A 111,745-nucleotide genomic window follows, 5' to 3' on the forward strand; every position below is an offset into this window, starting at 1 on the left:
GTGGTCGTCGCTCCGGAGGGTCTCAGTCGCCGAAGAGCCGTCGCTTCAGCCGGGTCTGCCAAGGGCTGTCGACCTGGTCGGAAGTTGCGGCGCGGTCGGCATGCAGGGTTGCCGCCAGCTCGTTAGGGACGATGGCAAAGGCCGACGCAATCGCGATCGCGGCCTCGGGGGTGGGAAGTTCGCCCGGTTCGGTCCCGCACCATTCGATGATGCGGTCCTCGCCGTCCACCTGGGGGGCGAACGCCTGGAAGAAGAAGGTCGCCAGTGGGCGGTCCCATCCGATCGTCGCCTCGGCGACGTCGGGGCGGTCAGCGCGGGGCTGAAGGACGTGGCGGCTCATGCGTGCTGGGTCCGGCGAATACGATGGCGAACGTCTCGCTCGGCACCCTCGGCGCTCTTCATGGCCGTGGCGACCGCGCGTGCGGCCTTGGAGGCACCGGCCTGGCGCAAGAGATTGCGGGCTTCGCGCAGGCAGTCGATCAAGGTCAGGATCGCGGTCGCGTCCTGCTCGGTTGCGGGTCGTATCGCGGACATGGGCTGCTCCTTCTGACAATGGGTTGCCGATGCGCCTGCCGGTGATAGGCTGCGCATCTGAGGAGGTCGACATGGCGACCGATGCGATGGACGCCCCATCCGCGGGGCGGGCGAAGCTGTTCTCCGGTTGGATGGTCGCAGGGCTTCTCGCCCTGCACGTCGCGGCGTTGACCGTGATCCACTATGTCGTGGGGCCGGTGCTCGGTATTTCGCCGGCGTCGCCCGATCTGATCGCCGCGACGATCGTCACCGCGGCAGTTATCGTGATTTCCCTCGTGCGCCGTGACGTCACCACGGTCGATCGTCGGGCGCGCGTCTTGGCGGTGCTGCCGCGAGTGAACGCAGCGACCATTCTGACGATGGTCGGTGCATTGGCGATCAGCCAGATCCCGCTCGGGATCATGGCGCTGCAGGGCAACACCGTCTGGCAGATGGGCGCGGCTGAGAAGGTGGCGATCGGAGAGGCGCTCGCGGCCTCGGGCGGGGCATCCTCGATCGCGCTGGTCGTGGCGACGGTGCTGGTCGCCCCGGCGATCGAGGAGCTGCTCTATCGTGGCTATCTGCTGGGCGCGCTGCGCGAGCGCATGCCCGCCTTCGCCGCGGTGCTGGTATCGGCGCTGCTGTTCATGTTCGTGCTTCACTTCGAGCCGTCGAACCTCGTTGCCGCGTTCTGCCTGGGCCTCGGCACGGGATGGTGCGCTTTGCGGACCAACTCGTTGCTGCCTGGGTTCGTCGTCCATGCGGCGAGCAATGCGTTCGGGCTCTGGTATCTGTCTCTCGCGGCGGCCTGAGGTCGCGGCCTCCGGCCTAATAGTCGCGGGCGAGCATGATGGTCAGGACGCGGGTGGTGATCGAGGCGTCCGACGGATCTTCCGAGCCGTATTCCAGAGCGGCGTCGTAATAGTCGATCTTGAAGAAGATGCGCTCGCCGTCGAGGTCCAGCGCGCCGAAATCGTGCTCGGTGCGGTCGTCTAGGGCAAAGCGGAAATCGCGCACCGCCTTCAGGAGACGGGCCTGGGCGATTACGAGGTCGATGTTCCGGTCGCCCTTGGCGATGGTGGCGAGGCAGTCGCGAGTGGCAACGATGCGCGCCGAGCGGTCGAGGCCCATGCGGCAGCGATCGTTGAGTTCGACGATGCGGGTGATCGACGGTGCGAGAGTAGCCATCATGCTGCCTCCTTCAGGCCTGCGTTGAAGCGGTCGAGCCAGTCCCGCATCGTCGGGCGCTCCTCGAGGGGGATGGAGGCGGCGACGTCCTGGAATCGGATCAGGTCGAGCGGAGCGTCGCGCTCGATCGCGTCGATCTCGGCCGCGGGGAGCAGTCTCTCCCAGCGGATGAAGTCGCTCATACGGCCGGGGCGCGCGCGGGTGGTCTTGCGCCAGAGGCCTTCGACGGTCCGGAGCCGCGGCGCAGCGCGGGCCTCGACCAGCACGATCAGGCGAAGGCACCAGGTCGGGAGCGCGCGGACCTCCTCGGGCGTCATGCCGATGCAGAACCATTATGTCGCCATTGAGACGATCCATTCCCTTTGACGGGATAAGGATATTGTCCCATTATCGATCGGGTCGGGGCAATAAAATGGAAACGCCCAGTGTCATGTCGAGGGTTCAGTGCATCTTTTCCCGTTCGATCCTTGGCTCGGCGTCGAGCCTATACTTCTTGATGGGACGATGATCCGGCCTGCGCTTGATGACTCCATAAAGCAGGACGCAATCAAATACTTACCCGAAACAAATCTCCCTTCTCTCCTTCATTCCGACGGAAGCCCCGTTGTAGAAGTCAATTCGTTCATCACGTTCCTGCGATCCGATGGCGTGTCCCTTGCCAGCGCAGGCCACTATGCTCGAGATCTTCAGGTCTTTGCCCGTTACCTGCGGGATGCGCGTTCAAAGTCGTTACTCGACGCATCGAGTGCCGACGTAGGGAAATATCGCAGCCTTCGGCTCGAAGGGCCGGGCGAGCTCCGACTATCGGGATCGTCTTGGAAGCGCACCTCTGCGGCGCTAACGCGGTTCTATCAATGGGCCGCCAGCGAGGACGCAGGACTGATATCAGTTGCGCCGAAAACCAGATTCCGCCGTGATGGCGCGGTTGCCGAAGATACGATCCGCATGATCCCGCTCGAGGATTACGTTCTGTTCCGAGACCAAGGCCTGCTCGGTGGGGGTTACGCGAACGGCATCACTCACCGGCGGAATCCGATGCGCGATGCCGCGTTCGCCGAGCTGCTTGTGACGACAGGGGTTAGGCTCGAAGAAGGCGCAAGCCTTCTGATCGGTGAGCTTCCGACGACGAACGCCCGCGTCTTTCACGGCTGTCGCAGCACCATGATCGACCTGCCCGCCAGAATCACCAAAGGGCGCAAACCTCGATCAGTGCCGTTCCCGAGGCGGGTAGCCAGTAACTTCATCGACGCTTATATTCGCGAGGAGCGGAGCCAGTTGGTCGATCGCTGGCGACGCGCGGGTGGGGTCCGGACCATGCGGCAGCCGCTCATCGGCACGCTTGCAGGCGGGCAACGCGTTTTGATCAAGGGCGAGCGGCGCCCTCGATCACTGGCGACTCTGCGCATCGACGAACGACGCAACCTCCTATTGCTGCCCGGATCGGGCGCACCATTGGAAAGTGCGCAGCCGGCAGCATTGTGGCTGGCGCAGGACGGCCAAGCCCTCACCCCCGCGGCATGGCAGTCGATATTCCGGCGTACCAGCAAGAAGTTGTCGGAGGACATGGGCTGGGACCTACACGTATCGCCCCATACCCTCCGGCATACCTTTGCCGTCTACTGGCTTACACACCTCGTCAAAGCGGAAGTGATGAGGCTCGACGATCGATCTGTCCCGGATCGAACCGAGGAAATCTACATGAAGGTTGTCAGCGACCCCTTGCGCCGGGTCCAGCGATGGCTGGGTCACGCCAGCGTCCTGACCACTGAAAAATATCTCACCTACCTCGATGAAGCCTTCGAAATCGTAGATCAGGCGGCCGAGGCGCTGGACTCTCGTCTGATGGGCTTCTTCTAGCAGTGGGTCGCCCTCGCCTCTCGTTCCGCGATTTACCTCCGCAGCAGGATGAGGAGCCGCGAGCCGACGCGATCGTAGCCTATCATCATCGTGACGGTGTCGGGCGCGAAATGACCTGGTTGCTGCACGAGGTGGGGAACGAAGGCCTGGGTCGCGATCTTGCCTTGTACCTTGGGCCGATGATGAACGAGCTGTTCGCCGGCCTGGCCGTCCCGAGTGTCGAACAGTATCGACAGAGCTGGATCCCGCTCGGGAAACATCTGTCCTCCAGCGGGCGCCTCAACGGGGGGCTTCGCGTGATCACGGCCGCTGACATCGATGCCTGCGACGTTCGGGGTCAATACTCCCGGTTCCGTTGCCTTGTTCACGGCCTTCGCGCGATAGACGAACGAAACCCTGATCTGCTTCGTCCGGATCTGAAGGCGCGGATCAACTTCACGAGCCGGCACAACGGAACGGCATTACGGCCCCGCGAACCGTTGACACCGTTCGTCGCTCGCGTCCTGAAAGACGCCGCTGATCGCAGCGTGGTAGCTACACGCGAAAGGATCTTGTCGGGCCGCGAGCAGATCGAAGCTTTGCGAAACAAGCCGGAGAGGAGCCGCTTTGAGAATGTGTTCCTGAGGGTCGCCGACGGCACGCGCCCCGCTCGAAGCGAGTTCGACATGTTCAAATATCGCAAGGTTGCCATCGCCGCGGCCAGCGATCTTCTCGTTCTGACCCTGCCTGATGCGATCTGCTTCATCATCGCCATCGCGCTCCGGGTCGAAATGCCGATAGAATGCCTGCGGACCCTGCGGCGCGACTGCCTGAAGAACCCCGCGAGAGGGTACGTCTCCATTGAATACACAAAGGGACGAGGCGGCCCCCGCGCGAAGATCAAGCGCGAACGCGTGCGTGATGGTGGAATTAATACGCCCGGCGGACTCGTTCGCCTTGCCCTCGAACTATCCCGACCCGCCGCCGAGCGAATGGCCGATCGAGGGGACCCGAATGCGGATTACCTGTGGGTGGGCTTCGTTGCAGCCGGACTGCCGAGCTGGCGGCGGTTCAGCCTTTCTACCCACAACTTCTATGCCGCGATCAGGAGCCTTGGGCTCGTCGACGAAGCGGGCAAGCCGATAACCAAGATCGTTCCCGCCCGGCTAAGGAAGACGGTGAAGCGGGACAATTACTTGCGCCACACAGGCCACCTTCGGCGCTTCGCGAGCGATCACTCGAAGCCAGTTGCCGCTCGGCATTATGCCGCGGTGGACGGGCTTCGAGAAGAGCATGCACGCTCGGTAGCGGTCGCTGAAGGTCAACTGTTCGACATGGCGATGATGCCGTTGGTCCTGCCACCGAAGGAGGAAGTCAGCGCGCTCGCATCCGGCCTCTCGATCGGAAACCAAAAGCTCGACGCAGGCGCGGTCGCGTCGTTGGTCTCAGGCGATGCCGATACGTTCCTTGGCATGTGTTCCGGCTTTTGGTCGAGCCCTCTTGGGCGGAACGACAACGGCTCCTGCGCCACCGCGTTCACCGGCTGCCTCCATTGCTCGAATGCAGTGTTCACCGCACGAAAACTGCCTGCATTGCTGACCTATCTGACATGGCTAGCTGAACGGCGCGCCGTCATGACGGAAGCGGAGTGGCACGAGCGCTACAGCGCCGACCATAATCGAATTATGGTACAGATACTCCCCGTGTTCGACGCTGGCGATATCGAACAGGCTCGGTCCACGGCGGAAAATGCCGCTGTGGCGCCAGCGCTGCCGCCACATCTTCAGCGGGGCTGAACATGCGTCGGGTTCTGGAACGTGCCGAAGCATCTTGGCGGATTGACCGTTCGGCATTGGTGATTCCGCCCCAGATGGTCGTGAGTGGCCGTGAGCAGCAGAATATCTCTCTGGTCGGGGACGATAAGTGGCTGCTCGAATGTGCCATCGCGCGGCCGACAAAGGCCCATGAAGCCTGTATCTGCTTCGGTCGGATCGCCGATGCTGATGAGCGGGAGCTCATACGAGAATACCTGTTCCTGTCTTTAAACTACGACTCCCGAGACAATGTGCGCGGCCGCCTCGGCGTCCTGAAACCTGGTTCGCTGATGCAGGTCGGCAATATAATCCGGCATTTTCTACAAGAAGTGCGGGAAGCCGGACTTCGACTCCACGAGATCGATCAGCCTTGGCTGGATCAGTGGCTGTCCGCGAAGCGGCACCTCGCACCGGCAACTCTTGTCTACAAGATCCTCTGCGTACGGCGACTTGCGCTCTATACGCCCTCCCTGTCGTTCCGGGGAATCGAGATAGCTCCTTGGGGTAACCGTTCAGCGACTAGGATCGCGGGATACCGGGGTGGCCGAGAAAATGTCACACCGCGAATACCGGAAGCCATTAGCGCGCCGGCGTTGCGGTGGGCCATGTTCTACGTCCATCATGGGATCGACGATCTTATCGCCCGACATCGTATAGCTGGCATCAACATCGCCGCGCGTCGGCAGAGAGTGTCACCGAAACTAAGCGACCAGCGCCTGCGCGCTTATTTGGATGCGCTTGAAGCATCGGGCTCTGGAGTACCGGCGACCCAAGATGGTCGACCCGCGTGGCCAGAAATCTGCAAGGCCAGCGGCCTCGGCGTGGCAGTGCTGAAGGCACGCTCAGCTATGCTCGAGAAGGCAATCTCGCAACTCGGAACCGAGCGCCCAGGCGCAAGCAGTGGTTGGGCCAGCATGCCAGGAACAAACATTGCGTGGCGGTCGCATCTTCCCAGCTTCAGCAGCCGTTATACCTTCATACCGGCGATAGCCGCGTGCTATCTCGTAATCGGCCTATTATCAGGAATGCGCGGCGAGGAAGCGGCCGCGCTCAAGCGTGGTTGCCTCAGACTCATGCGCGACGAACATGGGAAGGTTAAGGGCTACGAACTCGTCGGAAGAATCTTCAAAACCCGTAAAAACGTCGACGGCGCTGAACATCGCTGGACCGTGATAGAGCCTGTTGCCAGGGCCGTATTGGCAGCAATACGGTTGCAGGACTATCTACACAACAGCGCCGATCGAACGGAAGCGCCGCGAGATGATGAGCCCCTGTTCAAACCGGCCTTGATTCGGGGGGTGGGCAATGTCCAGCTTACGGCGCATCAATCGACCGTATACCTGAATTACTTTGCCAAAGAGTGTCGCCGGCTCGCCGAAGAAATGGCAGCGGCGGCGCCCGCCGAAGCCGACCGCATACTGGCACTTTATCATATCCCGGACGAGGGTGATGAACCCTGGCGGTGGCGCACGCGTCAGCTCCGCCGCACCCTTGCATGGTACATCGCCAGTCAGCCCTTCGGCGTGATCGCGGGCATGATACAATATGGGCACGCGAGCGCCATGATGTTCGAAGGCTATGCGGGCACTTCCCAATCCGGCTTCCGTTCGGAGATCGAAGAGGAACGTCGCCTCGCTCAGCTCAGCGATATCGTCGAGATGTACGAGGACTGGAAGGCAGGGATCAATCCAGGCGGCCCCATGCGATCGAAACTCGTCGCCGAATTTACAAGCATCAGAAACAAGATCGGAGATCTGCCCGGCACGGTCGTTGATGATCGGCGCCGCGCAAAAATGCTCTCGAACACCGCCGTCACGCTTCATCCGGGTTATATCAACGACTGCTTCTTCTATGCCGACCACGCCCTCTGCTTGAAGGTGAAAGGAGCTGAGGCGCAGCCGGCATTTACGAGGTGCCAGCCTGCTCGTTGTCCGAACAGCGTGGTGGCGAGGCGGCATGTGCTGGCTCTGCAATCATGCATCGCAGATGCCGAGACCATGAAAAATGGCAAGAACATCAGCCCGATCCAGAAACACGCCATTGAGGCACAGATCGATATTTACAGGCAGTTGCTGGAACAGGTCGAACGATGACGACGAAAGCGAACCCTCCCCGGAAATCGCAAGCCACCGTCGCGCTGCTTGACGCCTATAACCGCTTGCGCGACGGCAAAGGCACCGCGACGAATGGCAAGCTGAGCATAACCAATGTTGCGCGCGAGGCGGGGGTCAGTCGAGCGACGGCCTATCGATGCTCCAAACTTCTCGCTTTGTTCGATGAAGCTCCGAAGCCGCCGAAGGCTAAACCACAAAGCACGAGCGGCAAGGCCGAGCTGCGAAACGTGATCAACCAGTTGCTCAATCGTATCATCATGCTGGAGGCTGCGTTGGAAGCCAAAGACGCGGAACTCCGGCAATTGCGCTCAATGCTGCCAAAACCACGGCCGGCCGACTCATGATGCGAGCAAGTCCTGAGGACATTACAATCGACGCCACGTTGCACGCTCAATTCGCTCTACGCTACATGGCGACGCGAGACCGCCACGGGCGGGCTACGCATTGAAGGCAGGTTCAGTGTAAAACCCTCCCCGCTTGCGCAGCACTGATCCTCCCCTGCACAACGCTTGATGGATTTTGGTTGGGCCCATCACTCGACGAAGAATTCCCTCAATCAACGGCCCGCCTGCGACCAGCAGCTTGAATGGGTATCTCGCATGTAAATGACCGCGATTGGCCGGTAGGCGACTGTCCGGTTCGGAGCCGGGATGCGTGGATAGCTGACGGTCGTTCGGAGTCGGCAACCGACCAACTAAAGACATTCGGCGTTGTCAATGTGAGCGACGGATCTTGCTAAAACCAGACATTCAGATCGCGCAAACCAACCGGTCAGCTTTGCGCCCCATGCCGGTCGTTCACCATCCCTCCAGATCTGCCCGAAAGCTGCCATTTTATGCAGAATGAGACGCGGGCATATATCAGTGTGCATGCTAGTGTGGTCAGCTCGCTTGGGGCGCGCCCTTGCAATAAGAGCGGCTCATTAGCACGCGGCTAGGCGCGTCTGCGCTGGCGAAAGAAGGAGGAACGTTGGTTGAAATGAAAGCCGATCGTGAGTGATCAGCTCGACCAGACGATCGTCGCTCGCGACGGCCGCATACTTCTGTTCAGCTGCCAGCGCTTCATTGATGACATCGTCATGGGTAATGGCTGTTTGATCTGCGGGGCCTTCCCGCACGACAAGCAATTCAACGACGAGCACATCGTCCCGCGTTGGCTGCTGAAGCGCTACAACCTTTTCGACAAGACGGTCATACTGCCCACTGGCGAGCATCGTCATTATCGCAGCTATACGGTTCCGTGCTGCGTCGAATGCAACAGCCTTCTAGGGGTGCAAGTAGAAACGCCAGTGTCCCAATTGCTGGACGGGAAGTTCGAGGATGTGGTGCAGCGCCTCGACGAGGCGAACCTTAGCCTCCTGTTCACCTGGTTGTCGCTGCTGTTCTTCAAGGTCCACCTCAAGGACCGCACCGTAAGGATTTACAAGGATCGTCGGCTTGGCCACGAGGTGATCGGAGACATCTACGACTGGGGCGACATGCACCACCTGCATGCCGTCGCGAGATCGCCATTCACTAAGGCAAGCCTGATGCCGGAAGCGATCGGCTCGTTACAGATCTTCGAGGTCGACGGCGCGCTTATGAGCGATGGCTATGATTATCTAGACTTCACCTTCGACCAGACGCTGATCTGTCGGCTCGGCCGGATCGGCATCGTCGCTACCTTGAACGATTCCACCGCTGCGGAAAGCGCGTGGTCCGAGCGTCTGGACCTTATCGAGGGACCGATTTCGGAACTGCAACTGCGCGAGGTTGGGGCGATGTTCGCGGTCGCCAACCGCAATCTGATCAGCCGACCGACGTTCATGACATTGGTCCACGACAAGACCACCGTCATGATCGCTGGCATTCGGCCTCCGCTCAAGCTCAAGGAATTCGATCCGGAAGGTTTCGGTCATGCGCTGCTGTTCGCAGTCCGAAACTTCGTGGACGCTCGTGTCATAAGCGTGAACGGCACGCGCGACCCTAGGACAGTCGCTGCCGCTATCGAAACTGGATACGTCAGATTCCTCACGATGGATGGCAAATTCATTCCGCCTGCGGCCGATCAGGACGCTGGCAGCTGATGCCTCCGGAGTATCTTCGGGCGCGCCACGAAAACCAATTATAACCGCAAACCGCATGAGAGCGCCTGCCCCACCAGTCTCGGCTTGACTTCGACATGGTGCCACGTTGTTCTGCGCGCGTGTCCGAGCGCAACGATACGAAAGAACAGAGCGGCTTTGAGCAGGTGACGGAGGTCCCGGTTCACGTCCTCAATACCTATTCTCGCTTGTGGCAGCTCGAAACCTGGCTGCGGACCATGGTCTATGTCGAGCTGCGAGCTTTGCTCGGTGACGATTGGGCGAAAGACCTGAGCCCCAGCTCCAATTCGTTCGCCGCCGACAAGTCCCTGACCCATATGCCGACGCCCGAGATGAATGCGCTGAGCTACGCCCTGCTCAGCAAACTGACCGGACTCATCTCGAGCTATTGGGATTACTTCTCGGTCTATCTGCCGCCGAAGGATCTCTGGGATGCGAAGCTCAGGGAAGTGGCGCAGATTCGCCATCGGGTGGCCCACTTCCGGGTTGGCCATGTCGATGACCTTCCGCGCCTCAAGCAATTCCTCCGCGACATCGACAAAGGCTTTTGGACGTTCTGCACCAGCTACAACGACATGAACGCGGTCATCCCGCAGGAGAGCGACCCGATCGCCAAGCACTTCCTTCCGTTCGATCCCCTCCCGTGGGTCGAGGTGGAGGAGAAGACATGGGCTCAGGTGGGCTTCCGCGACAAATCGTTGGTCGTGGGATTGAGCGTCCGATCACAGCGAAGGCCATGGTGTCGGGAGCCGCTTGAAGCGGGAAAGCCGGGGCACCTCTATGATTTCTACATGTTCGCCCAAGACGGCCGGACTTTCGATCTGCCCTACCTTCTGGAGCGGACACGCAGCCAGCACCATCACCTCGTCCATCTCTGCCTCGACGACCTCGATCACTCGGTCCGCTTCACCGTGCCTGCCATCCTCGGAGAGACGACGATCAAGGAGATCGTTCAGTCATGGTATGACGCGGCGGTGGGCGCCTGTCGCCGCTCGCCACTTCGTCCGCCCGCTGATCTCGTGGATCGTTGGCCCGAATACGTGATCGGCTCGTCCAACCCGCTCACCTTTCTCGCCCCATCGATGCCGTGCTCCTTCTTCGGCGTTTGAGGAGGCTCGTTCGACGTCGAGCCTGGGAGAAGGGGTTTAAGCGAATCCGCGAATGACCGGTGTTAACATAACCAGACGTTCCCAATTGGGGCATCAGTCGGCAGGAAGGTCCCAGACCACGTCATAGCTGTCGTTCGGCTCAACAGCGCAGGAAGACGCGAGCCGTACGACCAACTTGGGCGCGTAACAGACATTTCCCAATCTGTCGGCGCAACGATCAAGGCCGCATCAGCAAGTCCCGACGGGCAATGGCAAGTCAGTTTCTTCCGCTCAGCAAAGTCATTCCGGATGCCGCCGCGACGAGTCGCACCGCCTTCGGCGGTTGCGCTCGGGACAGTTGCAAAGTGCAGTAGCGCTTTGCAACTGTCCCGAGCGCTTCAATGGCCTCGGATCGTCTCAAACGGCGGATAATTTTGTAGCCCATAAATAAAGGGTTGCGGTGAGACGAGACACCATCTGCAAACATAACAGCCAGCAGCTCGACTTCGGCGGCACCGGGAGGCCTTCGGCCTCGATCCGGCGGGCGCAGTCGTCCCGATCCCAGCCCCATTCGCGCAACGGGTACTGGCATTCGTAGAGTGGATCGTCGATCGTGGCGGCGTGCGAGTAGCGGATCGTGTCGCGCTTCCCGGCATCGAAGCCGATCAGGCGGATGACGCGCTGGCCGCGTGCCCACGCGTCGATTGCGGGCTGCCAGGTCCGCAGAAAGGCGTCCTGTGGCGCTTTCTTGTATTTGAGGCTGCAGCTCGACCCACCGAGCGATTTGCTGGGGAGGGTGGCGTTGGTCAGCGCCATTTCGAGCAGTGAGTAGTAGGGCGGCCAGTGCTTGAAGCGCTTGGGCGTGTAGGAGACGATTTCGTGCCGGATGCCGTGGGAGCGGAGCCACGGACCGATCACGTCGAGATAGGCATAAGTCTCGGGCTTCTCGACGCCCGTATCAGCCGTCAGCACCAGGTCCGGGGCTTCGCCGCGGGCGACCTTCTCGATCAGCAGCGCTGTGCTGTCGACGCCGACGCCGTAGGCGAGCACGACCGGCGGCGGTGCGGCCACCATGATGATGTCGGGGCTACGGGCGGCGCCGCAGCCGTCGTTCCTGGCGCCGGGCCTCGGGTCGGTTCGGGCGTCCGCGGCCGAGGCGGCGAGCGCGCCGTTCACGGCGCGCATCGCGGGCGTCGTGCTGGTCGTCGGCATGGGGGCGCTCCGGGCTCGAGTCGATCACATGATCGACCAAGCCCGCGCCCCCTCCCCTCTCCGTTGGCGCGTCGAGCGCCAGGATGTCGGCGAGGGTCGGTGCGGGCGAGCGGAGCGGTCGGCGGCCGAAGCGGATGCCGTGGTTCGTCGCATATTTGCTGACCGAGCAAGCCTTGCGTTCAAGTGCAGTGGCAAGGTCGGCGATTGCGACTCCGTGTCGGAAGGCGAGATCGAGCGCCCGCGTTTCGTCGGCGCTGAACGGGCGGATGTAGCCGTGGACGAGCCCGAGCAGGTTGGCGCGGCTGAACATTGCGGCCTTGGTCCGCCCGAGTTGGGCGGCGAGCGCGTGGTTGGGCATCTTCCCATAGTGCTCGCGGAGGAGCGCTTCCTGGGCCTCGGTCCAGTCCGGTCCCATTCGCCATCCATTGCGGTTGGCGTGCGTGCCGCGCAGGCCGAGATATTCGGCGCGCCAGCGAAGCGAACAGGCGGTGCGGCCGAGACGCGCGCGGAGCGGCGTGAGGCTTGATGCCGCCTCATAGGCATTGCGCAGCAGCGCATCCTCGTCGGGCGTCCAGGCGCGGCCCCAGCCCCGGCCATAGCCGAGCTTGCGGATGATCTGCCCGAAGCCGGACAGGGATCGCGCAGGGTAGCCCTCCGCCGCCATCATCGTGATGATCTGCGTGTAGCGGTAGCCTTGCGTCGCAAGGTCGAGCGCGCGGCTCATTTCGGCCTCGCTCCAGTCCGGTGGGTGGCTCGCGTGGGTGATGCCGAGCATACCCGCGCGGCCCGAGAGACCGCTCAGCGGTCGACCGATCAGGGCGGCGAGCTGGAGCAGCGGAACGCTGCGGGCGTAGCCGGCGCGTAGCTGCGCGTCCTCCCACGCGGTCCATTCCGGGGCGTTGCCCTCGGTGAGCCCGAGGCACCCGGCGCGGGCGTAGACCGCGCTGCAGGATCGGCCGAAGTCGAGTGCTAGGGTCGCGGTCGCCTCGCCGCCATAGCGGCGGCGCAGCTCGTCGTCTTCGAGGTCGGTCCACGGCCTCGCGGAGTTGCGGCGGAGGCCGAGGGTCGCGACCTTGTCGGCGACGCCGGCACGGCCGCGGCCGATGGTGGCGGCGATGTCGTCGATCGAGACGTCCTGCCGGAACAGGGCGACGAGACGCTCGATCTCGGCGGGCGTCCACGCGTTCGCGCGGTAGGCGATCTCCCGGAGGGGCGCGGCAGCGATCCTGGGCCTCGGGCACGGCTCCAGTTCGACGATGGTGGCTTCCAGGTCGAGCATGTCACGCCAGCCCCACGACGGCGACGTCGCTGATCTTCGCGCGGAGGCGGGCATGCAGGCGGGCGATGCGGTCGTCGCCGCGTGGCATGGTGTCGACCGCCGACAGGGCGGCGAGGATGTCCAGGCCCGCGTCCACGGCCTCGCGATCCGCACCGAGATGCGAGGCGAGATCCGCGGCGGTGGTGGCGTTCGGCGCGATCCGGCGCAGGACGCCGACGATGGCGGTAGCGGTCGGTGCTGCAGGTTCGAGCAGGAAGGCGTCGAGCGCGCGCAGGCCTTTCATGGTCAGGCTGGAATCGCGGGCGCCCGACTGCACCTCCTTCAGGGCTGCGAGGTCGAGCAGGCGCGCGGCTTCCTCGCCGTCGACGTCGGCCGCGCCCTTCAGTTCGGGTGTCGCTCCGAGGTGCTCGGTGATCGTAGGATCGATCTTGGCGAGAAGTGGGAGGGGTGCGAGCGCCGGACCCATCGCGAAGAACTCGCCGGGCGCGAGCTTGCGCAGCTGGTCGGCGTCCTTGGCGGAGAAGCCGAGCAGGTCGGCGGCGCGCGCGATGTCGCGGTCGAACACGTTGAGGCCGACTAGGAAGTTCTGCAGCTCTGACACGACCGACGACGACAGCTTGGCAAGCCGCTGGGTGGCGATGATCGGCGCGATGCCGCGTTTCCGGCCTCGGGCGGCGAGATCGGTCAGGGTGGCAACGCCGAGCCGGCGGGTCTCGGCGTCGCGCGCCGAGCCGGCGTGATGCGGCGCGAGGAGGTGGCCCTCGTCGATGCAGACGAGAACGGTGTGTGCCCAGTCCTCGCGCGGGGCACCGATCAGGCCGGCGAAAAATGCTGCGGCCTTGATGATGCGCTGGTCGGGATCGAGGTCGGTGAGGTCGAGGTGGAGCGGAAGCCGGTGGCGACGGCCGCGTGTCGCGGCGGCGGTGAGCCCATCTGCAGTGAGCTCGGCGGCCCGGAGCGTGGTGGCGCCGATATGTTCGGCAAGATTGCCGAACTCGCCCTCGGGATCGACGATCATCGTCGTCACGAAGTCGAAGGCTTCCTCAATGATGCGGCGCAGGGTGCGGCTCTTGCCGGCACCGGAGCTGCCCTGGATCAGGAGGCGGCCCGCCAGCAGGCGGTCGAGATCGAGGCTGAGCGTGCCGGTGGAGTGGCTCCCGATCGGCACGCGGTTGTCGGGTTCCTGGGTGGGAAGAGTAAGGACGGTGGCCATGGCGAGGCTCCTTGGCAGGCTCGGACTCCCGGCGAGCCCGCTGCTCCGATCCCCCTTTCCTCGGCCTTGGGGTCTCAGAGCATGTGAAGGTCGGGGTGTTCGGATCGCGCGGCGGCGTCGTAGCCGCGCTGCCATGCAGCCTGCAGGCGCGAGCCGCGGCGGTAGGTGCTTCGGTCGTTGCCGAACACGAAGCAGCGCCAACCGAGTTTTTCGGCTTCCCACTCGGGGTCGGGCCTGGCGGGCGCGAGCAGCGCCATGAGGTCGAGCTTCATGCCGCGATGCTTTCGGCGATGGTAGTCGTTGCGCCCGGGTCCGGGAACATCGGGAGGAGCGGGTGAGCCGCCGCCAAGATCTTGGGATAGGGTAGCCGGGGCAGGCCGCGGCCCTCGCGGCGGGCGTTGCGTGTCAGCTCGAAGCAATAGGCATAGAGCCCGTCCTGCCGGTGACGCAGGAGGACGCGGTCATGCTGGAGACGCGTAAGCCACGCTGCCGACGTCTCGTGGAGGCCGGGCCTGGGTGCCCCGAGGCGAACGAGTTGATCGATCCCACCGCTCGCGCCGCGTTCGCCTGTTCGGATTTTCGACAGCGTCCGGCCGGAGATGGTGGTGCCGTTCAGTCGGAGAACGATCCGTGGCTTGGTGACGCCGCGGTGCGCGCCGCTGAGAGCGGCATAGACGCGGCCGATGTGTCCCGCCTGCGGATCGCTGTAGGAGACGACGGCCTCGATCGTCGGGCGTTCGCGGCGCAGCGCGGCGAAAGCGCGCGCGACGAAGAAGCTCTCGCCGTTCTGGGGCACTCGGTCGAGCAGCAGGAGACGGGCGAGGACGGTGCCCTTGGCCGGGTCCGTGAACCCCGTGTGTGCGGTGATGACCGCATCGACCGCGGGGCGGGCGAAGACCGCAACGCCGGCGAGCGTCGCGCCAGGTCCGAACAGTCCTACGGCGAGCTGCGCGGCGGGATAGTTGGGCAGGTAGTGATGCGTGCTGATGAAACGGCTGGCGACGTCGTGCGCGATCGGCTCGACGCGATAGGCGCGCGGATCGATGACGGTGTCGTCGTCGGTCCAGAGCGCCCGGCGTTCGCGCCAGCGCTGGCTACGGCTGGTGTGCATGGTGGGCGTCCCGTCAGGCGGCAGTGGCGAAGGGAATCGGCGCGAGCGGCGTGGCGCCGCCGAAGGCGCGCAGCGCGGCCGCCATCTCCTGACGTGTGTGCGCCTTGTTGCCGAAGCTGATGCGGGGATCGAGTGAGCGGCCGTCCGCGGTCACGAAACCCGTGGCCGGCGTTCCCGATGTTTCGACAAGGATGACGTGGCCCCGGCCGTCCTCGGCCTTGCCGATATAGCGGACCGAGAACTCGCCGAGTTTTCCGCTCAGGCCCTTGGCGAGCTTGCTCCAGCGGATGTGCCCGGCGCCGACATTGCCGTCGCCGGTGGCGGCTCGGTCGAGCCAGGTGCGTAGGTGCGCGCGCTGCTGCAGGATCGTATTCCGGGTCCGCTCCATTGTCCGGCAGAGCGGCAAAGCGGAGGCGTGGGCGTCGAAGACGGCCATGGCCCCGTCCGGAGCGGCGATCAGGATGTCGTCTAACGTCAGCCCTGCGACGAGTTGCTGCAGTCGCGTAGCCTGGCACGCGTCCTGCGCAAGCAGCTCGTATCGCCTTGCCGTCAATGCAGTAGATGTCACCGCGTTGTCGGGTGTGGCGAAGCCGTCGGCGTCGCGCAGCAGGATGATGTTGAGGTCCTCGGCCTCTGGGCGCGCGCGGATTTGGTCGACCAGTGCGAGGACCGGCCCGTTGGCGAGGGCTGGATCGTCGGCGAGGATCAGAAGGCGGCGCTTCCAGCGCGCTGGGCGCGGGTCATCGGACGGCTTGGGCCAGCTGCTCGGCAGCGGCCGTGCGAAAGGCGCGGGCGCGCTCGGTCTCGGCTGGTTGCTCGAGCGTTCGGCGGCGACGTTGCTGCGGCGCGCGGCATCGAACAGGTCGGCGGTGTCGCCTCCTCCATCGGAGAAGCCGCGATCATAGGCGGCGCGATGCTCGGGCCTCCTGCGGTCGATGTCCGGCCCGCCATAGGTCCAACCGGCATGCGCGGCATACCAGCCTCGGCTATAGCAGACGGCAGTGTCCCAGTCGTAGTCGTAGGCATCGCGACCGCGCAGGATCGCCAGATCGCCGTCGGTTATCGATCCGCTCGCGGCCTTGGCGGCGACATGAGCGAAGTTGCAGCGCTGCCGTTCGGCTTCCGAGGCGGCTTGGATGGCATCGTTGACCGGGCGCATTGCGCCGACGCGGGCGCGGGTCTGGGCCATGCGGGCATCCAGCGGGGCGTCCGGCGGAAGGTCGGGAAAGTCACGCCACGCCTGCGCGAGGGCTTCGGCGTGTTCGGGCGAGCGACCGCGCGCGACCCAGGTCGCGGCGTCGCTTGGGTCGAAGCGATCGTCCATGGTCAGTCTCGGCTGAAACGACGGCTCTCGGCCGCGCGGTAGCGCGTGAGAGCGCGATCGATGTGGGGCGCGGCGCGCGCGTAGAGCATGGCCGGGTCATCGCCGGCGAGTTGGAGGAGACGGGCGTCGAGGAGCGACGTGGCCTGGTGGCCGACCTGGCGGCCGTGTTCTGCGCGGAGCATGGCGCGCAGCGCAGCGCCCTCGGCGTCGGGGCCGGACGCGATGCGCCAGAACAGCCGAAGCTCGACGTAAAGCTGGCCGGCGCTGTCGTCGTTGCGGGGGAAGCGGCGCAGCGTGATCGGAGCACCGTGCGCGACGGACGCGATCGTGTCGCCGCGATTCCAGTGCAGTGCGAGCGGATCGACTTGCCAGCGATGTTGCTCGGGTGGGTCGATCTGGCGGAGCAGCCGTGTCATTTCGCAGAAGTCTGCGGTGATCCGTGCCTTGTCGTCGGGCGTGGTCATGCCGCGGCCCTCCGCACCTGGTCGAGACCGAGTTCTGCGGCGGTCAGTGTGTCGATGCGTGCTGCAAGCTCGGCGTAGCGGCCGGTGAGATCGTCGGTTCGCGTGAAGATCTGCGCGTCGTCGAGTTCCTCGAGAGCGCGGAACAGCGGCGGGAGGATGGGGTAGACGATCTCCGGATAGAGGCCGGCGACGATGAGTGCCTCGATGCGGCGGCCGATCCGGTAGATCTCGCCGCCTTGCCGCTGCTTCTCGAGCCCGGGCGGGAGCCGGAGGTAATCGATCGGCGCGATCACTTCGGGCAGGCGGGCGTGGGGGCACCCATGGCGCTTGCCGCCGAAGTCGGTCCGGTAATGGATGCGGTCCTGTCGTTCGTAGGAGAGCTGGTCGAACGGAACGAGGAGCATGTATTGGTACAGGGGTTCGGTCCCCGCGGAGCGGGTGCGCGTGCAGACGATCTGCATGGCGGCCTCCGTCAGGCGAAAAGGCGCGTCGGCTCGATGGCCGCGGGCGTCAGGGCGAGTTCGGAGCGGATGCGTGCCGCAAACTTGTCGGGTGCGAGCAGGTCGCGGATCGAGGCACGCCGGTTGCGATCGCCGAGGTGGTCGGCGCGGCCGCGGACGCGGCGGTAGATGATCTCGTTGTCCGGTCCGAGCGCGCTCAGCGAGAGCTGGACCCAGACCTCCTCGCCATGGAGCGTGATCTCGCCCGAGACGGCGGGACCGGCCTTGTTGGACCGGATGTCGTAGTCCCCGTCGTTGAGGCAGAGGGCATCGGCGAGACGGCGCATCGCGGTGCGGCCTTCGGCGTGGAACACGCGCTTCGCGGCTTCGTCATAGGCGACGCCGCGGTAAGCCAGGGTCCGCAGGGCAGGGAAACGCCGCAGTTCGGCGATCTCGCTCATGCAGCGCTGGCGGAGTGCGCCGTCGTCCGCGCGGTCTGCGGTGACGCCGGCGAGATGCCGGGCGAGCAGGATCACCGACGAATCCGTCTCGACATCCTTGCCCGCATTGCGGCAGTCTGTGATCGCCGCCTGTATCGCGTGCAGCGCCGTCGTGATCGTGGTCAGGGCGCTGGGGTCGAGCGCCTGCTGGTGGCGAAAGGCAACGTCGTAGGTCATGGCCAAGCTCCTCGAGCTCCTCACGAGCTCGATCGGCTCAGCCCCCCTCCCCTTTTGGCACGGTGTCGGGGAACCGTGGCGGATGGACAGGGGATGACGGCATTGTCAGTGGATTGACGCGCGTTAAGAAGTTACATCCGTTTCGGTTCGTATTTCAGGGGGGAAGATTGGCCGCGATCAGCCTGATGTCATGTTGGCAAGGGGGCGTCGTCGACCTCCGCTTGCCCGGTATCACGGCAGATGGTGACACGCCCCGAAGTAGTGGCCCGGCCGCTACGGGCATCTTCACCGTAGTCGGGCCGTTTCACGTTCCCGTCGTCGCGGAGGCGCTGCAAGCGTTGGTCGTTGAGAGGATCGTGCCCCTGCGGACCGATCCGGTGTCGATCGACGCGAAGTTCGTCCTGGCCCAGCCCTGGAACCGCGAGCGCACGATCAGGGCTGCCCAGTTACGGCAGCGCGAGATCGCGGCGGGGCCGATCCGGGTTAACCGGGTGATCGTGCCCGATCTGCCGGATCATTTCATCGTGCTGGAAGGCGCGCATCGCGCGTTCGCCGCGCGTCAGCGGGGCGATGCGTCTATCGACGCGATCATCGGGGCAACGCTGCGGATCGCGCCGGAGCAGTTCTCGATCGTGGGCGACACGCTGATGCGCTGCACGGACGACGGCACGCGGCCGGTATCGCCGTCGGCACCTTGGGGACCGGCAGTGAGCCGGGACGCGGCGGCGATCTCGACCGAGGTGTTGCACGTTCTCGCGTCGCTCGGTTGCGCGGTCTATCCCGAGAGCCAGTTCGGGGTGGTGAGCCAGTGCCAGTGCGCCGGCAGGGTGCGCCTGGTCGCTCCCTAGCTGGCCTCGGCGGCGTCGTCCTGCGCGAGGAGCAGGTCGACGGCCTTGGCGATGCCCGGCTCGCCGGCCTCGTTGACGATCTCGACGGCAGGCTTGGACCTGCGGATGGCGGCGATGACCGCCGCGGGTGGTCGGCTCTTCAGGGGATAGGTGTAGACCGTTCCCTCCTCGATCGTGACGATGTTGGTGCGCAGCTTGCGCTTGAGCACCTTGGCCTGTTCGACGACGTCCATCAGGTGCGCGACCTCGTGCTCGAGGCTCGGCTCGAGGGTGAGGCCGTGGAAGACCTTGGCGGTTCGGTTCGCCCGAAGCCATTCGTTGACCTCGGCCTCGGTGATCGAGCCGAGCTGGTGGTAGTCGTCGGCGCCGCCATGTCCGCGATTGCTTGCGGCGAACGCCTTGACGCCGTCGATCCAGATCTCGGCGGTGTAGCAGGCGGTCTCTTCCGACAGGGCGGCGACGATGCGGAGCTTCCGCAGTTCAATGTTCATGCTGGTCTCCTGATGAGTGGGTCAGCGCCGGCGGGGCGCCGGGCCGATGCTGCGGGCGATGTGGCCGGCGTAGACGGCGCAGGCAGCCCAATAGGCCGCGACGGGTGGCTTGCGGTGGTGCCAGCTCTTGTCGGCCCGGATGCGCGCGTCGTCCCGGATCTCGAGGAGCAGGCGGCGCAGCGCGTCGCGGGCCTCGGGGTCGAGGCGGCGCAACGCCTGCACGGCAGGCAGGGTCAGCACCGGGTTGCGGACCTCGGCTCGATTGCTGCGCGCGGTCACTGGAGCGTGCCTGAAAGCGCGCTGGTGTCGAAGCCGTCCAGCTCGAACGCGGGCTGGCGAGTGTCGATCGTGAGCGCGAGCGCGCCGGGCTTGACCCAGATCTCGCGGGCCGAGAGGGTGAAGGTCTTGCCCGTTCCGGCCAGGAGCAGCGTTTCGCCGATCGTCTCGGCCATGCCGCGGGCGGAGTCGGCCGGGATGGCGTTGCCGATCCATTCGCGTCGCTGCGCGTCGGAGCCTCCGAGCAGATCGAAGAAATCCTTTGCGGAGACGATGGCCTGCAGGGCAGCGAGCTCGAGCGTCGTGAAGGGTCGGTGCCAGGTCTGGTCCATCGCGATGATGCGCGCGACAAGCCGGTCATCGGGTTGCGGAAGGGCGACCGGGGCCTCGTCGAGGATCGGCTTGCGCGGGTCGGCGATCGACCATGGGCCGGAATTGTCCTTGGCGGAGGCCGGCACCGCGCCCGTCGATCCGGTCCAGTCGACCACGCCGTAGTGGCCCTGGGTGAGGTATTTGTCGCGGTCGGCGCGCATGAGGCACGTCGGCCTCGGGTCAGCCACGGACAGCGCGCCCGATCCGACCCTGTCGGAGCCCGTTACGGTCGGGCAGGCTGCGGCGGCCGAGACGACGCGCATCTTGTTGGCGTGCGCGCCGAGCGAGACGCCGGCATATTTCGGGTCTGCGACGACAAAGGCACCCATGCCGGTGGTGCTGGCGCCGATGACGGCGTTCGCGGCCGAGCGATAACCCGTCACGCGGTACTTGCCGTTGACGTGTCGCCCCTTCGGAGCGCGCGGGTCGGCGACGGCGAGACCGCCTCCAGGTCCGCCGAGGCCGGCGACGGCCGCGGCCGCCCCGTCGAACGGGATGATGCGGAAGGTGTTGTTGAAGCGCGGCTTGCCGGGGATGCGCGGGTCCGCGATCGCGTTCGGGCCTGAGCCGACCCACATATTCCCGGTGACGACGCCGGTCGGCTGGCCCCATTCGCGCACGCCGCACTGGACGCTCGATGGATGGCCGTCGATGCGCGGATCTGCGACGCAGTGCGCCCCTCCGGTCGGCTTGGGGTTGCCGGTCACGACACCGCTGGCGGCCGTCCAGGACCGGACGCCGAGGACGTGGCGATGGGTGTCAGGGCCGTAGCTCGGGCGTGGGTCCGCGATCGAGAACGCGCCGTTGGTCGGGCCGCTCTTGCCCTGCACGACTCCGGTGGTCATCGACCAGGAGACGACGCCGAGGGTCGCATCGCGCTTCTCGCCATATCGCGGGTCGGCGACGCTGAGCGCTCCGCCGGCGACATGAACCGCGCCGCTGACCACGCGGGTCGATTGATCGAACGGCGTGACGGACAAGAGATTGGTGTGGGTGTCCGGCCCGTAGCCCGGCCTGGGGTCGGCGATCGCATAGCTGCCGTTGGTCGGGCCGCCGCGCCTGCTGATCGTGCCGACATGGCCGATCCAGCTGTTGACGCCGAGGAAGCCGGAACCTTCGCGGCTCGTGAAGGGCCGGGGGTCGGCGACGGAGAAGCGGCCCTGCCCCGGCGCGCGCGCACTGGTGACGAGCGGGCCGCGATCGTCCCATCGGCACACGCCATAGGCGTTCTCGCGCATGTCGGGTTCCGGCACGATGCCGAAGTCGGCAAGCACGCCGTTCTCGACGCGCAGCCGGTTGAGCGAGCGCCAGTCGGAGCCGGCCTCGACGAAGGCGAGCCGCACCCACGTCTTCCACTGCAGCGATGGGACGCGGTGCATCGCACCGGCGCGCGGATCGCCGGGAAGCGGCAGCTCGCCGATCACCTCGCCGACTCCGCGCAGCGGGTAGAGCCGGGGCTGGTAGATGAAAGGCGGCACCTTGTCGGGGTGCCGAGCGATCAGGAGGAAGCGTTTCCGGCTCTGCGCGAGATTGCCGATCAGACCGCAGTCGTGGACGGATTCGGCCACTGAATAACCGAACGCTCGGAGGAGCGCGATGATCTGGTCGAGCAGCCAGCGTCCGCGCGTGGCGATGCGGGGGACGTTCTCGAACAGGATGATCGGGATGGGATCGTCGCGGTACGCTTCCAGCGTCAGCCACATGCCGCGCAGGGTGAGCGCGTTCAGCGCCTGGTATTTGGCGGTGAGGCTGACGGCCTGGGAGAGCAGCGAGCTGAACCCCTTGCAGGGGTACGACGCCAGGCAGACGTCGACGCGGCCGAACACCGCGCGCACGTCGGAGGGCACCGCTTCACGCCAGTCGGGACCGGGCTCGCGACCGTGGAAGGCGCGGTACTGGTCGCGGTTGAACAGATCCATGACGGTGCCCTTGACCCCGGTCAGCCGCTCGAAATTGCGGATGGCACCGGGATCGACGTCGATCCCCCCGGCGCATTCGAAGCGGGCGCGCAGGTTGCCGACGCGGGGCTGCGCGCCGTTGAAGCCGCGTGCGCCGGACCCGATGCCGCAGGCCATGTGTGCGTGCCGGAAGACGCGCTCGGTGACGGGAGAGAAGTGCATGGGGGTCTCCTTTTGCAGGCCGGCGCGGGTGCTCTTCCCGCTTCCTCGGTCGCCCTTCCCCCTCCCCCTCGCCTCGATCAGGCCGCCAGGCGGCGGTCCCGGTGGAGGTCGGCCGCCCATTGCTCGACCCAGGCTTCCGTGATCTCGTCGTGTTCGAGGTCGCCGCTTTCGATCAGGGCGCGGATCTCGATGCGGGCAGCGGCGATCGCCGCCTGCCAGGCATCGCTGGGCGTGGCGATGTCGGGCGGGATGGCGGCGATCGGCAGCTGCTTTGGCGGCTCCCGAAGTCGAGCAAGCTGCGCCCGCGTCCAATGCTCGAGGTGGTCGGCAACGAGCTGGTCGGTCTTCGAAACGCCGCGGCGACGGGCGTCGTGGCGGGCGGCGATCCCATAAGCCTGCGAATCGATCGATGCGAGCCGATGGGCGAACGGAGTGAGATAGGGGAGCGCGGAGCCCTTCACGCCGAATGCATGGAGCCGGATCGAGGCCGGGAGATGCCGGTCGAGATGCTCGATCACGGCGACCAAGCCCTCGGGGCCGCTGATCTCGCGGCGGCACATGCTGCCAACCCCAACGATGGTGCCCGGGACGAGCGACCAGCTCAGCGCCTCGGCGCACCGCAGGTAGTCATCCGGGCGGCGTCCCTGGATCACGGGCATGAAGCGGTCGATGATCCCGAGGTCCAGCGCCCGCTCACGGCAGTCGCGGTTGGCGCGGATCGTGCGCGAGATGCGATCGAGGACGGTCTCGCGGTCGCCGGCGATCTCGGGCTCGACACACCAATCGATGCTGGCGAAGCGGCGGAATGGGTAGGAGGCCGCCAGCGCCATGTATTGATCGACGGTCCAGGGGACGCTGCCGTACAGCACCGAGCCCACGAAGCCGGCGCTATCGAGGTCGATGCTGGCCAGGCCGTGCGCGTTGCGGAGCATGTCCGTTCGGAAGCCGCGCCAGTCCGGCCATCCGTTCGCGCGGGACCATCGTGACAGGCAGTTGGCGGAGATGAGCACCGGATGCTGGAGCAGCCGCGCGCGCTGCAGGATCGGGCCTTCGCTGAGATGCGGAAGGCCGACGACGATCTCGATGGTCATGGCAGTGGGTCGACGTCGAGCGTGTCGAACGCGATCGGGCTTTTGGCGCTGTCGTAGCTTTCGGCCGGGACGAGGCCACGTCGGTCCGGCCCTTCGTAGGTCGGCCATCCGAGATAGTCGACCGAAGCCACCATGCGTCCGACCACGCCGATCTTGCCGTCGGGCACCCAGTCCGCCCACGAGGCAGAAGCCGAGGTGACGACGACCTTGCCGATCAGTGCCTCGTAGGCGGCGCGCCGGCGCATGACGTAGCTGTCACGCGGCTCGACCGGCTTGCCGGTGAAGGCGCCATAATCATCCGGGCGCCAGTTGCGAGCGACGTCGTGGGCGAGCTGGCGCATGATGTCCGTCCCGACCGCGCCGGCCTTTGCGAACTCGGCCTCGAAGGCGAGGACGGGGAGCGACCAGAGCACGTCCTCCTCATACTGCGGGATGTCGTATCGCAGTGGGTCGGGCATCGCCGCCTGGCGCTCCTCCGAGAGGATCAGACCGCCATGCGACGGTGTCTCGACGCGCCAGATGCCGGGTAGCACCTGCTCGGCGGTCTCGATCGTGCCCCAGAGGCTTTCACGGGGCTGCGGTGTAGTGGCGAATGGCATGTCTGCTCTCCCATCAGGACCGCAACCGCACTCCCCCTCCCCTTTGCCGGATCGCTTGACGGGTCGATGCGTTCACGTTACGTTCTACGCGCCAGGAGGTCTGCCATGGGTAAGTTGAAGGCTACGCGATTCCACGACCGTTTCGATCTCGACGTGACGCTGCGCGATGCGTCGCTTGATGAGCTACAGACGCCGACGAGGCGGATGATCGCGGCCGCTGCCATCGGCAAGGATGTCGAGGACGCTTATTATTCGGCACGCGAGCTGCGTGAGGCGGTGTCGTGGGTCCATGAGGGCGAGCCGGCCGGCAAGCCGCGCTTGGCGAGCATCCTGAGCAACGCCTGTTCCGATGATTACCAGCGTTGCCTCTATTATTGCCTTGCCGGCCGGGGCGTGGTGGCGATGCTCGACGACCTGATGTGGCTCGAGGATCTGCTGGAGGCGCGCGGGATCGTCGCCGGCAAGCTGATGCGTGCCAAGGTGCGGCAGATGCCGATGATCGATCCCTATGTGTCGGCCGAGCCCGATGGTCCGGTCGGCGTCGTCTCGGAGGACTTCAGGCAGGGTCCGTCGTGGTGGATGGATCCGACGCTGGCGGAGTGATCGGCGCCTCGAGCGCCGGGAGGTCATCGGCCGAGAGGATCATCCAGTCGTCGGCATACCAGTCGGCGCGACGCGGAGTGTAGGGCTGGTCGAGGATGGCGCTGCCCTGGCGGTAGCGAAGCATCGGCTCGGCCATGCCCTGCCCTTCCGGCACATAGACGTAGATCAAGCCGTTGTGCCACGTCGGGCGGCGGGCGCGCGCGCCGGTGCGGATGTGGTCGAGAATGTCGGCAAGGGTCATCGCTCGCATTCCAGTCGCTCGCCGCGACGCCACTTCGCGGGATCGAGCCAGGTTCCGGCATGCGCGCCAACATGGTTCCGCTCGGCCGCCTCGTAGGCTGCTGCGTAGGCGGACGCTCGATCCGGGTCGCTTCGCAGATACTTCATGGCCGGAATCGCAAGCCCGGCGCGGATCATGGTTTCGCCGAGATCCTTTCCGTCGACGGTCACGGTGGCGACGGGGCGTCCGTAGGTCGCATCCGGGGTGAGGGAGAAGGAGGCGGTCTCGTCGCGGACCTGGCGCGCGGCGAGGTCCTGCGCTGCCTTCCCGCATGCCCAGCAAGCGCCGTCGCGCTGGCAGAGCTGCTTGCGTTCGAAGGCATCGACGCCGAGCAGGCGAAAGTCGACGCTGACGGTGTCGCCGTCCAGCGCGCGCGCGTCGGCCTCGAAGTGGGGTGCGTCGCGGGCACTTCCGGTGAAGGCGTCGGTGGGCGAGTCCGCTGCTCCGCACGAGGTCAGGGCGGTCGCGACGGTGATGAGGGCTATCAGGCGCACAGCACCATCTCCACCTCTTCGCTGCGGGTCGGCACCTCGACGGCCCGATAGGGCTGGAGCGGGTGGCCGGTGCGGACGACGCACGCGCGGCAGTTCTGGTCGAAGATCTGTGCGGCGACACGGGCCGCGTTCTCGCGGCTGCAGAGCAGCAGGCGCTTGGTCGAGAAGATCGGGATCGGATCGGAGTGGTTCATGGCGGGTCTCATTGAAAGGGTTGTTGCAGAAGCGCGGCGCTAGGCGAAGATCGTCTTGTGGACCTTCGTCTGTGGCAGCACGGTCCAGGCCCGCTCCATGAAGCCGGAGATGCGATAGCCGAGCCGGGTGGTCGGATCGCGCAGCACGACACGGCGACCGTGCTTCTCCACGATGAACTCGTCGCCTTCGTGGCCGTCGGTGAACTTCATCGGCGCGGGGAGCTTGATCCGGTCGCCATCCTGCAGCTTGCGGGAGCGACGCTGGAGGTTGGCGAGGCAGCGCTTGCGCCAGTCGATCGCGTGCTCGTACTGCGTCGGAGTGAGCAGCTTCAGGATCGCCTCCGGGCACGAGGCCTCGCACGGCCCCACCGTCTCGTCCATGTCCTTGTAGCCGAACACCATGCCTTCCTTGTCGTTCGGGTTCCATCGAACGAGGCAGACGATGGCGAAGATCTCGCCACCGATGCCGTTGGCGAGCTTCTGGGCGGCAGCGTAGTAGACGCGGTTGCCGGGGCAGGAGGAGGCGAGCACGGTAAGGCCGTGCGTCGTGCCATCCTCCTGGTCCCGGGTGTAGGTGAACTGGGCATCGAGATATGCCTTGGGCGTCGCGTGGCCACCCATCGAGTCGCGCGGCATGTAGAGCCATCCCATGTCGGGTCTCCTGCAGGATCGGTTTACCAGTCGTGTGTCGGAAGGTCGGCGATCGGCTCGCAGTCGCGGTCGAACTGCAGCCAGTCCGCGCCCGCGGCCTCGGCAGCACCGAGGCAGAGCCGCAGCGGTTCGAGCATCCGATCGCGGCCGTCCGATGCGACCCAGATCCACCAGCCATATTCGCGCCAGCGCTCGGCGACGATCAGGCTGTGCCAGCTGTCTTCGGCGGCGGGGACCGGCACGGCCGCGCCGACTATCGCGTCGAGCTGGCGAGCGACGTCCAGGGGGAGGTGCGCTGTCGAGAGGCAGGCGAGTCGCTGGATTTCGAGGGCCGGCATCATGCCGCCTCCCGGAGCGCCGGTGCCTCGGTCTCCTCCGGCTCGTCGGCGAGAACGGCAGCGGGCTCGCTGAAGGCGCGCAGGTAGTTGAACGCCTGCTCGGCCTTCGACGCGGCATGAATGATCGCCGTCTTGTCGGCGCGCAGGATCCCGAGCCAGTGCGCGACATAACTGGCGTGGTTGTCGTGAAGTTCGTTGGGAAGACCGATTTCGGCGCAGGCGAGCCCGGCCCCGATCTCGGCGACGAGCTCCTCGAAGGCGTACGCCTTGTCGCCGAAGCGCTTCCCGAAGGTGCGGCCGAGCCGCGAGGCGTGACCGGACCAGTGAACGGTCTCGTGGAGCCGCGTGCTCGCGTAATGGTCCATTGACCGGAATGCGCTCGGCGAGGGCATCTGGATATAGTCGAACGTCGGCGAGAAGAACGCTTCGTTGCCCCCGTGCCGAACATCGGCGGGGATCGGGTCGATGAAGCTGTCGATCGCGGTCTGTCGCTCGGAGGGCGAGATGGGCGTCTCGACCGGCGGCGGGGCGTAGAAGTAGGCCGGCAGACCGTCGATCTGATCGGCGTTGAAGACGATGTAGTGGCGCAGGAAGCGGATGTTCTTCTCGTTCTCCTGGCCGGTGACGATGTTCGTCTCGGTCTTCTTGAAGGATGAGTAGTAGACCGACACGGCGCCGCGCTCGCCCTTGCGGACATGGGCGCCGAGCTCCTCGGCCTGGCGGTAGGTCATCCAGAAGCGCGAGCAGTAGCCGCGCACGTCCCCCAGCGCCCAGAGGTAGAGCGTGTTGATCCCGGTGTACGGGGTGCCGCAATGGCGAAGGGGGCGCAGTCCGCCGCTGCCGCCCCGGCACCGCCACGGACGGTTCCACGGCGCGACGCCGGCTTCGAGCTTCTCGATGATGAGGTTGGTGATCTCGGCCGCGACATCGCGGCTCGGCTTGCTGTGCCCGGGCATGGTTCGTTGTCCGTGTTGAGGGCAAAAAAGAGCCGCCGACGCGTGAACGCCGGCGGCTCAGTCGCCCAGGAGGAGATGATCGGGTCGTCAGGCCGCTTCGGCGGCTTCGCCCTCGATGGTAGTGCCGGCATCGTCGGCAGCGGCGGGTTCGCTGCCGGCACTGTCGTCGTCCGGCAGGTCGTCGCCGCTGCCCGCGTCCTCGTCACCGCCGAGCTCGGTCTCGTCGAGATCGTCGCTCTCGATCATGTCGAGCGTCTCGTCGCTGGCGTTGTCGAGGAAGCGCATGGTCGCGGGCACCCAGGCAAGTGCTGCTTCCTTGACGTCGGCCTCGACCAGCGCTTCGCCGGCGAACAGCTTGTGGCAGGACGCGGAGATGTCCGGCTTCTTGGAGGCGGCGTAGCGGCCCGAGAGCGTCGGACCGCCGACGTCGTGGAGAAGCGTCAGCAGCGACCCCTTCGGCACGCGGTCGAAGAAGTTCTGGGACGTCGGCCGCCACCACGCCGCGACGTCGACCTCCATGATCGAGGCGAGGCGGTTCTGGAGCGGATTCTGCGACGGGCCGGAGAAGCCGTCCTTCGCCTCCAGCGACACGGCCACGACGTAGGCGAGCCAGGCCGCCTTGCTGTCGTCGTCCAGTTCGCGGAACGCCTCGAACCGTTCGACGATGGTCTTGTGACCCATCCAGTCGCTGACCAGCCCGTCATGGCACTCGGCCAGGTACTCGCGGGCGCGCGTCGAGGGCATCTCGCCGACCGACGGGTCCTGCGGGCCGCGGGCGCGGACCGTGGTGCCGTAGTAGGTCGCGTGGTGGTTGCGCGCGTCGATCATCACGAAGATCGCGTAGTCGAGCGCCAACCCGGGATGCTGGACGAGATTGGCGGCGAGCACGTCGCGGCGCTGGAGCGCCAGCTCGTCCTGCAGGCGGGCGGTGAGCGGCTTGCCCCCGGGAGCGATCGTTTCGGGGCGCGGAGACGGGTCGTTGGCGACCGAGCCGCTGCCGCCTCCGATTGTGCCCGTGGGGTCGCCGTTGCCCGAGCTGCTGCCGTCACCCTCCGGTGCGAGATTGCCGTCGGCACCGAGCCGGATGGGCTTCTCGCTGTAGTAGGTGGTGTCGAGCACCATCTCGCCGCGCTGGCTCAGCGTCAGGAACGCGCCGACCAGCGGCCGCAGCTCGTCGGTGAGGATGCTCGGCCGGCTGTTGAGCGCGTTACGCTCCTCCTCGAGGCGGTCGAACTCCTCGTCGAGCGCGGCATAGGCCTCCTGCGAGATGTCCTCGTCCTCCATCTCGCCCTGGATCGCTTCGAGGCGATCCTCGATCTCGGTGACGCGCGCGTCCTCTTCCTCGGTCATCGGGATGGTCGGGAGGATCACCCGGTAGAGCCCGGAGGCGGCGTTGTAGGTGTGATGCGTCGCGATCGGACGGATCCACGCGAGGCCGGTCTCTTCGCCGATCCGGGTCGCCTCGGCCTCCAGCTTAGCCGCGGCGAGGCGCTCGGCGATCTCGGGGTCGACCCAGCGGTCGCCGTCCTCAGAGAACAGGTCCGCGACGATCTTGCCGCCGGCTGCGAGATAGGCTTCGTCGCCGACGAGCAGCGCGACCGGGTCGGTCGCCTTCATCGTCTGGTGGACGATCGCGCGACGGATCGTGTCCGCGTTCACATAGCTGTGCCCGCTGTAGTTGGTCCAGACGAGCAGCTGCTTGTCCTGGCTGTCGGTCGAGGCGTAGGCCTTGGCGATTTCCAGGCTGATCTCGCCGGCCGCGAGCGCGTCGAAGATGGGCGCTGCCAGCGTCGCGAGGCGAAGGCGACCCTCGATGAAGCGGCGCGTCTGTCCGAAGCGCTTCGCGACCGCGTCGATGTCGCCGTCGACGCCGAGGAAGTGCTGGAACGCGCGGCACTCCTCCGCCGGGGTCAGCTTCAGCTGGTGGAAGTTCGCCGCGAGCGAGGTCTCGCTGAGCGCCGCGACGTCGGCCTTCACGACGAGGACGGGAACGTCGAACTCCTCGGCGTTGATCGCGCCGCGCTCGGCGAGCATCGACAGCGCGCGCCAGCGACGGCCTCCGTCGAACACCTCGAACATGCCGCGGGGCTTGGTGACGGGGGTGACGAGGAGGTTCTGGAGAACGCCGCGGGCCTCGATGTCGGCGGCCATCTCGGGGATGCGCAGCTGGTCATCGGAAACGGTACGGACGTTGATGGGCGAAAGCCGCAGCTTCGCCAGCTTGACGGTCTGGATCATTGGGGCAACTCCTTCTGGCATCCGGTTCATCCCGGACACCCTCCTCGACCCCCCTCCCCTTTCGCTCAGGCGTTCTTCAGGATCACGGAGAGGATCTCGGTCGCCCGGTCGACGGGGACGAAGACGCGGGTGCGGTACTGGATGATCTCGGTGAAGCAGCCGTGCGACTTCAGCCACCCGATCTGTTCGGCGGGTGCGCCGCTGATCTCCACGCGGGGCTTGCCGTTCACGATCGCGCGCTTGATCGTCATCGGGAATGGCCGCGTCAGGTCGACGCTGCTGCCCCCCAGGACCGACCCGGCGATGTCGGCCGGGGGCATGTTCTCCGCCTTGTCGATGCCGAGTTTGGTGAAGAGCGAGACGACGTGCGAGTCGAACACGAGGCGTCCGAGCCACGAATTGCCGTCTGCATCGACGATCCGGTTCACGACCAGGTGATCGGAGGGCAGCGATGACCAGATCGGCAGGAGAAGGCCGGTGGCGAGCCGGATCGTCTCGGTGTCCACCGTGTCGAGCGCCTCGGCGACCTCCTCGTTCCAGAGCTTGACCAACTCGTCGTGGCCGATCGGCTCCCAAGCGGATTCGAAGAGGTCCGCCTCCCGAAAGTATTCCTTCCGGGTCGGGCGGAGCAGCTCGACGCGCGGGATCGGCGTGCCGTCCTCGCTCATGCCGGCGCGGGCGCGAGTCTGGACTGCGACCTTGCCGGACTTCGTATTCTTCATCGCGATCGCGGTGGCGTCGCCGTCGACGATGCGCAGGATGCGCTCAAGCGTCACAGGGTTCCGGCGGCGTTCGATCTCGATCGTCAGGAGGTGCGAGGTCGCGCCGCTGACCGGATCGGTGCGGAGCAAGGTATCGTCGCGAACCGTGGCGCGATCGACCATGATCGTCTCGACGCCGACATCGAGGGTGCCCGCGTCGCGGGCGGCGGCGATCCGTGTCTCGACGAGCGCGAGGAACTCGTCGAAGATGCGGTTCTGGAGGTCGATCGGCAGCGCGAGCAGGCGGTTCAGCCAACGCTGGATGGGCGGGAGTTCCTCCTTCAGCACGCCGTCCTGGTCGCAGAGCTCGAGCCCGGTGCGCTCCTGGAACTCGGTCAGGTTCGTGCTCGTCAGCTTGCCGGCGTGCAGGAGGTGGAACCAGCTGATCAGCGCGGCGCAGGCATATTCGCTTTCGAGGTTGTCGGCCGGATCGAAGAGGTTCTGCCCGCCTGTCTGCCGCTGGCCGCGCGTGAGCGCCCCAAGACTGTCGAGCCGGCGCGCGATCGTGCTGGTGAAGCGCAGCTCGCCCTTGCAGTCCGTCGTGACAGGCCTGAACAGGGGCGAGCAGGCCTGATGGGTCCGGTGGGTGCGACCGAGCCCCTGGATGGCACGGTCCGCACGCCAGCCCGGCTCCAGCAACAGGTGGACGCGCTGCTGCTGGTTCTTGGCATCGAGCGAGGCGTGGTACGAGCGACCCGTTCCGCCGGCGTCGGAGAAGACGAGGACGCGCTTGCGGCCGTCCATGAAGGCCGAGGCCTCGACCTGGCTCGTGCGGGTCGAGCGGGATTCGAGTTTCTGGCCGCCGTCCTCGCGACCGACGAGCCGCTTGGTGCGTCCGGTGATCTCGGCGACGTTGTCGTGGCCGAAATGCACCAGCATGGCGTCCAGCGCCGACATGATCGGGGGCAGCGCGCAAAGGTGCTCGATCAGGCGCTCGCGAGCCGCTTCAGCTTCCGGGTTGTAGACCGCGTTGCCGTCGTCATCGACCATCGGCATCGATCGCGCGGTGCCGGTATCGTCGGTGAATATCTTCATCTGGCGCGTGGGAAAGGCGCGCTGCAGGTAGTCGATCACATACTCGCGTGGCGACAGGTCGATTTCGAGCTCTGCCCGCTCGTCGGGGCTGAGCTCCCCGAGGCGACGGTTGAGGATTGATTCAGCGGTGGTGACGAGCTGCAGCACGACCGATTTGCCGTCGGCGAGGTGTTCCTCGACCGCGGCGATGACGGTTCGCAGCTTCAGGCTGAGGAGGACCTGGCCGAAGAAGCGCTGCTTCGTCGACTCGAAGCGCGAGCGGGCGGACGCCTTGGCGCCGCTGTTGAGCGTCGCGTTCTCGAGGGAGTCGACGACGGCGGTCAGCTCCAGCGCCTGTTCCATGTTGCGGTGGATGATGCCCCAGGCATCCGCATAGGTGTCGTAGATCCTGATCTGGTCGGGTGTCAGCGCATGCTTGAGGATGTCGTACTCGACGCCGGCGAAGCTGAGCGCGCGGGCCATGTAGAGGCCGGTCGCCTTGAGGTCGCGCGCGACGAGTTCCATGGCGGCGATGCCGCCCTTGCGGATGCCGCTGATGAACTGCTCGCGGTCGGCGAAGGCGGTCTCCGGTCCCCAGAGGCCGAGCCGGACGGCGTAGGCGAGATTGTTGACGTCGGAGGCTCCGGTCGCCGAGGCGTAGAGCACGCGCGCGCCGGGCAGGTTGTTCTGGAGCAGCACCCCGCAGATGCCCTGCTGGGAGCCTTTCTTCGCGCCGAGAGCGCCCTCCCCGCCGGCGACGCCGCCCATCTCGTGCGCCTCGTCGAAGGCGATGACACCGTCGAAGTCCTCGCGTGCCCAGTCGATGAGCTGCTTGAGCCGGGTGTGGTCGCCGCGAGCGGAGCGGAGCGCCGGATAGGTGACGAAGATCACGCCCTGATCGAGCTTGACCACCTCGTCGATCTTCCAGCTGGTTAGGGGCTGGATGTCAGCGGTCATGCCGCCCAGCGCGGTCCAGTCCCGCCTGGCATCCTCGAGGAGAGGTTCGTTCTTGGTGATCCAGATGTGGCGGCGGCGGCCCTGCAGCCAATTGTCGAGGATGCAGGCGGCGATTTGCCGGCCCTTCCCCGCCCCGGTCCCGTCGCCCAGGAAGAAGCCCTTGCGATACTCGTGGCCGTCCTCGGACAGGTCCAGTCCGACGCCCTCCTTGCTGGGGCGGAACCGCCCCGGGATCATCTGGGTCCACGCATCGCCGGCGTAGACGACGGTTTCGAGCTGCGAGGCCGAAAGCAGACGCTCGGCGACCGTTCGCTCGGGCAAGCGCGGGACATGATGGGGGATCGGCGCAGGAATCGAGCCCATGGCGACGGACTCGACCAGTGCGGTCGGATGATCGCCGGCGGTGGTGAACACGAGGCGGCTCGGCCGATAGGGCAGGTAGACGCCCGTCTGTTCGAGAAGCGGCGCCGGGGTCTCCAGCGGGGTGAAATCGACGGGGAGAACCTCGTTACGGACGGGGGCATGGTAGGCGCGCGGTTCGGCGGGGCGTGTGCTCTTCACGGCACGGAACAGCGAGGTCGTGCCGGTCTTTCGAACAGGTGCGACCGGCACGTCCATCTTCGGCGTCAGCCGGTCGACGATCGTCACCGCGTCGAGGATGTCGGCGACCGACGAGCGCTGGATGGTCGAGGGGATCGTCGTGCCCGGTGCCTTGTCGATTCCGTAGAGGCGGACCGCGATCGAAGTGCCGTGCTTGGTGTAGCACTTTTCGAGGCGGATCGAGGTCCGGACCGCGACATCGCGCAGCGTGGAGTCGAACAGGTCACGCAGACGCGCGCTGGGGCCGAACCAGTCGGGCATGATCGCGACGAGCCGTCCTCCGGTGCGCAGGCGGCGCAAGGCGGCCTGTAGGTGGCGCACGGCCGCGAAGTCGTCGGCGCCGCGACCGAGCGAGCGCGAGAACGGCGGGTTCATCAGGACCAGCGTGGGGCGCTCGGACGATGCCATCAGCGACGTCAGCGCCGCACCGTCGTAGCCGGTGATCGGCGTGCCGGGAAAGCTGTGGGCGAGCCGTGCCCGTCGAGCCGGGTCGAGTTCGTTCAGCTGAAGCGTGACGTCCTGGCGCAGCTGCGCGACGAGCAGGCCATTGCCGGCGCTGGGTTCGAGGACGACGTCGCCCTCCTGTGCGTTCGCCAGGAGCACGGCCAGAGCGGCGATGTCTGCCGGCGTCGAGAACTGCTGCCATTCGAGCTGCTCCTCGCTCCGGACAGTCTGGGTGGGCAGCGCCGCCATGAGCCGGATCGCGTGGACAACATCCGGCAAGGCGTGCAGCGTGTGGGGGACCGTCCGCAAGTGGAGGGCGAGCGCGTGCTCAAGCACCTCGAAGCTCTCGCGCTGGGTCCAGCGGCCCTGCGCGTCGGTGCCGCCATAGGCCTTGGTCATGGCCTCGTTGAGGGCGGCCCGCGTGATGGTGTCGCCGGCGCGGAGTCGATCCTGCAGCAGGAGCGCGGCGCTTCGGTCGGCGTTCTCGGCCGTCGAGAATAGGTCGGTCATGGGGGTCTCCTGGATCGGCCGCCCAATCGGCAGCATCATCCACTCGACCCCCCTCCCCTTTCCTGCTCGCGATTGAGGACGATCGCCCAGTCCTTGATGCGCCCTGGTGGTGGCGCTCGCCGGATGTTGAGCCCGGGACGTGCATAGTGAGCCTCTGCGCGTGCGGCAGCGGCGTCGCCCTCCGGATCGTTGTCCTGTGCGAGTAGAAGATTGCCGAGTGCCGACGGCAGGCGGAGATGATCGAAGCGTCGAGCGCCGAGGGTGGCCCAGCAGGGCACGCCATGCAGGATCGTGAAGGCCGCGGCCGTCTCGAAACCCTCTGCGATCGCGAGCGTGTCGCATTGCAGCGGTCGTCCCTGCCATGCCCCCTGCCCCGGTTGTCCGAGCATGACCTTGCACTCGTAGTCCGCGGTCGCCGGGTCGAGGAAGATGCGCTGGAAGGCAACGAGCCGGTGTCCCTCCCGCACGCCGACCAACAGGGCTGGCTTGAAGACGGTACGCCCCTTGGGTCCGAGCGGGCACCGCGGGTGGAAGCGGAGATCGGCCGGACCTGCGGCGAGGTGGCGTCGGTGCAAGTAGCGCTCGCCGAGCGTCTGCATGACGTCGCGGGCCTGGTCCCAGAGACGTTCGACGTTTCCGGTGCCGCGCCGTATGTCGGCCTTCGGGGGTTCGAACCGCCTGGTCACCGGGATGCGACGGATCTCGCGCAGGACGTCTTCTGCATCGCAGCCCGCAAAGCAGGTCACGAGAATGCCGCGATTACCCTGGCGCAGCGACAGGCTCGGTGTCCGATCGACGTGGGCTGGGCATCGGCATGTCGCAACATAGCCGTGCCAAACGCCGCCGAGCGAGCCGACGATGTCGACGAGTTCCTGGCTTGGTTTCAGTGCGGAATAGGGCATCTCGTCTGCTCCTTCGCTATTCTGCTCCCCCTCCCCTCGCTTCGGCCAGTGGTAGACTATGGTACCAAGAGAAGGCCGAAGCATCGCAGCTGAACCGCGCGGAATGCTCGGCATACCCAGGCGGTGCCTAGTAGTGCGAAGCGGTGGCTACCATAGTGTAGCGGAGACTAGCCATGCCTTGCCCTGCGTGGCGGGGCCATGCGTAGCAGTGCGTGCGCCTTAGTCGTATACTATAGCCATGCCCTGCCATGTATAGAGTTGCCAAGCGGTGTGAGGTCTGGCATGGCGTAGTCACGGCGGGCGGTGTCTCCGCCTGTGGTGCGGGGGCTGCGCCAGGGTAGCGCAGCGATGATGAGGAAGGCTGGAGCATGCCGGTAATCAGCTTTGCAAGCCCCAAGGGCGGGGTGGGTAAGAGCACGTCGGCGTTGGTGCTCGCCAGCGGTCTCAGCCAGGCCGGAGCCTCGGTGACTGTCATCGACGGCGACCCGAACCGGACGCTTGAAACGTGGGCGAGCGAGACGCCTGATCCTGGATTCGAGTGTCGGACACTCCCGTCAGACAACGCGATCATCGACGAGATCGAGGAGGCGGCAGCCTCCAGCCAGTTCGTCATCGTCGATCTGGAGGGCACCGCGAACTTGGCCATGTCTCGCGCGATTTCGCGGACCGACTTGGTCATCATCCCGCTGCAGGCGTCGCCGGTCGACGCGCGACAGGCGAGCAGGGCGATCAAGCTGGTGGTGGACGAGGGGAGGGCGCTTCGCCGCGAGATCCCGTATCGCATGCTGTTTACGCGCGTGAACCCCGCGATCGCGACCCGCGACGAGAAGGAGATCAGGTCGCAGTTTAGGGGTGCGGGTATCCCGACCTTCGAGACTGCACTGAACGATCGCGCGGGCTTCCGCGCGATGTTCACACACTACCGCTCGCTCTGGAGCCTCGGCGATGATCAGGCGACCGGGCTGGACAAGGCGCGCATCAACGCCACCGCCTTCGTGCAGGAGGTCGTGACGGAAATCAGACGGCAGAACGCCGTCGTGGAGCAGACGGCATGAGCAACGGCATCAAACTTGGGCTCGACGATCTCTCGGACATCCGGCCGAGCGCGCGGGCTGAACGCAGTCGAACGGATCAGCGCCGAGATGCGGCTGCGGTAGATGACGTCGGGCGCGAACACGGGTTCTCGAAGCCGTCCGCGCCTGCGGCACTGCCGCGCCGGCAGAAGTCGGCTTACGCGGGCGAGCAGCTCCACCAGGTCAGCGTCAAAGGCCCGGTGAGCGTGATGGGACGTTTCGTCGAATACTGCGACCGCGAACGACTGCCGTACTGGCAGGCCATCGAGAAGCTGATGGACCTGGCCGAGGGAGACGGACGCTAGGCGGCGGGCAGCGAGGCCACCACTTCGCCGATGAGGTAGAAGGCGTCCGGAAGGGCGAAGAATGCGTCGACGCGCGCGGTCTCGTCTTCGGGTGCCTCAGTGCTTCCGAGCAAGGCTGACCAGCGATCGTCCACAAAACCCAGCAGCGCCGCCCACGCGGAGCCGTGGTCCGGGTGAACCGACAGTTCGTCCTTGTCGGCGAGGGTGATCATCAAGAGGTGTAGCGACATCGCAAGCTCCTGCGAGCTGCGCCGGGACCGGAGCCTCGGCGGGTGAGGGCAGGGGCCGCCGGACGCAAATCCCGCTTGCCCGAACCTCTCGATCCCTCTCACCTCTGTTATGATTCTGCGTTCAGCGCAGAAGAACCGCTGCCACTTGCGAATAGTCGCGCGGATGTATCCGATCGCGTGTCTCGAAACGGCTCAAGTCAACCGTCTCGTCCCCAAAGCGGGCCGCGACTGAGCTGACAGTGTAGGCCTGGGGTCTTGCATAGGGCAGTAGCCAGATGACGCGGCGAAAGCAGAGGCTGGTGCGGATCTTCGTGAGTTTGGTCGCGAGCGCGGCGCCGGCCAGGTCGTTCGATCCCATTGCGAAGACACAGGCGCCATAGTCCTTGCCGGTCTTCCTCCAGGCGAGGATCTGCGCCGCTGTAGCACGCTCGACGGCCTGCACGTCGCATTGCTGGGCATAGCGCCGGTTGATCGCCTGAGCGGCACCGACGCCGGTGCTGTCGCCCAAGACAAGGCACTCGAACATAGGAGGCTCCCGCTCGCCGAGATTGTACGACGGGATGGTGCGCCAGGCCAAGCGAAGAACGGCGTCAGCTGAGCGCCTCCTGCAGCTCGGACAGGTCGGCGTCGATGATCGCGTAGAGATCGTCGCTGTTGTTGCGGAAGAACTGGTCCGCTCGCGCCTCCGGCTCGATAGGGGAGGGGGCTCGCCCGAACCGGCGTTCCCAGCGTCCGTCGACGAATTCCATCAGCTGCCGCCACGCCTGCGCTTCGGTCGCATGGAGCGTGACCTTCCGAACGCCCTCGAAGATGATGACGAGGACGACGACGCCGGGGTGCATCAACAAACCGCCTCGGCAGCTCGGCGTGCGAAAGTCGCTCGGCGATCCGATCGGCAAGACGTGCGAAGCCGTTTAGCGACCATTAGCTTGCGGTATGCGGGGAACTTGAGTCACTTTCGTTGCGGTGGGGGGTTAAGCATATCCTCACCATGCTGTTGTAAACAGATAGGGTCCGTTCGGAACCGGCCAAGGGTCGGCGACATTATTCACCCGGGGCGGGCTACGAGGCTGATCATGGCGCACCTGACCCAAGTCAAGTTGATCAACTGGATAGCACTCTACACCGCCACGGGGCTGTGCTGCGCGGTCGCGATGGTCCTATCGGTCTCGGTCGCCGGCATCCGGCTCTACCGCGAGCGGTCCTGGGAAGAAATGCGGTCGGTGCGCGGCGCCGTGCTGTTCCTGCCGAAGACCTGGTGGCGCTGGCAGAAGCTATACCTTCTGTCGACGCCCGTGACGCTCGCGATCGTGGTGTCGTTCGGTTTGAGCCTGAGCTGGAGCTGAGCCTCAGAGGTCGAGAGCAGCCGTGATCAGATCGCCCACACGGTCCTTCTCGACGTCCGTGGGCTCGATCGTCAGGAGCGGTCCCAAGAGCCGCATACGCGGATGCGTCGTCGCCTTGGACGCCAGATAGTCGTCGTCGCTGAAGCCCATCGCCTCGACCACGAGCTGCTTGATCTCGCCAGTCAGGCGCGAGCGTGCCTCGAGCAGGAAGTCCGGTCGGCAAGAGCCCTGGGTTGTGAGGCGGTCGAAGACGGGCTTCTCGATCGCGAGATCCACCCCCCCGGCGTCCAGTAGCCGACGGGCCTTGAACAGCTCGCGCAGGACCGATCGCTCGAACTCGGAATCGACCGGAATGAAGCGCTGACCGGAGAAGATCGGTTGAGCGTAGGCGCGCAGCGGCGCGTAGCCGTGCGCCTCGGGATACTCGCCCGCGACGATCATCACCAGGAACGGCCCCTTGATGAGGTTGCCGCGCACGGAGGGCGACTGCACGCGGTTGGCGACGTGGATCGCCTCGGCGCCGGGGACATCGACGACGTGGCCGCGAACGTGTGGCGAGAACAGCGCCATGAAGCCCTGTGGCGCGTGTCCGCTCGGCCACGACTTCGCGAGCTGGCGCAGCATGGCGTAGGCCCTGCGGCTGTGCAGCGCGTTTGCGTGGGTCCAGAACGCTCGGCCGAGCTCAATGCCCGGCGCGATCTCGATCTTGGTCGCGGCTCGGCCGAGCGCCTCGAACTCCAGCTTGATGGAGGCGGTTTCGTATTCGTGCGCGACGGGGGCCAACTTGTTCGTGCCGGCAGCGTCGATCAGGCGCCACAGGAGCCGCGCCAGACGCGGAACGGAGGCATGGCGGGTGCGGTCGTCGCTGGCATCCTCCTCGGGCCTCTGCGCCAGTTTCTCCGGGGCTGGGCGCAGAACCTCGAAATAGCCGGTGGGTGGATCAGCAGGCGTCTCGCGAGAGCGGATCTCGGTGATGCGGTGCGTGACTTGGTCGCGGAAGAAGGGGCAGTCCTCGCGGTGCTCCGGCCGCTTGGTGCTCGTCAGTCTCCGCAGATAATAAGTCTCGGCTTCGGATAGGAAGGCGGGCGTCAGGATCGGGGGCGGGTTCTCGCCGGTCAGGCAGTCGCAGGCGATCCACTTCGCGCCGATGCGGGCGTTCTGGACCAGGGTGATGCCGGCCTCCTCATCGCCGCGCGATCCCTCCCCGATGTACCAGCGCACCAAAGCCTCCCGCAGGGGAGGGGGTAGGGGGATTCTGCGTCCCCCGACGCCGTTCGTGTCACGGTCGATGAGCCACATTTGAGCCGTCCGATGGGGCCGATTGGCAGCAGTTTCACTCAGGCAGGGGGTCTTGACAACTCCGAATCCGTCGATCTCACTTTCTGTGAACGGGGTCGGGAGGACCATATGCGAGCCTATTTTCTAGCCGGTGTGGCACTCATTTCCGGGATCACCGCGGCGGCCGGTGCGCGGCCGACGCGGGCTGTGAGAACGGTGCAGCTCATCAGCATGAGCGCTTCGCCGGCGCCTTCATCGGAGAGCGTGCCGGTCGGTCCAAGCGAGCAGCTGCCGGCCGAGACGGGGGGGGCGGCTTCAATCGATCCGTCGCCGCTGCCGGAGGCGTTCCGGGTTCACGATCTCAGCCGGCAGTGGGTCGCCTACCAGACGGCGAACAGCTTCGCTCCGCAGTCTGCCGCGGCGCCGGCGAGTAACGTCGGGTCAGGGGCAGGGGAGGATCCGTTCGCTGCCGTCGGCGTCGCGCAGCCCGGTGTGCCGGCGTTCGGTGCTTCGGTCGGTGTTTCGCCGGCGTCGACCATTTCGGTTCCGCTCTGGATGCGTGGGGGCCAGGTGTTTGCCTCTGCGGCGAACTCTTACGTCCCCGGGTGCGTCCCGACCGACTATCGGCCGAGCGGCATCTTGCGGCCGGACGGCGAGTTTCGGCGCCGCGGCTATTACACGATGATGTCGAGCATCGCGTGCCAGTACGGCATCCCGGTCGGGCTCTTCGACGCGATGATCATCCGAGAGAGCCGCTATAACGCCTCGATCTACTCGCCCAAGAATGCCTTCGGGCTGACGCAGCTGATGCCGGACACCGCGGCGGGCCTGGGCGTGAACCGCTACGACGTCGAGCAGAACCTCCGGGGCGGTGCGCGCTACCTGCGCCAGCAGCTCGACAAGTTTGGCCAGTATCACCTCGCCCTAGCGGCCTACAACGCCGGGCCGGGGCGGGTGCGCAACGGCCGCGTTCCGCGGATCGTCGAGACCCAGGACTATGTATCGAACATCCTGTTGAACTGGTCGCGTCTCAGCGGCCTGTCGAGGGTCGCCACGATCCAGACGCCGGGAGCGTCGGTCGCGGTTCCGCCGACCTTCTCACGCGCCGCGATGGTCTCGTCCTTCTAGATCAGGCGATCGCCTCGAGCGTGTGCTGGACGTAGGGGCATTCTGCCGCCGCGGGCCGCTCCGAGAACGTCACGATCGTCTCGTTGGCGCGCGCGCGCACCCGGCTCCCTTCGATCTGGTCGCGCATCGCGATGCTGTAGTGCGGCAGGCTGTTGGACTGCTGGATGTCGCTGATGTGCTGCTTGAAGCGTCGCAGCGCGCTCCTGCTGCCCACGGTCTTCAACAGCGACTCGAGGTCGACCTCGAACGGACCCTCGTCACAGTGGGAACGGGCAATCTCGTAGAGGCGGCGCTCGATCAGCCCGAGCTTGAAGTATTCGTGATGGTAGGAATACATCGACACGTCGCGCTCGATCGCGCGGAAGAGGAAGTCGCAGAGGCGGATCTTGACCGCCTGGAGCCGCTCATAGCCCTCGGGCATGTCGTTGTAGATGACCTGGGCGTTCTCCACCCACGAGAACCATCCGCGGTGTCCTGCGCCGCCCGTCTTGAGGTTGGTCTGGATCTGCGTGCCCTGCAGCCGGGACATTGCGTCCGTGAAGCGTGTATAGTCCCGCTTGCCGGGGTTGGGCGTTCCCGTCGCGCGGAAGAAGTCGTGCGCGGTGAAGGTGATCTCCTGGGAGAGAGCCTGGCCGCGCGCCTTCTGTTCGAAGATGATCGATGCGACGTAGAGGATGATCTCCTTGTCGTACATCGTGGCGATCCCGCCCTCGCCGGCGCGGATGGTGATCGAGACGTTGCCGATCTTGTGTTCGATGATGCCGGTCTGGGGCTTCTTCTCGAGCGCGAAGAATGGGAAGTCCATGACGCTGCGGTCGCCGTGGATGTCACCGCGCAGCGGGCAGTCCAGCGCCAACATTCCCTGTACCTCGGTGTTAGTGCGCTTTCGTGCCATCGCGCTGGACCTCCATGACTCGCATCCATGTTAACGTCGGCAGCGTCATCCGACCACCGGCAACGACCGCTTCGCACCCAAAAGCACTAGGAATCGTCGTAGGATGCGGGCTCCGGCTCCCAACCGCACCCAAAATCCATGAGGGTCTGGGTGCGCCGTGGACTGAACGCACCTGAAAACTCGCGCTTTGGCTAGAAAACATCGTGCTTTTGGGTGCGGTATGCGCCATCGGGCTCGTTTAGAGGCATTCGGCTCGTGCTTTTGGGTGCGATACTTCGTGCTTTTAGGTACGAAATGCCGGATCGCGGGGGGCAGGGGCTCGCCAACGTGCTTTTGGGTGCGCCACCGGATCGCTCACGCTGCCTGTTCCAGCCCTTCGCGCAGGCCGTGGTACGTCTTGCCGAGGTTCAGCTCGCCGGTCGCTGCCTTGGCGCTCATGCCGCGCAGATATGCCCCCGGCGAACGCACCTCGCCCCTGACGTTCTTCGTGACCGTCGCGATGACGGCGGCTGCGGCCCCGCGCTGGCCCATCAACCGGCATGCCTCGCGCCAGGCATGGGCGCCGATCGCGTGTTGCCCGGTCAGGCCCTCGGCGATGCTGATGAGCCTGCCCCAGGCCCTTGGCCCCATGTCGAGATCCCAGATTAGCTCCGGTGCCGCCTTCGCGACGAACTTGGGATCGATTCCGTGACGATCCAGGTCGGCTTCGACATTGCTCTGAGGTGCGAGGAGGGCGATGTCCCAGGCATCACTACTCTTCCTCGCCAAGCCTCTACCTGTAACTGCGTTAGCAGTTTTAAGTTGGGTTGTAGTTGTAGAGTCGGCGAACGCTGGTTCGCCCTTGGGTGAACTATCAACAGGACATTCGACCGCATCCATCGCTGTTTCACAGGGAATAAGCGCCTCCAGCGCCCCGTCGACGGCAGCTTGGAAAGCGTCGACGCGCTGCGTCACCTGCGAGAGGCACCGGATGAGCGCGTCCAGGTCGCGTTTGCCTTTCACATGATCGAGCGCCATCCGGACGAGCTCGATCTCGCGGGCTCCATCAATGCCCTCAATGCCGGCGTCCAGCACCGCATTAGCAAGGGTGCGGGCACGGCGTCGTGCGGCCGACAAGGCGCGCTTCAGGCGATCGACTTCGCGATCTTCGGCATAGCCCTTGGCCGCGATCGCGTCGAACTCGTCGGAGCGTGTTCCAAGCGGCCGGAGATCGAAGCCGTAGCCCCAGAGAATGTCCCCTGCGGCGTTGCGCTTGCCGCCCCGATGGCCATTGGGGCTGTCGCACGGCACGATCAGGCCGAACTCGATCGCGGTGCGGATCGTCTTCTGCACCTGGCGGACCGAGACGCCGAGCTTGCGCGAGAGGGTCTCGTTGCGCGGCCAGACGAGCGGCACCCGGCCGGGAAGCCAATCCTGCGACTTGGAGTGGGGGATGAGGGCGTCGAGCAGCGCCAGAACGGAGGGCGGCACACCGATATAGGGCGCCGCGCACTTCAGCTTGCCGAGGAGGCGGGCAGGGGAGACCTTCTCCTGACCGGCGTAGCCCTTCGCGAGGCGCTCGACCACGGAGTTGAACTGGTTGTAGCGGCGCATGCCGCCCGATCGCTTCGGGGTATAGGCTCCCATTCGTCACTCCCTGAGGGAATGCCGTTCGGACACATCTAGCCGATGCGCGAATCGCGCTTCGAGCTTGTCTGTTCAGGGGAGGTCAGCTAGAACCGGGTTTCCAGACAGGTTCTATGACCACCCGAAAAGCCCGGCCTAGTGCCGGGTTTTTCTTGTCCGCACGACATCTCCATCCCGCACGTTGATCCCAGAGCCTTCGAGACGGTGCGGGCGCATCGAAGCTCACCTCACGGGACCGCGTCAGCGCATGCTGCCGAATCCAGAGAGGGTGTGGGATCAGTGTTAACGGTGGGGAAAGCTGGAGCGAGCGCGATTATTAGTGCTTTTGCGGACGTTTGCACGTCAACGCGCAACTATTTCCAGTGCTTTTAGGGCCGCTCGCTAGTGCTTTTAGGTGCAGGGCAGCGCCAAAAAAAGTCGGGCAGCTCAAAGATTGAAGAAGTTGCCGTCTTCGTCATCGGCACGACGCCGCAGCACGTTGCTGATTTCTCCGACCATCTTGCGGATGACTGCTGCCTGGAAGTAGCCGCCCCATTCCTTGCGGATCTCGGTTCCGTCCATGCCGTCCAGTTCGCGCAGCGCCTCGATGATCCGGTGCGGCAGGCCTTGGAAGAGGGTGCTGAGCATCGTCACGAGGGTTGCGAACCGCTCGTCGCCCATCAGCTCGAGGTCGCGCGCCATCTCCACGCTGATGATCGCGTGCATGAGGTCCATGTTCAGGGCGCGCAGGATGGTCTGGAACTCCGGCAGCGTCATCGGTGCCCGCTGGTCGGGATCGCGGTGCAGGATGCGGCCGAGCCGCGTCTTGCTGATGCCTGTCTTGATCGCGATCTGCCGAACGCCGAGCTTCTGGTTGTCCATCGCTGTGTTGATCAGCGGAACATAGTCCGGCTCGGGCGGTTTCAGGGCGCATGCCCCCGCCTCAGACGGTGGAAAGGCAGACGTCTCCAGTTCGATCGCAGCGACGGATTGCACGGCTTGAGGCCCCCCGAAATCCTGTTCGGACTCGGATAGCAAACCTCATTCCTAGGAGATTGGCAACCCTTTGTTGCACTGGCCGCGATGCGCGCGACTCCCGTCTAACTACTTGAGACGAACGACGTTATCGGAAGTATCCCGGTCCGGACTCGGCTCGTCGCGCGACTGCCCCGCCTCATCGACGCCGAGCTTCGACAGGAGCCTGGAAGCGCTCTGATCGACCACGAAGTCGAACAGCAACATGGAGATCGCGTCTCCTACGGTGAGGCTGGAGCCGAGCTCCTTGGCGAGCCGCTTCTTGGCCTCGATCAGGTTGTCCGCGCTCGTCTTGGTGATGTGGAGATGGATGCGAATCGGTCCCTTCGTCGGGATCTTGCTGAGGTGCTGGCGCAGGGTCTCGACATCGTGCTGGGCGATGGCATCTGCCGCGCCCGCGCCGGCGAGCTGGTTCACCATGCTGGTCAGGCTGTGGTAGCGCTTGGTTTCGTTGGACAAGAGCCTGAGGCTCTCCGTGGTTAGGCGGAACAGGTACTCCGATACGTCGAGCGAATAACCGCGAGTATCCCCACTCATTCCTGCACGTCCTTGGCCTCGATCCTGCTACTCCCCGGCACTGCCGATCATCGCGAGGATGTGATGAACGCGCCCTATACGACTCAGTGGTCGTTGCGTCGATTCTACACTTTGAGGGGGTGGTCGCCAACCGGGACGCGTGTCCCGGGAGCCGGGACGGGGTGTCCCGGGAGCCGGGACGGGTGTCCCGAATTAAAGGCCGGGTGTCCTCGCTGGCGGGACGCGATTTCGGGCGAAAAACGCCTGAAGTGAAAAAAACCTGCGAGATCGGACTTCGTTCCGCCGGCCCCTGATTGTCGGCCGAATCCATCTTCGCTCACCCTTCATTTGGGCGCGGACGAGCCGCGTCTCCATCGAAGGGAAACACTCATGCAGTCCGTGCTGAAAAAGAGCGGCCACATGGAGATGGCGGTCTTCGCCCTCGCCGTGCTGGCGTTCGCGCTCTTCTACTTCGCCGGTCCGGCGTTCGCCGGCGCCGACACGACGTTCGACACCGCCCTGACCAAGTTCACCGACTTCCTCGAGGGGTCGGGCGGCAAGGTCATCACCGTGCTGTCGCTCGCCGGCGGCATCGTCGCGCTGGCCTCCGGCCGCTTCTCCATGGGCCAGATCGCGATCCCGGTCGGCGTCGGCGTCGGCGCCGGCACCGGCATTCCGATCGTCACCTCGACCGTGACGGCGACGATCTGACGCATCCGTTTGGGCCGGTCGGGGTGGCAGCCCCGGCCGCGCTCTCGGGGAGGGTGGCGCAATGGCTGCAGACAAGTACGCAATCCCATCTCATCTCGACGACCCTGAGCTGATCGGGCTGTGGACGTTGGATGAGTTCCTGGCGATGGTCATACCATTCGTCTGGGGGATCATGACCCAGCACATCCTCATCGGCATGATCGCGGCGTTCGCGGGCTGGTGGGGACTTAAGAAGGCAAAAGCTGGTCGTGCCGCGTCTTGGCTGCTTCATCTCGCCTATTGGCATCTGCCGGCCGGCTTCACCGGCCTGAGAGCCACGCCGCCCTCATACCTTCGATTGATGGCGGGTTAACATGGATCTCTCGTACAGCCACGCGCAGAACCAGCGCGTTCTCAAGCAGCGCAACCTCCTTGTGGTTGTCGCGGCCGCGCTCGCCGCGCTGGCGGCGCTCCTTCTTACCCTGGGCATCTCGCGCGATCGTGAGGTCGTGCTGCAGCCGGTGCTGCAGTCGCCGATCACCGTCAGCAGTGCGGGTGTTTCGCGTCAGTATCTCGAGATGATCACGCGCGACGTCGTCGTCCTGACGCTCGATCGCAGCCCGCAGAACCTCGAATACTGGATGAACCAGGTCCTCGCGATCACGAGCCCGCGGGTGCAGGGCAAGATCAAGGGCGATCTCCTCAAGATCGTCAACGAGCAGCGCGGCTCCTCGATCTCCCAGTTCTTTACGATACAGTCGATGGAGATCGACCCGAAGAACCTCCGCTCTGAGGTGACGGGCGAGCTGCACACCATCGTCGGCAATAAGGTGATCTCGAACGAGCGCCGCACCTTCCGGTACGACTGGGAGTACGAGGGTCTGTCTCTCCGTCTGGTCGGCTTCGGAATGGTTCGCACCCGCAAGGAGCAAGACCAATGACCGCTATCTACGCCGTCGGCAGCGCGGCGGTGGGGACCGTCCTCATGTCGCGGATCAGCTGCATCCTGAGCAGGATAATCGGTGGGTTCCTCTTCGCGCTTGCCGTTCTCTTCCTGGCGCAGCCGGCATGGGCCGATCAGACGATCATGGCCGCCGACAATGCGCAGGTCGACTGTCAGGCGTCCGCCAAGGACCTGACCCGCATCAGCCTGGTCGAGGACGAGTTCGCCAGCGTCTCCAAGATCTCGACGGGCAACCCGCAGGACGATTTCTCGGTCGTCAACGAGCCGGTGCGCGGCGACATCTACCTGAGCGTGCCCGAGGGCTTCGGTCGATCGGCGCTGTCGTTCTTCGGCACGACGAAGCGGGGCTACGTCTACAAGTTCATGTGCCGGATCGCCGGCGATGCGGCGGCCCAGGTGTTCGTCTCCAACCCGGCGATCGCCAAGGAGAAGGCCGCGGAGGCGAGCCCGCAGCAGGTCGCGGCCGGTCCGCAGGATGCGGCGGTCGAGCTGGTCCAGGCGATGTATTCGAACAGCGTCGCCGACGGCTACGAGATGCGGCAGCGCACCCTGAAGCCGGTCTATGTCGGCCAGCTCAAGGTCCAGATGATCGCCGAATATCGCGGCCAGGACCTGACGGGCAAGGTGCTGCGCATCGAGAACACGGGCGACGCCCCGACCGAGCTCACCGAGCGCACCGTGGCTCCGGCCAGCGCGCTCGCCGTCTCCATCGCCGAGCCCAAGCTCGCCCCGGGGAAGGTCACGACGGCCTACCTCGTCTCCCAGAATGTGAGGTAAGCCATGGCTTTCGCGGACATCTTCAATCGCAAGCGCAAGCCGCTGGATGAGGCGGAGGGCGAGGGCATCTCGCCGGTCGGCGGCGAGCTCGCGGGCAACGAGGCGGTGCGGCGCAAGCAGCGCATGCTGCTCGCGGGCGTCGCCGGCGTCGGCCTGGTGCTCTCCTCGATGTGGATCTTCAGCGGCGACGACGACAAGAAGCTCGCCGACGCGGACGGCGCCGAGAAGGTCGAGGTCTCGACCAAGGATATGGTCAACCGCAACCTCTCCAATCAGGAGTGGATGGCGCTCTCGGAAAACCGTTTCCAGTCGACCGAGAACCAGCTCAAGTCGGTCAACGGCCAGTCCGCCCGCATGGACAACCTCGCCGCGCAGATCGAGGCGCTGAAGGGGCAGAACCAGGCGATGCAGGCCGACGGTCAGCGCGTCCTTTCGGCCTATCAGGCCGAGAACGAGCAGCTCCGCAAGCAGATCAACGACCGCCCGGCCGCGCCGCCGCCCGCTCCTGGCCCAGCGGCCATGTATGGCCCGCGTGGTCCGCAAGCCTATCAGCGTCCCGACGCCGCAGGTGGCGCGGGTGCTGTGCCGGTCGGTCACTCGGCCGAGGTCAAGATGGTGAGCTTCTCGACCACCGACACCGGCACCGCGTCCAAGGTGGCCAAGGGCAACACGGTCTATACCGACAGCCCCAATTATCTGCCGCCCAACAGCTTCGCGTCGGCCAAGGTCATCGTGGGCGTCGACGCCGCAGCCGGGGTCAACAGCCAGACCGATCCGCTGCCGGTCGTGCTTCGCGTGACAGGCCCCGCACGCTCGGTGCTCCAGAACGGCAAGCTGCTGACCACCAAGATCCAGGGTTGCCTGATCAACGGCGCGGCGCGTGGCGAGCTGAGCTCGGAGAAGGTCTACGTCAAGCTGCAGAAGATGACCTGCCCGCAGCCGGGTGGCCGCTACGCCGTATCGGAGGTCAAGGGCTTCATCGCGTTCGGCGGCAAGACCGGCGTGCGCGGCCGCGTCGTGTCGCGCGAGGGCGGACTGGTGAGCCAGGCCTTCATCGCCGGCCTCGTCGGCGGGTTCGGCCGCGGTTTCTCCGCCAACGCCAACTCGTTCCTGACCCAGCCCAACGTGACGGTGAACGGCAAGCGGGAGCAGCTCGGGCTTGGCGACATCGCGCAGGGCGGGTTCGGCGAGGGCGTGTCCCAGAGCGGCGACATGGTCTCGAAGTACCTGATCGAACGCGCCGAGCAGTATCAGCCGGTCATCGAGATGCCGACCGGAATCGACGTCGAAATTGTCTTCCTGGAGGGTGTCTATGTTCGGAATTGATCGTCTCCGTCGGCGCTTGCCGACCAAGGTGGCGGCATTGCTCGTCGCCGTGCCGGTGATCGGCGCCGCAAGCATGGCTGTCGCGGGTCAGATCGCGAGCCCGAGCAGCGTCCAGGTCACGAACCTCCTCAAGACGCGCCTGCCCAAGACGCCGCTGACCCAGGTCAATTGCGAGAAGGTGCATGGCCTCTGCGAGGTCACGGCCGGCGCGAACCTGTTCTACGTCGACGCGGGCGCGCGCTATCTCATCATCGGTCGCGTGTACGACATGGAAACGCGGCAGGATCTGACGGCGGCGCGGCTGCTCGAGATCAATCCCGACATGCTGGTCGGTGGTGCCGCGAAGGCCAATGCCGCCGCGGCCGAAGGTGGCGGCGAACCCGACGGCGCGATGCCGGCGGCAAAGGGGCGCGTCGAGAAGACGTCACTTCCCGCGCGACCGGCAGTGCTCTCGCTGGACAGCCTTCCCAAGGACGGAGCGATCGTCTGGGGCAACCCCTCCGGCCAAACCGTCACGGTCTTCACCGACTTCCGGTGCGGTTACTGCCGGGCGCTCACCAACGTCCTGCGCAGCATGAATGTGCGGGTCGTAGAGCGGCCGATCTCGGTTCTGGGAAGCCGCGACATCGCCGATCGGGTCTATTGCGCGAAGAACCGCGAGGAGGCGCTCCATGCCGCCTACGCTGGAGAGCCGTTCAAGGGCGGCGCGGGCTGCGACACGTCCGGTCTCGATGCCAATGAGGCATTCGCCCACAAGCATGGGCTGAGCGGGACGCCGGTGATCGTGCGGAGCGACGGGGCCATGCTCGAAGGCTACCGCCCCAAGGAGTTCCTGCAGAACTGGATCAAGGGAGGCCGGTCGTGATCGCGCGGCGCAACGGCCGTCGCGCCGCTCTCGCCGCGGTGAGCCTTTCGGCTCTCGCCGTTCTCAATGGCTGCGCGACCTTGGGCGGCAACATCAAGGGCGACTTCTCCTGTCGCGCTCCCGACGGCATCTGCGCGCCGTCCTCGACGATCGACGATCGCGCGCTCGCGATGATCTCGGGTGACGCCGGGGACACCATGATCCCGGCCGGTCCGTATCAGGCTCCCGCCCAGCAGCCGCGGGCGATGAGGACAGCTGCGTCGGTGCCCGCGCCGATGCCCGACCGCAGCGCGGTTCCGGGCTCGCGGACGCGCGAGAAGGTGCTGCGCGTCGTGTTCCAGCCCTACGTCGACGATCGCGGCCGTCTCCACGAGGCGAGCGCGGTCCACACCGTCGTCCAGTCGGAATGGCAGGCGCAAGCCCTGGCCGATGCGACCCCCATCCCCGACCGCAACCCTGCGGCGCGGGCGACAGAGGTCAGCCTGTCCGAAGTCGTCGATCGGGATGCCCCCGGCTATATCGACGTCGCGGCGATCGACCCCAACCTGCCCGACCCCGCCGTCGTTGCTGCGGCGCGCGCCCGCAAGGCCGATCCCGTCGAAGCCATCAAGGCGGACGTGCAGAGCAAGCTGGGTCAGCGCGGCAAGCGGCGGGCGACGCCCGCCACGCCGGCGCCCGCGACCGGCACGCGGACGTCGGCGGTCGCGCCGGCGGCTCGGGCACCCGTTCCTGTTCCGGCGGGCGTTCCGGTGCCGAGCGTCGCCCAAGGCGCTCCCGTGGCGAAGCCGGCTCAGGTGGCAACCCAGGCAGGCGTGGTGGTCCATCGTGGTTCCGCGTCGGGAGCGACAGGCCAGCTGACCGCGCTCGTGTCCGCGCCGAAGACCGCATCAGGTCCGGAAGCGGTTGCCCGCATCAAGGGCAGCGAAGCCTATCGCAGAGCGCAGGGGCGTGCCGAAGCGACGGCCCGCGATGCCGGCGCTTCCGCACCCGCACCGGGCCTCAAGGCCCTGACCAGCCCCACTATCCGCGCCGCGAGCTTCCCGGCGTTGGTTCCGGAGGACAAGTGAGATGAGCGCCAAGCCCGGCTTCTTCGACAACCTGATCTCCGGCGTGTTCGGCGACAGCAAGCGGCCCGACGCGCAGCGACCCGACCTGGCGGTGCCGATGCTGGCGCACTGGCTGCCCTATCGCAGCTACGACCCCAAGACGGGCATCTTCTACAACTCCGCGTCGCGCGGTTTCGTGATCGAGGTTTCGCCTCTCGTCGGTGCCGACGAGCGCACGGGCGAGATCCTCACGCAGTTCCTGTCCGAGGGCATCCCGGCGCCGGGTTCCCTGCAGTTCCACGACTGGATGAGCCCGCGCATCAGCGAGCGGCTCTCCAAATGGTATCTGCCGCGCTACTCGGCGAGCGGCGTTTACGAGCGCATGGCGAAGCACCGGGTCGACTTCCTGACGGACGGGGTCTGGAACTCGCTGTCGGCCGACGCCCCGTTCTGCCTTCGCAATCATCGCGTCGCGATCTCCTACTCGACGCCTGAGAGCTCGAGCGTTTCGAACGAGGAGATCGTGGCCGTCATGGACGGGCTGATCTCGGTGCTCGGCTCGATCGGCGTGTCGGCGCGCAAGATGGACCCGGTCGCGCTGATCGGGTGGATCGACGACATCACCTCGCCCACGACCGCGGCCGGCGAGGACGTGGTGAGCTACAACCCGCTCGATCCGATCTCCGATCAGGCGGTGCGACGCGACATCGAGATGAAGGTCGACCCCGACCGTATCCTTCTTCGGACCGAGCGCTTCCGGCCGACCGGCAAGGAGGTCGACGGTGCGCCGGAGATCGGCGAGATCTACCCCGACGTTTTCGACGTCCGCTCCTTCTCGGTGCGGAACCTGCCCCAGCGGTGGGCGCCCTGGGACTGCGCCCGGCTGATCGGCGATATGTTCGCCGACAAGCTGCGCATGCCGTGCCCGGTGGCGACGAACCTCTGCCTCGACTTTCCCGATCCCCAGGCCGCGACCAACAAGGCCAGCTTCAAGTTCATGCGGACCACGAGCCTCGCCGACTCCAAGTCGGCGCGGTTCCTGCCGCAGCTCCGCGACCAGTCGCAGGAATGGAAGTTCGTCAACGACGAGATCCGCCAGGGGCGCAAGCTGGTGCGGCTGTTCTACAGCGTCACCTCGTTCTCGCCGAAAGGGAAGGGGGACGCCAACGAGCGTATCCTGAAGTCGGTGTACCGCGCCGCAGGCTGGGACCTGCTGGACGATCGCTACCTGCAGGTCATGGGGCTCCTGTGCGCCATGCCGATGACGATGGCGAACGGCCTGGCCAAGGACCTCGAGCGCATGAAGCGCATGCGGACGATGCTCAGCACGACCGCGGCGAACCTCGCGCCGATCCAGGGCGAGTATCTGGGCGGTCATACGCCCCACCTCCTGCTGATCGGCCGGCGCGGCCAGCCCTTCTTCTGGAGCCCGTTCGAGAACGCCGCAGGCAACCACAACGTCGCGGTGTTCGGGAAGAGCGGCAGCGGCAAGTCGGTCGCGCTGCAGGAGCTGTGCGCGTCGCTGTGCGGCGCCGGGTCGAAGGTGGTGGTGATCGACGACGGGCGGTCGTTCGAGCACTCGGCCAAGCTGCAGGGCGGCGCCTTCGTCGAGTTCACGATGTCGAGCGGCTTCTGCCTCAACCCGTTCTCGATGATCGACGAGAAGCAGGCGGCCGAGGACGAGGACTACCTGCTCGATTGCATGGCGATGCTCAAGGCCATTGTGAACCAGATGTCGCGGCACATCGACCGGCTCACCGATACCGAGCGCGGCCTGATCGACGGAGCGGTCAATCGCGTCTGGGAGGCCAAGGGTCGCAACGGCTCGATCGACGACGTGATCGCCACGCTGAACGACACCGGCAACGAGCTCGCGTCGCACCTCGCGATCGCGATGATGCCGTTCTCCAGTGCGGGCACCTACGGCAAGTTCTTCAAGGGCGAGGTCTCCTTCGAGCTGCAGGCGCAGCTCACCGTCTTCGAGCTCTCCGACCTGTCCTCGCGCGAGGAGCTGCGCAGCGTCGTGCTGACCGCGATCATGTTCATGTCGCAGCAGATGATGCGCAAGGTCGACCGCTTGATCCCCAAGGCGCTGCTCCTGGACGAGGCGTGGCAGATGCTTCGGGGCGGGGCGATGGCGGACTTCATCGAGACCTATGCGCGTACCTGCCGCAAATACGGTGCTTCGCTCGTCACCGCTACGCAGTCGCTGAACGACTATTACAAGTCGGCCGGCAGCATTGCGGCGCTGGAGAACAGCGACTGGTTCGTGATCCTGCAGCAGAAGCCGGAGACGATCGCCGACTTCAAGAAGCACGACCGCTTCGAGATGGACGATTACACCGATGCGCTCCTGCGCTCGCTGAAGCGGAACGGGTTCGAATATTCGGACATCATGATCAAGGGGCCGGAGACGCTGGCGGTGGGCCGGCTCGTCCTCGACCCCTATTCGGCCGCGCTGTTCTCGTCGAGCCCGCGCACCTTCGCCGCGATCGAGGCGCTCGTGCACGAGGGCCTGACGATGGACGAGGCGATCGAGCGCATCGCCTATCCCAACAACCCCGAGAAATGGGCGTTGCCTGCCGAAGAGCCGGCGGCCATCGCGGCGGAGTAACGACATGGCGACCATCCCGGCCCCGGCGGACGCCGCCCTCGAGCGGCCCAAGGGCAAGCTCGACGTGGGCTTCCTGCTCTACTTTTACCTGCACATGGCGGGTTTCCTCGCCACGACGCTCCTCATCACCTGGGGTCTGTTCGTGCTGTTCTTCCTCGCGATCGGCGGTCTGTCGGTCGATGGCATGATGCACCAGCTCAACAACATGGCGAGCCGGTATGTCGCAGCCGACGCGGAGCGCATCGCCTCCTTCAAGCACGTCCTCATCGTCGCGCACTTGGTTCTCTCGGCCGCGGTCATCTTCTTCCGTCGCCACAGCATCCTCCCTGCGCGCGACCCCAAGCGGAGCAAGGCCAATGGCTGACCAGCCCGAACTCGATCTCCCCACCGCCGCCACCCCCGCCGCATCGGCGCCGATCGTCCGCGCCAAGCGCGGGTTCGGCGGCTTCACGCGCGGTCAGCTTCTGATGGGCGCGGCGCTGGTCGTGGCGCTGATCTGGTCGATGTGGGTCACGAAGGCGCTCGTCGCGCCCCGCGAGGAGCATATCGTCAAGGCAAGCCTTTCGAGCATCGTCGGCGAGTACGTCACGGCGCAGGCCCGAGCTGCCTCGCCGCCCGCGCAGGTCGAGGCCGAGATGCGGACGTTCATGTCGTCGCTCAAGCACGAGATCCAGCGGCGGAGCGAAAAGGGCCAGGTCGTGCTCGTCGGCGAGGCGGTCCTCACCGAGAACGTGCCGGACATCACCGACAGCCTGAAGAAGGCGGTCTACGCCAGCGGCATCCACCAGCCCCGGCCGGCGAGCGTTCAGGAGATGCAGCAGCTGCAGCAGCAGCTCGCTCCCGCAGCCGCACCGCAGCCCCTCCCCGTCGCACCGATGATGGGATCGCAAGGGGCGACGATCGACCCGATCAGCGGCGTTCCGCCGGTCGCAGGCGGGCAGCAGGCGATGCCCACCACGATGCCCGGTGCCCCGGCCGGCGTGGCGGGAGCCATGGTTTCGTCCTTCGGAGGTCCCAATGGCAACGGCGGTCAGTGATCTCGCGCCTCCCAGGAGCGGACGCAAGCTGCGCTGGGGCCTGTTCGGGGCGTTCGTTGCCGGTAGCGTCATCCTCGGCGCGATCAGCGAGTGGCGGGACAAGCACGCGCTACTGATCAACACGACGGACTCGCTGCCCAACTGGGCGTTCGTAATCCACAAGAACCAGGTGCCGGCGCGCGGCGAGTACGTCTTCTTCATTCCGCCAAAGAGCGAGCTTGTCCGTCGCCACTTCGGGTCGAAACCCGAGATGTTCGGCAAGATCGTCTATGGGATGCCCGGCGACACGGTCCGACACTGGGGCAGGCTCGTCACGGTCAATCACCGTGTCGTCGCCTATACCAAGCCCTTCACCAAGGCGGGCGAGCCGCTGGCCATCGGCCCGAGCGGCGTCATCCCGGCGGGCTGCTACTATGTCGGCACTCCGCACAAGGATGGGTTCGATTCCCGCTACGCGGCGATCGGCTTCGCCTGTCAGCGGCAGATCGTCGGCACCGGCGAGGCGATCCTGTGATCCGCGCCGTCGCCGCCTCGCTTGCCGGCGTCGCCTGTCTCGGAGCCGCGGTGCTGCTCACGGGATCGGAGCGGAGCGAGGCGCGCGACTTCGGCCAGCTGGGGCAGACGTTCCCGGTTGTCGAGGCCGATCTTCTCGCCACGATCGAGGCACGCCTGCAGCGCGCTCAGGCGATGGGCGAGATGGACCGTGTCAACGCGGCGTTCGCCAAGCGGGTCGAGGCGAAGGTGCGTCGGCCGGTTCCCGTCTCCGGGATCACGCCGGCCGAGGAAGCGCGGACGTGGGACTATGATCCGACCATCACACTCGAGCGCGAGATCCGTGACCACAAGGGACAGGTGATCGCGGAGGCGGGCCAACGGATCAATCCGCTCGACTTCGTATCCATGCGGCAGAGCCTCGTGTTCGTCGACGGCGACGATACGGCGCAGGTCGACTGGGCAACCAAGCGGTTCACCGAGCTCAATGCGAAGATCATCTTCGTCAACGGCTCGCCGATCGAATCCATGACCGCCCGCAAGCGCCGGTTCTTCTTCGACCAAGAGGGGCGTCTCACCGGCAAGTTCGGCATCCGTCACACGCCGGCCGTCGTGGAGCAGACGGGCAAGCTCCTCCACGTCTCGGAGACGGTCCTCAAGCCTGGAGCGAAAAGCTGATGCCCCTCTGGCTGGATCTTCTGCGTACTCCGATGGCGGCGCCCGAAACCCGCTCGCTGCGCCGCATGCGGCTGACCTGGCAGGGCCTTTGCCTGTCGGTCGCGGTCTTCATTGGCTTCTTCGCTCAGGTGCATGCGGCTCTCGGCCGCGCAGCTCCGTGCCTTGCCGTTGCGCTCCTCGTCGCGACCGGGCTCTACTCGTGGATGTATCTCCGGCGGAAGAACGCGGCCGACAACGCGTTCCTCGAGCGGGCAGGGGAGCCGAGCTGATGCGCTGGCTGCGCGCGCTGGTCGGCGTCCTCGGTCTGTTGCTGGTGACGGTGGCCTTGTCCCCGCGCGCCGACGCCGCGCCGACCTGCACCGGGAAGTTCGTCAACCCGATCACCGACGTCTGCTGGTCGTGCCTCTTCCCGCTCTCGATCGGGGCCGCGAAGATCTGGCCGGGCAACCGTCCCGACACCCACAATCCGGCATCGCCGATCTGTGCCTGCGCCGACCCACTACCGCGCATCGGGATCTCGGTAGGGTTCTGGGAGCCGGCGAGGCTTGCCGACGTCACGATGAAGCCGTGGTGCTTCTCCAATCTGGGAGGAACGCGGATCGCGCCGGGGTTCGACATCGGGCAGGGCTACCTGGCCGGCCCGTCGATGGTCGGCGGGCGTTCGCAAAGCACGGCCAAGTGGCACGTCCACTGGTACGTCTACCCGCTCCTCTACTGGATGGAGATCCTGACCGACTTCGTCTGCTTCGAGCAGGCGTCGTTCGACATCGCCTACATGACGGAGGTCGATCCGCTCTGGCAGGATGACTCGCTCACCGCGATCATCAACCCCGAGGCGGTCGTCTTCGCCAACCCCATTGCGCAGGCCGCGTGTGCCGGCGACTGTATCGCGGGGACGGCCGCGCTTCCGCTCGATCCGCTGTTCTGGTGTGCCGGGTGTCAGGGCAGCATGTATCCTCTGAACGGGAACATCCCCGCCTCGATCGGCCACGTCCAGTCCTCGCGCCTCGCCCTGTCGCGGTTCGCCTACAAGATGCACCGAGAGGGGCTGGCCTGGGGAACGATGGGGTCGGAGGGCCTCTGCAAGAAGTACCTGATGCCGATCATGCGGAAGCAGCAATACCGCTTCCAGATGGTGAACCCGATTCCGACGGTGAGCGGGCGGTTCGCCTGCTCGGCGATCGGCGCGTCGACGATGCCGCCCGATGCTGGCCGCGCCTTCCCGGCCGGCGGCGAGGACATGGGCTATCTCGTCTGGCGCAAGCGCAACTGCTGCGTGTTTTGAGGAGGGAAGCATGCGCCTTTTGACCGTGGGCATTGCCGCGCTTCTCGGGACCGCCGGCATGTCGGCGATCCTCGCGCAGACTGTCGACGGGCTCGATGTTCAGGCGGTGAAGACGAGGGCCGCGGACATCGCTGCTGAAGCGCAGGCCTTCGTCGACCAGGTGAAGGACCGTGGCGATGAGTTCCGCGATCAGGCGACCGTCGTCCGGAAGGGCGGCATGGAGAACATGCAGAGGGTCGCCGCGACGGACCTGCCCAAGGGGCCGGACGGCAAGATCGACTTCGACGAGCTGGTGCAAGGCGCGGCCAACAATGCGAACACGCCCGGCGGCGACGCGCCTCAGTTTATGGTCTTCGCCAGCCTCTCTATGCCACCGGCGTCGCTTAAGCAGCTGATCGCCGACACGGCTAGGGCAGGGGGCGTCGTCGTCTTCCGCGGCTTCCCCAACAACTCGGCCAAGGAGTTCGTCAACCGCCTGGGTCAAGTCGTGCAGAAGGATGACATGCCGAATATCGGCATCGACCCCCGGCTCTTCCGCGCCTTCAACGTGCAGGCCGTGCCGACCTATGTCGCCGTCACCTCGACGTTCGACCTGTGCGCGGGCTTCCGCTGCGAAACCAAGGTTCCGCCGCACGACAGGCTCGAGGGGAACGTCACGGTCGACTACGCCCTCAACACCTTTGCCGGCGCCAACGGGCCTGGTGCGCGGATCGCCACGGTGGCGCTCGGCAACCTCGGGCGGAGCCGCCAGCAGTGAAGCTCCGTTCCCTCGTCAGCGCGCTTGTCGGCGTCTGCCTGGTCGTCAGCCCCGCGGCGGCGCAGCAGATGACGGTCGAGCAGGCGCGAGAGGAGGGCAAGGCGCTCGGCAACGAGAAGCGGCAGGACGGAAGCCTCGTGCCGACGACGGATGCCCAGGCCGAGGCCGTGCCGGGCTATACCGGCAACAACCAGCCCCAGAGCACCTACTTCGACGATCCGGATGCGCTTGTCGCGGCCGGAACGGCGCAGCGGTCGACCAACGAGTCCTACCGGACCGTGACCGATCCGGACCACACCCGGCCGACCTTCAGCAACGCCGAGATCCTCGCCACGACCGACCGTGCGACGCAGGTCGAGAACGATCCCGATGCGTACCTGCAGGGCGAGAACATCGGGTCTGAGAGCGGGCAGTGCCAGCCTTTGCCTCCCGGCTCCGGGTCCGGCGGCTATTACGAGGCGACGTGCAATACCGGAACGAAGGTCGACGAGACCGCGCCGGTCTGCCGGGTGCCGCTGGTGGTCGACGTCACCCCGGGCGTGAACAAGTACGTCTACACCTGCGAGAATTGGGTCATGACGGCGGCGCGCGGTGGCGACAACCGCAACCGGCGCTGCGTGCCGGCGTTCAACGCGCCCGTCGCCAACGGGGTGTGCCGTGAGCGGTCGCGGCGGACCGTGTTCTACGACATCTGCCGCCAGGGCAATCCCCGCTTTTGCACCGAGCCCGATGTGGAGGAAGGCGAGGAGATCACCTACGAGTGCGACAGCGCGGCGGTGCCGAACCGGGGCTACACTCTCGAAACCGTCGGCGAGGTTATCAACGAGCGCAAGGACGAGGGGCAGTGCAACAGCGCCACGGCGGATCAGACGTGCGAGCTGGCCGAGGAAACCTGCGTCGACCCCGATCCGACCACGCGCACGATCAACGGCGTCGCCGTCACGCGGGCGTGCTGGCAGTGGGAGCGGAAATATACCTGCCACAAGCTGTCTCAGGGCAATGACTGCGGCGATCTCGCGGGCAACCGCCAATGCACGTTCCTGCGCGAGGAGTGCCTCGACGATCCGCAGGAGGGCGAGTGCAAGGTCAAGGAGAAGGTCTACAAGTGCCCGACTCCGGACGCACCGACCTCAGGCACGCCGCAATACATCTGCGGGAACGACGTCTATTGCATCAACGGCGACTGCGAGCCGATCACCCGTGAGGCATCGACCGAGTTCAAGGACGCGCTCGTCGCCCTGCACGCAATCGACGATGCCTCGAAAGGCCTCGACCCCAATAACCTGACCGTGTTCTCGGGGACGCGCGATACGTGTCACAAGCCGGTGTTCGGGCTTATCGATTGCTGCGCCGGCAAGGTGTCGGGCGTGCTGACGGTTGCTGCTGGCGGTGCTGCACTGGCGGGCGGGCCGGCGGCGATCGCCGCGCTCGCGACGCCGTTCCTGACGCTCTTCGCCTGCTCGCAAGACGAGATGAAGCTCGACATCAAGGATCGCATGGGGTTCTGCCACAAGGTCGGAACGTGGTGCTCGTCCAGCTTCCTCGGCATCTGCAAGACGAAGAAGACGGCATATTGCTGCTTTGAAAGCAAGCTCAGCCGCGTGCTGCAGGAGCAGGGCCGCGTCCAGATCAACAAGCCCTGGGGCAAGCCCAAGAACGAGCAGTGCAAGGGCTTTACCATCGCCGAGTTTCAGCAGCTCGACTTGTCGAAGATGGATTTCACAGAAGTCTATGCGGACTTCCTCGACGCGGCAAAGCTGCCCGACGAGGTCCAGACGATGTCCGAGATCCAGCAGAAGATCCAGGACTACTACGACCTGCACGGGGATCAGCCATGATCGGGGGGCTAAGTGATCGAAATGACGGCCGCGGCAAATGACTTGGTATCGGCCGGCTCTCCAGCTTGCAACTGGACGATGACGGCGTTCGAGCTCGCCATCTTCATGTGCGTGTTCCGCGCGCGTCGCCCGCCCCGGGTGGAGGAGATCTGCCAGGTCATCGGGGCTTGGTTCGAGTGCGTCGTCGATCCGCCGATCGCCGCGGCGCCGATCGAGAACATGCTCGCGAACCGCTGGGTTGCCGAGGAAAGCCAGTGCTTCCGGGCAACCGAGGAAGGCCGGCGCGCTGCCCGGCCGCTGATGAACGGCATCATCCGGATGCTCGATCAAGGGACGCGGCTGATCGACGTCGCCTTGATGATGTCCGTGCTGCGCTTGACGAAGGGAGAGCTGGACAATGGCGTTCGTGATCTTTGAGCCGGCGCTTGTCGCCGCCCTCCTCGCGGGCACGTCGTTGCCCGTGCCGGCGGCGCCGGTCGCTGCGGCCGGCGCAGCGATTGCGTCGCCCTGCACCTCGGCCGCCGCATCCACCGCGGGGTTCGACTGCTGCGTCCACTTCGCGGGCTGGACGGCGCCGGCCCCCACGCTCCCCCACCACTCCGCGCCTGTCCTCCCGGACGATGCGGCCGATCAGAAGGAAGGACGATAACCATGTCGAGAGTGGCGAAGCTGGCCATGCTTCTGCTCTCGGTCGCGCCGTTGGCCGCACCGCTTCGGGCGCAGGACGCGCAAGCGCGCGACGACGCAGTCGAGACGGTCGGTCGAGGCGATGACTTCTACTGCGGGGAGCGGAAGCTCGGGCAATGGTTCTACTGCACCAAGCCGAAGCCGGCTGAGACCGCCAAGGCGCAGCCCCAGGTTCCGGAGAAGAGCGCGGCCGAGCGCCTTGCGGCGATCACGCACCAGCTCGACGAACTCAAGGCCAAGGCGATCCTCGACCCGTCCGAGGAGAACGTGATCGCCTATGTGCGCTTCCAGCGCGAGCAGCTCGACCGCGCGTCGACCTTCTCCGACACTTGGCAGCGCGCGCTGTGGCAGAACCCCGACATCGACTACACGCTGCAGCGCCCCGTCAACACGGTCGCCAAGCGCGCATGGCTGGATAACCGCAAGGCGGATCGGGACTCGGTCCTGACCAACCTCGGACAGCGTTACGGGCTGTTCTACTTCTATGCGCAGAGCTGCGGAGCGTGCGAGGTCTTCGCCCCGATCCTGCGCTCGGTGGCCGACAGTCACCGGATGGCGGTGATGGCCGTCTCGATGGATGGCGGGCCGAGCCGCGACTTCCCGAACTATGTGGTCGATTCCGGCCAGCGCGCGCGGATGGGGATCTCCGGCAACGAGACCCCCGCGCTGGTCCTGTTCGACACCCAGACCAAGCGGACCATCCCGGTCGGCTTCGGCATCCTGAGCGCCGATGAGATCATGGATCGCATCTTCATGCTCACCAACACCAAAGTCGGGAGCGACTACTGATGACCAGTCCTCGCCAACGAGGTCGGCTCCGGAGGCTGGCGCATCGCGCCGGCGCTGCGCTGACGATGCTCGCCGCTTCGCACTTCGCCCTGATCGGCGTGGCTCGCGCCGACGTCGCATCGGAGATGAACGGGTTCTTCAACGACGCCGGCGGCGCCGCGAACGTGACCGGCCCGACCGCCTTCCAAGGCCAGTCGGCGGGGTACTACTCGCTCGGCAACGTCTGGACGCGCTTCCCGCAGAAGAGCGTGTCGCCGTTCAACCTCCAGCTTCCGAGCGCGCGGGCGGGGTGCGGCGGCATCGACCTGTTCTCGGGCTCGTTCAGCTTCATCAACGCCTCCGAGATCGTGGCGATGCTGAAGGCGACCGCGAACAACGCGCTCGGTTTCGCCTTCAAGCTGGCGATCGACAGCGTCTCGCCCGAGATCGGCAAGGTCATGGACGAGTTCAGCCAGAAGGCGCAGCTCCTCAACCAGATGAACATTTCGAGCTGCGAGACGGCGCAGGCGCTCGTGGGCGGCATCTGGCCGCAGATGGAGACCACGCGCTCGACGATCTGCGAGGCGGTCGGCAACAGCCAGGGGGTGTTCTCCGACTGGGCGGCATCGCGCCAGGGCTGCAACAATGGCGGGCAGCGCGACGGCACGCTCGCCGGCAACAGCGATCCGCACATGAAGGATCAGATCGTCGGCGACCCCCACAACTACACCTGGGAGGCGCTGAAGAAGTCGTCGAAGTTCGGCGCGTTCGATCAGTCCTTCTCCGAATATGTGATGACGCTCGTCGGCACGATCGTCACCACGCCCCCGACGGACAGCAACAGCGGCCCGAAGGTGGTGATCTACGGCCCGGCCGAGGAGGCGGTCGTCACCGCGCTGCTCGACGGCACCGCGAGCGCGCCGCAGGTCAAGATCCTGAAGTGCAACAACGATCCCTGCACGGACGTCTCCGACCAGACGCTCAGCGTTCCGGAATCGAGCGCGCTGCGCCCGCGGATCGCGACGATGATCAAGAGCATGAGCTCGAAGATCCGTAGCGACACCGCGCTCGACGCGGCCGAGAAGCAGCTGCTCAACATGGCCACGGTGCCGATTTACAAGATCCTCGCCGTCCAGGCCTATGCCCACTACGCCCTTACGGACGGCGAAATCCAAACGCTCTCGGAGATCGTTGCGGTCGACCTTCTGAACGCGATGCTCGACAACATGCTCGACCGTGTCGAGCAGGCGAAGGTCTTCTACCAGACGGCGGACCAGGAGACGGCGGGGCAGTGGCGCCAGCAGATCGCGGCGACCCGCACCAAGTTCGCGCAGCGCGACGTGAAGCTGAGCAACAAGCTGCAGGTCACGATGCAGATCATCAACCGCAGCATCATGCTGGAGTCGACGCTGCAGAACACGATGTCGCCGGGGATGTCCTCGGCGCTCAGCTTCTCGCGGGGGTTGAACGCGCAGGGCTTGCTCTGAGCGCGTAGAGGGAGGGTAGCGACGTGCTCGAAGTCTTCACCGTCGGCGGGGGCGAGTATCTCGTCAACACCTTCAATGCCGTCGCTGCCTGGGCCGGGGGAGGGGGCTATCGCTCCCTCCTGCGCGTCGTGATGGTGATGGGCCTGATCTACTCCCTGCTCGTCGTCGCCTTCACCCTCAACTTCCGCGCTTGGATGAACTGGTTTCTGCAGGCGACCGGGATCTACCTGTGCCTCATGGTGCCGACGATCGACGTGAAGGTCACGGATCGCATCAATCCCAGCCTGGCGCCGGCGACGGTGGCGAACGTGCCGCTCGGGCTCGGCGTGCTGGCGAGCTTCACGACGCAGATCGGCGACTGGCTGACGCGAACGGCCGAGACGGTCTTCGTCATGCCGGGAGAGCTGAATTACACGACCAACGGCATGGTCTATGGCGCGCGGCTGTTCGACGCGACGCGCAACTTCGTGATCCGCGATGCGGAGTTCTCGACCAACCTCGAGAACCATTTCAAGAACTGCCTTTTCGGCGACGTGATGCTCTATCAGAAGTCGCTTACCAATCTCGCCAAGGCCACCGACCTATGGGCCGCGATCGGGCCGGGCTCGGAGGCGCGGTCGCAGGAGTGGCTGGAGCGACAGGGCGATGGCACGGTCCAGAACTTCATCGTCACCTGTCGGCAGGCCTATGACACGCTGAACGGTCAGTGGACCGGCATGATCGAGGCGAATGCCGAGCCCTGGGCGAAGGAGGTCTATCCCAAGCTGAGCAATGCCGTCGCGGCCGCGAAACTGAAGCACGACGTCCCGATCGTGAACCAGGCCTTCACAGGGTCGGGCAACGACTTCACCGGCGTCATGCGACAGAACACGGCGATCAACGCCTTCATGCAGGCGCGAGACTCGATGGCGGGCGGGAGCGGGGCGGCGGCGATCGACACGTTCGCGCAGACGCGTGCCGACATACAGGCGCGCAACACCTACAACTCCATCGCACAGCAGGCGATGGCATGGGTGCCGATCTTGAACATCGTGCTGACCGTCGTCTTCTTCGCGATGTTCCCGGTGATTTTCCCGCTCTTCCTCTTGCCCCAGACGGGTCTCAGTACCTTGAAGGGCTACGCGATGGGGTTCTTCTATCTCGCGTCGTGGGGGCCGCTCTACGTCATCCTGCACATGATCTGCATGACCCGGGCCGAGAGCGCGGCGAACGGCGTTGCTACGGGGGGCATGTCGCTGGGCAGCTATGCCGGCATAGGCGCGGTGAACGGCGAGACGGCGACGATCGCCGGGTTCATGTTAATGAGCATCCCGTTCCTAGCGGCGGGTCTCGCGCGCGGAGCGATGTCGATCGCGGGACAGGCCACGTCGATGTTGGCGCCGGCGCAGAACGCGGCCGAGGCTGCGGCGCTGGAACAGACCACCGGCAACTACTCCTACGGCAACGTGAGCTGGGCCAATTCGACGTCGAACATGCGGCAGGCCGATCAGTGGTCGACCGCGCCGAGCTTCATGGGAGGCGCCGCCAGCGTCGGGTGGCGGCAAGACAACGGCGCGATGATCAACGGGTTCGGGAACGGCCAGGACGTCTTCGACACCAGCGGCGCGATCTCGCGCCTCGGGTTCACGCCGACGATGTCGACCGGCACCGTGGCCGAGTGGCGGCAGATGGCGAGCGAGGCGCACCGCCAGTCTCAAGCCTTCGACAATGCGGCGCAGGAGATGATCACCTGGACGAAGACCGATCGCAGCGGGACCACCACGTCGAGCGAGCGGTCCTCCGGTTGGGACTCGAGCAGCGGTCGATCGTCGAACACCTCTATCGAGCAGTTCGACCGCACGACGGGCAGCAGCTCGCAGGGAACCGAGGATCGCTCTTCGATCGGTCTGAGCCAGCGTGTCTCTGACGGCCACGACCGCAACGCTGGGACTGTCGACCAGGTCGGCGGGCGCTTGGATGCGGGCATCGGTGGGAATCGCGGTGGTTCTGGTGGTGGTGGACGCTCTGGTGGGCGTGGTGGTGCCTTGGGGCGTGTTTTGGGCGCGCTCCCCGGTGCCGGGATCTCGGTAAGCAAAACCGGATCGCAGCAGGATACCCTCCGGCATGGTACTGACAACACGCGTTCTTCGGATAGCTCTAGCGCATCCACTAGCGGAGTTCGAGACGAGCATTCAAACGGCACCGGCGCTACATCATCGGATGGCACTTATGACCGTTCGGGCAACTTTAGCAGAGCGTCGACGTCGTCCAGCTCGTCGATGTCGCACGAACAGGCTCTCGCTCGCGCTCGCTCGTACACCGAAACGGCGCGGAAGCTCGAGGAGCTCTCGCAGCAGCTCTCGCGTGATGCCAGCTATGCCGAGACCCACGGCATGCAGCTCAGCGAGAATATGAGTCAGGATCTTGCTCAATGGTATCGTGCGCAGCAGGCCACCAACCCAGGTCTCGACGCTCCTGAACTTTGGGCCACTGATCTCACCGATCATCAGCGGTCGGTCCGACAGGAGATGATCACGCGTTGGATGCGCGAAAAGCAGGACGGGATCCGTGCGGAAATCGCCGGCAATCTACAGGAGCCTGATCTTGTCCAGGTTCATCGGCCGGGGGTCGATAGCGCGGGTGATGTCGCTGGGTCGTACCGCCCGCATGGTGTTTCGGGCATCCCGTCGGGACCCAGTGGTGGCGATCCGCGGGCCGCTCAGTCGATCATCGAAGCGGGCGGCGAACGCCTAGAGGGTGATCGCGCGGCAGCGCAGGCTTCGCGTACCAGCGCCGTTCAAGGCTCTGTTGACGTCCAGTCGGAGGTCAACCGCGACCACAATCGCGGCTTCTTCAATGATCCGAAGCTACGGGAGTGATCGCGGTGCTAGATGGCAAGCGTCATGTACGCGCCGAGCGCGAGGACGATCAGCACACCGATGACCTGACCGATAACGGTGCCGGCGGTGATAGGCACGTCGCACTCGTTCCTTGCAGGCGCCTCTTCGATGAGGAGAAGAGGCCCCGACGGACGGTCCTGAGTGACCAGCAAGGTATGCGTGTCCAGCATGTGAGAAACCTCCGAACCTTTCCAACATACAAGGTTCGAGGTTTGTTCACAAGCAAAGGAGGGAGCAGCTAGATGGCGACGCGGCAACCCCGGCGAGAGGGTCGGAAAAGTCCGCTTGATGAGCTGAACCTCGCGGACACGGCGGTGTTCGGCTTCTCGTGGATGCTGGTGATGGCGGTCGGCCTGATGCCGATCGTGGACGCGAGCCTCAAGCGTTCGCCCTCGATCTCCATGCCGGTGACGATCGCGTTCTTCGTCGCCGTCGCGAGCGGGATCGCGCTCCGCCGGCGCTATAGCTGGATGGGCCTCGTTCTCCACATATTCGGTCAGATCGTCATCTGGCTGTCGATCTTCTGCATGTCGCTCGCGATCGCGCTGTACGCGGCAGGGTAGGTTAAGCCTTCATGCTTGGCGCATGTGGGTCGTATGTGAACTGTTAGCTATCGTATCGTAGGTTCGACAGGCGCCGGCTGAGAGGAGGCTAGTATAACGACCTATCCCGGCGACCAGGCCGATTGCTGGCAAATCCTCGATCTCGCGCATGAGTATCGGCGAAGTTGCAGTCACCTGATGGCTTGTGATCGTGCCCGCGGTCCGCACTGCCTCGCTCCCGCGCGACTGCTGGCGATCCACGCAATTGAGCTTTACCTAAACGCTTTGCTACTCGGTTGCGGCGATACCGCCCGTGATGTGCGCGGATTACAGCACGATCTTGCCCGTCGCACTGAGCGGGCGCAGGAGCTCGGCTTGTCTTTAAGGGCTAAGACAGCCACGCACCTCGATTCGCTTGCCTCGACGCGGGAATATTTGACGGCACGGTATGGGCCGGAAATGAGCGCGACGTGGTCACAGCTCAACCGCCTGACTGCTTCTCTCGAGGAAGTTGGCAAGAAGGTGACGCTTATTCTGGATCAACGGCGTGCTACCCTCCACACCAATGGCTCCTCGCCCGTGCAGCAGTCAGCAATTGCGATGGCTAGTCGTCTCGATCGACCGGCCGTCCAATAGCGGCAGCAAGCATTGTGTCTCGCACCTGGCGGAACAGGCCGGCAGGGATGAAACCGTAGCTGACCTCCGGCTCGCGGCCGCGGATCGGGCGGATGTCATAGCCGGGCCAGGCGAAGCGGTTCCATTCGTCGCAGATGATCCACGACCGCTCGGCCGAGAGACCCAGCTGCTCGCGCACGATCTTGGGCACCTCGATCGCCGGCTGTCCGCGACGGGGCGGCTTGGTCGTCATCGGCACGACATGCACCTGGTCGAGCCCGTCGACGCTCTGCGTCACCAGTACGACGGCGACCGGACGGTCCTTGACGCCCTCGTCTCTGCCTTCGCGGTACTCGGTTTCCCAGAGATAGCTGTAGTTGAGAACTTGGCCGGGCTTAGGCGCGCCCGAGCCGGGCTTCTGCTTCTTCGCACTCGGGCGCGGGCTCGACGGCCCGGAGCGCTTCGAGGGTATCGTCATCCAGATCCTCCACGCGGCCGGCGACCCGCTCACGGCGGCGCAGGCGCTCATATTCATCGACGGGGACCATGACGAAGCGGACGCGGCCGTTCCGGCTAACGCCGACGGGACGGATCATTGCCTCGTCGGAATATCGACCAAACTGCTTCTGCAGCTCGCCGGACGGAACGACTTCCATGTTCTTCGCCATGAGCTTGTGCTCCAGTGCGTCTCTCGGTTTCAGCGTCGGATCGGTTTTCGGTGCGTGAGCGGTTTTCAGCGTGTCGGGATCTGGTCGGTTGAGCGGTCTGGATCGGTTTCGCGGTTTTCGTCGGAGCACGCGGGCTCTCGCGAGCCTGCAACCGGGAAAGTAGGGATAATCCGGGAAACCGTCAACACGCGGTGAACTCGGACAATCCGGCTCACCTAAATAGCGATAACACTGATTCCTGCTAAAAACGTGCCGGGGACGGGGGTGTGTAGGTGTAAGTTTTGCGGAATAACGGACGCAATCGGCACTCCAGCAGCCTCTGAAAAGAGTGGATCTGCGCCCAAAACAGTGGACGTCAGGCCCCCTGTTCGGCCCGCATCCCGTCTAACTGGGCCCATCGCACCCAAAAGCACGAATGTGCGGCTACTCCGCCAGCGGCCGTACGTTGGTGATGGTAATGCCGACACCCGCGCTCGCCAGCGGGCCGTCCGTCGTGAACATCTCCGCTTGCAGGTCGATTGCCCACGCAAGGCACGCTCAGTCACCAAGCGAAAGATCAAGCGCCTTCGTCGACGGCCGGAGGTCGCCTGCTATAAGTGCCTGGGCAAGAGAGCGGCCGGACATCAATGTGCAGCCCGCCATGCGCCTCACGCACTTCGTCAAGCGGCAATTCTCGGTCTCGAAGCTTGGAGGAGACCTCAGCGAGGTTCGTCGTTCCGATGATACTGCGAGGCAGGACGTCGACTACCCGATCCGCTCCGTGATCGTCGTTCAGCAGGCAGAGCAGGGCGGAGCCGTCGAGTACGATCTTGCTACTTACGCTCCGCCTCACGCCGGCGCTCCACGATCAGTTCGTCAGCCAAGCCGACGTCTTCGGACACATACTTGCTCAGGATCGCGCGAAGCAGGGCATCTCCACGCGTTTGGTGATCAGAGCTCGTTCATATCCAGGACCCATAGCTACTTAGGCTCGGCGCGCTGAGCTAGGCTCCACAGGATCGGCTCTTGCGAACCCGGGGCCCATTGCCGCAGCCATGGCTCACAAGGGTGTATCCTGCGTAGCCATGATGTAAGCCCGGAAAGGGGCGGTAGGTCTCGACCAGCTATTGCCGGTCCGGTCAGGCCATGGGAACGACCGGTAATTCCGAAAGCGGCCATAATAGCACCGATGGCTGGCAACACGTTCGTTTGTGGGAAGGGTCGCGCGGCCTATAGAGACACGGCTCGTGACTGATGCAGGGGATGATGGGGATACGAGTTCCAGACTATCCAACCGCCGATGCCGCGAGCTACGCGGAGGTCGACCAGTATTTGGCAAACTTGCTCGCACCCGAGGACGGTCATCTACGGTCCGCGTTAATTGACAACGCGGAGAATGACCTACCGGCACACGACGTGTCAGCGACGCAGGGGAAAATGCTCGCACTTTACGCTCATATGGTTGGCGCGACACGCATCCTAGAGATTGGGACGCTTGGGGCATACGGCACTATTTGGATGGCGCGTGCCCTGCCGACCGGCGGCAAAGTCGTGACAATCGAGTATAACGAAAAACATGCAGCTACAGCCCGACGAAACATCGATCGTGCGGGGTTGAGCCAGTCCATTGATCTTCATGTCGGCAAGGCACTCGACGTTCTACCGACATTGGCAGGCCCGTTCGATCTGATATTCATCGACGCCGACAAACCTAACAATCCGCATTATATCCGATGGGCACTGAAACTCTCTCGCCCTGGAACGGTCATCATCGGCGACTGTCCGCCGTCAGCACCAATGGCACAGATTTGAGGTTGTGATTTAAGGAGGATCTGGGCTTCGTCGTAGTGACGAAGGAACGAAGATGAAGCCCAGATCCTCCAATGTAAAATCGCCCGCCAAGGCCCCAGCAGAGCGGGTAGTGAAGGACATCCGCCGACAGACCCGGCGCCACTTTTCGGCCGAGGACAAGATCCGCATCGTGCTGGATGGCCTGCGCGGGGAAGACAGCATCGCCGAGCTATGCCGCAAGGAAGGCATTGCCCAGAGCCTGTATTACACCTGGTCGAAGGAGTTCATGGAAGCTGGCAAGCGCCGCCTGGCCGGCGACACCGCCCGTGCCGCGACCACCGGAGAGGTCCAGGACCTGCGCCGCGAAGCCCGGGCCCTGAAGGAATGCGTGGCCGATCTGACACTGGAAAACCGTCTGCTCAAAAAAAGCATGGTCGCGGATGGGGGCAACGACGAATGAGATATCCCGCATCCGAGAAGCTCGAGATCATCAGAACCGTCGAGCAGTCGCACCTGTCGGCCAAGCGCACGCTGGACCAACTCGGCATCCCTCGTCGGACATTCTACCGCTGGTATGATCGCTACCTCGAAGGCGGGCCGGAGGCGTTGGAAGATCGGCCATCGGCGCCGAGCCGGGTGTGGAACCGCATCCCGGCGGGCATCCACGACCAGATCATCGAGCTGGCGCTGGAACAGTCTGAGCTGAGCCCCCGGGAACTGGCCGTGCGCTTCACCGATGGGCAGCGCTACTTCGTGTCGGAATCCACGGTTTACCGCCTGTTGAAGGCCCACGACCTGATCACCAGCCCGGCCTATGTCGTGATCAAGGCTGCCGATCAGTTCCACACGAAAACCACGCGGCCGAACGAGATGTGGCAGACCGACTTCACCTACTTCAAGATCATCGGGTGGGGCTGGATGTATCTGTCGACCGTGCTCGACGACTTCTCGCGCTACATCATCGCCTGGAAGCTGTGCACCAACATGCGAGCCGAGGACGTCACCGACACGCTGGACCTCGCCCTGGCGGCTTCTGGTTGCGACAGCGCCACGGTGCTGCACAAACCCCGGCTACTCAGCGATAATGGCCCCAGCTACATCGCGGGTGAGCTGGCGGAATACATCGAGGCCCGGAAGATGAGCCATGTCCGCGGCGCCCCGTGTCATCCCCAAACCCAGGGCAAGATCGAGCGCTGGCACCAGACCCTGAAAAACCGCATCTTGCTGGAAAACTACTTCCTGCCCGGCGACCTCGAAGCCCACATCGAGGCCTTCGTCGAGCACTACAATCACCAGCGATACCACGAGAGCCTGGCCAACGTGACGCCTGCCGACGCCTACTTCGGCAGGGCTCCGGCAATCATCAAACTGCGCGAAAGGATCAAGCGACAGACCATCGAACATCGGCGCTTGCAGCACCGCAAGTTCGCCGCCTAACATCAACCCCCTGACGAGGTCCGCACTCCGCTAATCTACGCCGCGAGTTGTGCCGAATGTTCTGACGACGGACAGGCCAGCCCCAGCCCCACAGGGTGGCTAAAGCCGCGTCCGTTACTGGCTGATGAGGTTCGGGTGCACGTCATACTGCTGCGCCAGCGCCGCCAGCGTCTTCTCTCCCTTCACAACAGCCAGCGCCATCTTGGCCTTGAACGCCGGGATATGGTTCCGGCGCGGTCGCTTGCTCATCATGCCTCCTGCTCGCATCCAGCATGGCCGCCGCTTCGGCCGGAGCGAGGCCATCCCGCGGCTGAACGCGCTGATTGTCGAGCTGAGGCGGCTATCCCTGACGGAGCCGGCGCCCGCCCGCTGAGGCGGGCCGTACACCCCGCGATCAAGAAACAGGCAGGGCCGGGGCGGGGTTCGCGGCTGGAGCCGCGCATCCGCCCATGCGCTCGCAGAAGCGCTTCTGCGTCACGGCGAAGACTCCCGGCACGACATCGGCGACGGCCTGGTTCAAAGCGGGGCGCATCAGCGTCCGCCCCTTCTCCAGCCACGCCCTTCCTGCGCTGCTTGCATAAAAGCCATTGATTCCCTTCAGTTCATCGATGGTGAACGCCGCTGCACAGCTTTCCTTCACTCGGCTGAGGACAGGCGCCTTGGCCGCCGTCATCGCTTCGGCAAGCGAGTCCCGGTACGCCTGGGCCACTTTCGTGTCGTCGGGGAAGGCTGTCGTGAGCGTCTGGAAGGAGTCATCGAGAGCCGTCTGGATGCTTTCGTCCATATCGCGCTCGAGGCCCGAAAGGGAGATAGAGCGGGAGCATAAGGCCTGCCGTTGAGGCAGGTCCGATGCCGTGGAAGTCGACCGGGCGACAGCATTGGACGGCACACACATCTGGACAAGGACGATCGCGGCCAATCCCAGTTTCAAACCCGACCGGCCCACCCGCGGCTTCTTCATTGTTCGACGGCTCATAGGATTCTCCTGCTATCGCGATTCCAGCCTTCACGCCCGTGCCGCCCGCGACGAGCGGCGGCTTCATCAGATGCGCCGGCTTCCCCGTCGACGCTTGCCGCGACGCCGCGGAAACGTCGCGCCCGTGGGAGCGTAGATCACCGCGATACAGAACAAGGCGAGAAAGACGAGCGCGACGACCATTGCGACGACCCAGAATTTCGGATCCTCGCGCGATACGAACCAGCCGGCTACGATCGCCGGGACCAGAAGAAAGAGTCTCGCCAACCACGCCATGATCGATCCTATCGTCCTTTCCGCGGCATCATTCCGCGTCGCCGCTCACCAGGGCCTGGTGGCAACATATCTGCGCATTTGATTTCATGCTTTGGGGGGCCGGCGGAAATGCGACGGCTCGACAGGCGTCGAACCCCGGGGTGCTGCGAATGAGAGGCCCTTCACGGCCGCACCTCGCCTCGATCCAGCCCGCGAAGTCGAAGCGCGAAGAACATGAGGAAGGCCCCGCGAGAGATGAAGCTGATCCCGACGATCGCCGCCAGCACCAGCAATGCGGTTGCCGGGCCCGCGAGCAGCAGCGCGATGCCCAGCAAGGCGTCAACGATGCCCGCAAAGGCCAGCCATCCACGATGGTGAGCAGACCGGATCGCGGCCGAGACCTCGAGAATCCCGGTCACCAGCAGCCACAGGCCCATCATCCAGACGATCGACACGGCGCCGGCGAAAGGATTTACCAGAACCAGCAAGCCGAATAGCAGCGACACCAGGCCGGCGACGACATCGAGCCAGTTGCTCCGCCAGCCACGTTTGGAGACGCCCGCGGCAATGCCGGCAATGCCGCCAGCGATCAGCGAAAATCCGAGGAGGAATCCGGTCGCAAGGCCTGTCGCGAGCGGCTCGACGATTGCAACGAAGCCAATGACGGCAAGCAGCACGCCGTAGGCAAGCACCCACCCCCAACCGTCCGCGGTGGGCCTTTGCGCCATTCGTTCAGAGCGAGCCATCCACGGAGTCTCCTGGCGGGCAAGAGGATGATCGGAAGCGCCGCCCTTAACATATCAAAACTGCACTGTATACTTAATCGGTCCTCCCTGTCAGACTTCGCATGGGAGTTCCTGATGCTGAAAGAGAGGGAACGCCGCCACATCGATCAAGCTGCGCCCCTCGCTGAACGCTCGCGCGAAGGGGCTCGGCCGGTTCTGAATGCGATCATCGAGGAGTGGTACATATGAAAGCTGTTCGTTTCGTCGAAGTCGGGCGCCCGGCCGAGATCGTCGACGTGCCGAAGCCGGTTCCGGGGCCGGGTCAGGTGCTGGTACGCATTGCCGGGGCGGGGGTGTGCCATTCCGATCTCCACGTCCTCGACGAAGGGATTGGCCTTTCCGGGCCCTTCACGCTGGGCCACGAGAATACTGGATGGATCGCCGCGCTGGGGGAGGGCGTCACCGGATGGAAGGAAGGCGACCCGGTCGCCATTTACGGGCCGTGGGGTTGCGGCGCCTGCCATAGCTGCCAGACCTCGGCGGAGAATTATTGCGAGCGCCACGCCAGCATTCCCGCCTTCGGCGGCGGCCTGGGCTCCGATGGCGGCATGGCCGAATATATGATCGTGCCGTCCGCGCGGCTGCTGGTGCCGCTCGGCGATCTCGATCCCGTCGCCACCGCCCCCCTCAGCGATGCCGCGCTGACGCCATATCATGCGATCAAGGCTGCGCTGCCGCTTCTCACGCCAGATGCTTCGGTGCTGGTAATCGGGGTTGGCGGGCTCGGTCACATGGCAGTGCAGATCCTGCGCGCACTTACTCCGGCTCGCCTGATCGCGGGCGACATCGATGATGCCAAGCTCGCCCATGCCCGCGAACTGGGCGCGGCTCACACGGTCAACACACGCGCGCAGACCGCTGCGGAGGAGATCCGCGATCTGGTCGGCCAGCGCGGCGTCACGGTGGCGCTCGACTTCGTCGGTGCGCAAGCGACGATCGATCTCGCCGCTGGCGTGGTCGGCCGCAACAGCCGGCTGGCGGTGGTCGGCCTGGGAGGCGGCACGCTGCACTACGCGGCCGACAGCCCGCCCTATGGCACGCAGGTATCGGTCCCCTATTGGGGCTCTCGCACTGAGTTGATGGAGGTGATCGCCCTGGCGCAGTCCGGCCGCATCAGGGCCAGCGTCGAGACATTCCCGCTCGAGCAGGCGAACGACGTCTATCAACGCTTGCGCGAGGGCAGGATCCAGGGCCGCGCTGTGCTGGTGCCTTGAAATTCGCCTGACGAAGCGATCAGGTGGGAAGCGGGACGCCCGGCATGATTGAGCTGAGGTCCGCCATCGCGCGCGCCTCGGCGAGCCCGTTCTCCAACGGCCATTCGCAATGACTGGAACTGTGATCAACGTCGCGGCTCCGGGGGCTGGATTGGTCTGCGCTGCCACGATGCAAAATTCGAGTATCTCGGCGGCATGAGCCGGGAGGGCCAACCGATGCCGCAGGATCCGTCGGTGGAAGGCGCGGAACAGGTTGCGGAGGCGTTTGGCGTCGAGATCTCGATCGGCCTCACGAGCGAGGAGGCGGCGCGGCGACGGGATCGACATGGACCGAACGAACTGCGCGCGGCGGCGGGCATCCCTTTGTGGCGCCGGGTCTTGGCGCAGTTCCGGGACCCCCTGGTTTATCTTTTGCTCGGCGCGGTCATCGTCGCGGTCACCGCCTGGCTGATCGGCGGACACCAGGGCTGGCCTGTCGATGCGATCGTCGTCGGCGCGGTCATCCTGCTCAACGCGGCGCTCGGATTCGCGCAGGAGACCAAGGCCGCGAGCGCGGTGGCGGCGCTCACGCGGATGACCCAAGTCACCTCATCGGTGCTGCGGGATGGCGTCCGGCGGCGGGTTCCGAGTGCCGATCTGGTGCCGGGCGACATCCTGCTCCTCGCCGAAGGCGATGCGGTCGGTGCGGACGCGCGGCTCCTCGCTGCGGCGGGGCTGCGCGTACAGGAAGCCTCGCTGACCGGCGAGAGCGAAGCCGCGGTGAAAGATCCGCAGCGCCTTCCAGGCCTTGCACCCCTCGCCGAACGCACATCGATGGTCTTCAAGGGCACAGCTGTCACGCAGGGGAGTGGCCGCGCGGTGGTCACCGCCATCGGCATGCACACCGAGATGGGCGCGATCGCCACCATGCTCGAAAGCACACGGGAAGAACCCACGCCCTTGCAAGCGGAGATGGCACGGATCGGAAGGACGCTGGGCATCGTCGTGGTGGCGATTGCCGTGATGGTGGTCGGCACCATCGTGGCCGTGGAGAAGGTCGAGAGCCTGGATGACCTAGTCCGCGTGCTGCTGCTGGGTGTCTCGCTCGCGGTTGCCGCTGTCCCGGAAGGACTCGCGGCGATCCTGTCGCTGGTGCTCGCGCTCGGGGTTCGACGGATGGCTGCCCGGAACGCCGTCGTGAAGAACCTATCCTCCGTGGAAGCGCTGGGCGCGGCAACGGTGATCTGCTCGGACAAGACGGGAACGCTGACACGCTCGGAGATGACGATCCAGCGGATTGTAACGGCGTCGGGCGGCAGTCATGTCACCGGCGTCGGCTATGCGCCTTGCGGGACACTCTCGACCGATGGCGGAGAGAGAGCCGGCGGAGCATTGAAGGCTGAGCATATCGTCGTCCTGAGCGGGGGCAGTCTCGCGGGGAACGCGGATCTGCGCCAGGCGCACGACGGAGCCTGGGAGATCGACGGGGATCCGACGGAGGCCGCGTTCCTGGTCGCGGAAAGGAAGCTGGGCTTCGATGCAAGGCGGCACGCCCGCTTCCAGCGGATTGCCGAGATTCCGTTCACCTCCGACCGGAAGATGATGTCCAGCCTTGAGCGCGACCTCGAACATGGAGGTGAACGGGTCGTTGTCACCAAGGGTGCGCCCGATGTGCTGATGGAGCGGTGCAGCCGTATACGGGTCGGCATGGACGTCCTGCCGTTCGATGAGGCGCGGCGGGCACAGGCGCTTGCCGATGTCGAGCAGCTTTCCAGCGAGGCGCTCAGGACCCTGGCGGTCGCCTATCGGCCGCTTGCCGGCGACGAGGAACCGACCTCCGGAGACGACCTCGAGCGGAACCTCATCTTCGTCGGGACCGTCGGCATCATCGACCCGCCGCGCGAGGAGGCCGCGGTCGCGATCGCCGAAGCGCACCGCGCCGGCATACGCGTCATGATGATCACCGGCGACCATCCGCGCACCGCTGCGCGGATCGCCGCTGACCTGGGGATCGTACAGCCGGGGGCGAGGGCATTGACCGGCGCCGATGTTGACGCGCTCGACGAAGCCGGCCTCACCGCTGCCGTGCGCGAGGCCGATGTCTACGCACGCGTGGCGCCGGTGCACAAGCTGCGCATCGTCGACGCGCTGCAGGCCGACGGCAATGTGGTCGCGATGACGGGGGATGGCGTGAACGATGCCCCGGCGCTGAAGTCGGCCGACATCGGCGTAGCTATGGGCATTACGGGAACGGAGGTGACGAAGGAGGCGGCCCGGATGATCCTCGCCGACGACAATTTTGCCACTATCGTCGCAGCGGTACGCGAGGGACGCGCCATATTCGACAATATCCGCAAGTTCCTGCGCTATCTGCTGTCCTCCAACCTGGGCGAGGTGCTGACCGTCTTTTTCGGTGTGGTCGGCGCACGCGTGATCGGCCTGGACGCCGCCGGTGGAGAAGGTCTCGTGCTGCCCCTGCTGGCGACCCAGATCCTCTGGATCAACCTCATCACCGATTCCGGGCCGGCACTGGCCCTGGGCATCGATCCGGAAACCGAGGACGTGATGGCCCGGCCACCCCGCCGGACAGGCGACCGCGCGATCGATCGGGAGATGTGGCGCGGCGTTCTCGAGATGGGCCTGATCATGGCATCTGCCGCCCTGATCACCATCGATCTCTATCTGCCGGGCGGTCTGATCGAGGGAGCGTGCACACTCGATCAGGCGCGTACGGCCGGCTTCACGGTCTTGGTCTTCGCCCAGCTGTTCAACTGCTTCAACGCCCGCTCGGAAACGACAAGTGCGTTCCGACATCTCTTCGTCAATCGCTGGCTCTGGGCTGCCGTGGTGCTTTCCGCGCTGCTGCAGGTAGCGGTCGTCCAGCTCTCGCTGCTCAATGCTGCGTTCGGCACGAGCCCGTTATCGCCGGCCCAGTGGGGCGTCTGTCTTGCCATGGCCAGCAGCGTGCTCTGGGCCGCGGAAGCACGGAAATGGCTTCTGCGACGCGCGTCACGTTGACCAGGCCTGGGGACAGCGTGGGGCCGTATCACTGGTCGCCTCGCACCACGGAGAAGCGATACCATCGCCACGACGCAATCAAGTCACGATGCCATGCAAACTCCTGAGGAATGAACCTTGCCAAAGCACGGAAATATCTTGCGCACCTCTCGCTCACTCTCCCTGTGTGTGGCCGCGGTCTTCGGCTTGCTCACGATGTCCTGGGGTTCACCGGCACGCGCGCAGGCAAATGCTGGGACGGTAGAAAGCAAGCCGCCCGTAAGCGCGGACATATATGGTCGCTCTTCCCCGCGCGGCATGGCGAGTGGCCTGGTCAACGCGCTTGCCGCGCAGGATTACGCCAGAGCAAGCCAGTATTTCGACCTGTCTCATATCCCGTCGTCCAGGCACGCCGAGCGGGGAACCGAATATGCCCGGCGCCTCAAGGCCGCGCTCGATCGCGGCGGCACGCTCATGCAGCCTGTACAGCTTTCATCCGATCCCTCCGGGCGCATCGATGACCAGTTGCCTCCCGACGAGGAGCGGATCGGCGCTCTCCCGTCCAAGGATGGTGCCGAAGAGGTGCCGCTCATCGCCACGTCGCGTGTGCGCGAAGATCAAACGATCTGGCTGATCTCGCCTGAGAGCCTTGCCGCGCTTGCCCCCGCCGGCGCCGCGGGCACGGGGGACGCGCTCAGGGACAAGCTGCCAGCCCTGCTCAAGAAGACGAGCATCGCAGGCGCGCCATTGGCGGACTGGATCATCCTGCTCGGCACAGGGTTGATCATTTTCCTGGTCGTGCGGCTTGCCAGTTTTCTCGCATTATCGCTCCTGTGCCGTGTCCAGGAGGGAAGGGGCGCAACGCGCTCGGGCGACCTGTTCCGCGGGCGCCGCTCCCTTGAGCCTGTTCCTTTCGATGCTCCTGTTCCTTGGCGCGACGAGGACGATGGAAGTGGACATCGTCGCGCGGCAGTTGCTCAGCCGTGTCGCGGGCGCGTTGGCGTTCGTGGCGTTCGCCTGGTTTCTCTGGCGGCTCATCGATGCGGTCGCGGGCCTGATCTCGAGCCGCATGGAGCACAGCCAGCGCTACCGGGCACGGTCCATCCTTGTCTTCACGCGCCGCGCCCTCAAGGTGCTGCTCATCCTGTTCGGAGGCGTGCAGGCCCTGAACATCCTGGGCATCGATGTGACGACGGGCATCGCGGCGCTCGGGTTGGGCGGCCTCGCCATCGCTCTTGGAGCACAAAAGACGGTGGAGAACGTCGTCGGATCCATCTCCCTGGTCGCCGACGAACCGCTTCGGGTGGGCGATTTCTGCAAGGCTGGCGATGTCACCGGGACGGTTGAGGACATCGGTATCCGCTCCACCAGGATCCGCACCAACGACCGAACCCGCGTAACCATCCCAAACAGCAACCTTTCGGCGCTCGCTATCGAGAATTTCTCCGCGCGGGATCGCTATCTGTTCGCCCCCACGCTTCGCCTGGCGGCGGGGCTCGATGCCGATGGCGTGGAACGCGTACTCGACGCCATACGGGTGGCGCTGAAGGATGCCGAATATCTGTTCGAAGGCGCCCGCGCAAACTTCAAGGGATTCGGCGAATATTCTCTGGATATCGAGCTGTTCGGATGGATCAATGTTCCGGACGCCACGCAAGCGATCATTCTCCAAGAGAAGCTTCTCCTGGAAATCATGCGCTGCGTCGAAGGCGCTGGCGCATCCCTCGCCGTCCCCTCGTGCGTCCTCCACATCGTTGAGGAGGGCAAGCCGGCGGCGTTGGAGCCATGACAGCATGCTGCATTCCCTTTGGCCTCCAGGACTGCTCCTCTTGCCCGTTGCCGAACTGCGTTGCCGCCCTCGACGGGCGAGTGCAGTAGCCTTGCAATCACCTCAGTGCCGCTCTCCTGTCAGCCGCGAGCCATATGACAGAACCCGACAGGGTGGGAGTGTCTGATATCTTGTGGGTGAGGCCGGTTACTGTCATCCTATGACGAAGGGCTTACCGAAGATCACGCGGAATTGGCTCTTGGCTTCACCCCACTCGCGCGGTGGACGTTTCCATTCGTCCCTCGTGTGATTGAGCACGAGGCATAGCAGTTTCATCGCGGCATCGTCGCCGGGGAATGGCCCCGGGTCCGGACGGCGCGGCGACTGTTCAATAGCCGATGCTCAGGGCCGCCACCTTGCGATCCGCCATCGCCCTTGTCGCAAGCTTGCCGCCGATACAGGTTCACGCCCGTATTCATCAGGCCATCGACGCGATCGTCTTGCGAAACCGCCCGAGCGCGATCGCGAAGAAGGCGGCACCGATCACCGCGATCGCCAGAAATTGCGGCCAGACCACCGACAAGCCCGCGCCTCGGAACAGGATCGCCTGCCCCAATTCCACAAAATGCGTCGTTGGTGCCGCGAGCATGATGTTCTGTACCAGTTCGGGCATGCTTTCGCGCGGGGTGGTGCCCCCTGAAAGCATCTGGAGTGGCAGCAGCACGAGCACGGCGAGCATGCCGAATTGCGGCATGTTGCGCGCGATCGTGGCCATGAAGATACCGAGCGATGTCGTTGCGAACAGCACCAGCGCGGCGCCCGTGAAGAAGAGCGGAACAGAACCCGCGACCGGCACGTCCAGCGCGCCCCGCACGATGAGCGTGAGCGCCAGGAAGGCGGCGGCCAGCACCACCAGCCCCATCGCCCAGACCTTGCTCATCATGATCTCGAACGGCGTCACCGGCATCACCAGCAGATGTTCGATCGTGCCATGCTCGCGCTCGCGGATCAGGGCGGCGCCGGTCAATATGATCGAGAGCATCGCGATCATGTTGATGATCCGCGACAGCCCGCCGAACCAGCTCTTGTCGAGCGCGGGGTTGAAGCGCGCGCGCAGTTCGAGTTCCACCGGCAGTGCCGTCCTGCCGCGGTAGCGCTGGACGAAGGCGTTGGCCTCTCCCGCCACGATCTGCTGGATATAGCCGCTGCCCGAGAAGGCCTGCGTCATGCGCGTGGCATCGGTGTTGAGCTGGATCTCCGCCGGACGCCCCGCCAGCACGTCGCGCTGGAAACCGGACGGGATGTGCAGCACGAAGGTGTAGATCCCTGCGTCCATGCCGGCGTCGATCTGCGACGGGGCGATCATGACCGGCGTGTTGAACTGCGGCGGGTAGAAGGCGGAAAGGATACGCTGCGACAGCGGGGACTGGTCCTCGTCCACCACGGCGATGGCGGCGCGATTGAGCGTTTCGGGCGAGGCCGTGGCCGACATGTAGATGGCGACGGTGAAGCTGTACAGGATCAGCAGCAGCATCATCGGATCGCGGCGCAGGCTCCACAACTCCTTGACGCCCAGACGATAGATGTTCGCGATGGTCCGGCGCATCGCTCAGCGCTCCTGCTTGCGCAGCAGCGCGGTGGAGAGGCCCAGGAGCACCGGCACGGCAACAAGCAGCGGTACGAAGGCGCCGCCCAGATCGGCAAAGCCCAGCGCCTTGTTGAAGACGCCGCGGCTGATCGTGAACATGTGGCTCGACGGGTAGATGGTGCCGATCACCCGCCCCGCCCCCTCCATCGACGATATGGGGTCGAGCATCCCGCCATAGGTGACGGTGGGGATCAGCGTGCCGATCATCGCGAGGAACATGGCGGCGATCTGGCTGCTCGTCACCGCGGATGCGAGCAGGCCCATGCCCGTCGAGATCACGCAGAAGATGAAGGCCGCCAGGAACAGGGCGAGCAGGTTGCCGGTAGGCACGACGCCGAACAGCAGCACCGCCATCGCCATCATGGTGGTGAAGTTCACCATGGCGAGCGCGACATAGGGCAATTGCTTGCCCAGCAGGAATTCGATCCGCGTGACCGGCGTCACATAGAGGTTGATGATCGATCCGGTTTCCTTCTCCCGCACCACGGCGAGCGCGGCGAGCATGGCCGGCAGCATCAGCAGCAGCAGGGGGATGACGGTGGGCACCATCGCCGGCAGGCTCTTGACGTCGGGGTTGTAGCGGAAGCGGTTCTCGACCGAGATCGATACGCTGCCGCCGGCCCCAGCCATGCGCATCTGTTCGGCCAGCCAATGCTGGTGCATGCCCTGAATGTAGCCCTTCACCGTCTCCGCCCGTTGCGGATTGGCACCGTCGAACCAGGCGCCGATCGCGACCTGCTGCCCGCGTTGCAGGTCGCGGCCGAAGCCGGGCGGAATCTCGATCGCCAGCGCAAGTTCGCCCGCGCGCATCCGCCGGTCGAGATCATCGTAATCGGCGATGGGCGCGCGCTCGATAAAATAGGGCGATCCGGACATGTCGAGTTGATAACGCTGGCTCGCCGCGCTCTGGTCACGGTCCAGCACGGCATAGCGCAGGTCGTTGACATCCATGCTGATGCCGAAGCCGATGACGAGCAGCAGGATCACCGTGCCGCCCAGCGCCAGCGTCGCGCGCACCGGATCGCGCCGCAATTCCAGCGTTTCGCGCCAGACATAGCTCAGCATCCGTTGGAGGCTGAAGCCGCGCTTCACCGGACGGGGTGACTGCGGGGTCGGCGCCTCGCCGCTCGACACCGCGTCTTCTTCGGAGGCGCTGTCGTCGCTCGCCGCGTCCACCAGATAGCCGATAAAGGCTTCCTCCAGCGTCCTGGCGCCGCGCTTCTCGACCAGCTTGGCGGGCGCGTCGCTGTCCAGCACCTTGCCCGCGTGCATCATCGACATGCGGTCGCACCGCTCGGCCTCGTTCATGAAGTGCGTCGAGATGAAGATCGTCACCTTGTCGCGCCGCGACAGTTCGACCAGCAGCCGCCAGAAGGCGTCGCGGGCCACCGGGTCGACGCCGGAAGTCGGCTCGTCCAGGATCAGCAGTTCGGGCTTGTGCACCATCGCGACCGCGAGCGAGAGGCGCTGGCGAATGCCGAGCGGCAATTTCTCGGGCAGGTCGTCCAGCACCTTTTCGAGGCCGAAACGCTCGGTCATCTCGTCAAGGCGGTCGGGGATATCCTCCGGCGGCACATGGAACAGGCGGGCGTGCAGATCGAGATTCTGCCGGACGGTCAGTTCGCCATAGAGCGAGAAGGCCTGGCTCATATAGCCGACCCGGCGGCGCGTGGCGATGTCGTGCGGGTCGACCTGGTTGCCGAACAGCCAGGCCTGCCCCTCGCTTGCCGGGAGCAGGCCGGTCAGCATCTTCATCGTGGTCGACTTGCCGCAGCCGTTGGAGCCAAGGAAGCCGAATATCTCGCCGCGGCGGATGCGGAAGCTGACATGATCTACGGCGACGAAATCACCGAAGCGCATGGTGAGGTCCTTCGCCTCAATCGCGATGTCGTCCTCGTCAACGTCGAGCGGCGGGATGACGACAGGGGCATGGCCCTTCTTGCGCTCCTCGGGCAACAGCGCGGCGAACGCGGCTTCCAGATTGTCGCAGCCGGTGCGCTCCAGAACCTCCCCGGGTGTGCCCGTCGCCAGCACCGCGCCATCGTCCATCGCCACCAGCCAGTCGAAGCGCTGCGCCTCGTCCATATAGGCGGTGGCGACGATCACGCTCATGCCGGGCCGCTCCTCGCGGATGCTGGCGATCAGATCCCAGAATTGCGCGCGCGCCAGCGGATCGACCCCAGTGGTCGGCTCGTCGAGGATGAGGAGGTCGGGATCGTGAATCAGGGCGCAGCACAGGCCCAGCTTCTGCTTCATGCCACCCGACAGCTTGCCCGCCGGTCGCGACAGGAACGGATGGAGGCCGGTGGAGCGCGTCAGTTCGTCGATGCGGCGGCGGCGTTCCTGTGCCCCGTGCCCGAACAGCCGGGCAAAGAATTGCAGATTCTCCTCCACCGACAGGGTGGGATAGAGGTTCTTGCCAAGCCCCTGCGGCATATAGGCGATGCGCGGGCACACGGTGTCGCGGTGGCGCTTGTCACGCATGTCGCCGCCCAGCACCAGGACATCGCCGTCCTGCACCGCCCGCGCCCCGGCGATCAGGGACAGCAGGCTGGACTTGCCGACGCCGTCCGGCCCGATCATGCCGATCATCCGTCCGGCGGCGATGTCGAGGTCTATGCACCGCAGCGCCTGCACCTTGCCATAGTGCAGCTGCACCCCGGCCAGGCGGACGACGGGCTCCTCCTGTCCCAAGGCTTCAGTCCTTCACGGGGTTGGACAGCTTCTCGGGCCATGCAGCCTGCGGATCGACGCGGACATAGGCCACGCCGGGCAGCCCCGTCTTGACCAGCGACAGGTGACGCTGGAGCAGCGCCGGATCGATCCGCGCGCGCACGCGGAACATCAGCTTCTGCCGCTCGCTCTCCGTCTCCACCGTCTTGGGCGTGAACTGGGCGACATCGGCAACGAAGCTGATCTTCGCCGGGATGGCGCGGTCCGGCATGGCGTCGAGAAGGAGGCGCACCTCGCTGCCGATCCGCACCCGCCCGGCCACGGTCTCCGGCAGGAAGAAGGTCATGTAGACGTCGGAGAGGTCGACCAGGTTCATCACGCGGCCGCCGCCGGCCACGACTTCGCCGGGTTGCGCGACGCGATACTGGATGCGGCCGCCGCGCGGTGCGCGCAGGTCGCTGTCCCTGATGTCCGCCTTGATCCGCTCGATGGTGGCGCGGGCGGCATCGACGTTCGATCGTGCCCCGATCACCTGGCTGCGCGCCGCGGCGATACCGGCATCGACCGAGGCGAGCTGGGCCCGCGCGGCTTCCACGGTGGCGGCGGCACCCTCCACGGCGGCCTGATTGTCGTCACGCTCCTGCACCGCGGTCGCGCCTTCGCGCGCCAGCGTGTCGGATCGGGCGAAGCGCTTGCGCGAGGCGTTCAGCTCGGCTTCGCGCTGGCGCACGGTGGCAAGAGCCGCAGCGCGTTCGCTCTGCCGCTGGCCCACCTGCGTTTCGGCGATCTGCACCGAATTGATCGCCTGGGCGAGCTTCGCCTCGGCTTCGGCCTGCTGGGCGATCAGCGTCTCGACATCCATGTGCGCGACGACTTCACCGGCTTTCACCAATTGCCCTTCATTGGCGACGATGTCGCGGATGCGGCCCGGCGTCTTGGCGGAAATGTCGATCTCCAGCGCCTCCAGCCGGCCATTGCCGCTCACGATGCCTTCGGGCAGATCGGCCGGCTTGAGGAGCGTCCAGAGCAGCAACGCGACCGCGATGACGGCCGCCGCTATTCCGCCGCGCACGAGCCACTTCCTGCTCTTGGCCTGCGTCATTGCGTCTGCTCTCCGTTGCTGCGCGATTGCGGTGTGTCGAAAGGCCGGTCGGCGACGAAGCCGCCTCCCAGCGATGAATAGAGTGCGACAAGGCTGGCCAGTTCGGCACGGCGCAACTGCACCAGCGCCTGTTCCGCCTCGAACAGGTCGCGCTGCGCATCGAGCACTTCGAGATAGGCGGACCGGCCATTGTCGAAGCGCAGTTGCGCCAGCCGCGCGCGTTCGCGCTGGGACTCGAGCAGGTTCTGCGTCGTATCGATCTGAAGCTGCAACTGGCGGCGGCGGACCAGGGCGTCGGCAACGTCGCGGAACGCCTGCTGGACCGTCTGCTCATATTCGGCGACGGACCGCTCCTGCCGCGCCCTGGCGACATCCAGGTTGCCCTTCAGCCGTCCCGCATTGAACAGGGGCAGGCGGATCGTCGGCGAGAAGGTCCAGGACTCACTGCCGCCTGAAAACAGCCCATCCAATGTGTCGCTGGTCGTGCCATAGGCTCCGGTCAGGCTGATATTGGGTAGGAAGGCGGCGCGGGCGGCGCCGATGTTCGCACCGGCCGCGCGCAGCCGATGTTCGGCGGCGACGATGTCGGGACGGTTGACCAGTAGCTCGGACGGTAGGCCGGTCGGCACCGCCAGATCTTCCGGAACGTCGGTCAGCGAAAGCCGTCCCGGCGCGATTTCCACGGGTTGACCGACCAGCAGCGCCAGTGCGTTGCGGTTGACGGCACGATCCTGTTCCAGCGTCTGCAAGGTGGTCCGCGCCTGTGCAAGCAGCGTCTGCACCTGGATCATGTCGAGCTTCGAGCCGGATCCCACCTCGAACCGGCGGCGCATGATCCGCAGCGATTCCTCGCGCGTTTCGATAGAGCGCCGGGCGAGCTGCGCGCGCTCCTCATACTCGCGTTCCAGCAGATAGCCGTTCGCAACCTGAGCGATCAGGCTGTTGGCGACGGCACGGCGCGCTTCTTCGGTCGCCAGATATTGCCAGCGCGCCGCATCCCGCAGATTGCGCAGCCGGCCCCAGAAGTCGATCTCCCAGCTTGCGCTCAGTTGCGCGCTGACCTGCTTGACGTCGATCGGCGTCGCGCCTGCGCCGGGCAGGTTGAACAGGCTGCGTCCCCGCGTCCCCGTGCCGACCGCATCGAGCTGCGGATAAAGCGAGGCGCCTTCGATCCGCCAGGCGGCCCGCGCCTCGGCCACGCGCGCGGCGGCGATGCGGATATCGCGATTGTTGGCGAGCGCGGCAGAGATCAACGTCCGGAGATGTTCTTCCCGGAAGAAGTCATACCATCCCACCCGCGCGGTTGACGCGTCAGGGATCTGGTCGGCCTCGTAGGTCGGAGGCGTTGGCAGGGGCGGCCGCACATGATCCGGTGCAAAGGAGCAGCCAGCAAGAAGCAAGGTAAGGAGCGGCCACAGCGGAGGCCGACCCGCTTCGACCGAAAAGATGCCGGCCGGCTTATGAGAGACCATCATTCCCCGCTTCGATGTGCCGGTGTCAGCAAGTTATTCCGCTTTCCCTTGCTCGGAACGCTCGCAAAGGCGTTTCCTTCTGTCACGCTTCAGGGGCTCTCGCCGCTGTCGTGCTTTGAGCAGCGCCGCTTCCCCGGAAGAAGGGGGCAAGGAAGTTTTGCGCCCCGCCCAACCACTCCTGAGCGGAAGGCGCCTGTGAGAGGAGTTCACGATATTTATCCTGCCATTCGGAAAATGCGGCGCGGGTCTGGGCGAGGGCCTCTTCACGGCTTTTCTCCATCTCGCGCCACGCGCTGCTCGTGGAATCTCCGTTGAGAACGGGAAACGCCCCCAGCTTGCTGTCCTTTAGATGATCGAGCGCGGAGCTTCTTGCCTTATTACTGGTCGAGAGAAACTCTTCCCCTGTGGTTCTCATGATATCCGCCAGTCTCAGCGCGAGATGCCCGTTTGCTTTGGCCAGAGCGACGAGTTGATCAACTGGGTAGGTCATGATGTGGATCCTTCTCGAGTTGAAGTCGGGCGTGAAAAGACTGTCGGAGGGACCGGTCGTTAATGGAGCGCCTGCGTCCCTTGCTGAAACTCACCCATTGGCGATATATTGGCCACCATTGATCGTGAGCACCGAGCCGGTACAAAACCCGGCCCTCTGCGAAGCAAGATAGGATACCGCTTGGGCAATCTCCTCCGGGTCGCCCAAGCGGCCGAGCGGGATCCCTGCTATGATATTCTCGCGAACGCTTTCGCGAACGGCTGCGACCATATCGGTATCGACATAGCCCGGACACACCGCATTCACTGTGATTCCATACCCGGCGCCTTCCTGCGCCAGCGCCTTGGTGAATCCGATCACCCCGGCCTTGGCAGCCGAATAATTTACCTGCCCGGCCTGTCCCTTCTGGCCATTGATCGAGGATATGTTGATGATGCGACCAAATCGCCGCTCGCGCATCCCCTCGATGATCGCACGTGTCATGGCGAACATCGAATCGAGGTTGGTCGACAGGACCGTGCGCCATTGCTCCCAGCTCATCTTGTGAAACAACCTGTCACGCGTAATGCCGGCATTGTTAACAAGAACAGAAATCGGACCGAGCCGTTCTTCCACCTGCGCGGCCCCCGCGAGGCATGCCGCTTCATCCGCCACGTCCCATTTGAATGTCGCAATGCCCGTATCCTGACGAAAGCGGTCAGCGGCAGCGTCGTTGCCATGATAGACCGCGGCAACGTCATATCCGTCGGCCCTGAGCGCCTGCGAGATAGCCGCCCCGATACCTCGCGTCCCGCCGGTAACTAACGCAATATCAGTCATATTATGCTCCAGCTGATCCTCATTTGGCTACGCTTTCGCTCCAATCCCCTCGAGGCGCAGGTAACTAGACCAATGGGTACTGTTATTGACCGTTGTCAAAAGCCGATCAAGCCAAATCGGATGCCCCCCCGGCGAAATGCGCTAAGCGAAGAAAAAAGAGAGGAACCATGGCCCACACCTTGCCCCCCCGCAGTCCCAAGGGTGGAAGGCCCACGCAAGAGCTGGACACCTCGAAAAACCGGTAGCGTTTGACGTCCCGAGATGATTCACTGCCTCGGTGCGACAGGGGAGGCGGTGATGGCAGGACAGCCTGGCTTTTTCGATCTTTCGGACCGGTATGAGGCGCTGAGCGCGGCGGGCGATCCACTGGAGCGTCTGGCCGCGGTGGTCGACTTCGAGGTCTTCCGTGGTCCGTTGGTCGCCGCGCTGCGTCGCAGCCCTCGTGGCAGAGGTGGACGCCCGCCGTTCGATCCGGTGCTGATGTTCAAGATCCTTGTGCTCCAGGCGCTCTACTCGCTTTCTGACGATGCTACGGAGTTCCAGATCAAGGACCGCCTGTCGTTTCAGCGCTTCCTCGGCCTTGGGCTCGACGGGACGGTGCCGGACGCCACGACCGTGTGGCTGTTCCGTGAGCGCCTGGTGAAGGCCGAGGCGATCGACAAGCTCTTCGCCCGCTTCGACGCCGCGCTCACCGAGCGTGGCTATCTTGCCATGGGCGGCCAGATCATCGATGCCACCGTGGTGCCAGCGCCCAAGCAGCGCAACACTCAGGAGGAGAAGGCAGCGATCAAGGAAGGCCGGATCCCCGAGCGCTGGAAGGACAAGCCCGCCAAGCTCCGCCAGAAGGACACCGATGCACGCTGGAGCGTCAAATACACCAAGGCCAAGGTGAAGGATGGCGCCGATCCCAAGGCGTTCAAGCCGGTCGATCTCGCCATCCCCATGTTCGGCTACAAGAACCATATAGGCATCGACCGGGCCCATGGCCTGATCCGCACATGGGATGCCACCGCCGCCAATGCGCACGATGGCGCACGGCTGCCGGTCCTGATTAGCCCGAACAACACAGCCTCGGGCGTATGGGCCGACACCGCGTACCGCTCCAAGAAGAACGAGGCGTTCCTGGCCAAAGGCATGTTCACCAGCAACATCCACCAGCGCAAGCCGCACCGCCGGCCCATGCCCGAGCGCATCGCCCGCGCCAACGCGAAGCGGTCGGCAGTCCGCTCAGCCGTCGAGCACGTTTTTGCCGGCCAGAAACATCGCATGGGCCTCGTCGTGCGTACCATCGGCATGGCCCGAGCACGGATCAAGATCGGCATGGCCAATCTGGTCTATAACATCCAGCGGCTCGCCTGGCTCAAGGGGCGTACTGCGCCCGCGTGACGCCGATCCGGCGCTCAGCGGCCGATCATATCCGCCCGAACGAGCAGGAGCCTACCCGAGATCATGCCGCCAAGGCTGCTATGAGCACCCCTTGCGTCGCTCTCGCGTTGAACGGTTAGTTCTTCGAGGCGTCCAGCTGGCTGTCCAACTGGGAAAGCATATTCTCGAGATCGCTCTCGAACAGTTCGTGACGCACGGTGTCGAGCGGGCAAGCATGGAGGATATTGCTGCCGCCGCAAAAGTATCCAATCGTACGCTTTATTCCAGATTCGGGTCGAAGCTGGCGTTGCTTGTTGCCTCAATCGAACATTTTGTGTCGGAAGAGGTCGATCTGGTCAGCGCTTCCGTCCAGGCTGGCTCGTTGCGAAGCCAGATCATTCATGTGGCTGGCAAATTGCTCGATCTCTCGTTGCGTCCCGATGTCGTGGGGGTGGAATCGCTGGCTATGTGGCTCAAGAAACATGAGCCTGAACTTTTTGAAGCCAAATCCGATTTTGGAGCCAAAAACGGCATCCGAATCTTTGAGGATATTCTGGAGAACACACCTGAACTAAAAGTCGAACAGGGGTGCAATGTCGTCGAATTCGCCCAATTTCTGCACGACATACTGATTGTTATCCCCCGGCATCGGATCCTGCTTCGCCACGATCTACAAAACAGTGCGCAGGCAAAGTCCGATTATCTCGAAAGAGCGATGGATATGCTGACTACGCCATGGCCCATGCTGAAGAGCCCAGGTCCGGCATAAGCCGCCCGCGCGATCCAGCATACAGGTCGGCGCAGGTCCGCGGGGCGTGAAACAATTCCAATGCGCACTTGCCAATTATCTACTCCGTGCAGTACCGTTAAATTCGCCACTGAGATCGGTCCCACGGGATCGTGAACGGTTAGACCCCGGCGAATGGCAGATGCCGTGAAGCAGGGCTCTTCGGCTGTATCCTTTCGGGCGCTTTGCCCGATCAGAGGGCGTTGGCGATGAAACGTAACGATAGTCCGGCATATCCTTCGGCCATAGATCCGCTCGACGGGTTCACCCAGATGCTCGATCGGGCCGCCGCCGCGGCGCTGGCGCAGGCGACCATGGGGCTCGCGCCTTCGACGATCCAGCTAGCGGTAGCGGACTGGGCGACGCACCTGGCTCGCGCGCCAGGCAAGCAGTTTCATCTCGGCGCAAAGCTCGCCCGCAAATATTGGCGCCTGCTTGATTATGCCGCGCGCAGCGCCGGGGATGCCGATGCCACGCCCGCGATCGAACCGTTGCCGCAGGATCGCCGCTTTGCCGATCCGGCCTGGAAGCGGCCGCCCTTCAACCTCATCGCCCAGTCCTTCCTGCTGAACCAGCAATGGTGGCATGCGGCGACGGCAGGGATCGGCGGCGTCGGCAAGCATCATGAGGACATCATGGGCTTCACCGCGCGGCAGATGCTCGATCTGTTCGCGCCTGCCAACTTCATCGCCACGAACCCCGTGCTGCAGCAGCGGGTCGCGGAGACGGGCGGCCGCTGCCTGATCGATGGATTCCAGCACTGGCTGGAGGATGCGCAGCGCCAGTTCCGCGGCGAGCCTCCGGTAGGCGCGGAGGCGTTCAAGGTGGGCGAGACCGTCGCCACGGCGAAGGGCAAGGTCGTCTACCGTAACCGGCTGATCGAGCTGATCCAATATGAGCCGACGACGAAGACCGTCCGACCCGAGCCGATCCTGATCGTGCCGGCGTGGATCATGAAATATTACATCCTCGACCTGTCGCCGGAGAACTCGCTCGTCCGCTGGCTGACGGGGCAGGGCTATACGGTGTTCATGATCTCCTGGCACAACCCGGGCAGCGAGGACCGCGACCTGCGCCTGGACGATTATCGCCGTCACGGACCGATTGCCGCGCTGGACGCGATCGGCGCGATCACGGGCGCGGCCAAGGTCCACGCGACGGGCTATTGCCTGGGCGGGACATTGCTGTCGATCACTGCCGCCGCCATGGCGCGCGATGGCGACGATCGCCTCGCCAGCGTCACGCTCTTCGCCGCGCAGACCGAGTTCAGCGAGCCGGGGGAACTGGGCCTGTTCATCGACGAGGCACAGCTCGACATCCTCGAGAACATGATGTGGAGCAAGGGCTATCTGGACAGCAGCCAGATGGGCGGCGCCTTCCAGATCCTGCGTTCCAACGATCTCGTCTGGTCGCACCGGCTCCATACCTATCTGATGGGCGAGCGCGAGCCGATGAACGACCTCATGGCCTGGAACGCGGACGGCACGCGCATGCCCTATGCGATGCATAGCGAATATCTGCGCACGCTTTTCCTGAACGACGATCTGGCCGAGGGGAAATACAAGGTCGACGGTCGCACGGTGACAATGGCCGCGATCCGATCGCCGCTGTTCGTCGTCGGCACGGAGCGCGACCATGTCGCGCCCTGGACCTCGGTGCACAAGATCCACCTGCTGACCGGCGCGGAAATCACCTACGTCCTGACCAGTGGCGGTCACAATGCCGGGATAGTGTCCGAGCCCGGGCACAGGAACAGGCGATACGAGGTGCTGACGCGCAGCCTCGATGGGCCATCGTGGGATCCGGCAGAGTGGCGCGAAGCGGCCGAGAAAAAGCAGGGCAGCTGGTGGGTCGAATGGGGCCGCTGGCTGGACGCGCGCTCGGGCGATCCCGTCGCGCCGCCACCGATGGGCGCGCCCGCTAGCGGCTATCGCGTGCTCGCCGATGCGCCGGGCCTTTACGTGCTGGAGAAATGAGAGCGTGACCGACCCGGACATGATCGAGAACCGCATCTTCGCCGAGATCGCGGTAGGGGATACCGCCAGCGTCACGCGCACCCTGTCCAATCGGGACATCCAGCTGTTCGCGCTTGTTTCGGGCGACGTGAACCCCGCGCATCTGGACGCCGATTATGCGGCGAACGACATGTTCCGCCGGGTGATCGCGCACGGCATGTGGGGCGGCGGGCTGCTGTCCGCCGTGCTGGGCACGCAGTTGCCGGGGCCGGGCACCATCTATCTGGGCCAGTCGCTGCGTTTTCTCCGCCCGGTGGGAATCGGCGACGTCATCACCGCGTCGGTGACGGTGGCGGAGAAGCGCCCCGAAAAGACCATCCTGATCCTCGATTGCCGGTGCGAGAACCAGAAGGGCGAGACGGTCATCACAGGGCAGGCCGAGGTCAAGGCCCCGACCGAGAAGATCCGGCGGCCGCGCATCGCGCTGCCCGACATCCGCCTGTCGGACCATGACGATTATCACCGCCTGATCGCCGCTGCGACGGCGCATGCACCCGTGCGCACCGCGGTCGTGCATCCCTGTTCGGCGGCCGCGCTGGCGGCGGCGGTGGAGGCGGCCGAGGCTGACCTGATCGAGCCGATCCTGGTCGGCCCGGAAGCGCGCATCCGCAAGGCGGCCGGGGAAGCGGGCAGGGACATTGGGGCTTTTCGCCTTGTCGCCAGCGACCACAGCCATGATTCCGCCGCGAAGGCCGTGGCGCTCGTCCAGTCGGGCGATGCGGCGCTGCTGATGAAGGGATCGCTCCATACCGATGAGCTGATGGGCGCGGTGGTGTCCCGCGCGTCGGGCCTGCGCACCGAACGGCGGATCAGCCACGCCTATGTGATGGACGTTCCCGGCCATCCCGATCCGCTCATCATCACGGACGCCGCGATCAACATCGCGCCGACGCTGGAAGAAAAGGCGGACATCATCCGCAACGCCATCGATCTGGCGCATGTCATCGGCATCGCCGAGCCGAAGGTTGCGATCCTGTCCGCCGTCGAGACGGTCAATCCCGCCATGCCGACCACGCTGGAGGCGGCGGCGCTGTGCAAGATGGCCGATCGGGGGCAGATCACGGGCGGCGTGCTGGATGGCCCGCTCGCCTTCGACAATGCGATCAGCGAGGCGGCGGCCAGGGAAAAGGGCATCGTCTCGCCGGTTGCGGGCAAGGCGCAGATCCTCGTCGTGCCCGACCTCGAAGCGGGCAATATGCTGGCCAAGCAGCTCACCTTCCTGGGCGGCGCGGATGCGGCGGGCGTGGTGCTGGGCGCGCGCGTGCCGATCATCCTGACCAGCCGCGCGGACAGCCTGCGCACGCGCCTCGCCTCCTGCGCGGTGGCGACTTTGCTGTCGCGCGCCGCGACGAAAGCCGCGCCGGGCATGTCGGAGCCGGTAAAGGCATGAAGGCGATCGTCAGCCTCAATTCCGGCTCGTCCAGCATCAAGTTCGGGCTGTACAGTCTCGATGGCGAGCGGGTCCCGACCCTGGCAGCGGGCGGGAAGATCGAACGCATCGGCATTTCGCCCAGCCTTGTCATTCGCGACGCGGGCGGTCACGCATTGCTGGAACAGCGTTGGGAAGGCGAGACCGGCCTGACCCATGCCGATCTGCTGGCATGGCTGTTCGACTGGGCGCGCGGCCATATGGAAGGGCGCGAGATCATCGCGATCGGCCACCGCGTCGTGCATGGCGGGACCGCTTATGCCTCCCCCTGCCTGGTGGACGAAAACGTGCTGGCGGAACTGGAGCAGCTGTGCCCGCTCGCGCCACTGCATCAGCCGCATAACCTGGCGGCGATCCGCGCCATCGCGGCGCTGGCCCCTGACCTGCCGCAGGTCGCCTGTTTCGATACGGCCTTCCATCATGATCGGCCAGCGATCGCCACGCGCTTCGCTTTGCCCCGCGCGCTGCACGATCAGGGAGTCCGGCGTTACGGCTTCCACGGCCTGTCCTACGAATATGTCGCCGGCCGCCTTGCCGAGATCGACCCCGAACTCGCCGCCGGGCGGGTGGTTGCCGCACATCTGGGCAATGGTGCGTCGCTTTGCGCCATCGCGGGCGGACGCAGTGTCGATACGACCATGGGCTTCACCGCGCTCGACGGGCTGATGATGGGCACGCGCTGCGGCGCGCTCGACCCGGGCGTGGTGCTGCACCTCCAGACGCAAATGGGCATGACGGCGGCGCAGGTGGAGGACATGCTCTACCGCCAGTCGGGACTACTGGGCGTGTCAGGCATCTCCAGCGACATGCGCGCGCTGTCGGACAGTCACACCGCCGAGGCGGAGGAGGCGATCGACCTGTTCGCCTGGCGCGCCGCTCGGGAGGTGGCCGCCCTCGCCACGAGCATGGACGGCCTCGACGGCATCGTTTTCACCGCCGGCATCGGGGAGCATCATGCCGACATGCGCAGTCGCATCTGTGTTCGGCTCGCCTGGCTAGGCGTTGAGGTCGACGAAATCGCCAATGCGGCCGATGCCGTGCGGATCAGCCTGCCGAGCAGTCGCGTCGCGATCCGAATCATTCCGACCGACGAGGAGCGCATGATCGCGCTCCACACCCTCAACACTCTGTTTGGGGCCGCTTGATGCCATCGCTGGTTAACCTGGAAGGCAAGCGTGGGCTCGTGGTCGGGATAGCGAACGAACACAGCATCGCCACCGGCTGCGCCGACGCATTCCGGCGCTGCGGTGCGCGCCTGGCTGCCACCTACCTCAACGACAAGGCGAAGTCGTGGGTCGAGCCGGTCGCCGAACGACTGGGCGTCGAATGGACGGCGCCGTGCGACGTGCGCGAACCCGGTCAGCTTGAGGCGTTGTTCGCACAGGTCGAGCAGCGCTGGGGCGGGCTGGACTTCCTGCTTCACTCCATCGCCTTCGCCCCGCGCGAGGATCTCCACGGCCGCGTCGTCGATTGTTCGGCGGCAGGCTTCGCGCAGGCGATGGACGTGTCGTGCCACAGCTTCCTGCGCATGGCGAAACTGGCGGAGCCGCTGATGACGAACGGCGGCTGCCTGCTCAGCGTCACCTTCTACGGGTCGGAGCGCGTGGTGGAACATTACAATCTCATGGGGCCGGTCAAGGCGGCGCTGGAAAGCGCGACCCGGTACCTTGCTGCGGAGCTTGGGTCGAAGGACATTCGGGTTCACGCCATTTCGCCGGGGCCGATCGCCACCCGCGCCGCCAGCGGTATCGATCGTTTCGACGATCTTCTCGACCGTGCCGCGCGGTCCGTCCCGCAGCGCCAGTTGGTGACGATCGAGGATGTGGGCGCCCTCGCGGCCTTTCTGGCAAGCGATGCCGCAAGGCACATCACCGGGACGATCATTCCGGTGGACAGCGGCCAGCACCTCCTCGCATGAAACGGGCCATCCTCTCCGGCGCGCTGTCTGGCATTGCGCTTCTGCTCGCGCCCTCGGCTTTGGCGGCGTCGCCTGTCGAAATCCTGATCGGCGAGGCCGGGCAGCGCGATGCCGACGGCGCGGTGCTCGTCGGTCTTCGGCTGCTGAACGGCGGTGCCGATGCGCAATCGGTTTCGCTGCCCGACCGGATCGAGGCGCGGGTGGAACAGGCCGATGACGTCCGGACCGTCTGGCTTGTCCGGACCACTGCCTCGCCGATGAATATCACCGTGCCGCCCGGCGGCTTCGCGCGGGCCGCCTACCGCCTGTCCGATCCGGCCGACCTGACGCAAGCGGGCGCGGCAATCTCCATTCCCGCCTGGAACACGCCGGCTGTCTCTGCAGCCCTGCAAGCCGCCGCGAGCGAACCGAAACTGGCCCGGACAACGGTGGGCGAGCCATCGCCGGATGGACAGGCGGTTGCGGCGAATGTCGCACCGCCGCCGTCCGATCGAAGGCCGGGCAATGCCTTCCTCGGCAATCTCTCTGCCTATGAGCCGATCTACGCGGTCTATGGCCCAGGCACCAACAGCGAGGCGCGGATACAGCTGAGCTTCAAATATCAGTTGTTCGGCACGCGTGGCGCCGAGGGCCGGCCGCGCTCCTGGCGCGACGGGCTCCATTTTGCCTATTCACAACGGATGTTCTGGGATCTGGGAGCGGATTCTTCCCCATTCCGCAATATCGACTACCAGCCCGAGCTTTTCTACCTGACGCCGTCTGCGACTTTGGACAGCGGCGTTTCCCTGAGCGCCCAGGCAGGTATCCGGCATGAATCCAACGGCCGGGATGGCACTGACTCGCGCAGCATCAACAGCATCTATTTGGCGCCGATGGCGGCGATCCCCTTGGGGGGCGGCTACCGGCTGTCGGTCGCTCCGCGCCTCTCGCTTTTCGTCGGCGACAGGTCCGACAATCCCGATATCCGGCGTTATCGCGGCAACACGTCGCTGTTCATGGAGGTTGGAGAGGATTACGGGTTGCGCCTCTCCACGTCCACCCGGTTCAACTTCTCGAGCGGGAAGGGCTCTATAGCGGCCGACCTCTCCTATCCTCTGCCGCGCCTCCTTGGGGGCGGCCCGGACTTCTATCTCTTCGGCCAGAGCTTTGTGGGCTATGGCGAGAATCTTCTCGACTACGACCGCCACACGACAAGGTTCAGGATCGGGCTGGCCCTCGTGCGATGAAGGACGCGGATTTCGCTATTGCAGGAGTCGACGAGCGCCGGAGCCTGCAACCGACCGGCGACTGGACCGCGCTTTGCCTGGGCGAAGCCGAACGGCGCCTCGAACAGGAACTTGGCGGCCAGAAGGTCGGACATCTCGACATAGCCGCCCTCGGCCGGGTCGACACGAGCGGCGCCCTGATCCTGTTGCGGTGCCTGGAGAATCCCGCGGCCTTTGATGCGGGGGAACGGGACGACCTCAAGCGGCTGATCGAGATCGTGCAGCCCGCGCTTGCCGACACCGATGAACCGGTGCGCGGCAAAGGCGGGATCATGGCCTTTCTCGATCGCTTCGGGCGACAGGTCGTGACCATCGGTCTCGACATCTATCACATGCTCGAATTCGCGGGGCAGTTGATGATCGCCCTCATGCGGACCATCGGCAATCCGCGAAAGCTGCGGACTGTGCCTCTGGTCGCGATGATGCAGGAAGCGGGCATCAACGCCATTCCCATCGTGTTCGTGATGACCTTCTTCATCGGTGCGGTGATCGCGCTGGTCGGCACCAGCCTGCTTACGACGCTGGGCATGGAGATTTTCACCGTGCAACTCGTCGGCATCGCCGTGTTGCGCGAGTTCGGCGTCGTGATCGCGTCGATTCTCCTCGCCGGCCGCTCCGCGTCCGCCTTCGCCGCGCAGATCGGATCGATGCGGATGAACCAGGAGACCGACGCCATGCAGGTCATGGGCGTCGACCGTTTCGACGCGCTCGTCATCCCGCGCATCCTGGCGGCACTTGCCATGATGCCGATCCTGACATTCTGCGCCGACATAGGCGGGATCGTCGGCGGCATCATCGTCAGCTGGCTGACGATGGACATAAACCCGGTGCTCTTCATCCACCGCATGCTCGACACCGTCGCCCTCCGGCATTTCTGGATCGGGATGAGCAAGGCGCCCTTTCTCGCGCTGGTCATCGCGGCGGCCGGCTGCCGTCACGGCATGATGGTGGGCGGCGACGTCCAGAGCCTGGGCCGGCACGTCACGTCGGCCGTCGTGCAGTCGGTGTTCATGCTCATCATGTTCGACGCGATCTTCGCGATCCTCTTCATGGTGCTCGACCTGTGAGCGGGGACGAGGAAAACAGGGACGGCGCCGCTCCGATCCGGGTCGTGGGGCTGAGGACCGCGTTCGGCGAGAAGGTCATTCACGAGGATCTCGATCTGGAGGTCCGTCGCGGCGAAATACTCGGTGTCGTCGGCGGGTCGGGCTCGGGGAAGTCGGTCCTGCTCAACACGATATTGGGGCTCAAGGCGCCGGACGGGGGCCGGGTCGAGCTGTTCGGCCGCGACAGCGCCGACCCGCAGGCCCGTGCCGTTACCGAGCGCCGCATCGGCGTCATGTTCCAGCAAGGCGCGCTCTTTTCCTTCCTCACCGTGCAGGAGAATGTGGAAGCGCCGTTCCTGGAGCATACGGGTCTCCGCCCGCAAACCGTCCGCGATCTTGCGCGGCTGAAGATCGGACTGGCGGGGCTGCCCGAAAATGCCGGCGCGCTTCGTCCCTCCGAGCTCTCCGGCGGCATGCGCAAGCGCGCCGGCGTCGCACGCGCGATCGCGCTGGATCCCGACATCCTCTTCCTCGACGAGCCGACCGCCGGTCTCGATCCGATCGCGGCCGGCGAGTTCGACGAACTCATCCGCACCCTGCGCGACGCGCTGGGGCTGACGGTCTTCATGATCACCCACGACCTCGACACGCTCTACGCCATTTGCGACCGGGTGGCGGTTCTCGCAGACCGCAAGGTCGTGGCCATCGCCCCGATCGACGAGCTTGAACGATCGGATCATCCCTGGATCAAAAGCTATTTTCTGGGCCCGCGTGGCCGCGCCGCGGCCAAGGAGGCGCGCTGAATGGAACGTCATGCCAACTACGCTCTTGTGGGGATCATCTCCGTCCTCACCCTCATCGCGGCCATCATATTCGTGGTCTGGCTCGGGCAGGCGCAGTTCAACCGCGAGCATGATCTTTACCGGATCATCTTTCGCGGGCCGGTGCGGGGTCTGAGCGTCGGCGCGGATGTCCAGTTCAACGGTATCAAGGTAGGCCAGATCCAGCATATCACCCTGGACGAAAAGGATCCCAATCGGGTCCTCACCGACATCGAGGTCGATCACGGGACACCTGTTCGGATCGACTCTCTGGCCTCCACCGAAACGCAAGGCATATCGGGCGTCAGCATCGTGCAGATCAGCGCCGGAACGCCCAGCAAGCCCTTGCTGCGCAAGGCGCGTCGCGGGCGGCGCCCGATCATAGCGAGCAAGCCCAATGCGCTCTCGTCCCTTCTGCAAGGAGGTGGACAGATGGTGGAGAGCGCGACGGAAGCGTTGCAGCGGGTCAACAGGCTCCTGTCCGACCAGACCATTCGCGACGTGGGATCGGCGGTCCACGACCTCCGTCTGACCACCGGCGAGATCGCGGCCAACCGGGCCATGTTCGCGCGCGCCGGATCGGCGCTCGCCAAGCTGGACCGGGCCGCCGACGACATCCGGGATGCGGCCGCGTCCGTGAAGGACATCGCCAATGGCGACGGACGGCAGGCGTTCGCGGACATCTCCGACACCGCGGCCGAGCTCAAGCTGGCGATCGGGGACGTGCGCGGAGTGCTCGCCGATGTCCGGAACCAGAGCGACTCGGTGGGTACGACCACGCTGCCGGCGATCAACGAGGCCATGCAGAGCCTGCAGGAGACCACTGAAACGCTCAATGGCCTGATTCGTCAGATCCGCCGCAGTCCAAGGCAGGCCCTTGGCAAGGACAGCGGCGCCGAACTGGAGCTACCGGAATGAAACCTGTGCGATCCTCATCCGTCGTGCTCGCAATGGCGTCCTTGCTGTTTCTGACGGGATGCGGGAGCCTGCTGGGCGGCGGCAAGCGTGACACCCTCTTCCGCTTCGGTGCGATCCAGCCCGCGCCCTCCTTGCCTCAACCGGAGCAGAGGACCGCGCGACAGCATCTTTCGCTCGGGCGGATCAATCTGCCGCCCGAAGCGGATGGGGACCGCATACTGACGACGCGGGGGCAGACGATGCTCTATCTGAAGGATGCGCGCTGGGTGGCGACCGTGCCGGAACTTATGACTCAGCTGCTTGGCCGTCAGTTCGCGCTGCGCGCACCGCATATCGATCTGGCCCGCACCCGGGGCGTAGGCCGCGGCGGTTCACGGCTTGAGATCGACGTGGATCGCTTCGAGGCCCGATATGAAATGGACGATCCCGATATCGCGCCGGTCGTGCGGATTTCGGGGACAGCGACCATCATGCATCGTTGTGTCGATCAACCCGATACGAAGCATTTCAACGTCGAAGTGCCTGCGTCGGCAAACAGCAAATCCGCCATAGCGGCCGCCTTCGATTCCGGGGCGGAGCAGTTTGCCCGTCAGCTCGTCGACTGGACGATCGTCACAGCGCCGCGCGAGATGGATCTGGCGGCTGGGAATTGCCGGGAGGCGCACCGCCCGTGGCGCGCACGCGCAGCGATGGACCGTCGACTCTGATTTCTAGCGATCGCTGACAAGGCCCTCCTGCCAGGACCTTCATGCGGAACGCTCCGCCCGAACCTCTCCCGACACTCCGATCGCCCCGGAACCTATTAGCTCCTCGCGCGTCAAGCCAGTCGAAGTATACCGGATGGTGTACTAACTTCTGGGTCATTCATGGGAACGCGCATTGATGACGAGGGCTATCCAGTCGCCTGCCCCGGAATGCGAGGGGGCCACGCTCGAAGCCGCTGAATTCGAGCGCTGCCTTTGCGCGGTCCTTCCAGCGCTGAGCAGATATGCGTGGTCGCTTGCCCGTGACCGGGACTCGGCTGAGGACCTTGTGCAGGAAACGTCGCTACGTGCCTGGCGGGCCAGGGCGCGCTTCACCCCCGGGACGAACTTCAAGGCCTGGTGCTACCGCATACTGAAGAATTGCTTTTTGAGCAGCATGCGGTGGCAAAAGATCGCGCGGACCGATAGCCGCGGAGACGACATGCCAGATGCACCGGTTGAGCCTTCGCAAGAAAAGGTGATCGAGTTGCAGGATATCGGGAAGGCTTGGGAACGGCTGACCCCTGTCCATCAGAGATCTCTGAACCTGGTCGCAATTGACGGGCTCAGTTATGAAGATGCCGCGCTGGCAGAGGGCGTGCCGCTCGGCACAATGAAGAGCCGTGTTACCCGTGCCCGGCAGGCGCTGGCCGCACTGATGAGCTCTCATGACGATCCTGTAATTCGTCAGCGTGCGCCGATGGGAAAAGCCGAGCCGGAGACCGGAACTATGTCATCGCCCCCGCAGCCGACTTCCGCCGAACTGGATCGCTTGCAGGTGCAGATGCTGCGCGCCTGGCGTGAACGGCGCATCGCCGCCTACTCCTTGCCGCTGGCCGCGTGATCGCTTTCCTAAGATCCGCCGCAAATTCGCGACGAAGGTGCGCGCTCGGCGGGGCGACGGGCGCTACCGAACGCTGACCTGACCTGCAATTCAGCTGGATCGAAGTGGGTGCAAGTCGCGCCGATTGTTCAACGGGACGCGTCCATCGGCCCTGTTGGCAACGATCTGACGAAGCGAAATCGGCAATCCCGGTCGGCTGAGGTCGTCACGCCTACCGGATATGAGACGATGCTCAGCGTACGTTTTGTCCAGCCTCTCACCGCCCCGATCCAGGAACATCCGCGTCCATGCCCGACCCTCATGTTTTCGACACCCTGCCGCTGGTCATACGGCCGAATCCCGCCCGCACGCTGGTGCGGCCGTTCGATCCCGGTGATCCCGAAGGTGTGCACAAACCCTGTCTGCGCCGCCGCCGCATCGCCGATCGCATCGCCGCGATCCCGGAAGCGGAGATCGCCGCGCTGCTGGCGGACATGTGCGATCCGTTGAGTCAGCGCATGCGGGATCCGGGCGGCCGGCTGCACGACCGGTACGCTGCGCTCGCCCGCGAAGAGGTGCTACCGGCGATGGACGAGGCACGGACGATCGTGGCGGGCGCCTTCTTCAGCCAGGAATATGCCTATGAATCCGCAGCGCTCTTCAATCCCAGCATCGTGCCGCATCCGGATCAGAGCGGCCTCGTCCCAGGAGAGACGCGCCTGCTGATGGCGCTGCGCGGTGTGGGGGAGGGGCATATCTCGTCCGTCACGTTCCGCGTGCTGCGCTGGACGCCGGGCCAGGTGCCGGTGGTGGAGCCGTCGGCCGATCGGGCGACGACGCCCCGGATCGAGGCCGAAGGGGAGCACGGCGTCCTGTTCACATGGCCGAAGGGGACCGATCCGTCCGAGGTCGTGCTGTTTCCGGCGACGCCAAGCCAGAAGCAGGGGATCGAGGACATGCGCCTCGTCCGCTTCGTCGAGGACGATGGCAGAGTGCGGCTCTTTGGAACATATACCGCCTTCAGCGGCAGCGCCGCCCGGAGCGAGATGCTGGAGGTGATCGGCACCGACCGGTTCAGCCTACGTCCCCTGACCGGCCACTGCGCGCGCGACAAGGGCATGGCGCTGTTCCCCCGGCGCATCCGTGGGCGTTACGTCATGCTGGGTCGGATCGACGGCGAGAACATGTTCCTGATGCGGTCGGACGATCCGTACGAGTGGAACGAGGCAACGCTGCTGCTGGAGCCCCATGCCGGCTGGGAAGCCGTGCAGGTCGGCAATTGCGGCTCCCCGGTCGAGATCGACGAGGGATGGCTGGTCCTGACGCATGGCGTGGGGCCGCTGCGTTCCTATTCCATGGGCGCGGTGCTGCTCGACAGGGACGATCCCACCCGCATCCTCGCGCGCACCCCGCGTCCGCTCTTGCGCCCCCGCGCGGAGGATCGCGGCGGCTACGTCCCGAATGTCATCTACAGCTGCGGTGCCTTTCTGTCGGGCCGCGATCTGCTGGTACCGCACGCCGTCGGCGATCATTACACCGCCTTCGCCACGACCACGATCGATCGCTTGCTCGCCGCGATGACGTAACGCCAGCGGCCCATGCGTTTCGCGCCACGGGGGGCAGGCTTGAAAGGCCGTTTCCACTGGCCCTTCCGTTCGGATGACGCGAGGCGGTGCCTGGCCTTTCAGGACCATCGCCACCCTTGCGGCTGGCGCGGCCGCCGCGCCGCTCCCACCCCCTCCGGCACGGCGGAACGCCGGGCGAGGACGGTCGGCAGTGGCGGGTGGCTGCATTTGTTAGCGCCAGCCACCGATCGAGCGATCTTCGGATCACTCCTTCACAGGCCGGATGAAGGCCGGTCCGCGGCAGGCGGGGGCGAAGCGCGCCATCCGAGCCCCAGGCTCTTGGCGATGGCGACATATCCGTTGGCGAGGTCGGCCCGGCTCTGTGTCAGCTGCTGACGGGCGCTGTTCAGCTGACGCTGGCTGTCGAGCAGGTCGATCAGGCTCGCCGCGCCGCGTGCATAACGCTGGCGGACCAGCGCCGCCGCCTGCGTCGCCGACCGCTCCCCCGCGATGCGCTCACCGAGCGCGCCCCGTTGCCCGCGGAATGTCGCGAGCGCGCTCTCGGCATCCTGCAACGCCTGCAGCACCGTCTGCTGATACTGCGCCAGGGTCTCGTCGCGGCCGGCTTCCGCCTGCCGGATCTGCGCGCGGCCGCGGCCGAAGTTCAGGAAGTTCCACCGCAGCATCGGCGTGCCGATCGCGGTGTAGTCGTCGAGCTTCAGGTCGCCCAGGGATGGTGCGCCCAGGCCGATGAAGCCAAGCAGCGACACGCTCGGGAACAGCTGCGCGGTAGTGGCGCCGATGCGCGCCGTGGCGGCCGCGATCTGCCGTTCCGCCGCGCGAACGTCCGGCCGGCGCCGGAGCATGGCGGCGGGATCGTCCACCGGCACCCGCGCGGGGACGAGCGGCAAGGGCGCGGCGCGCGCCAGATCGGCATCGACGAAGCCCGGCTCGCGCCCGATCAGGACCGCGATCCGATCGAGCGACTGCTCCACCTGCGCTGAGAGCGGTGTTTCCTGCGATTTCGACTGAGCCAATTGGGTGCGCAGCCTCGCCACCTCCTCCAGCGAAGCGGCACCGCGCTCGTACAGCTGCCGGGTCAGCGAGAGCGACTGCTCGTCCGTCCGGGTCGCCTCGACGGCGAGGATCAGCCGCTGCTGCTGGTCGCGCAGGTCGATATAGGCCTGAGCGACTTCCGCGGCGAGGCTTACCTGCGCGTCGGCGACGCGCGCCTCCGCCGCCTCCGCCTCGGCGCGCGCCTGATCGCGCTGGCGGCGACGTCCTCCGAAGATGTCGATCTCCCAGGTCGCGTCGAAGCCGACGGACCACAGCCCGCCGGTAGTCGCGTCCTCGGCCGCGGCCGCGGCCTCGCCGGCGGTGCCGCCCGGTGCCTGTCCCCCGGTCGAACTCCCGGCGGTCGAATTCCCGCCGACGATCTTGTCCAGGCCGAGCGGCGGCAGACGGTAGCGCAGGTAACTGGCGTTCGCACCGGCCTGCGGCAGCAGATCGGCCTGTCGCTCGCGCAGGGTGGCACGCGACTGACGCAGACGTGCCTCGGCGATGGCGATGCTCGGGCTGGATGCCAGCGCCTGTTCGATCAGCCGGTCGAGCAGCGGATCCTCGAACGCGCGCCACCAGCCGGCATCCACCACAGGCCGCGTCGGCAGATCGCCGACCCGGCGGAAGGGCGCGCCGCCCTCCGCGCCCGCGGCAATGGTCGGTGGGGCGGCATAGTCCGGCCCTACCATGCACCCGCCGAGCGGGAGGGCCAGCAGGAGCGGTGCGAGGCGTTTGGGGAAGGGCAGGGGCATCAGTGCGCAGCCATCGGTTTATCGGGATCAAGCGGCCTGAGCAGCAGGCTGATCGGGATCAGCGCGCAGGTGATGATGCCGAAGGTGAAGAACAGATCGTTGTAGGTCATCACCGTGGCCTGTCCGGTGATCTGTTGGCCGAGTTGCCGGAGCGCGCGTGCCATGCCGCCGACGGCGTCGCCCGCTCCGAACTGCCGGGCGAGGTCCCCGACATAGGTCTGCACCTGCTCGGAGGTGCGCGACAGCGTTTCGGCCAGGCGACGTTCGTGCAGATAGGTGCGCTGTTCCTGAAGGACGGTGATAAGCGCGAGTGCGAACGAGCCGCCCAGGTTGCGCGCGGCGTTGAACAGGCCCGAGGCGTCGCTGGCGTCCTCCGGAGGAACCGAGCTGACGGCGGCCTGATTGAGGAACAGCAGCGCCAGCACCTGCCCGAACCCGCGCAGCACCTGCCCGACGTAGAAGGCGCTGCCGGTCGACTCCGGATCGAGGTCAGTATCGATGAAACAGCCGACCGCCATGATCAGCATCCCCGAACACACCGCCAGGCGGACATCCACCTTCTTGATGAGCAGCGGGACGAGGGGCATCGTCAGCAGCATCGGCAGGCCGTTCAGCAGCACGATCTGGCCCGACTGGAAGGCGTTGTAGCCTGCCACGTTGGCGAGATATTGCGGGATCAGGTAGGAGATGCCGAACAGGATCGCGCCCACCGCCAGCGCGCCGGCGAAGACAGCAGCGAAACTGCGATCCAGCAGCAGCGCGAGCTTGATGACGGGCTTGCGGGACAGGAACTGGCCCATGAACAGCAGCACGAACCCCAACGCCGAGACGATCGCCAGGTTGCGGATCATCGGCGATGCAAACCACAGTTCGCGCTGACCGTCCTCCAGCACCACGGTAAGACCGCCGAGGCCCATCGCCAGCCCGACGATGCCGAGCCAGTCGGCCTCTCGCAGCAGGTGGAAACGGGTCGGCTCCCCGGGCAGGCCGATCATCATCAGGACCAGCGTCAGCGCGCCCACCGGCGCGTTGATGAAGAAGGCATAGTGCCAGCTGAAGGATTCCGTCAGGTAGCCGCCCAGCAGCGGCCCCAGCACCGGGCCGAGCACCGCCGTCGCACCGAACATTGCGGTGCCGATCGGCTGCTGATGCGGCGGCAGCCGGGTGGCGATGATCGTCATCGCGGTGGGGATCAGCATGCCCCCGAAGAAGCCCTGGCCGACGCGCCCGATCAGCATCACCGACAGGGTGTCCGCCGTGCCGCACAACAGCGAGAAGCTGACGAACGCGATGGTCGCGACGATGAGCACCAGCCGCAGCCCGAACAGGCGTTCGAGCCATGCAGTCAGCGGGATCGCGATGATCTCCGCGACGAGATAGGCCGTCGCGATCCAGGTTCCCTCGGATCCGCTCGCGCCGACCTCGCCCTGGATCGTCGGAAGCGCGGCGTTGACGATGGAGATATCCAGGGTTGCCATCAGGGCGCTGATCGTGCCCGCCAGCACCGCGAGCCAGGCCGACGCGTCCGCGTCTCGTCTCCCGCCCTTCTTTGTCCCCGCTGGCATCAGCGCTGCGCCTCGACCTGCTGCTCAATGGCTTTGTCGCGGTGTTCGATGACCTTCGTCTGCTCTTCCGCCTCACGCTCGACGCGCTGTGAATAGCCCTGCATGGCGCGCGTATCGACCGACACTTCGGCCGACAGGCCGGATACCAGCACGCGCCGGGCCTCTGGGCCTGCCTGCACGCGGATCCGCACGGGGACACGCTGCACGATCTTGGTGAAGTTGCCTGTCGCATTCTCCGGCGGCAGCAGCGAGAAGCGTGCGCCGGTTGCCGGCGCGATGCTTTCCACCACGCCCGGGATGTTTGCCCCCGGCAGGGCATCGACGTGGATCGTCGCAGGTTGCCCCGGCCGCATCAAGGTCAGCTGCGTCTCCTTGAAGTTCGCCTTCAGATAGAGCGCCCCGAGCGGCACCACCGCCATCAGTTCGGTGCCCGCCTGCACGTAGCGGCCGACCCGCACATTCTTGTTGCCGACGATGCCGTCGATGGGCGCGCGGAGCATGGTCGAGCCCAGGTCTACCGCCAGAGAGCGAACCTGCGCCTTGGCCGCCTCGGCTTGTGACAGCGCCTGATCGACCGATGCACGCAGCTGCCCGATGCGACGCTGCTGCGCGACGACGGTGGCGCGCCGCGAGCGGACAGTGTCCGCCGACTGGTTGCGCTGCGAGACGAGTTGCGCCAGCCGCTCCCGCGGCGAGGCACCGGATCCGGCGAGCGGCGCGTAGCGGTCTACCTCGAGCTGGTCATGCGCCAGCTTGTCCTGCGCGGCGGCGAGCTCGGCGGCGGCCTGCGCGATCTGCGCGCGCTGCTGGCCGATCTGCGCTTCGGCCGAGCGCGCGTTGGCATAGGAAGCGGCGACCTGCGCCTGCGCCTGCGCCACATCCGCGAGCGACTGGCGGGCGTCGATCTGCACCAGCGGCTGGCCGGCGCGGACGAACTGATTCTCCCCGACCAGCACGCGTATGACATAGCCCGAGACCTTCGGACTTATCGAAACGTCATCAGCCTCCAGATAGGCGTTGTTGGTGCTCTGCTGGAACTTGCCGTAGTTCCTGTAGTGTATCCAGTAGGCGATCCCGCCGATCACCAGCGCGATCACGATCACGATCGCGAGAATGCGGAACCACGGCCGCTGGAGCAGCGACGGCTTGTCGTCGTCCTCGTCCTCATCGTCGCCGCCGCCCTCCTGGTGCTCGGCTTCGGCGTCGCCTTCCTTCCTGTCATGCGCATCCTTGCGCTCGTCGGTGCCCGCCGATGGATCGGACCGGGCGTGATCCTCGCCATCCTGGGGCGGATCATCGTTGGAGCGATCGTCGGCATGGTCGGTCATGATGGCAGATTTTCCGTTGGGGGAAGGAAGGTGGGAGGACGCCGGCTACATGCCGCGGTGCGCCGCAGGACTGTGCGTAGAGTGGGACAGGTGGGTCATGATCCATACGGACCCGAACACCACCAGCAGGCAGACGAAGGCGCCGAAGGCGACCGTGACCGCATTGGAGCGATTGTCCGGCCCGGACGTCAGGTGAAGGAAGAAGACGAGATGGACGCCCATCTGGGCGACCGCCAGCACCACGATTGCCACGGGCCGCGCCGGCGCCCACACCAGCCCGGTCAGCGCGACCACGAACGTCGCGCCCGTCAGCAGCAGCGCGATCACGAAGCCGAGGATATAGACGCCCCAGCCACCGCCTCCCGCTTCCTCCTGCTCCTGCTCCTGCGATTCTCCCGGGGCGCTCGGATCGCGCGATGTCGCGTCGCTCATGCGATGCTGCCCCACACGTAGACGATGGAGAAGAGCCCGACCCAGACGATGTCGAGCGCGTGCCAGTAAAGCATGAAGCATTGCAGCCGCCGCTGGACATAGGGCTTGAACCCGCGCACCAGCAGCTGAGCCATCATCGTTCCCAGCCACATCAGGCCGACCAGGACGTGAACGCCGTGGCAGCCGACGAGCATGAAGAAGGCCGACAGGAACGCGCTGCGCTGGGGCGAGGCGCCGATCTCGACCAGATGCAGGAACTCGCGGATCTCCAGGCCGACGAAGACCGTGCCCAGCAGCCCCGTGGCCGCCAGCCAGGCCTGCGTGGCGATCATCTTCCGCCCCTTCATGGTCACGCTGACGAAGGCGCAGGTGAGGGTCGACGTCAGCAGGCACAGCGTCTGCAGCGCGACGCTCTCCATCTCGAACAGGTCGGCTGGGCCAGGGCCACCGGCCTGGTTCTTCGCCAGCACCGCATAGGCTGCGAAGAAGGATGCGAACATGATGATGTCCCCGATCAGGAACATCCAGAAACCGTAGGCGGTGGTGATCGACTGGTCCGGCGGGCCGTCCCAACCCGTCTCCTCGCGCGGGCCGTTCCGGGCGGCTGCGCTCATGCGCGTGCCTCCGCCTTCAACCGGGCGAGTGCCCGCTCGCGCGGTGCGCGGCCCTCGTGATCCAGTCGCGCGACCTCGTCGGCGGGCACCTCCTCCTCGTGGATGTCGCGCCACGCGTAGACGACGAACGACACCAAGACGCCCGTCAGCGCCAGGATCACCAGCCACCATATGTGCCAGATCGCGGCGAACCCGATCAGGGTGGAGAAGAACGCCACGACCACGCCGACGGGGCTGCGGCGCGGCAGATGGACGGGCTTGTAGTCGGGCTCCTCGGGCAGCGCGCCGCGATCGATGACAGCGGTCTTCATCCGCCAATAGGCATCTTCGCCCTCGACTTTCGGCAACACCGCGTAGTTGAAGAAGGCGGGCGGGGACGGCAGTCCCCATTCCAGCGTGCGCCCGTGCCACGGATCGCCCAGTTCGTCGCGCAGCCGATCGCGCGCGCGGATCGACACGAACAGCTGGACGACGAGCGCGACCGTGCCCGCGACGCTGGCCAGCACACCGCTCACCATCGTCCAGAGGAACGGCGTCCATTCGGGATTGTGAATATGCTGGAGGCGACGGGTCATCCCCTCCAGCCCCAGCCAGTACATCGGCATGAAGACGGCGGCGAAGCCCGCAAGGTGAAGCCAGAAGGCGATCTTGCCCCAGCCGTCGTGCAGGCGGAAGCCGAAGGCCTTGGGGAACCAGTAGGTGTAGCCCGCGATCGCACCGAAGATCACGCCGCCCACGATCACATTGTGGAAATGCGCCACCAGGAAGGCCGAATTGTGCAGCACGAAGTCGGCCGGTGGCACCGCGAGCAGGACGCCGGTCATGCCGCCGATCGTGAAAACGCCCAGGAAGGCGAGGCTCCACAGCATCGGCGTCTCCAACCGGACGGTGCCGCCCCACATGGTGAAGATCCAGTTGAAGATCTTCACGCCCGTGCCCACCGCGATGACGCTGGTCGCGATGCCGAACGCGGCATTGACGTCCGCGCCCGCGCCCATCGTGAAGAAGTGGTGCAGCCACACCGTGAAGCTCACCACCACGATGAACAGCGTCGCGGCGACCATCGAGCGATAGCCGAACAACGGCTTGCCCGAGAAGGTCGAGAAGACTTCCGAGAAGATGCCGAAGGCCGGCAGGATGAGTACGTAGACCTCCGGATGGCCCCATGCCCAGATCATGTTGACGAACATCATCGGGTTGCCGCCGGCCTCGTTGGTGAAGAAGTGGAAGCCGAGATAGCGGTCGAACGTCAGCATCGTGACGGTGGCGGTCAGGATCGGGAAGGCGGCGACGATCAGCAGGTTGGCCCCGAGCGACGTCCAGCAGAACATCGGCAGACGCATCATCGTCATGCCGGGCGCGCGCAGCTTGACGATCGTCGTCACTATATTGACGCCGCTCAGCAGCGTGCCGACACCTGCGATCTGGATCGCCCACAGATAATAGTCGACGCCGACGCCGGGCGAATAGGTGGTCTCGCTCAGCGGAGCGTAGGGCAGCCAGCCCGTGCGCGCGAACTCGCCGATGACGAGGCTGATGTTGACCAGCAGCGCGCCGCTGGCCGTCAGCCAGAAGCTCACCGCGTTCAGCGTCGGAAAGGCGACGTCGCGCGCCCCGATCTGGAGCGGGACGACGAAGTTCATCAGGCCGACCAGCAAGGGCATCGCGCCGAAGAAGATCATCAGCGTGCCGTGCGCCGAGAAGATCTGGTCGTAATGGTCCGGCGGCAGATATCCCTGCGACGCGCCGACCGCCACCGCTTGATGGGTCCGCATCATCACCGCATCGACCAGCCCTCGCACCAGCATGAGCAGGGCGAGCAGGCAGTAGAGCACGCCGACCCGCTTGTGATCGACCGTGGTGATCCATTCGCGCCACAGATACGGCCAGAGCCGCTGCCGCGTTGTCCACCACAAGGCGAACGCGCCGGCAAGGCCCACCAGCCCGGCCGCGACCAACGGCAGCGGTTCGTGGAGCGGGATCGCCGACCAGTCGAGGCGACCCAGCATCAACTGTTCTCCGCATCAGTGGAAGATCGATCCTGGCGCGGCCCAGCCGACGGACCGATCCGCTGCGTGACGATCGCGTCGAACAGGCCGGGCTGCACCGCCGGGAAGGCGAATGCGCGGCGGTCGCGACGCTGGCGGGCGATCACAGCGTAGGTCCGGGCATCGAGCGGCAACCCCTCGCGGCTCCCGATCCGTGCGGCCCAGATCGAAAAGCGCGCAGGCGGCACGGCGACCGCCTCGAAGCGCATGTCGGGGAACCCTTCGCCGCTGTAGTGCGCCGATAGTCCTTGGTATCGGCCCGGAACGCTGGCGAGCAGGTTCAGCTCGGTCGCCATGCCGTTCATCGTATAGACCATGCTGCCAAGCCTGGGCACGAAGAAGGCGTTCATGACGCTGGCCGAGGTCAGGCGGAAGCGGACGGGCCGACCGACCGGCAAGACCAGCCCGTTGACGGTGGCGATGCCCTGTTCGGGATAGATGAACAGCCACCGCCAGTCGAGCGACACGACCTCCACCTGCAACGGCGGCTCGCCGTTCGGCGCCTTGATCGGACGCGTCGGATCCAGCCGGTGCGATCCAACCCAGATGATCCCGCTGAGGAACAGGATCGTCAGCAGCGGGATCGATCAGACTACCAGCTCGATACGGCCGGAGTAGACGAACGCCTCGTCCCGGCGCGCACGGCGATTGCCGGCCCGAAACCACCACGCGGTCGCGATCGCCAGCAGGATCGTCGGAATGACGATCGACAGCATCACGGCCAGCGCGTTGATCAGGATCTCGCGGTTGGCCGCAGCGATCGGCCCTGCCGGATGCAGGATCGAGGAGGCGTTCATGCGTTCCTGCCCCTCGGGCCGGTCCCGGCGGCGGCGATCATCGTGCGGCCCGCCCAGCCGCCGGCGGCAGCGCGAAGACCATCAACGCGTCGCCCGCCCTGGTCTTGAGCTGCTTGTGCCCCGTGGCGCCGATGGCGACATATTGGCGACCACGATGCATGTATGTCATCGCCGAGGACTGTCCGCCTCCGGGCAGGCGGCCCGACCAGAGCAGCCGGCCGGTATCCGTCTCGAACGCGCGGAGATAATCGTCCTGCGCGGCGGCGATGAAGGTCAGCCCCGTCGCAGTCGCCACGCCGCCGCCGATGTTCGGCGTGCCCATGGCGACGCGCAGCCGCATGGGAATGCCGAGCGGTCCCGAATCAACGCCGGTTCCCAGCGGCCGGCTCCACAGCATCCGTCCCGTCGCGAGATCGGTTCCGGCGATGAATCCCCACGGCGGCGTGGTGCACGGCACGCCCAGGATCGAGAGCCAGATCGGCCGATCGACGCCCCACGGTGCACCCTTCTGCGGCGCGACATGCTGGTCGGGCCGGCGACCGCCGTCGCCGATGGCGATGTCCTTCACTTCGGCGCGCGGCACCAGGCGCACCTGGTTCGCGAGCCGGCTGTTGTTGGTGACGACGATCCCGCGGTTCGGGTCGACGGTCAGGCCGCCCCAGTTGAGACCGCCAATCGTGCCCGGAAACAGCAGCGTTCCGAGACCTTCTGCCGTGGGCGGCGTGTACATCCCGTCGTAGCGCATCCGCTGGAACTGAAGCCGGCAGAGCGCCGCGTCGATCGGCGTGAGGCCGAAGGCGTAGCGCGCATCGATCCGCTCGGGGTTCCGGCCGGGCGTACCGGCGAAGTTCGGGTAGAACACGGATTGTGGCTGGGTGGGGGAGAGCCGCTCTCCGCGCACGCCCCCGCGGGGCACGGGGACCTGCGCGACCGGCCGCAGCGGCCGGCCGCTGGCCGCGTCGAGGACGAACAGCGAGCCAGTCTTGGTGCCCTGGATCACCACGCGCCGGCGGACCCCGCCAATCGTGATGTTCGTAACGACGGGTTGCGCGCCGACATCATAGTCGAAGCGATCGTTGATGACGGTGCGGAAGGCCCAGCGCGTGGCACCGCTGTCGATCTCGACCGCGACGACGGCGGAGCTGAAGCGGTCGGCGGCGGGATCGCGCCGGCCGCCGGAATGATCGTTGCCTGCATTGCCGGTGCCCAGGAAGATCAGCCCCATTTGCTCGTCGGCCGAGATGACGTTCCAGACGTTCGGCGTTCCCTGCGGCCAGATCTCGCCGGGGCGTAGTTGCGCGCCCGGACGATCGATCCGCTTGACGTCCCACGCCCAGCGCAAGGCGCCGGTGGTCGCGTCGTAGGCGCGCACAACTCCCGAGGGAGCGTCGCTGCGCTGGTTGTCGCTGACCTGCTGGCCGACCAGCACGAGGTTGCCGACAACCGCCGGCCCGGAGTTGCTCGACGCATGCCCCGGTTCGCGCAGGCCCATGCCGGCCGTGAGGTCGACCGTTCCGCCGCGGCCGAACCCGGGGCAGGGCGTGCCGCGCGCGGCATCGAGCGCGATCAGCCGGCCGTCCGCCACCGCGACGTAGACGCGGGCCGCGCAGGCGGCGGCGCGGCCCCCCGCCGCACGGTGGAAACCCACCGCGCGGCATGCGGTCGAGAACATGGACTCCATCGCACGCGGCGCGACGCGCGGCTCGAACCGCCACTTCTCGCGGCCCGTCGCGGGATCCAGAGCAAAGACCCGATTGCCGGGCGAACACAGGAACAGGCTGTCGCCGATCTTCAGGGGCGTGTTCTGGGCTGCATAGGAAACGCGGTCGCTTGGGGCGAAGTCGCCGGTATGGAACTCCCAGGCCGGCCGGAGCTCCGCGACATTGGCGGGCGTGATCTGCGCCGCAACGGAGTAGCGCTCGGCTGCGTTGGTGCCGCCGAATGCCGTCCAGTCGGTATCGGCAGGGCCGCTCGCGAAACCTGCACGCGGATGCGTCGGCGCGCCCGGTCGCTCCCAGGCGAGCGCGACGCAGGCGACCATCACGACAAGCACGCCGAAGCCGCTGCCGACCGCAATGCGGCGGGCGCGCCCGCCACGGCCCATCATCCAGGCCGCCAGGGCGAGCGCGAAAAGGACCGCCACGATGCCGCAACGCCCTGCCAGGTCGATCGCCCAGGCGGGCTGCCAACCCTTGCCGGCGATTTCCCAGAGCGACCAGGTGATGGTCAGCACCAGCGCGGCACCGAGCGCCTGCACCCCCTGACCTGTATGCCCGCGCCAGTCCAGCACGCCGCCGGTTATCAGCAACAGGCCGGCCGCGGCGTAGTAGAGGTTGCCGCCCAGCACCGCGAGCCAGAGCCCGATGGCGAAGGTGGCGAGCCCGACCAGAAGCGCCACCGTCTGGACCGCGCGAAGCGCGAGCAGCCACGCGCGCCCGATCCGACGATCCGTCATCAGGCCGCTTCCGCCTCTTGCCTGGTGATTGTCGATCGGTGGCCAAGTTCGGGGCGATGCTCCGAAAGCCAGGCATCCATCGTCTCGTAGCCGA

At 65.7% G+C, this 111,745-nt stretch carries 108 protein-coding genes and 4 pseudogenes (1 of these 112 cut by a window edge); 53 read left to right on the top strand and 59 right to left on the bottom strand.

Annotated elements, in window-relative coordinates; genetic code table 11:
- Nucleotides 1–22 precede the first annotated feature (22 nt).
- The gene (locus ACUCV3_RS15190) at nt 23–340 is read right to left on the bottom strand and encodes a hypothetical protein (protein ID WP_482240748.1); all 318 of its coding nucleotides are present in this window, start codon (nt 338–340) and stop codon (nt 23–25) included.
- Nucleotides 337–534: a hypothetical protein gene (locus ACUCV3_RS15195; protein ID WP_482240749.1), complete on the bottom strand. Its 198-nt coding sequence runs from the start codon at nt 532–534 to the stop codon at nt 337–339. Before ACUCV3_RS15195 ends, ACUCV3_RS15190 begins: the two co-directional genes overlap by 4 nt.
- A gap of 71 nt (nt 535–605) precedes the next feature.
- Here ACUCV3_RS15195 and ACUCV3_RS15200 point away from each other — a divergent pair, with 71 nt between their 5' ends.
- On the top strand, nt 606–1,325 hold the full coding sequence (locus ACUCV3_RS15200; protein ID WP_482240750.1) for a CPBP family intramembrane glutamic endopeptidase: 720 nt from the start codon (nt 606–608) through the stop codon (nt 1,323–1,325).
- 16 nt (nt 1,326–1,341) lie between these two features.
- Here the strand turns inward: ACUCV3_RS15200 and ACUCV3_RS15205 are convergent, their stop codons facing one another.
- Together ACUCV3_RS15205 and ACUCV3_RS15210 are read right to left on the bottom strand one after the other, a co-directional pair.
- Complete coding sequence (locus ACUCV3_RS15205) at nt 1,342–1,704, bottom strand: DUF3768 domain-containing protein (RefSeq protein WP_482240751.1); 363 nt, start codon at nt 1,702–1,704, stop codon at nt 1,342–1,344.
- Nucleotides 1,701–2,021: pseudogene (locus ACUCV3_RS15210) on the bottom strand (hypothetical protein); the annotation flags it as partial. The gene ACUCV3_RS15205 and the pseudogene ACUCV3_RS15210, both read right to left, overlap by 4 nt.
- A 184-nt stretch (nt 2,022–2,205) precedes the next feature.
- Between ACUCV3_RS15210 and ACUCV3_RS15215 the strand changes: the two are divergent.
- The 6 genes from ACUCV3_RS15215 to ACUCV3_RS15240 all read left to right on the top strand — a co-directional run bounded on the left by ACUCV3_RS15215 (nt 2,206) and on the right by ACUCV3_RS15240 (nt 10,657).
- On the top strand, nt 2,206–3,558 hold the full coding sequence (locus ACUCV3_RS15215; protein WP_037522502.1) for a tyrosine-type recombinase/integrase: 1,353 nt from the start codon (nt 2,206–2,208) through the stop codon (nt 3,556–3,558).
- A gap of 110 nt (nt 3,559–3,668) precedes the next feature.
- The gene (locus ACUCV3_RS15220; protein WP_048939653.1) at nt 3,669–5,333 is read left to right on the top strand and encodes a hypothetical protein; all 1,665 of its coding nucleotides are present in this window, start codon (nt 3,669–3,671) and stop codon (nt 5,331–5,333) included.
- Between the two features lie 2 nt (nt 5,334–5,335).
- A complete protein-coding gene (locus ACUCV3_RS15225) occupies nt 5,336–7,444 on the top strand; it encodes a site-specific integrase (protein WP_048939652.1) in 2,109 nt (702 codons plus the stop codon).
- Nucleotides 7,441–7,809, top strand: coding sequence for a hypothetical protein (locus ACUCV3_RS15230; protein WP_010409068.1), 369 nt, complete (start codon nt 7,441–7,443; stop codon nt 7,807–7,809). Before ACUCV3_RS15225 ends, ACUCV3_RS15230 begins: the two co-directional genes overlap by 4 nt.
- Before the next feature lie 647 nt (nt 7,810–8,456).
- Entirely contained in the window at nt 8,457–9,530 is a 1,074-nt protein-coding gene (locus ACUCV3_RS15235; RefSeq protein WP_482240752.1) for a hypothetical protein, read from the top strand.
- Nucleotides 9,531–9,649: 119 nt separating this feature from the next.
- Nucleotides 9,650–10,657, top strand: coding sequence for a hypothetical protein (locus ACUCV3_RS15240; protein ID WP_482240753.1), 1,008 nt, complete (start codon nt 9,650–9,652; stop codon nt 10,655–10,657).
- 408 nt (nt 10,658–11,065) lie between these two features.
- Here ACUCV3_RS15240 and ACUCV3_RS15245 read toward each other — a convergent pair.
- The 9 genes and pseudogenes from ACUCV3_RS15245 to ACUCV3_RS15285 all read right to left on the bottom strand — a co-directional run.
- A pseudogene (locus ACUCV3_RS15245) lies at nt 11,066–11,710 on the bottom strand (hypothetical protein); the annotation flags it as partial.
- Between the two features lie 13 nt (nt 11,711–11,723).
- Entirely contained in the window at nt 11,724–13,127 is a 1,404-nt protein-coding gene (locus ACUCV3_RS15250; RefSeq protein WP_482240754.1) for a hypothetical protein, read from the bottom strand.
- 1 nt (nt 13,128) lies between these two features.
- Entirely contained in the window at nt 13,129–14,340 is a 1,212-nt protein-coding gene (locus ACUCV3_RS15255) for a helicase HerA domain-containing protein (protein ID WP_482240755.1), read from the bottom strand.
- Nucleotides 14,341–14,414: 74 nt separating this feature from the next.
- Nucleotides 14,415–14,612, bottom strand: coding sequence for a hypothetical protein (locus tag ACUCV3_RS15260; RefSeq protein ID WP_482240756.1), 198 nt, complete (start codon nt 14,610–14,612; stop codon nt 14,415–14,417).
- On the bottom strand, nt 14,609–15,451 hold the full coding sequence (locus ACUCV3_RS15265) for a Mom family adenine methylcarbamoylation protein (RefSeq protein ID WP_482240757.1): 843 nt from the start codon (nt 15,449–15,451) through the stop codon (nt 14,609–14,611). Before ACUCV3_RS15265 ends, ACUCV3_RS15260 begins: the two co-directional genes overlap by 4 nt.
- Before the next feature lie 13 nt (nt 15,452–15,464).
- Nucleotides 15,465–16,775: a hypothetical protein gene (locus tag ACUCV3_RS15270; protein WP_482240758.1), complete on the bottom strand. Its 1,311-nt coding sequence runs from the start codon at nt 16,773–16,775 to the stop codon at nt 15,465–15,467.
- Between the two features lie 2 nt (nt 16,776–16,777).
- Nucleotides 16,778–17,239, bottom strand: coding sequence for a hypothetical protein (locus ACUCV3_RS15275; protein ID WP_482240759.1), 462 nt, complete (start codon nt 17,237–17,239; stop codon nt 16,778–16,780).
- Nucleotides 17,236–17,700, bottom strand: coding sequence for a hypothetical protein (locus ACUCV3_RS15280; protein WP_482240760.1), 465 nt, complete (start codon nt 17,698–17,700; stop codon nt 17,236–17,238). The genes ACUCV3_RS15275 and ACUCV3_RS15280 overlap by 4 nt, the downstream gene beginning before the upstream one ends.
- Nucleotides 17,701–17,711: 11 nt before the next feature.
- Complete coding sequence (locus ACUCV3_RS15285) at nt 17,712–18,356, bottom strand: hypothetical protein (RefSeq protein WP_482240761.1); 645 nt, start codon at nt 18,354–18,356, stop codon at nt 17,712–17,714.
- Nucleotides 18,357–18,523: 167 nt separating this feature from the next.
- On the opposite strand from ACUCV3_RS15285, the gene ACUCV3_RS15290 reads away from it, so the two are divergent.
- On the top strand, nt 18,524–19,204 hold the full coding sequence (locus ACUCV3_RS15290; protein ID WP_482240762.1) for a hypothetical protein: 681 nt from the start codon (nt 18,524–18,526) through the stop codon (nt 19,202–19,204).
- Here ACUCV3_RS15290 and ACUCV3_RS15295 read toward each other — a convergent pair.
- From ACUCV3_RS15295 to ACUCV3_RS15315, 5 genes are all read right to left on the bottom strand, one after another.
- Nucleotides 19,201–19,695: a hypothetical protein gene (locus ACUCV3_RS15295; RefSeq protein WP_482240763.1), complete on the bottom strand. Its 495-nt coding sequence runs from the start codon at nt 19,693–19,695 to the stop codon at nt 19,201–19,203. The two genes, ACUCV3_RS15290 and ACUCV3_RS15295, sit on opposite strands and share 4 nt — an antisense overlap.
- A 21-nt stretch (nt 19,696–19,716) precedes the next feature.
- Complete coding sequence (locus ACUCV3_RS15300) at nt 19,717–19,974, bottom strand: hypothetical protein (protein ID WP_482240764.1); 258 nt, start codon at nt 19,972–19,974, stop codon at nt 19,717–19,719.
- Nucleotides 19,971–22,463: a DNA cytosine methyltransferase gene (locus tag ACUCV3_RS15305; protein ID WP_482240765.1), complete on the bottom strand. Its 2,493-nt coding sequence runs from the start codon at nt 22,461–22,463 to the stop codon at nt 19,971–19,973. The genes ACUCV3_RS15300 and ACUCV3_RS15305 overlap by 4 nt, the downstream gene beginning before the upstream one ends.
- A 77-nt stretch (nt 22,464–22,540) precedes the next feature.
- Nucleotides 22,541–23,554, bottom strand: coding sequence for a deazapurine DNA modification protein DpdA family protein (locus ACUCV3_RS15310; protein ID WP_482240766.1), 1,014 nt, complete (start codon nt 23,552–23,554; stop codon nt 22,541–22,543).
- Nucleotides 23,551–24,153 (bottom strand): DUF7007 domain-containing protein, encoded by a 603-nt coding sequence (locus ACUCV3_RS15315; protein ID WP_482240767.1) that lies wholly within the window; start codon nt 24,151–24,153, stop codon nt 23,551–23,553. The genes ACUCV3_RS15310 and ACUCV3_RS15315 overlap by 4 nt, the downstream gene beginning before the upstream one ends.
- A 105-nt stretch (nt 24,154–24,258) precedes the next feature.
- Here ACUCV3_RS15315 and ACUCV3_RS15320 point away from each other — a divergent pair, with 105 nt between their 5' ends.
- On the top strand, nt 24,259–24,756 hold the full coding sequence (locus ACUCV3_RS15320; protein WP_482240768.1) for a hypothetical protein: 498 nt from the start codon (nt 24,259–24,261) through the stop codon (nt 24,754–24,756).
- Here ACUCV3_RS15320 and ACUCV3_RS15325 read toward each other — a convergent pair.
- From ACUCV3_RS15325 to ACUCV3_RS15365, 9 genes are all read right to left on the bottom strand, one after another.
- Nucleotides 24,710–24,997: a Thoeris anti-defense Tad2 family protein gene (locus ACUCV3_RS15325; RefSeq protein ID WP_482240769.1), complete on the bottom strand. Its 288-nt coding sequence runs from the start codon at nt 24,995–24,997 to the stop codon at nt 24,710–24,712. The genes ACUCV3_RS15320 and ACUCV3_RS15325 overlap by 47 nt on opposite strands.
- Nucleotides 24,994–25,530, bottom strand: a complete 537-nt coding sequence (locus tag ACUCV3_RS15330; protein ID WP_482240770.1) for a thermonuclease family protein — start codon at nt 25,528–25,530, stop codon at nt 24,994–24,996. The genes ACUCV3_RS15325 and ACUCV3_RS15330 overlap by 4 nt, the downstream gene beginning before the upstream one ends.
- The gene (locus ACUCV3_RS15335; protein WP_482240771.1) at nt 25,521–25,724 is read right to left on the bottom strand and encodes a hypothetical protein; all 204 of its coding nucleotides are present in this window, start codon (nt 25,722–25,724) and stop codon (nt 25,521–25,523) included. Before ACUCV3_RS15335 ends, ACUCV3_RS15330 begins: the two co-directional genes overlap by 10 nt.
- Before the next feature lie 39 nt (nt 25,725–25,763).
- Nucleotides 25,764–26,375 carry a DUF6927 domain-containing protein gene (locus ACUCV3_RS15340; RefSeq protein WP_482240772.1) on the bottom strand — a complete coding sequence of 204 codons (612 nt, stop codon included), beginning with the start codon at nt 26,373–26,375 and terminating at the stop codon, nt 25,764–25,766.
- Nucleotides 26,376–26,398: 23 nt separating this feature from the next.
- Nucleotides 26,399–26,716 (bottom strand): DUF5983 family protein, encoded by a 318-nt coding sequence (locus ACUCV3_RS15345; protein WP_482240773.1) that lies wholly within the window; start codon nt 26,714–26,716, stop codon nt 26,399–26,401.
- The gene (locus ACUCV3_RS15350) at nt 26,713–27,669 is read right to left on the bottom strand and encodes an ArdC family protein (RefSeq protein WP_482240774.1); all 957 of its coding nucleotides are present in this window, start codon (nt 27,667–27,669) and stop codon (nt 26,713–26,715) included. Before ACUCV3_RS15350 ends, ACUCV3_RS15345 begins: the two co-directional genes overlap by 4 nt.
- An 87-nt stretch (nt 27,670–27,756) precedes the next feature.
- A complete protein-coding gene (locus ACUCV3_RS15355; RefSeq protein WP_482240775.1) occupies nt 27,757–29,907 on the bottom strand; it encodes a ParB/RepB/Spo0J family partition protein in 2,151 nt (716 codons plus the stop codon).
- Between the two features lie 65 nt (nt 29,908–29,972).
- A complete protein-coding gene (locus ACUCV3_RS15360; RefSeq protein ID WP_482240776.1) occupies nt 29,973–34,193 on the bottom strand; it encodes a strawberry notch-like NTP hydrolase domain-containing protein in 4,221 nt (1,406 codons plus the stop codon).
- A 35-nt stretch (nt 34,194–34,228) separates the two neighbouring features.
- Complete coding sequence (locus tag ACUCV3_RS15365) at nt 34,229–35,095, bottom strand: DUF7146 domain-containing protein (RefSeq protein WP_482240777.1); 867 nt, start codon at nt 35,093–35,095, stop codon at nt 34,229–34,231.
- 368 nt (nt 35,096–35,463) lie between these two features.
- Here ACUCV3_RS15365 and ACUCV3_RS15370 point away from each other — a divergent pair, with 368 nt between their 5' ends.
- Both ACUCV3_RS15370 and ACUCV3_RS15375 read left to right on the top strand, forming a co-directional pair.
- Complete coding sequence (locus ACUCV3_RS15370) at nt 35,464–36,150, top strand: AAA family ATPase (protein WP_482240778.1); 687 nt, start codon at nt 35,464–35,466, stop codon at nt 36,148–36,150.
- Nucleotides 36,147–36,473 carry a hypothetical protein gene (locus ACUCV3_RS15375; protein ID WP_304537825.1) on the top strand — a complete coding sequence of 109 codons (327 nt, stop codon included), beginning with the start codon at nt 36,147–36,149 and terminating at the stop codon, nt 36,471–36,473. Before ACUCV3_RS15370 ends, ACUCV3_RS15375 begins: the two co-directional genes overlap by 4 nt.
- On the opposite strand, the gene ACUCV3_RS15380 is transcribed toward ACUCV3_RS15375, so the two are convergent.
- The 3 genes from ACUCV3_RS15380 to ACUCV3_RS15390 form a co-directional block, all read right to left on the bottom strand.
- Nucleotides 36,470–36,703: a hypothetical protein gene (locus ACUCV3_RS15380; RefSeq protein WP_482240779.1), complete on the bottom strand. Its 234-nt coding sequence runs from the start codon at nt 36,701–36,703 to the stop codon at nt 36,470–36,472. The two genes, ACUCV3_RS15375 and ACUCV3_RS15380, sit on opposite strands and share 4 nt — an antisense overlap.
- Nucleotides 36,704–36,824: 121 nt before the next feature.
- Complete coding sequence (locus tag ACUCV3_RS15385) at nt 36,825–37,280, bottom strand: hypothetical protein (RefSeq protein ID WP_482240780.1); 456 nt, start codon at nt 37,278–37,280, stop codon at nt 36,825–36,827.
- A 13-nt stretch (nt 37,281–37,293) separates the two neighbouring features.
- On the bottom strand, nt 37,294–37,545 hold the full coding sequence (locus ACUCV3_RS15390) for a hypothetical protein (protein WP_482240781.1): 252 nt from the start codon (nt 37,543–37,545) through the stop codon (nt 37,294–37,296).
- Between the two features lie 234 nt (nt 37,546–37,779).
- On the opposite strand from ACUCV3_RS15390, the gene ACUCV3_RS15395 reads away from it, so the two are divergent.
- Nucleotides 37,780–38,049 carry a hypothetical protein gene (locus tag ACUCV3_RS15395; protein ID WP_482240782.1) on the top strand — a complete coding sequence of 90 codons (270 nt, stop codon included), beginning with the start codon at nt 37,780–37,782 and terminating at the stop codon, nt 38,047–38,049.
- Between the two features lie 3 nt (nt 38,050–38,052).
- Here ACUCV3_RS15395 and ACUCV3_RS15400 read toward each other — a convergent pair whose 3' ends face one another.
- On the bottom strand, nt 38,053–39,348 hold the full coding sequence (locus tag ACUCV3_RS15400; protein WP_482240783.1) for a hypothetical protein: 1,296 nt from the start codon (nt 39,346–39,348) through the stop codon (nt 38,053–38,055).
- Nucleotides 39,349–39,456: 108 nt separating this feature from the next.
- On the opposite strand from ACUCV3_RS15400, the gene ACUCV3_RS15405 reads away from it, so the two are divergent.
- Nucleotides 39,457–40,455 (top strand): lytic transglycosylase domain-containing protein, encoded by a 999-nt coding sequence (locus ACUCV3_RS15405; RefSeq protein WP_482240784.1) that lies wholly within the window; start codon nt 39,457–39,459, stop codon nt 40,453–40,455.
- A 1-nt stretch (nt 40,456) separates the two neighbouring features.
- On the opposite strand, the gene ACUCV3_RS15410 is transcribed toward ACUCV3_RS15405, so the two are convergent.
- The 4 genes from ACUCV3_RS15410 to ACUCV3_RS15425 form a co-directional block, all read right to left on the bottom strand.
- Nucleotides 40,457–41,314, bottom strand: a complete 858-nt coding sequence (locus ACUCV3_RS15410) for a replication initiator protein A (protein WP_482240785.1) — start codon at nt 41,312–41,314, stop codon at nt 40,457–40,459.
- A gap of 390 nt (nt 41,315–41,704) precedes the next feature.
- Nucleotides 41,705–42,976, bottom strand: coding sequence for a plasmid replication protein RepC (gene repC, locus ACUCV3_RS15415; RefSeq protein ID WP_482240786.1), 1,272 nt, complete (start codon nt 42,974–42,976; stop codon nt 41,705–41,707).
- A gap of 426 nt (nt 42,977–43,402) precedes the next feature.
- Entirely contained in the window at nt 43,403–43,951 is a 549-nt protein-coding gene (locus ACUCV3_RS15420) for an XRE family transcriptional regulator (RefSeq protein WP_482240787.1), read from the bottom strand.
- Nucleotides 43,952–44,059: 108 nt separating this feature from the next.
- On the bottom strand, nt 44,060–44,527 hold the full coding sequence (locus tag ACUCV3_RS15425) for a hypothetical protein (RefSeq protein ID WP_482240788.1): 468 nt from the start codon (nt 44,525–44,527) through the stop codon (nt 44,060–44,062).
- 369 nt (nt 44,528–44,896) lie between these two features.
- On the opposite strand from ACUCV3_RS15425, the gene ACUCV3_RS15430 reads away from it, so the two are divergent.
- The 21 genes from ACUCV3_RS15430 (at nt 44,897) to ACUCV3_RS15530 (ending at nt 64,675) form a co-directional block, all read left to right on the top strand.
- Nucleotides 44,897–45,217 (top strand): TrbC/VirB2 family protein, encoded by a 321-nt coding sequence (locus tag ACUCV3_RS15430; RefSeq protein WP_304537557.1) that lies wholly within the window; start codon nt 44,897–44,899, stop codon nt 45,215–45,217.
- Between the two features lie 61 nt (nt 45,218–45,278).
- A complete protein-coding gene (traL, locus tag ACUCV3_RS15435) occupies nt 45,279–45,569 on the top strand; it encodes a type IV conjugative transfer system protein TraL (RefSeq protein ID WP_304537556.1) in 291 nt (96 codons plus the stop codon).
- Nucleotide 45,570: 1 nt separating this feature from the next.
- Nucleotides 45,571–46,137 carry a type IV conjugative transfer system protein TraE gene (locus ACUCV3_RS15440; RefSeq protein ID WP_482240789.1) on the top strand — a complete coding sequence of 189 codons (567 nt, stop codon included), beginning with the start codon at nt 45,571–45,573 and terminating at the stop codon, nt 46,135–46,137.
- Complete coding sequence (locus tag ACUCV3_RS15445) at nt 46,134–46,937, top strand: type-F conjugative transfer system secretin TraK (protein ID WP_482240790.1); 804 nt, start codon at nt 46,134–46,136, stop codon at nt 46,935–46,937. The genes ACUCV3_RS15440 and ACUCV3_RS15445 overlap by 4 nt, the downstream gene beginning before the upstream one ends.
- 3 nt (nt 46,938–46,940) lie before the next feature.
- A complete protein-coding gene (locus ACUCV3_RS15450; protein WP_482240791.1) occupies nt 46,941–48,263 on the top strand; it encodes a TraB/VirB10 family protein in 1,323 nt (440 codons plus the stop codon).
- A complete protein-coding gene (locus ACUCV3_RS15455; protein ID WP_482240792.1) occupies nt 48,250–49,128 on the top strand; it encodes a DsbC family protein in 879 nt (292 codons plus the stop codon). Before ACUCV3_RS15450 ends, ACUCV3_RS15455 begins: the two co-directional genes overlap by 14 nt.
- Nucleotides 49,125–50,195, top strand: a complete 1,071-nt coding sequence (locus ACUCV3_RS15460; RefSeq protein WP_482240793.1) for a TraV family lipoprotein — start codon at nt 49,125–49,127, stop codon at nt 50,193–50,195. Before ACUCV3_RS15455 ends, ACUCV3_RS15460 begins: the two co-directional genes overlap by 4 nt.
- Before the next feature lies 1 nt (nt 50,196).
- Nucleotides 50,197–52,788 (top strand): type IV secretion system protein TraC, encoded by a 2,592-nt coding sequence (traC, locus tag ACUCV3_RS15465; RefSeq protein ID WP_482240794.1) that lies wholly within the window; start codon nt 50,197–50,199, stop codon nt 52,786–52,788.
- Nucleotides 52,789–52,792: 4 nt separating this feature from the next.
- Nucleotides 52,793–53,152 (top strand): hypothetical protein, encoded by a 360-nt coding sequence (locus ACUCV3_RS15470; protein ID WP_482240795.1) that lies wholly within the window; start codon nt 52,793–52,795, stop codon nt 53,150–53,152.
- On the top strand, nt 53,145–53,825 hold the full coding sequence (locus tag ACUCV3_RS15475; RefSeq protein WP_482240796.1) for a type-F conjugative transfer system protein TrbI: 681 nt from the start codon (nt 53,145–53,147) through the stop codon (nt 53,823–53,825). The genes ACUCV3_RS15470 and ACUCV3_RS15475 overlap by 8 nt, the downstream gene beginning before the upstream one ends.
- Entirely contained in the window at nt 53,806–54,339 is a 534-nt protein-coding gene (locus ACUCV3_RS15480; protein ID WP_482240797.1) for a S26 family signal peptidase, read from the top strand. Before ACUCV3_RS15475 ends, ACUCV3_RS15480 begins: the two co-directional genes overlap by 20 nt.
- Entirely contained in the window at nt 54,336–54,995 is a 660-nt protein-coding gene (gene traW, locus ACUCV3_RS15485) for a type-F conjugative transfer system protein TraW (RefSeq protein ID WP_482240798.1), read from the top strand. Before ACUCV3_RS15480 ends, traW begins: the two co-directional genes overlap by 4 nt.
- Nucleotides 54,995–55,264 carry a hypothetical protein gene (locus ACUCV3_RS15490; RefSeq protein ID WP_482240799.1) on the top strand — a complete coding sequence of 90 codons (270 nt, stop codon included), beginning with the start codon at nt 54,995–54,997 and terminating at the stop codon, nt 55,262–55,264. Before traW ends, ACUCV3_RS15490 begins: the two co-directional genes overlap by 1 nt.
- On the top strand, nt 55,264–56,280 hold the full coding sequence (traU, locus tag ACUCV3_RS15495; RefSeq protein WP_482240800.1) for a conjugal transfer pilus assembly protein TraU: 1,017 nt from the start codon (nt 55,264–55,266) through the stop codon (nt 56,278–56,280). The genes ACUCV3_RS15490 and traU overlap by 1 nt, the downstream gene beginning before the upstream one ends.
- A 10-nt stretch (nt 56,281–56,290) precedes the next feature.
- Nucleotides 56,291–57,037, top strand: coding sequence for a type-F conjugative transfer system pilin assembly protein TrbC (trbC, locus tag ACUCV3_RS15500; protein WP_482240801.1), 747 nt, complete (start codon nt 56,291–56,293; stop codon nt 57,035–57,037).
- Nucleotides 57,034–58,875 (top strand): conjugal transfer protein TraN, encoded by a 1,842-nt coding sequence (locus ACUCV3_RS15505; RefSeq protein ID WP_482240802.1) that lies wholly within the window; start codon nt 57,034–57,036, stop codon nt 58,873–58,875. Before trbC ends, ACUCV3_RS15505 begins: the two co-directional genes overlap by 4 nt.
- A 21-nt stretch (nt 58,876–58,896) precedes the next feature.
- Complete coding sequence (locus ACUCV3_RS15510) at nt 58,897–59,292, top strand: hypothetical protein (protein ID WP_482240876.1); 396 nt, start codon at nt 58,897–58,899, stop codon at nt 59,290–59,292.
- Nucleotides 59,273–59,524: a hypothetical protein gene (locus ACUCV3_RS15515; RefSeq protein ID WP_482240803.1), complete on the top strand. Its 252-nt coding sequence runs from the start codon at nt 59,273–59,275 to the stop codon at nt 59,522–59,524. The genes ACUCV3_RS15510 and ACUCV3_RS15515 overlap by 20 nt, the downstream gene beginning before the upstream one ends.
- A gap of 2 nt (nt 59,525–59,526) precedes the next feature.
- Nucleotides 59,527–60,351, top strand: a complete 825-nt coding sequence (locus ACUCV3_RS15520) for a conjugal transfer protein TraF (RefSeq protein ID WP_482240804.1) — start codon at nt 59,527–59,529, stop codon at nt 60,349–60,351.
- Nucleotides 60,352–60,416: 65 nt separating this feature from the next.
- Nucleotides 60,417–61,817, top strand: a complete 1,401-nt coding sequence (locus ACUCV3_RS15525; protein WP_304537566.1) for a conjugal transfer protein TraH — start codon at nt 60,417–60,419, stop codon at nt 61,815–61,817.
- Between the two features lie 23 nt (nt 61,818–61,840).
- The gene (locus ACUCV3_RS15530; protein WP_482240805.1) at nt 61,841–64,675 is read left to right on the top strand and encodes a conjugal transfer protein TraG N-terminal domain-containing protein; all 2,835 of its coding nucleotides are present in this window, start codon (nt 61,841–61,843) and stop codon (nt 64,673–64,675) included.
- An 8-nt stretch (nt 64,676–64,683) separates the two neighbouring features.
- Here ACUCV3_RS15530 and ACUCV3_RS15535 read toward each other — a convergent pair whose 3' ends face one another.
- The gene (locus tag ACUCV3_RS15535) at nt 64,684–64,866 is read right to left on the bottom strand and encodes a hypothetical protein (RefSeq protein WP_482240806.1); all 183 of its coding nucleotides are present in this window, start codon (nt 64,864–64,866) and stop codon (nt 64,684–64,686) included.
- 72 nt (nt 64,867–64,938) lie between these two features.
- Here ACUCV3_RS15535 and ACUCV3_RS15540 point away from each other — a divergent pair, with 72 nt between their 5' ends.
- Nucleotides 64,939–65,259: a hypothetical protein gene (locus ACUCV3_RS15540; protein ID WP_482240807.1), complete on the top strand. Its 321-nt coding sequence runs from the start codon at nt 64,939–64,941 to the stop codon at nt 65,257–65,259.
- A gap of 583 nt (nt 65,260–65,842) precedes the next feature.
- Here the strand turns inward: ACUCV3_RS15540 and ACUCV3_RS15545 are convergent.
- On the bottom strand, nt 65,843–66,331 hold the full coding sequence (locus ACUCV3_RS15545) for a hypothetical protein (protein WP_482240808.1): 489 nt from the start codon (nt 66,329–66,331) through the stop codon (nt 65,843–65,845).
- Entirely contained in the window at nt 66,249–66,521 is a 273-nt protein-coding gene (locus tag ACUCV3_RS15550) for a type II toxin-antitoxin system Phd/YefM family antitoxin (RefSeq protein ID WP_482240809.1), read from the bottom strand. The genes ACUCV3_RS15545 and ACUCV3_RS15550 overlap by 83 nt, the downstream gene beginning before the upstream one ends.
- Nucleotides 66,522–67,754: 1,233 nt before the next feature.
- Between ACUCV3_RS15550 and ACUCV3_RS15555 the strand changes: the two genes are divergently transcribed.
- Nucleotides 67,755–68,312, top strand: coding sequence for an O-methyltransferase (locus ACUCV3_RS15555; protein ID WP_482240810.1), 558 nt, complete (start codon nt 67,755–67,757; stop codon nt 68,310–68,312).
- Between the two features lie 52 nt (nt 68,313–68,364).
- Nucleotides 68,365–69,728, top strand: a protein-coding gene (locus ACUCV3_RS15560; RefSeq protein WP_373886176.1) for an IS3 family transposase whose coding sequence is annotated in 2 segments (ribosomal slippage) — nt 68,365–68,712 and nt 68,715–69,728 — 1,362 coding nt in all. Because the reading frame shifts where the segments join, the coding sequence is not laid out codon by codon here.
- Nucleotides 69,729–69,845: 117 nt separating this feature from the next.
- On the opposite strand, the pseudogene ACUCV3_RS15565 reads toward ACUCV3_RS15560, so the two are convergent.
- The 4 genes and pseudogenes from ACUCV3_RS15565 to ACUCV3_RS15580 all read right to left on the bottom strand — a co-directional run.
- Nucleotides 69,846–69,977: pseudogene (locus tag ACUCV3_RS15565) on the bottom strand (transposase); the annotation flags it as partial.
- A 145-nt stretch (nt 69,978–70,122) separates the two neighbouring features.
- The gene (locus ACUCV3_RS15570) at nt 70,123–70,689 is read right to left on the bottom strand and encodes a DUF2059 domain-containing protein (RefSeq protein ID WP_294444505.1); all 567 of its coding nucleotides are present in this window, start codon (nt 70,687–70,689) and stop codon (nt 70,123–70,125) included.
- 81 nt (nt 70,690–70,770) lie between these two features.
- On the bottom strand, nt 70,771–70,980 hold the full coding sequence (locus ACUCV3_RS15575) for a hypothetical protein (RefSeq protein ID WP_294444506.1): 210 nt from the start codon (nt 70,978–70,980) through the stop codon (nt 70,771–70,773).
- A gap of 161 nt (nt 70,981–71,141) precedes the next feature.
- Nucleotides 71,142–71,705, bottom strand: coding sequence for an HdeD family acid-resistance protein (locus ACUCV3_RS15580; protein ID WP_294444507.1), 564 nt, complete (start codon nt 71,703–71,705; stop codon nt 71,142–71,144).
- A gap of 224 nt (nt 71,706–71,929) precedes the next feature.
- Between ACUCV3_RS15580 and ACUCV3_RS15585 the strand changes: the two genes are divergently transcribed.
- The 3 genes from ACUCV3_RS15585 to ACUCV3_RS15595 all read left to right on the top strand — a co-directional run bounded on the left by ACUCV3_RS15585 (nt 71,930) and on the right by ACUCV3_RS15595 (nt 77,723).
- Complete coding sequence (locus tag ACUCV3_RS15585; RefSeq protein WP_294444508.1) at nt 71,930–72,958, top strand: NAD(P)-dependent alcohol dehydrogenase; 1,029 nt, start codon at nt 71,930–71,932, stop codon at nt 72,956–72,958.
- A 216-nt stretch (nt 72,959–73,174) separates the two neighbouring features.
- Nucleotides 73,175–75,955: a cation-translocating P-type ATPase gene (locus tag ACUCV3_RS15590; protein ID WP_294444509.1), complete on the top strand. Its 2,781-nt coding sequence runs from the start codon at nt 73,175–73,177 to the stop codon at nt 75,953–75,955.
- 877 nt (nt 75,956–76,832) lie between these two features.
- Nucleotides 76,833–77,723 (top strand): mechanosensitive ion channel family protein, encoded by an 891-nt coding sequence (locus ACUCV3_RS15595; protein WP_294444510.1) that lies wholly within the window; start codon nt 76,833–76,835, stop codon nt 77,721–77,723.
- Between the two features lie 192 nt (nt 77,724–77,915).
- On the opposite strand, the pseudogene ACUCV3_RS15600 reads toward ACUCV3_RS15595, so the two are convergent.
- From ACUCV3_RS15600 to phbB, 7 genes and pseudogenes are all read right to left on the bottom strand, one after another.
- Nucleotides 77,916–78,094: pseudogene (locus ACUCV3_RS15600) on the bottom strand (transposase); the annotation flags it as partial.
- A gap of 86 nt (nt 78,095–78,180) precedes the next feature.
- Entirely contained in the window at nt 78,181–79,308 is a 1,128-nt protein-coding gene (locus tag ACUCV3_RS15605) for an ABC transporter permease (RefSeq protein WP_482240811.1), read from the bottom strand.
- A 3-nt stretch (nt 79,309–79,311) separates the two neighbouring features.
- Nucleotides 79,312–82,044 carry a ribosome-associated ATPase/putative transporter RbbA gene (gene rbbA, locus ACUCV3_RS15610; protein ID WP_482240812.1) on the bottom strand — a complete coding sequence of 911 codons (2,733 nt, stop codon included), beginning with the start codon at nt 82,042–82,044 and terminating at the stop codon, nt 79,312–79,314.
- 4 nt (nt 82,045–82,048) lie between these two features.
- Entirely contained in the window at nt 82,049–83,125 is a 1,077-nt protein-coding gene (locus ACUCV3_RS15615) for an HlyD family secretion protein (protein WP_294444513.1), read from the bottom strand.
- Entirely contained in the window at nt 83,122–84,597 is a 1,476-nt protein-coding gene (locus tag ACUCV3_RS15620; protein WP_482240877.1) for an efflux transporter outer membrane subunit, read from the bottom strand. The genes ACUCV3_RS15615 and ACUCV3_RS15620 overlap by 4 nt, the downstream gene beginning before the upstream one ends.
- Nucleotides 84,598–84,679: 82 nt before the next feature.
- The gene (locus ACUCV3_RS15625; RefSeq protein WP_294444515.1) at nt 84,680–85,087 is read right to left on the bottom strand and encodes a hypothetical protein; all 408 of its coding nucleotides are present in this window, start codon (nt 85,085–85,087) and stop codon (nt 84,680–84,682) included.
- 90 nt (nt 85,088–85,177) lie between these two features.
- Nucleotides 85,178–85,906 (bottom strand): acetoacetyl-CoA reductase, encoded by a 729-nt coding sequence (phbB, locus tag ACUCV3_RS15630; RefSeq protein WP_294444516.1) that lies wholly within the window; start codon nt 85,904–85,906, stop codon nt 85,178–85,180.
- A gap of 297 nt (nt 85,907–86,203) precedes the next feature.
- Between phbB and ACUCV3_RS15635 the strand changes: the two genes are divergently transcribed.
- The 13 genes from ACUCV3_RS15635 to ACUCV3_RS15695 all read left to right on the top strand — a co-directional run bounded on the left by ACUCV3_RS15635 (nt 86,204) and on the right by ACUCV3_RS15695 (nt 100,622).
- Nucleotides 86,204–87,292, top strand: a complete 1,089-nt coding sequence (locus ACUCV3_RS15635) for an IS5 family transposase (RefSeq protein WP_482240813.1) — start codon at nt 86,204–86,206, stop codon at nt 87,290–87,292.
- Between the two features lie 91 nt (nt 87,293–87,383).
- Nucleotides 87,384–88,040 carry a TetR/AcrR family transcriptional regulator gene (locus ACUCV3_RS15640; RefSeq protein ID WP_482240814.1) on the top strand — a complete coding sequence of 219 codons (657 nt, stop codon included), beginning with the start codon at nt 87,384–87,386 and terminating at the stop codon, nt 88,038–88,040.
- Between the two features lie 227 nt (nt 88,041–88,267).
- On the top strand, nt 88,268–90,034 hold the full coding sequence (locus ACUCV3_RS15645; protein WP_294443967.1) for a PHA/PHB synthase family protein: 1,767 nt from the start codon (nt 88,268–88,270) through the stop codon (nt 90,032–90,034).
- A gap of 4 nt (nt 90,035–90,038) precedes the next feature.
- Nucleotides 90,039–91,463 carry a bifunctional enoyl-CoA hydratase/phosphate acetyltransferase gene (locus ACUCV3_RS15650; protein WP_294443966.1) on the top strand — a complete coding sequence of 475 codons (1,425 nt, stop codon included), beginning with the start codon at nt 90,039–90,041 and terminating at the stop codon, nt 91,461–91,463.
- Nucleotides 91,460–92,647, top strand: coding sequence for an acetate/propionate family kinase (locus ACUCV3_RS15655; protein WP_294443965.1), 1,188 nt, complete (start codon nt 91,460–91,462; stop codon nt 92,645–92,647). The genes ACUCV3_RS15650 and ACUCV3_RS15655 overlap by 4 nt, the downstream gene beginning before the upstream one ends.
- Nucleotides 92,647–93,420 carry an enoyl-ACP reductase FabI gene (fabI, locus tag ACUCV3_RS15660; RefSeq protein WP_294443963.1) on the top strand — a complete coding sequence of 258 codons (774 nt, stop codon included), beginning with the start codon at nt 92,647–92,649 and terminating at the stop codon, nt 93,418–93,420. The genes ACUCV3_RS15655 and fabI overlap by 1 nt, the downstream gene beginning before the upstream one ends.
- On the top strand, nt 93,417–94,646 hold the full coding sequence (locus tag ACUCV3_RS15665; RefSeq protein ID WP_294443962.1) for a phospholipase A: 1,230 nt from the start codon (nt 93,417–93,419) through the stop codon (nt 94,644–94,646). Before fabI ends, ACUCV3_RS15665 begins: the two co-directional genes overlap by 4 nt.
- The gene (locus tag ACUCV3_RS15670) at nt 94,643–95,752 is read left to right on the top strand and encodes an MlaE family ABC transporter permease (RefSeq protein WP_294443960.1); all 1,110 of its coding nucleotides are present in this window, start codon (nt 94,643–94,645) and stop codon (nt 95,750–95,752) included. The genes ACUCV3_RS15665 and ACUCV3_RS15670 overlap by 4 nt, the downstream gene beginning before the upstream one ends.
- On the top strand, nt 95,749–96,534 hold the full coding sequence (locus ACUCV3_RS15675; RefSeq protein ID WP_294443959.1) for an ABC transporter ATP-binding protein: 786 nt from the start codon (nt 95,749–95,751) through the stop codon (nt 96,532–96,534). The genes ACUCV3_RS15670 and ACUCV3_RS15675 overlap by 4 nt, the downstream gene beginning before the upstream one ends.
- The gene (locus ACUCV3_RS15680; protein ID WP_482240815.1) at nt 96,535–97,470 is read left to right on the top strand and encodes an MlaD family protein; all 936 of its coding nucleotides are present in this window, start codon (nt 96,535–96,537) and stop codon (nt 97,468–97,470) included.
- Nucleotides 97,467–98,177 (top strand): ABC-type transport auxiliary lipoprotein family protein, encoded by a 711-nt coding sequence (locus ACUCV3_RS15685; protein ID WP_365928520.1) that lies wholly within the window; start codon nt 97,467–97,469, stop codon nt 98,175–98,177. Before ACUCV3_RS15680 ends, ACUCV3_RS15685 begins: the two co-directional genes overlap by 4 nt.
- A gap of 175 nt (nt 98,178–98,352) precedes the next feature.
- Nucleotides 98,353–99,057 carry a sigma-70 family RNA polymerase sigma factor gene (locus ACUCV3_RS15690; protein WP_294443956.1) on the top strand — a complete coding sequence of 235 codons (705 nt, stop codon included), beginning with the start codon at nt 98,353–98,355 and terminating at the stop codon, nt 99,055–99,057.
- Nucleotides 99,058–99,344: 287 nt separating this feature from the next.
- A complete protein-coding gene (locus ACUCV3_RS15695; protein ID WP_294443955.1) occupies nt 99,345–100,622 on the top strand; it encodes a glycoside hydrolase family 130 protein in 1,278 nt (425 codons plus the stop codon).
- Nucleotides 100,623–100,873: 251 nt separating this feature from the next.
- Here the strand turns inward: ACUCV3_RS15695 and ACUCV3_RS15700 are convergent, their stop codons facing one another.
- The 10 genes from ACUCV3_RS15700 to ACUCV3_RS15745 form a co-directional block, all read right to left on the bottom strand.
- Complete coding sequence (locus ACUCV3_RS15700; RefSeq protein ID WP_294443954.1) at nt 100,874–102,412, bottom strand: efflux transporter outer membrane subunit; 1,539 nt, start codon at nt 102,410–102,412, stop codon at nt 100,874–100,876.
- Nucleotides 102,412–103,977, bottom strand: a complete 1,566-nt coding sequence (locus ACUCV3_RS15705; protein WP_294443953.1) for a DHA2 family efflux MFS transporter permease subunit — start codon at nt 103,975–103,977, stop codon at nt 102,412–102,414. Before ACUCV3_RS15705 ends, ACUCV3_RS15700 begins: the two co-directional genes overlap by 1 nt.
- Complete coding sequence (locus ACUCV3_RS15710) at nt 103,977–105,305, bottom strand: HlyD family secretion protein (protein ID WP_294443952.1); 1,329 nt, start codon at nt 105,303–105,305, stop codon at nt 103,977–103,979. Before ACUCV3_RS15710 ends, ACUCV3_RS15705 begins: the two co-directional genes overlap by 1 nt.
- A gap of 45 nt (nt 105,306–105,350) precedes the next feature.
- The gene (cyoD, locus tag ACUCV3_RS15715; protein WP_294443951.1) at nt 105,351–105,737 is read right to left on the bottom strand and encodes a cytochrome o ubiquinol oxidase subunit IV; all 387 of its coding nucleotides are present in this window, start codon (nt 105,735–105,737) and stop codon (nt 105,351–105,353) included.
- Nucleotides 105,734–106,351 carry a cytochrome c oxidase subunit 3 gene (locus tag ACUCV3_RS15720; protein WP_294443948.1) on the bottom strand — a complete coding sequence of 206 codons (618 nt, stop codon included), beginning with the start codon at nt 106,349–106,351 and terminating at the stop codon, nt 105,734–105,736. The genes cyoD and ACUCV3_RS15720 overlap by 4 nt, the downstream gene beginning before the upstream one ends.
- A complete protein-coding gene (locus tag ACUCV3_RS15725; RefSeq protein ID WP_482240816.1) occupies nt 106,348–108,360 on the bottom strand; it encodes a cbb3-type cytochrome c oxidase subunit I in 2,013 nt (670 codons plus the stop codon). The genes ACUCV3_RS15720 and ACUCV3_RS15725 overlap by 4 nt, the downstream gene beginning before the upstream one ends.
- A complete protein-coding gene (locus ACUCV3_RS15730; protein ID WP_482240817.1) occupies nt 108,360–108,881 on the bottom strand; it encodes a cytochrome ubiquinol oxidase subunit II in 522 nt (173 codons plus the stop codon). Before ACUCV3_RS15730 ends, ACUCV3_RS15725 begins: the two co-directional genes overlap by 1 nt.
- A 105-nt stretch (nt 108,882–108,986) precedes the next feature.
- Nucleotides 108,987–109,196: a hypothetical protein gene (locus tag ACUCV3_RS15735; protein ID WP_482240818.1), complete on the bottom strand. Its 210-nt coding sequence runs from the start codon at nt 109,194–109,196 to the stop codon at nt 108,987–108,989.
- 37 nt (nt 109,197–109,233) lie between these two features.
- A complete protein-coding gene (locus ACUCV3_RS15740) occupies nt 109,234–111,651 on the bottom strand; it encodes a pyrroloquinoline quinone-dependent dehydrogenase (protein ID WP_294443944.1) in 2,418 nt (805 codons plus the stop codon).
- Nucleotides 111,651–111,745: the end of a patatin-like phospholipase family protein gene (locus tag ACUCV3_RS15745; protein WP_294443970.1), read on the bottom strand. 934 nt of this gene lie beyond the right edge of the window; only the last 95 of its 1,029 coding nucleotides appear in the window; its start codon lies beyond the right edge, outside the window — the gene reads right to left on this strand; the stop codon is at nt 111,651–111,653. Before ACUCV3_RS15745 ends, ACUCV3_RS15740 begins: the two co-directional genes overlap by 1 nt.

The sequence above is a fragment of the Sphingobium sp. VMM genome (assembly GCF_056790315.1).

Excerpts from the sequence above, each read along its gene's own strand:
- ACUCV3_RS15725 (WP_482240816.1), bottom strand. The coding sequence starts at position 108,360 with ATGCTGGGTCGCCTCGACTGGTCGGCGATCCCGCTCCACGAACCGCTG.
- ACUCV3_RS15470 (WP_482240795.1), top strand. The coding sequence starts at position 52,793 with ATGGCGACCATCCCGGCCCCGGCGGACGCCGCCCTCGAGCGGCCCAAG.
- ACUCV3_RS15340 (WP_482240772.1), bottom strand. The coding sequence starts at position 26,375 with ATGGGATGGCTCTACATGCCGCGCGACTCGATGGGTGGCCACGCGACG.
- ACUCV3_RS15695 (WP_294443955.1), top strand. The coding sequence starts at position 99,345 with ATGCCCGACCCTCATGTTTTCGACACCCTGCCGCTGGTCATACGGCCG.
- ACUCV3_RS15670 (WP_294443960.1), top strand. The coding sequence starts at position 94,643 with ATGAAGGACGCGGATTTCGCTATTGCAGGAGTCGACGAGCGCCGGAGC.
- fabI (WP_294443963.1), top strand. The coding sequence starts at position 92,647 with ATGCCATCGCTGGTTAACCTGGAAGGCAAGCGTGGGCTCGTGGTCGGG.
- ACUCV3_RS15200 (WP_482240750.1), top strand. The coding sequence starts at position 606 with ATGGCGACCGATGCGATGGACGCCCCATCCGCGGGGCGGGCGAAGCTG.
- ACUCV3_RS15655 (WP_294443965.1), top strand. The coding sequence starts at position 91,460 with ATGAAGGCGATCGTCAGCCTCAATTCCGGCTCGTCCAGCATCAAGTTC.
- ACUCV3_RS15260 (WP_482240756.1), bottom strand. The coding sequence starts at position 14,612 with ATGAAGCTCGACCTCATGGCGCTGCTCGCGCCCGCCAGGCCCGACCCC.
- ACUCV3_RS15400 (WP_482240783.1), bottom strand. The coding sequence starts at position 39,348 with ATGTGGCTCATCGACCGTGACACGAACGGCGTCGGGGGACGCAGAATC.
- ACUCV3_RS15190 (WP_482240748.1), bottom strand. The coding sequence starts at position 340 with ATGAGCCGCCACGTCCTTCAGCCCCGCGCTGACCGCCCCGACGTCGCC.
- ACUCV3_RS15620 (WP_482240877.1), bottom strand. The coding sequence starts at position 84,597 with ATGGTCTCTCATAAGCCGGCCGGCATCTTTTCGGTCGAAGCGGGTCGG.
- ACUCV3_RS15295 (WP_482240763.1), bottom strand. The coding sequence starts at position 19,695 with ATGAACATTGAACTGCGGAAGCTCCGCATCGTCGCCGCCCTGTCGGAA.
- ACUCV3_RS15705 (WP_294443953.1), bottom strand. The coding sequence starts at position 103,977 with ATGCCAGCGGGGACAAAGAAGGGCGGGAGACGAGACGCGGACGCGTCG.
- ACUCV3_RS15635 (WP_482240813.1), top strand. The coding sequence starts at position 86,204 with ATGGCAGGACAGCCTGGCTTTTTCGATCTTTCGGACCGGTATGAGGCG.
- ACUCV3_RS15590 (WP_294444509.1), top strand. The coding sequence starts at position 73,175 with ATGCCGCAGGATCCGTCGGTGGAAGGCGCGGAACAGGTTGCGGAGGCG.
- ACUCV3_RS15375 (WP_304537825.1), top strand. The coding sequence starts at position 36,147 with ATGAGCAACGGCATCAAACTTGGGCTCGACGATCTCTCGGACATCCGG.
- ACUCV3_RS15685 (WP_365928520.1), top strand. The coding sequence starts at position 97,467 with ATGAAACCTGTGCGATCCTCATCCGTCGTGCTCGCAATGGCGTCCTTG.
- ACUCV3_RS15720 (WP_294443948.1), bottom strand. The coding sequence starts at position 106,351 with ATGAGCGCAGCCGCCCGGAACGGCCCGCGCGAGGAGACGGGTTGGGAC.
- ACUCV3_RS15735 (WP_482240818.1), bottom strand. The coding sequence starts at position 109,196 with ATGAACGCCTCCTCGATCCTGCATCCGGCAGGGCCGATCGCTGCGGCC.
- ACUCV3_RS15430 (WP_304537557.1), top strand. The coding sequence starts at position 44,897 with ATGCAGTCCGTGCTGAAAAAGAGCGGCCACATGGAGATGGCGGTCTTC.
- ACUCV3_RS15580 (WP_294444507.1), bottom strand. The coding sequence starts at position 71,705 with ATGGCTCGCTCTGAACGAATGGCGCAAAGGCCCACCGCGGACGGTTGG.
- ACUCV3_RS15380 (WP_482240779.1), bottom strand. The coding sequence starts at position 36,703 with ATGTCGCTACACCTCTTGATGATCACCCTCGCCGACAAGGACGAACTG.
- traC (WP_482240794.1), top strand. The coding sequence starts at position 50,197 with ATGAGCGCCAAGCCCGGCTTCTTCGACAACCTGATCTCCGGCGTGTTC.
- ACUCV3_RS15335 (WP_482240771.1), bottom strand. The coding sequence starts at position 25,724 with ATGAACCACTCCGATCCGATCCCGATCTTCTCGACCAAGCGCCTGCTG.
- ACUCV3_RS15365 (WP_482240777.1), bottom strand. The coding sequence starts at position 35,095 with ATGCCCTATTCCGCACTGAAACCAAGCCAGGAACTCGTCGACATCGTC.
- ACUCV3_RS15325 (WP_482240769.1), bottom strand. The coding sequence starts at position 24,997 with ATGACCCTTGCCGACATTCTCGACCACATCCGCACCGGCGCGCGCGCC.
- ACUCV3_RS15575 (WP_294444506.1), bottom strand. The coding sequence starts at position 70,980 with ATGGCGTGGTTGGCGAGACTCTTTCTTCTGGTCCCGGCGATCGTAGCC.
- ACUCV3_RS15490 (WP_482240799.1), top strand. The coding sequence starts at position 54,995 with ATGCCCCTCTGGCTGGATCTTCTGCGTACTCCGATGGCGGCGCCCGAA.
- ACUCV3_RS15455 (WP_482240792.1), top strand. The coding sequence starts at position 48,250 with ATGTTCGGAATTGATCGTCTCCGTCGGCGCTTGCCGACCAAGGTGGCG.
- ACUCV3_RS15515 (WP_482240803.1), top strand. The coding sequence starts at position 59,273 with ATGGCGTTCGTGATCTTTGAGCCGGCGCTTGTCGCCGCCCTCCTCGCG.
- phbB (WP_294444516.1), bottom strand. The coding sequence starts at position 85,906 with ATGACTGATATTGCGTTAGTTACCGGCGGGACGCGAGGTATCGGGGCG.
- ACUCV3_RS15625 (WP_294444515.1), bottom strand. The coding sequence starts at position 85,087 with ATGACCTACCCAGTTGATCAACTCGTCGCTCTGGCCAAAGCAAACGGG.
- ACUCV3_RS15280 (WP_482240760.1), bottom strand. The coding sequence starts at position 17,700 with ATGCAGATCGTCTGCACGCGCACCCGCTCCGCGGGGACCGAACCCCTG.
- ACUCV3_RS15680 (WP_482240815.1), top strand. The coding sequence starts at position 96,535 with ATGGAACGTCATGCCAACTACGCTCTTGTGGGGATCATCTCCGTCCTC.
- ACUCV3_RS15355 (WP_482240775.1), bottom strand. The coding sequence starts at position 29,907 with ATGATCCAGACCGTCAAGCTGGCGAAGCTGCGGCTTTCGCCCATCAAC.
- ACUCV3_RS15550 (WP_482240809.1), bottom strand. The coding sequence starts at position 66,521 with ATGGCGAAGAACATGGAAGTCGTTCCGTCCGGCGAGCTGCAGAAGCAG.
- ACUCV3_RS15440 (WP_482240789.1), top strand. The coding sequence starts at position 45,571 with ATGGATCTCTCGTACAGCCACGCGCAGAACCAGCGCGTTCTCAAGCAG.
- ACUCV3_RS15315 (WP_482240767.1), bottom strand. The coding sequence starts at position 24,153 with ATGCCATTCGCCACTACACCGCAGCCCCGTGAAAGCCTCTGGGGCACG.
- ACUCV3_RS15425 (WP_482240788.1), bottom strand. The coding sequence starts at position 44,527 with ATGAGTGGGGATACTCGCGGTTATTCGCTCGACGTATCGGAGTACCTG.
- ACUCV3_RS15370 (WP_482240778.1), top strand. The coding sequence starts at position 35,464 with ATGCCGGTAATCAGCTTTGCAAGCCCCAAGGGCGGGGTGGGTAAGAGC.
- ACUCV3_RS15360 (WP_482240776.1), bottom strand. The coding sequence starts at position 34,193 with ATGACCGACCTATTCTCGACGGCCGAGAACGCCGACCGAAGCGCCGCG.
- ACUCV3_RS15395 (WP_482240782.1), top strand. The coding sequence starts at position 37,780 with ATGGCGCACCTGACCCAAGTCAAGTTGATCAACTGGATAGCACTCTAC.
- ACUCV3_RS15205 (WP_482240751.1), bottom strand. The coding sequence starts at position 1,704 with ATGATGGCTACTCTCGCACCGTCGATCACCCGCATCGTCGAACTCAAC.
- traL (WP_304537556.1), top strand. The coding sequence starts at position 45,279 with ATGGCTGCAGACAAGTACGCAATCCCATCTCATCTCGACGACCCTGAG.
- ACUCV3_RS15450 (WP_482240791.1), top strand. The coding sequence starts at position 46,941 with ATGGCTTTCGCGGACATCTTCAATCGCAAGCGCAAGCCGCTGGATGAG.
- ACUCV3_RS15665 (WP_294443962.1), top strand. The coding sequence starts at position 93,417 with ATGAAACGGGCCATCCTCTCCGGCGCGCTGTCTGGCATTGCGCTTCTG.
- ACUCV3_RS15510 (WP_482240876.1), top strand. The coding sequence starts at position 58,897 with ATGACGGCCGCGGCAAATGACTTGGTATCGGCCGGCTCTCCAGCTTGC.
- ACUCV3_RS15350 (WP_482240774.1), bottom strand. The coding sequence starts at position 27,669 with ATGCCCGGGCACAGCAAGCCGAGCCGCGATGTCGCGGCCGAGATCACC.
- ACUCV3_RS15320 (WP_482240768.1), top strand. The coding sequence starts at position 24,259 with ATGGGTAAGTTGAAGGCTACGCGATTCCACGACCGTTTCGATCTCGAC.
- ACUCV3_RS15475 (WP_482240796.1), top strand. The coding sequence starts at position 53,145 with ATGGCTGACCAGCCCGAACTCGATCTCCCCACCGCCGCCACCCCCGCC.
- ACUCV3_RS15410 (WP_482240785.1), bottom strand. The coding sequence starts at position 41,314 with ATGTTGGCGCTGGACTGCCCGCTGCGCGGTGACATCCACGGCGACCGC.
- ACUCV3_RS15520 (WP_482240804.1), top strand. The coding sequence starts at position 59,527 with ATGTCGAGAGTGGCGAAGCTGGCCATGCTTCTGCTCTCGGTCGCGCCG.
- ACUCV3_RS15570 (WP_294444505.1), bottom strand. The coding sequence starts at position 70,689 with ATGAAGAAGCCGCGGGTGGGCCGGTCGGGTTTGAAACTGGGATTGGCC.
- ACUCV3_RS15585 (WP_294444508.1), top strand. The coding sequence starts at position 71,930 with ATGAAAGCTGTTCGTTTCGTCGAAGTCGGGCGCCCGGCCGAGATCGTC.
- trbC (WP_482240801.1), top strand. The coding sequence starts at position 56,291 with ATGCGCCTTTTGACCGTGGGCATTGCCGCGCTTCTCGGGACCGCCGGC.
- ACUCV3_RS15690 (WP_294443956.1), top strand. The coding sequence starts at position 98,353 with ATGACGAGGGCTATCCAGTCGCCTGCCCCGGAATGCGAGGGGGCCACG.
- ACUCV3_RS15700 (WP_294443954.1), bottom strand. The coding sequence starts at position 102,412 with ATGCCCCTGCCCTTCCCCAAACGCCTCGCACCGCTCCTGCTGGCCCTC.
- ACUCV3_RS15345 (WP_482240773.1), bottom strand. The coding sequence starts at position 26,716 with ATGATGCCGGCCCTCGAAATCCAGCGACTCGCCTGCCTCTCGACAGCG.
- ACUCV3_RS15445 (WP_482240790.1), top strand. The coding sequence starts at position 46,134 with ATGACCGCTATCTACGCCGTCGGCAGCGCGGCGGTGGGGACCGTCCTC.
- ACUCV3_RS15740 (WP_294443944.1), bottom strand. The coding sequence starts at position 111,651 with ATGACGGATCGTCGGATCGGGCGCGCGTGGCTGCTCGCGCTTCGCGCG.
- ACUCV3_RS15545 (WP_482240808.1), bottom strand. The coding sequence starts at position 66,331 with ATGACGATACCCTCGAAGCGCTCCGGGCCGTCGAGCCCGCGCCCGAGT.
- ACUCV3_RS15250 (WP_482240754.1), bottom strand. The coding sequence starts at position 13,127 with ATGCTCGACCTGGAAGCCACCATCGTCGAACTGGAGCCGTGCCCGAGG.
- repC (WP_482240786.1), bottom strand. The coding sequence starts at position 42,976 with ATGGGAGCCTATACCCCGAAGCGATCGGGCGGCATGCGCCGCTACAAC.
- ACUCV3_RS15215 (WP_037522502.1), top strand. The coding sequence starts at position 2,206 with ATGATCCGGCCTGCGCTTGATGACTCCATAAAGCAGGACGCAATCAAA.
- ACUCV3_RS15645 (WP_294443967.1), top strand. The coding sequence starts at position 88,268 with ATGAAACGTAACGATAGTCCGGCATATCCTTCGGCCATAGATCCGCTC.
- ACUCV3_RS15525 (WP_304537566.1), top strand. The coding sequence starts at position 60,417 with ATGCTCGCCGCTTCGCACTTCGCCCTGATCGGCGTGGCTCGCGCCGAC.
- ACUCV3_RS15275 (WP_482240759.1), bottom strand. The coding sequence starts at position 17,239 with ATGACCACGCCCGACGACAAGGCACGGATCACCGCAGACTTCTGCGAA.
- ACUCV3_RS15555 (WP_482240810.1), top strand. The coding sequence starts at position 67,755 with ATGCAGGGGATGATGGGGATACGAGTTCCAGACTATCCAACCGCCGAT.
- ACUCV3_RS15605 (WP_482240811.1), bottom strand. The coding sequence starts at position 79,308 with ATGCGCCGGACCATCGCGAACATCTATCGTCTGGGCGTCAAGGAGTTG.
- ACUCV3_RS15255 (WP_482240755.1), bottom strand. The coding sequence starts at position 14,340 with ATGGCCACCGTCCTTACTCTTCCCACCCAGGAACCCGACAACCGCGTG.
- ACUCV3_RS15265 (WP_482240757.1), bottom strand. The coding sequence starts at position 15,451 with ATGCACACCAGCCGTAGCCAGCGCTGGCGCGAACGCCGGGCGCTCTGG.
- ACUCV3_RS15310 (WP_482240766.1), bottom strand. The coding sequence starts at position 23,554 with ATGACCATCGAGATCGTCGTCGGCCTTCCGCATCTCAGCGAAGGCCCG.
- traU (WP_482240800.1), top strand. The coding sequence starts at position 55,264 with ATGCGCTGGCTGCGCGCGCTGGTCGGCGTCCTCGGTCTGTTGCTGGTG.
- ACUCV3_RS15710 (WP_294443952.1), bottom strand. The coding sequence starts at position 105,305 with ATGACCGACCATGCCGACGATCGCTCCAACGATGATCCGCCCCAGGAT.
- ACUCV3_RS15535 (WP_482240806.1), bottom strand. The coding sequence starts at position 64,866 with ATGCTGGACACGCATACCTTGCTGGTCACTCAGGACCGTCCGTCGGGG.
- ACUCV3_RS15405 (WP_482240784.1), top strand. The coding sequence starts at position 39,457 with ATGCGAGCCTATTTTCTAGCCGGTGTGGCACTCATTTCCGGGATCACC.
- ACUCV3_RS15220 (WP_048939653.1), top strand. The coding sequence starts at position 3,669 with ATGACCTGGTTGCTGCACGAGGTGGGGAACGAAGGCCTGGGTCGCGAT.
- ACUCV3_RS15615 (WP_294444513.1), bottom strand. The coding sequence starts at position 83,125 with ATGACGCAGGCCAAGAGCAGGAAGTGGCTCGTGCGCGGCGGAATAGCG.
- ACUCV3_RS15305 (WP_482240765.1), bottom strand. The coding sequence starts at position 22,463 with ATGCACTTCTCTCCCGTCACCGAGCGCGTCTTCCGGCACGCACACATG.
- ACUCV3_RS15480 (WP_482240797.1), top strand. The coding sequence starts at position 53,806 with ATGGCAACGGCGGTCAGTGATCTCGCGCCTCCCAGGAGCGGACGCAAG.
- ACUCV3_RS15230 (WP_010409068.1), top strand. The coding sequence starts at position 7,441 with ATGACGACGAAAGCGAACCCTCCCCGGAAATCGCAAGCCACCGTCGCG.
- ACUCV3_RS15390 (WP_482240781.1), bottom strand. The coding sequence starts at position 37,545 with ATGCACCCCGGCGTCGTCGTCCTCGTCATCATCTTCGAGGGCGTTCGG.
- ACUCV3_RS15285 (WP_482240761.1), bottom strand. The coding sequence starts at position 18,356 with ATGACCTACGACGTTGCCTTTCGCCACCAGCAGGCGCTCGACCCCAGC.
- ACUCV3_RS15540 (WP_482240807.1), top strand. The coding sequence starts at position 64,939 with ATGGCGACGCGGCAACCCCGGCGAGAGGGTCGGAAAAGTCCGCTTGAT.
- ACUCV3_RS15270 (WP_482240758.1), bottom strand. The coding sequence starts at position 16,775 with ATGGACGATCGCTTCGACCCAAGCGACGCCGCGACCTGGGTCGCGCGC.
- ACUCV3_RS15195 (WP_482240749.1), bottom strand. The coding sequence starts at position 534 with ATGTCCGCGATACGACCCGCAACCGAGCAGGACGCGACCGCGATCCTG.
- cyoD (WP_294443951.1), bottom strand. The coding sequence starts at position 105,737 with ATGAGCGACGCGACATCGCGCGATCCGAGCGCCCCGGGAGAATCGCAG.
- ACUCV3_RS15225 (WP_048939652.1), top strand. The coding sequence starts at position 5,336 with ATGCGTCGGGTTCTGGAACGTGCCGAAGCATCTTGGCGGATTGACCGT.